At 37.9% G+C, this 115,343-nt stretch carries 93 protein-coding genes and 1 tRNA gene (2 of these 94 only partly in view); 75 read left to right on the forward strand and 19 right to left on the reverse strand.

The window, feature by feature from the left end; translation table 11 throughout:
• On the reverse strand, nucleotides 1-1,102 hold the 5' portion of the coding sequence (locus PKC55_RS01290) for an endonuclease MutS2 (RefSeq protein ID WP_291128306.1). It extends 1,361 nt beyond the left edge of the window; only the first 1,102 of its 2,463 coding nucleotides appear in the window; it begins with the start codon at nucleotides 1,100-1,102; its stop codon lies off the left edge, out of view.
• A 692-nt stretch (nucleotides 1,103-1,794) separates the two neighbouring features.
• On the opposite strand from PKC55_RS01290, the gene feoB reads away from it, so the two are divergent.
• From feoB to serB, 7 genes are all read left to right on the forward strand, one after another.
• Nucleotides 1,795-4,275 (forward strand): ferrous iron transport protein B, encoded by a 2,481-nt coding sequence (feoB, locus tag PKC55_RS01295; protein ID WP_291128308.1) that lies wholly within the window; start codon nucleotides 1,795-1,797, stop codon nucleotides 4,273-4,275.
• A 428-nt stretch (nucleotides 4,276-4,703) separates the two neighbouring features.
• Complete coding sequence (locus PKC55_RS01300) at nucleotides 4,704-7,820, forward strand: SusC/RagA family TonB-linked outer membrane protein (RefSeq protein WP_291128310.1); 3,117 nt, start codon at nucleotides 4,704-4,706, stop codon at nucleotides 7,818-7,820.
• 18 nt (nucleotides 7,821-7,838) lie between these two features.
• Complete coding sequence (locus tag PKC55_RS01305; RefSeq protein WP_283685965.1) at nucleotides 7,839-9,272, forward strand: RagB/SusD family nutrient uptake outer membrane protein; 1,434 nt, start codon at nucleotides 7,839-7,841, stop codon at nucleotides 9,270-9,272.
• Nucleotides 9,273-9,937: 665 nt separating this feature from the next.
• Nucleotides 9,938-10,567, forward strand: coding sequence for an orotate phosphoribosyltransferase (gene pyrE, locus PKC55_RS01310; RefSeq protein WP_006843174.1), 630 nt, complete (start codon nucleotides 9,938-9,940; stop codon nucleotides 10,565-10,567).
• Nucleotides 10,568-10,580: 13 nt separating this feature from the next.
• Complete coding sequence (locus PKC55_RS01315; RefSeq protein ID WP_291127857.1) at nucleotides 10,581-11,024, forward strand: SRPBCC family protein; 444 nt, start codon at nucleotides 10,581-10,583, stop codon at nucleotides 11,022-11,024.
• Between the two features lie 3 nt (nucleotides 11,025-11,027).
• Nucleotides 11,028-12,365, forward strand: coding sequence for an argininosuccinate lyase (argH, locus tag PKC55_RS01320; RefSeq protein WP_324371519.1), 1,338 nt, complete (start codon nucleotides 11,028-11,030; stop codon nucleotides 12,363-12,365).
• A 44-nt stretch (nucleotides 12,366-12,409) separates the two neighbouring features.
• Complete coding sequence (gene serB, locus PKC55_RS01325) at nucleotides 12,410-13,630, forward strand: phosphoserine phosphatase SerB (protein ID WP_135104923.1); 1,221 nt, start codon at nucleotides 12,410-12,412, stop codon at nucleotides 13,628-13,630.
• Nucleotides 13,631-14,288: 658 nt separating this feature from the next.
• On the opposite strand, the gene PKC55_RS01330 is transcribed toward serB, so the two are convergent.
• From PKC55_RS01330 to PKC55_RS01340, 3 genes are all read right to left on the reverse strand, one after another.
• A complete protein-coding gene (locus tag PKC55_RS01330) occupies nucleotides 14,289-15,902 on the reverse strand; it encodes an ABC-F family ATP-binding cassette domain-containing protein (protein ID WP_324371523.1) in 1,614 nt (537 codons plus the stop codon).
• A gap of 205 nt (nucleotides 15,903-16,107) precedes the next feature.
• Nucleotides 16,108-17,544 (reverse strand): PDZ domain-containing protein, encoded by a 1,437-nt coding sequence (locus PKC55_RS01335; RefSeq protein WP_324371525.1) that lies wholly within the window; start codon nucleotides 17,542-17,544, stop codon nucleotides 16,108-16,110.
• Nucleotides 17,545-17,666: 122 nt separating this feature from the next.
• Nucleotides 17,667-18,755 (reverse strand): phosphotransferase enzyme family protein, encoded by a 1,089-nt coding sequence (locus PKC55_RS01340; protein WP_291129343.1) that lies wholly within the window; start codon nucleotides 18,753-18,755, stop codon nucleotides 17,667-17,669.
• Nucleotides 18,756-18,952: 197 nt separating this feature from the next.
• On the opposite strand from PKC55_RS01340, the gene PKC55_RS01345 reads away from it, so the two are divergent.
• The 10 genes from PKC55_RS01345 to PKC55_RS01390 all read left to right on the forward strand — a co-directional run bounded on the left by PKC55_RS01345 (nucleotide 18,953) and on the right by PKC55_RS01390 (nucleotide 26,820).
• Nucleotides 18,953-19,552 (forward strand): riboflavin synthase, encoded by a 600-nt coding sequence (locus tag PKC55_RS01345; RefSeq protein ID WP_006843167.1) that lies wholly within the window; start codon nucleotides 18,953-18,955, stop codon nucleotides 19,550-19,552.
• Nucleotides 19,553-19,555: 3 nt separating this feature from the next.
• Nucleotides 19,556-20,110 carry a nitroreductase family protein gene (locus tag PKC55_RS01350; RefSeq protein ID WP_291129348.1) on the forward strand — a complete coding sequence of 185 codons (555 nt, stop codon included), beginning with the start codon at nucleotides 19,556-19,558 and terminating at the stop codon, nucleotides 20,108-20,110.
• Nucleotides 20,111-20,128: 18 nt separating this feature from the next.
• Nucleotides 20,129-20,758 (forward strand): DUF2238 domain-containing protein, encoded by a 630-nt coding sequence (locus tag PKC55_RS01355; protein ID WP_291129353.1) that lies wholly within the window; start codon nucleotides 20,129-20,131, stop codon nucleotides 20,756-20,758.
• A gap of 40 nt (nucleotides 20,759-20,798) precedes the next feature.
• Nucleotides 20,799-21,731, forward strand: a complete 933-nt coding sequence (locus PKC55_RS01360) for a DMT family transporter (protein ID WP_291129357.1) — start codon at nucleotides 20,799-20,801, stop codon at nucleotides 21,729-21,731.
• 11 nt (nucleotides 21,732-21,742) lie between these two features.
• Nucleotides 21,743-22,945 carry a putative hexosyltransferase gene (locus tag PKC55_RS01365; protein WP_291129360.1) on the forward strand — a complete coding sequence of 401 codons (1,203 nt, stop codon included), beginning with the start codon at nucleotides 21,743-21,745 and terminating at the stop codon, nucleotides 22,943-22,945.
• Nucleotides 22,946-22,990: 45 nt separating this feature from the next.
• Complete coding sequence (locus PKC55_RS01370; RefSeq protein WP_283685975.1) at nucleotides 22,991-23,500, forward strand: hypothetical protein; 510 nt, start codon at nucleotides 22,991-22,993, stop codon at nucleotides 23,498-23,500.
• A 45-nt stretch (nucleotides 23,501-23,545) separates the two neighbouring features.
• Nucleotides 23,546-24,028 carry a hypothetical protein gene (locus PKC55_RS01375; protein ID WP_291129365.1) on the forward strand — a complete coding sequence of 161 codons (483 nt, stop codon included), beginning with the start codon at nucleotides 23,546-23,548 and terminating at the stop codon, nucleotides 24,026-24,028.
• 110 nt (nucleotides 24,029-24,138) lie between these two features.
• The gene (gene mnmA, locus PKC55_RS01380; protein ID WP_291129368.1) at nucleotides 24,139-25,215 is read left to right on the forward strand and encodes a tRNA 2-thiouridine(34) synthase MnmA; all 1,077 of its coding nucleotides are present in this window, start codon (nucleotides 24,139-24,141) and stop codon (nucleotides 25,213-25,215) included.
• An 80-nt stretch (nucleotides 25,216-25,295) separates the two neighbouring features.
• Nucleotides 25,296-25,931: a trimeric intracellular cation channel family protein gene (locus PKC55_RS01385; RefSeq protein WP_135104934.1), complete on the forward strand. Its 636-nt coding sequence runs from the start codon at nucleotides 25,296-25,298 to the stop codon at nucleotides 25,929-25,931.
• A 163-nt stretch (nucleotides 25,932-26,094) separates the two neighbouring features.
• Nucleotides 26,095-26,820, forward strand: coding sequence for a YebC/PmpR family DNA-binding transcriptional regulator (locus PKC55_RS01390; RefSeq protein WP_135104935.1), 726 nt, complete (start codon nucleotides 26,095-26,097; stop codon nucleotides 26,818-26,820).
• 59 nt (nucleotides 26,821-26,879) lie between these two features.
• Here PKC55_RS01390 and PKC55_RS01395 read toward each other — a convergent pair whose 3' ends face one another.
• On the reverse strand, nucleotides 26,880-27,983 hold the full coding sequence (locus PKC55_RS01395; RefSeq protein WP_291129371.1) for a transglutaminase-like domain-containing protein: 1,104 nt from the start codon (nucleotides 27,981-27,983) through the stop codon (nucleotides 26,880-26,882).
• Nucleotides 27,984-28,294: 311 nt separating this feature from the next.
• On the opposite strand from PKC55_RS01395, the gene PKC55_RS01400 reads away from it, so the two are divergent.
• From PKC55_RS01400 to PKC55_RS01415, 4 genes are all read left to right on the forward strand, one after another.
• Complete coding sequence (locus tag PKC55_RS01400) at nucleotides 28,295-29,521, forward strand: M48 family metallopeptidase (protein WP_291129373.1); 1,227 nt, start codon at nucleotides 28,295-28,297, stop codon at nucleotides 29,519-29,521.
• 74 nt (nucleotides 29,522-29,595) lie between these two features.
• The gene (locus PKC55_RS01405) at nucleotides 29,596-30,390 is read left to right on the forward strand and encodes a hypothetical protein (RefSeq protein ID WP_291129376.1); all 795 of its coding nucleotides are present in this window, start codon (nucleotides 29,596-29,598) and stop codon (nucleotides 30,388-30,390) included.
• Nucleotides 30,391-30,459: 69 nt separating this feature from the next.
• Nucleotides 30,460-31,230 (forward strand): hypothetical protein, encoded by a 771-nt coding sequence (locus PKC55_RS01410; protein WP_291129378.1) that lies wholly within the window; start codon nucleotides 30,460-30,462, stop codon nucleotides 31,228-31,230.
• A 154-nt stretch (nucleotides 31,231-31,384) separates the two neighbouring features.
• A complete protein-coding gene (locus PKC55_RS01415) occupies nucleotides 31,385-32,620 on the forward strand; it encodes a CinA family nicotinamide mononucleotide deamidase-related protein (protein WP_291129382.1) in 1,236 nt (411 codons plus the stop codon).
• 129 nt (nucleotides 32,621-32,749) lie between these two features.
• On the opposite strand, the gene PKC55_RS01420 is transcribed toward PKC55_RS01415, so the two are convergent.
• Nucleotides 32,750-35,101 (reverse strand): carboxypeptidase-like regulatory domain-containing protein, encoded by a 2,352-nt coding sequence (locus PKC55_RS01420; RefSeq protein WP_291129386.1) that lies wholly within the window; start codon nucleotides 35,099-35,101, stop codon nucleotides 32,750-32,752.
• Nucleotides 35,102-35,362: 261 nt separating this feature from the next.
• On the opposite strand from PKC55_RS01420, the gene rnpA reads away from it, so the two are divergent.
• Nucleotides 35,363-35,791, forward strand: a complete 429-nt coding sequence (gene rnpA / locus PKC55_RS01425; protein ID WP_291129389.1) for a ribonuclease P protein component — start codon at nucleotides 35,363-35,365, stop codon at nucleotides 35,789-35,791.
• On the forward strand, nucleotides 35,788-36,009 hold the full coding sequence (gene yidD, locus PKC55_RS01430; RefSeq protein ID WP_006843153.1) for a membrane protein insertion efficiency factor YidD: 222 nt from the start codon (nucleotides 35,788-35,790) through the stop codon (nucleotides 36,007-36,009). The genes rnpA and yidD overlap by 4 nt, the downstream gene beginning before the upstream one ends.
• A 72-nt stretch (nucleotides 36,010-36,081) precedes the next feature.
• Here the strand turns inward: yidD and PKC55_RS01435 are convergent, their stop codons facing one another.
• The gene (locus PKC55_RS01435) at nucleotides 36,082-36,480 is read right to left on the reverse strand and encodes a hypothetical protein (protein ID WP_135104943.1); all 399 of its coding nucleotides are present in this window, start codon (nucleotides 36,478-36,480) and stop codon (nucleotides 36,082-36,084) included.
• Between the two features lie 239 nt (nucleotides 36,481-36,719).
• Between PKC55_RS01435 and PKC55_RS01440 the strand changes: the two genes are divergently transcribed.
• The 21 genes from PKC55_RS01440 (at nucleotide 36,720) to PKC55_RS01540 (ending at nucleotide 70,549) form a co-directional block, all read left to right on the forward strand.
• Nucleotides 36,720-37,598, forward strand: coding sequence for an AraC family transcriptional regulator (locus PKC55_RS01440; RefSeq protein ID WP_135104944.1), 879 nt, complete (start codon nucleotides 36,720-36,722; stop codon nucleotides 37,596-37,598).
• A gap of 331 nt (nucleotides 37,599-37,929) precedes the next feature.
• The gene (locus PKC55_RS01445) at nucleotides 37,930-41,109 is read left to right on the forward strand and encodes a SusC/RagA family TonB-linked outer membrane protein (protein ID WP_291129393.1); all 3,180 of its coding nucleotides are present in this window, start codon (nucleotides 37,930-37,932) and stop codon (nucleotides 41,107-41,109) included.
• Nucleotides 41,110-41,125: 16 nt separating this feature from the next.
• Entirely contained in the window at nucleotides 41,126-42,820 is a 1,695-nt protein-coding gene (locus tag PKC55_RS01450) for a RagB/SusD family nutrient uptake outer membrane protein (RefSeq protein ID WP_324371539.1), read from the forward strand.
• Between the two features lie 20 nt (nucleotides 42,821-42,840).
• On the forward strand, nucleotides 42,841-44,100 hold the full coding sequence (locus PKC55_RS01455) for a glycan-binding surface protein (protein ID WP_291129399.1): 1,260 nt from the start codon (nucleotides 42,841-42,843) through the stop codon (nucleotides 44,098-44,100).
• Between the two features lie 22 nt (nucleotides 44,101-44,122).
• Nucleotides 44,123-46,063: an IPT/TIG domain-containing protein gene (locus PKC55_RS01460; RefSeq protein WP_291129401.1), complete on the forward strand. Its 1,941-nt coding sequence runs from the start codon at nucleotides 44,123-44,125 to the stop codon at nucleotides 46,061-46,063.
• A 66-nt stretch (nucleotides 46,064-46,129) separates the two neighbouring features.
• Entirely contained in the window at nucleotides 46,130-47,788 is a 1,659-nt protein-coding gene (locus PKC55_RS01465) for a glycosyl hydrolase (protein ID WP_303892242.1), read from the forward strand.
• A gap of 71 nt (nucleotides 47,789-47,859) precedes the next feature.
• A complete protein-coding gene (locus PKC55_RS01470; RefSeq protein ID WP_291129409.1) occupies nucleotides 47,860-48,831 on the forward strand; it encodes a glycoside hydrolase family 5 protein in 972 nt (323 codons plus the stop codon).
• Between the two features lie 244 nt (nucleotides 48,832-49,075).
• A complete protein-coding gene (locus tag PKC55_RS01475; RefSeq protein ID WP_291129411.1) occupies nucleotides 49,076-50,845 on the forward strand; it encodes an acetylxylan esterase in 1,770 nt (589 codons plus the stop codon).
• Nucleotides 50,846-50,847: 2 nt separating this feature from the next.
• On the forward strand, nucleotides 50,848-52,143 hold the full coding sequence (locus tag PKC55_RS01480) for a glycoside hydrolase 5 family protein (RefSeq protein ID WP_291129412.1): 1,296 nt from the start codon (nucleotides 50,848-50,850) through the stop codon (nucleotides 52,141-52,143).
• 70 nt (nucleotides 52,144-52,213) lie between these two features.
• Nucleotides 52,214-53,386 carry a glycoside hydrolase family 130 protein gene (locus tag PKC55_RS01485; protein WP_324371546.1) on the forward strand — a complete coding sequence of 391 codons (1,173 nt, stop codon included), beginning with the start codon at nucleotides 52,214-52,216 and terminating at the stop codon, nucleotides 53,384-53,386.
• A 142-nt stretch (nucleotides 53,387-53,528) separates the two neighbouring features.
• Nucleotides 53,529-54,959 carry an MFS transporter gene (locus tag PKC55_RS01490; RefSeq protein ID WP_252636894.1) on the forward strand — a complete coding sequence of 477 codons (1,431 nt, stop codon included), beginning with the start codon at nucleotides 53,529-53,531 and terminating at the stop codon, nucleotides 54,957-54,959.
• 3 nt (nucleotides 54,960-54,962) lie between these two features.
• On the forward strand, nucleotides 54,963-56,129 hold the full coding sequence (locus PKC55_RS01495; protein ID WP_291126224.1) for an AGE family epimerase/isomerase: 1,167 nt from the start codon (nucleotides 54,963-54,965) through the stop codon (nucleotides 56,127-56,129).
• 16 nt (nucleotides 56,130-56,145) lie between these two features.
• Nucleotides 56,146-58,584, forward strand: a complete 2,439-nt coding sequence (locus tag PKC55_RS01500) for a glycoside hydrolase family 94 protein (RefSeq protein WP_291126223.1) — start codon at nucleotides 56,146-56,148, stop codon at nucleotides 58,582-58,584.
• A 178-nt stretch (nucleotides 58,585-58,762) separates the two neighbouring features.
• Complete coding sequence (locus PKC55_RS01505; protein ID WP_291126221.1) at nucleotides 58,763-61,075, forward strand: glycoside hydrolase family 3 N-terminal domain-containing protein; 2,313 nt, start codon at nucleotides 58,763-58,765, stop codon at nucleotides 61,073-61,075.
• Between the two features lie 143 nt (nucleotides 61,076-61,218).
• A complete protein-coding gene (locus PKC55_RS01510; RefSeq protein WP_291126219.1) occupies nucleotides 61,219-62,328 on the forward strand; it encodes a glycoside hydrolase family 26 protein in 1,110 nt (369 codons plus the stop codon).
• Between the two features lie 157 nt (nucleotides 62,329-62,485).
• On the forward strand, nucleotides 62,486-63,610 hold the full coding sequence (locus PKC55_RS01515) for a glycoside hydrolase family 26 protein (protein WP_291126217.1): 1,125 nt from the start codon (nucleotides 62,486-62,488) through the stop codon (nucleotides 63,608-63,610).
• A 423-nt stretch (nucleotides 63,611-64,033) separates the two neighbouring features.
• The gene (gene mutA, locus PKC55_RS01520) at nucleotides 64,034-65,920 is read left to right on the forward strand and encodes a methylmalonyl-CoA mutase small subunit (RefSeq protein WP_291126215.1); all 1,887 of its coding nucleotides are present in this window, start codon (nucleotides 64,034-64,036) and stop codon (nucleotides 65,918-65,920) included.
• A gap of 21 nt (nucleotides 65,921-65,941) precedes the next feature.
• Nucleotides 65,942-66,844 carry a prenyltransferase gene (locus PKC55_RS01525; protein ID WP_324371554.1) on the forward strand — a complete coding sequence of 301 codons (903 nt, stop codon included), beginning with the start codon at nucleotides 65,942-65,944 and terminating at the stop codon, nucleotides 66,842-66,844.
• The gene (locus PKC55_RS01530) at nucleotides 66,841-67,458 is read left to right on the forward strand and encodes a CPBP family intramembrane glutamic endopeptidase (protein ID WP_006843133.1); all 618 of its coding nucleotides are present in this window, start codon (nucleotides 66,841-66,843) and stop codon (nucleotides 67,456-67,458) included. The genes PKC55_RS01525 and PKC55_RS01530 overlap by 4 nt, the downstream gene beginning before the upstream one ends.
• A 21-nt stretch (nucleotides 67,459-67,479) precedes the next feature.
• Nucleotides 67,480-69,627, forward strand: a complete 2,148-nt coding sequence (scpA, locus tag PKC55_RS01535) for a methylmalonyl-CoA mutase (protein WP_291126209.1) — start codon at nucleotides 67,480-67,482, stop codon at nucleotides 69,625-69,627.
• Nucleotides 69,628-70,093: 466 nt separating this feature from the next.
• Nucleotides 70,094-70,549 carry a hypothetical protein gene (locus PKC55_RS01540; RefSeq protein WP_283685999.1) on the forward strand — a complete coding sequence of 152 codons (456 nt, stop codon included), beginning with the start codon at nucleotides 70,094-70,096 and terminating at the stop codon, nucleotides 70,547-70,549.
• 20 nt (nucleotides 70,550-70,569) lie between these two features.
• Here the strand turns inward: PKC55_RS01540 and PKC55_RS01545 are convergent, their stop codons facing one another.
• Nucleotides 70,570-71,400, reverse strand: a complete 831-nt coding sequence (locus tag PKC55_RS01545) for a glycosyltransferase family 2 protein (protein ID WP_283686000.1) — start codon at nucleotides 71,398-71,400, stop codon at nucleotides 70,570-70,572.
• A gap of 722 nt (nucleotides 71,401-72,122) precedes the next feature.
• Between PKC55_RS01545 and PKC55_RS01550 the strand changes: the two genes are divergently transcribed.
• From PKC55_RS01550 to PKC55_RS01570, 5 genes are all read left to right on the forward strand, one after another.
• A complete protein-coding gene (locus PKC55_RS01550; RefSeq protein ID WP_252636875.1) occupies nucleotides 72,123-72,356 on the forward strand; it encodes a hypothetical protein in 234 nt (77 codons plus the stop codon).
• 375 nt (nucleotides 72,357-72,731) lie between these two features.
• Entirely contained in the window at nucleotides 72,732-73,388 is a 657-nt protein-coding gene (locus PKC55_RS01555) for a hypothetical protein (RefSeq protein WP_283686001.1), read from the forward strand.
• A 392-nt stretch (nucleotides 73,389-73,780) separates the two neighbouring features.
• Nucleotides 73,781-74,563: a HipA family kinase gene (locus tag PKC55_RS01560; RefSeq protein ID WP_291126226.1), complete on the forward strand. Its 783-nt coding sequence runs from the start codon at nucleotides 73,781-73,783 to the stop codon at nucleotides 74,561-74,563.
• Nucleotides 74,541-74,924, forward strand: coding sequence for a DUF3037 domain-containing protein (locus PKC55_RS01565; protein ID WP_291126204.1), 384 nt, complete (start codon nucleotides 74,541-74,543; stop codon nucleotides 74,922-74,924). The genes PKC55_RS01560 and PKC55_RS01565 overlap by 23 nt, the downstream gene beginning before the upstream one ends.
• Before the next feature lie 309 nt (nucleotides 74,925-75,233).
• Complete coding sequence (locus tag PKC55_RS01570) at nucleotides 75,234-75,878, forward strand: hypothetical protein (RefSeq protein WP_135104968.1); 645 nt, start codon at nucleotides 75,234-75,236, stop codon at nucleotides 75,876-75,878.
• 14 nt (nucleotides 75,879-75,892) lie between these two features.
• Here PKC55_RS01570 and PKC55_RS01575 read toward each other — a convergent pair whose 3' ends face one another.
• Complete coding sequence (locus PKC55_RS01575) at nucleotides 75,893-76,555, reverse strand: DUF2461 domain-containing protein (protein WP_135104969.1); 663 nt, start codon at nucleotides 76,553-76,555, stop codon at nucleotides 75,893-75,895.
• Nucleotides 76,556-76,755: 200 nt separating this feature from the next.
• Here PKC55_RS01575 and PKC55_RS01580 point away from each other — a divergent pair, with 200 nt between their 5' ends.
• The gene (locus tag PKC55_RS01580) at nucleotides 76,756-77,436 is read left to right on the forward strand and encodes a hypothetical protein (protein ID WP_135104970.1); all 681 of its coding nucleotides are present in this window, start codon (nucleotides 76,756-76,758) and stop codon (nucleotides 77,434-77,436) included.
• 79 nt (nucleotides 77,437-77,515) lie between these two features.
• On the opposite strand, the gene PKC55_RS01585 is transcribed toward PKC55_RS01580, so the two are convergent.
• Nucleotides 77,516-77,983, reverse strand: a complete 468-nt coding sequence (locus PKC55_RS01585; protein WP_006843122.1) for a MaoC family dehydratase — start codon at nucleotides 77,981-77,983, stop codon at nucleotides 77,516-77,518.
• 275 nt (nucleotides 77,984-78,258) lie between these two features.
• On the opposite strand from PKC55_RS01585, the gene PKC55_RS01590 reads away from it, so the two are divergent.
• Both PKC55_RS01590 and PKC55_RS01595 read left to right on the forward strand, forming a co-directional pair.
• Nucleotides 78,259-79,164, forward strand: coding sequence for a TIGR01777 family oxidoreductase (locus PKC55_RS01590; RefSeq protein WP_291028853.1), 906 nt, complete (start codon nucleotides 78,259-78,261; stop codon nucleotides 79,162-79,164).
• 82 nt (nucleotides 79,165-79,246) lie between these two features.
• Nucleotides 79,247-80,341 carry a Gfo/Idh/MocA family protein gene (locus PKC55_RS01595; RefSeq protein ID WP_291028854.1) on the forward strand — a complete coding sequence of 365 codons (1,095 nt, stop codon included), beginning with the start codon at nucleotides 79,247-79,249 and terminating at the stop codon, nucleotides 80,339-80,341.
• Nucleotides 80,342-80,454: 113 nt separating this feature from the next.
• Here PKC55_RS01595 and PKC55_RS01600 read toward each other — a convergent pair whose 3' ends face one another.
• The gene (locus PKC55_RS01600) at nucleotides 80,455-81,591 is read right to left on the reverse strand and encodes an adenylyltransferase/cytidyltransferase family protein (RefSeq protein WP_324371565.1); all 1,137 of its coding nucleotides are present in this window, start codon (nucleotides 81,589-81,591) and stop codon (nucleotides 80,455-80,457) included.
• A gap of 569 nt (nucleotides 81,592-82,160) precedes the next feature.
• Here PKC55_RS01600 and PKC55_RS01605 point away from each other — a divergent pair.
• From PKC55_RS01605 to PKC55_RS01615, 3 genes are all read left to right on the forward strand, one after another.
• Nucleotides 82,161-82,634, forward strand: coding sequence for a hypothetical protein (locus PKC55_RS01605; RefSeq protein ID WP_291128044.1), 474 nt, complete (start codon nucleotides 82,161-82,163; stop codon nucleotides 82,632-82,634).
• A gap of 51 nt (nucleotides 82,635-82,685) precedes the next feature.
• A complete protein-coding gene (locus PKC55_RS01610) occupies nucleotides 82,686-83,096 on the forward strand; it encodes a hypothetical protein (protein WP_291128041.1) in 411 nt (136 codons plus the stop codon).
• 132 nt (nucleotides 83,097-83,228) lie between these two features.
• A complete protein-coding gene (locus PKC55_RS01615) occupies nucleotides 83,229-84,254 on the forward strand; it encodes a threonine aldolase family protein (protein WP_291128038.1) in 1,026 nt (341 codons plus the stop codon).
• A gap of 10 nt (nucleotides 84,255-84,264) precedes the next feature.
• Here the strand turns inward: PKC55_RS01615 and PKC55_RS01620 are convergent, their stop codons facing one another.
• Nucleotides 84,265-85,950 (reverse strand): M23 family metallopeptidase, encoded by a 1,686-nt coding sequence (locus PKC55_RS01620; RefSeq protein WP_291128035.1) that lies wholly within the window; start codon nucleotides 85,948-85,950, stop codon nucleotides 84,265-84,267.
• A gap of 247 nt (nucleotides 85,951-86,197) precedes the next feature.
• Here PKC55_RS01620 and PKC55_RS01625 point away from each other — a divergent pair.
• From PKC55_RS01625 to PKC55_RS01635, 3 genes are all read left to right on the forward strand, one after another.
• Nucleotides 86,198-86,269, forward strand: a tRNA-Glu gene (locus tag PKC55_RS01625).
• Nucleotides 86,270-86,309: 40 nt separating this feature from the next.
• The gene (gene rpsT / locus PKC55_RS01630; protein WP_006843113.1) at nucleotides 86,310-86,561 is read left to right on the forward strand and encodes a 30S ribosomal protein S20; all 252 of its coding nucleotides are present in this window, start codon (nucleotides 86,310-86,312) and stop codon (nucleotides 86,559-86,561) included.
• A gap of 310 nt (nucleotides 86,562-86,871) precedes the next feature.
• On the forward strand, nucleotides 86,872-87,309 hold the full coding sequence (locus tag PKC55_RS01635; RefSeq protein ID WP_291126596.1) for an Hsp20/alpha crystallin family protein: 438 nt from the start codon (nucleotides 86,872-86,874) through the stop codon (nucleotides 87,307-87,309).
• Nucleotides 87,310-87,386: 77 nt separating this feature from the next.
• On the opposite strand, the gene sucD is transcribed toward PKC55_RS01635, so the two are convergent.
• From sucD to PKC55_RS01660, 5 genes are all read right to left on the reverse strand, one after another.
• Nucleotides 87,387-88,259, reverse strand: a complete 873-nt coding sequence (sucD, locus tag PKC55_RS01640) for a succinate--CoA ligase subunit alpha (RefSeq protein ID WP_135104979.1) — start codon at nucleotides 88,257-88,259, stop codon at nucleotides 87,387-87,389.
• A gap of 46 nt (nucleotides 88,260-88,305) precedes the next feature.
• Nucleotides 88,306-89,442 (reverse strand): ADP-forming succinate--CoA ligase subunit beta, encoded by a 1,137-nt coding sequence (sucC, locus tag PKC55_RS01645; RefSeq protein ID WP_291126594.1) that lies wholly within the window; start codon nucleotides 89,440-89,442, stop codon nucleotides 88,306-88,308.
• Between the two features lie 266 nt (nucleotides 89,443-89,708).
• Nucleotides 89,709-90,215 carry an RNA polymerase sigma factor gene (locus PKC55_RS01650; RefSeq protein WP_135104981.1) on the reverse strand — a complete coding sequence of 169 codons (507 nt, stop codon included), beginning with the start codon at nucleotides 90,213-90,215 and terminating at the stop codon, nucleotides 89,709-89,711.
• Between the two features lie 426 nt (nucleotides 90,216-90,641).
• Nucleotides 90,642-92,102 carry an NAD(P)H-hydrate dehydratase gene (locus tag PKC55_RS01655; RefSeq protein ID WP_291126592.1) on the reverse strand — a complete coding sequence of 487 codons (1,461 nt, stop codon included), beginning with the start codon at nucleotides 92,100-92,102 and terminating at the stop codon, nucleotides 90,642-90,644.
• An 11-nt stretch (nucleotides 92,103-92,113) separates the two neighbouring features.
• Nucleotides 92,114-92,776 (reverse strand): B3/B4 domain-containing protein, encoded by a 663-nt coding sequence (locus PKC55_RS01660; RefSeq protein ID WP_283686017.1) that lies wholly within the window; start codon nucleotides 92,774-92,776, stop codon nucleotides 92,114-92,116.
• A 185-nt stretch (nucleotides 92,777-92,961) separates the two neighbouring features.
• Here PKC55_RS01660 and PKC55_RS01665 point away from each other — a divergent pair, with 185 nt between their 5' ends.
• The 6 genes from PKC55_RS01665 (at nucleotide 92,962) to uxuA (ending at nucleotide 99,672) form a co-directional block, all read left to right on the forward strand.
• Complete coding sequence (locus tag PKC55_RS01665; protein WP_283686018.1) at nucleotides 92,962-94,476, forward strand: cobyric acid synthase; 1,515 nt, start codon at nucleotides 92,962-92,964, stop codon at nucleotides 94,474-94,476.
• Nucleotides 94,473-95,477 carry a threonine-phosphate decarboxylase gene (locus PKC55_RS01670; protein WP_283686019.1) on the forward strand — a complete coding sequence of 335 codons (1,005 nt, stop codon included), beginning with the start codon at nucleotides 94,473-94,475 and terminating at the stop codon, nucleotides 95,475-95,477. Before PKC55_RS01665 ends, PKC55_RS01670 begins: the two co-directional genes overlap by 4 nt.
• On the forward strand, nucleotides 95,468-96,412 hold the full coding sequence (gene cbiB / locus PKC55_RS01675; RefSeq protein ID WP_324371579.1) for an adenosylcobinamide-phosphate synthase CbiB: 945 nt from the start codon (nucleotides 95,468-95,470) through the stop codon (nucleotides 96,410-96,412). Before PKC55_RS01670 ends, cbiB begins: the two co-directional genes overlap by 10 nt.
• Nucleotides 96,413-96,592: 180 nt before the next feature.
• On the forward strand, nucleotides 96,593-97,657 hold the full coding sequence (locus PKC55_RS01680; RefSeq protein ID WP_324371581.1) for a LacI family DNA-binding transcriptional regulator: 1,065 nt from the start codon (nucleotides 96,593-96,595) through the stop codon (nucleotides 97,655-97,657).
• A complete protein-coding gene (locus PKC55_RS01685) occupies nucleotides 97,654-98,469 on the forward strand; it encodes an SDR family oxidoreductase (RefSeq protein WP_291127422.1) in 816 nt (271 codons plus the stop codon). Before PKC55_RS01680 ends, PKC55_RS01685 begins: the two co-directional genes overlap by 4 nt.
• Before the next feature lie 30 nt (nucleotides 98,470-98,499).
• Nucleotides 98,500-99,672 carry a mannonate dehydratase gene (gene uxuA / locus PKC55_RS01690; RefSeq protein WP_291127424.1) on the forward strand — a complete coding sequence of 391 codons (1,173 nt, stop codon included), beginning with the start codon at nucleotides 98,500-98,502 and terminating at the stop codon, nucleotides 99,670-99,672.
• An 85-nt stretch (nucleotides 99,673-99,757) separates the two neighbouring features.
• Here uxuA and PKC55_RS01695 read toward each other — a convergent pair whose 3' ends face one another.
• The gene (locus tag PKC55_RS01695) at nucleotides 99,758-102,583 is read right to left on the reverse strand and encodes a DUF8487 domain-containing protein (RefSeq protein ID WP_324371585.1); all 2,826 of its coding nucleotides are present in this window, start codon (nucleotides 102,581-102,583) and stop codon (nucleotides 99,758-99,760) included.
• A 343-nt stretch (nucleotides 102,584-102,926) separates the two neighbouring features.
• Between PKC55_RS01695 and PKC55_RS01700 the strand changes: the two genes are divergently transcribed.
• From PKC55_RS01700 to PKC55_RS01740, 9 genes are all read left to right on the forward strand, one after another.
• Nucleotides 102,927-103,490 carry a cob(I)yrinic acid a,c-diamide adenosyltransferase gene (locus PKC55_RS01700; RefSeq protein ID WP_291127674.1) on the forward strand — a complete coding sequence of 188 codons (564 nt, stop codon included), beginning with the start codon at nucleotides 102,927-102,929 and terminating at the stop codon, nucleotides 103,488-103,490.
• Nucleotides 103,491-104,003: a bifunctional adenosylcobinamide kinase/adenosylcobinamide-phosphate guanylyltransferase gene (gene cobU, locus PKC55_RS01705; RefSeq protein WP_291127677.1), complete on the forward strand. Its 513-nt coding sequence runs from the start codon at nucleotides 103,491-103,493 to the stop codon at nucleotides 104,001-104,003.
• A gap of 142 nt (nucleotides 104,004-104,145) precedes the next feature.
• On the forward strand, nucleotides 104,146-105,183 hold the full coding sequence (gene cobT, locus PKC55_RS01710) for a nicotinate-nucleotide--dimethylbenzimidazole phosphoribosyltransferase (protein ID WP_006843097.1): 1,038 nt from the start codon (nucleotides 104,146-104,148) through the stop codon (nucleotides 105,181-105,183).
• A gap of 39 nt (nucleotides 105,184-105,222) precedes the next feature.
• Entirely contained in the window at nucleotides 105,223-105,978 is a 756-nt protein-coding gene (cobS, locus tag PKC55_RS01715; RefSeq protein WP_291127681.1) for an adenosylcobinamide-GDP ribazoletransferase, read from the forward strand.
• A gap of 31 nt (nucleotides 105,979-106,009) precedes the next feature.
• Nucleotides 106,010-106,528, forward strand: a complete 519-nt coding sequence (gene cobC, locus PKC55_RS01720) for an alpha-ribazole phosphatase (RefSeq protein WP_291127684.1) — start codon at nucleotides 106,010-106,012, stop codon at nucleotides 106,526-106,528.
• A 126-nt stretch (nucleotides 106,529-106,654) separates the two neighbouring features.
• On the forward strand, nucleotides 106,655-107,596 hold the full coding sequence (locus PKC55_RS01725; RefSeq protein WP_135104996.1) for an SPFH domain-containing protein: 942 nt from the start codon (nucleotides 106,655-106,657) through the stop codon (nucleotides 107,594-107,596).
• Nucleotides 107,574-107,810: a type II toxin-antitoxin system antitoxin gene (locus PKC55_RS01730; protein WP_291127686.1), complete on the forward strand. Its 237-nt coding sequence runs from the start codon at nucleotides 107,574-107,576 to the stop codon at nucleotides 107,808-107,810. Before PKC55_RS01725 ends, PKC55_RS01730 begins: the two co-directional genes overlap by 23 nt.
• 266 nt (nucleotides 107,811-108,076) lie before the next feature.
• The gene (locus PKC55_RS01735; RefSeq protein ID WP_291127688.1) at nucleotides 108,077-110,419 is read left to right on the forward strand and encodes a hypothetical protein; all 2,343 of its coding nucleotides are present in this window, start codon (nucleotides 108,077-108,079) and stop codon (nucleotides 110,417-110,419) included.
• Nucleotides 110,420-110,606: 187 nt separating this feature from the next.
• Nucleotides 110,607-112,595, forward strand: a complete 1,989-nt coding sequence (locus PKC55_RS01740) for a DUF4954 family protein (protein ID WP_291127690.1) — start codon at nucleotides 110,607-110,609, stop codon at nucleotides 112,593-112,595.
• A 78-nt stretch (nucleotides 112,596-112,673) separates the two neighbouring features.
• Here PKC55_RS01740 and PKC55_RS01745 read toward each other — a convergent pair whose 3' ends face one another.
• On the reverse strand, nucleotides 112,674-112,934 hold the full coding sequence (locus PKC55_RS01745) for a type B 50S ribosomal protein L31 (RefSeq protein WP_006843090.1): 261 nt from the start codon (nucleotides 112,932-112,934) through the stop codon (nucleotides 112,674-112,676).
• 180 nt (nucleotides 112,935-113,114) lie between these two features.
• On the opposite strand from PKC55_RS01745, the gene PKC55_RS01750 reads away from it, so the two are divergent.
• Both PKC55_RS01750 and PKC55_RS01755 read left to right on the forward strand, forming a co-directional pair.
• Nucleotides 113,115-114,308, forward strand: a complete 1,194-nt coding sequence (locus PKC55_RS01750; protein ID WP_291127693.1) for a lactonase family protein — start codon at nucleotides 113,115-113,117, stop codon at nucleotides 114,306-114,308.
• Between the two features lie 168 nt (nucleotides 114,309-114,476).
• A protein-coding gene (locus tag PKC55_RS01755; protein ID WP_291127696.1) for an ABC-F family ATP-binding cassette domain-containing protein crosses the window boundary here: on the forward strand, nucleotides 114,477-115,343 show its 5' portion. 750 nt of this gene lie beyond the right edge of the window; the window shows 867 of its 1,617 coding nt (coding positions 1-867); it begins with the start codon at nucleotides 114,477-114,479; the stop codon falls past the right edge of the window.

A 115,343-nucleotide genomic window follows, 5' to 3' on the forward strand; every position in this document is an offset into this window, starting at 1 on the left:
CGCATTGTAGCATATATTGAAGTAGTCCCACTGTCTTTAGGCAAACGGATTTACCTCCTGCATTTGGTCCTGAAATAATGAGAATGCGATTGTCTTCCTCTAGTTCTATATCGAGAGGTACAATTTGTTTATTCTGTTTTCTGTGAGAAATAAATAGCAGAGGGTGCTTCGCTCTATACCACCTTATAATCTGCTTGTCTTCTATGCTTGGTTTTATAGCGTCCAGATCGATGGCAAATGTAGCTTTAGATCTTATGAAATCGATTGTAGCGAGAAATTCGTACGACTGCAATATGTCTGCTGCCAGCGGGCGAAGTATATCGGTGAATGTTACCAGTATTTTTATTATCTCTCTGCGTTCTTCACTTTCCAGCTCTCTTATGCGGTTGTTGGCTTCTACTACTTCGGCAGGTTCTATAAATACAGTTTTGCCCGAAGCTGACTCATCATGTACAATCCCTTTTATCTTCCGCTTAAATGCCGGTGCTACGGGTATTACAAGACGTCCGTCACGCATGGTGGGAGTTACATCTTTTTCTACAAGCCCCTCGTTCTGAGCCGTGCGTAAGATCGCATTAAGGCTTCGAGATATCCCGCTCGAAACATGTGCTATATCTTTTCGTATGCGGCTTAGCTCAGCGGATGCATTATCCTTTATGCGCCCAAACTTATCTAGGATATTATCAATCTTACTTATTAGCTGGGGAAATATAGCAACTTCTCCGGCTAATGCATACAAGTATGGATAAGGGGTATTTTCTTCCTCTTCCTTTTTTAGGAAAAGAACAATGTCCCGTATTGTTTGTAACGATCTTCGTAAATCAAATAAGGCTGCTTCGTCTATCCATGTACCTTCTACCCGTATGTTGCGTAGAGCATGCCTCACGTCAAGAAAATAATTAGTAGGGAAGTTGTCTTCTTCGTTTATGATGCGCATAAATTCCTCGGTTTGAGACAACGATTCTGATATATGTATATAATCAGAAGAGAAGGCCAGATTGGTAACCTTTTCTTCCCCCAGTGGACTTAAGCATTTTGCTATGAGTAGTTGGCGGATTTTGTCAAATCCTATTTTATATTCAAAGTTTTCCGGATAAATCACAGCGCTATTATTAAAATAGAGTGCAAATATAGTGAAATAGATTAACTCATTCTGTATTCAAATTTTATAAAATGGGCTTATTCTTTTTGCAGAATATAAAAATTACTTTACTTTTGTGAAAATTAAAAGGGAGAGCTTTATTACAAACTCCTAGAAGGCTGTGGAATAGTACAAATGCCATCTATGTAAATAAAAAAGAGCTATACATAATTTACTGCTAAATATAAAAAGCCAGTTTTTTTAATAAATTTGTTATAGATTAGTAATAAATTATGCTAATAAGAGTTTCCTTTATATTCTGATCTTTAAAGTACTTTATACAATATATTCCAATGCAAGAGAGGAGTGACGAAGGATTTATTGGGCATTTATTATCCTGCAATGACTCTTATCTTTAAACTAACAAGTGTTTTTATCTCATTATCTGCTTGTGAAAGTAGGTTTGGGGTTTTGTCATTGATTACGCTCCTCTTGAGCATTGGATTATCTTTTTCCTTTTTTTTATTAATCAGATGATTTTCATTGCGATGTGGCTTGTGGTGAGTGGTGCTCTTGCTTGTGTTGGTGAGGCTTGTTTTCTTGTTAGGGAAAGGTTCTTTTTTATACTCATTCTAAATAAAGTCAGTTTTCCTTCTCTTTTTATATAAAAAATGCCCATCTTTGTGTCTCTAATTAAGTGAAAGATTTTTAGTATGCTTTTATCTGATTTGAACACGGGAGAGAAAGGTGTCATTGTACGCGTAAATGGAAGTGGTGCTTTTCGTAAACGTATTCTCGAAATGGGTTTTATAAAAGGAAAAACCATAAAGGTGATATTAAATGCTCCCCTCAAAGACCCTATTAAATATAAAATAATGGATTATGAGGTTTCGCTCCGAAGAAGCGAAGCTGCTCTAATCGAAGTTATATATCCTGATTCACATAAAGTAAGGGATGAGAATCTGTCGCACTCTGCGACGAACGAATCTTTAGGTTATTATTCCACCACGGAAGATGTGGTAACATCTTTGCGAAAACCGAATTCCGATTCGAAAAAAGTAATAAGGGTCGCATTGGTAGGTAATCCTAATGCCGGAAAAACTTCCCTCTTCAATATTGCTTCCGGAGCTCACGAACATGTAGGTAACTATGGTGGGGTAACCGTCGATTCGAAAGAAGGAAAGTTTAAGCATGGAGGCTATACTTTTAAAGTTGTAGACTTGCCCGGAACTTATTCGCTTTCGGCATATACTCCGGAGGAATTGTTTGTAAGACGACATATTGTAGAAGATAAACCCGATGTGGTTATTAATATTGTTGCTGCTTCCAATCTTGAGAGAAACCTGTATTTGACTACCGAGCTTATCGATATGGAGGTGTCTACGGTGATCGCTCTTAATATGTATGACGAACTATTAGAAACGGGTAGCGAATTTGATTATCAGAGCCTGTCTCAGATGATTGGTATTCCTATTGTTCCTACAGTTGCTAAAACGGGAGTAGGTATAGGTGATCTGTTCGATGCGGTGATACGTGTCTATGAAGAGAAAGAACCTATCGTTCGACGTGTACATATATATTATGGTAATGTTGTAGAAAATGCAATAAGCAAACTCAATATACTTCTTGAAAAGGAAAAAGAAACATCGTTGATTTTCCCTCGCCGTTATATTTCAACAAAATTGTTGGAAAAAGATAAAGATGTAGATGCCTATGTCGGTTCATTGTCAAATGCTGCGGATATCTATGCTCTGAGAGACAATGAGGTTAAATATATAGAAGATACACTAAAAGAAGATACCGAATCCGTGCTGACGAATGCCCGATATGGTTTTGTGGCAGGAGGGCTGAAACAGACACTCAAGGAAAAGCTTTTCGAGTCGGACGTAACCCGGATGATAGATGCAGTGGTTACCAATAAGTATATTGGATTCCCTGTGTTTTTCTTTTTTATGTGGGTGATGTTTGAATGTACATTCCGTTTGGGTGGATATCCTATGGAGTGGATTGAAAACGGGGTGGCAGTACTCGGTAATTTTATCCGAGGAAATATGGTTGACGGTATGCTTAAAGACTTAATTGTTGATGGTATTATCGGCGGTGTTGGCGGTGTTATCGTCTTTCTTCCCAATATATTGATCCTGTATGCTTTTATTTCCTTTATGGAAGACTCCGGCTATATGGCTCGGGCAGCTTTTATAATGGATAAGGTGATGCATAAAATGGGATTGCACGGAAAATCTTTTATTCCATTGGTTATGGGATTTGGTTGCAATGTGCCTGCGATACTTGCTACAAGAACTATCGAAAGCCGTAATAGTCGGATGATAACTATGTTGGTTAATCCGTTTATGTCTTGTAGTGCACGATTGCCTGTGTATTTGTTGTTTGTAGGAGTTTTCTTTAAGTCGTATGCAAGCTTTGCCTTGTTTGGTTTGTATTTTACCGGGATTCTATTGGCTGTGATTTCTGCCCGCTTATTTAAGCGTTTTCTTTTCCCGAAGGAAGATACACCATTTGTAATGGAATTACCTCCTTACCGTATGCCTACAATTAAGTCGGTGACTATACATATGTGGGATAAATCTCAGCAGTATTTGCGGAAAATGGGAGGTGTTATTTTGGTTGCATCTATTATCATCTGGTTCTTGGGTTATTTTCCACGAGACAAAGAACGGGAGTTGAAATATGATAATATGATAACTCAGGTTGAGCAGCAAGAAGGGCTGGGTGATGAAGAAAAGAGTGCTCAAATCGAAGAAATAGAAGAGGGTAGAAATACAGAACATCAAGAAGAGTCGTATATTGGTCGTGTAGGTAAAGCTATCGAGCCTGTGATGAGGCCTCTCGGTTTTGATTGGAAGATAAGTGTTAGTCTTCTTTCAGGTATGGCGGCCAAAGAGGTTGTGGTGAGTACCTTAGGTGTACTGTATACGGGTAGCTCTGAAGATCAGGAATCGCTGGAAGTTCGTCTTTTAGCAGATAAGCAAGCAGATGGAAGCACAACATTTACTCCATTGGTAGTTGTCAGTTTGCTGCTTTTTGTGCTGATTTACTTTCCATGTGTCGCAACTATTGCTGCTATAAAAGAAGAATCCGGCTCTTGGAAATGGGGTGTTTTTAGTATTGTTTACACAACTTTACTAGCCTGGCTTATTTCTTTTGTAGTGTATCAAGTTGGATGTTTGTTCTGATTTTCTGATGTTTTCTTTCTTTTTTATTCTATTGTTTCTTATTGTTGTAATTATAATATGTAAAGGGCGGCTTTTGTTGCTCTTTTCTTTTTTTTGAAAAAGTTGTGGTTAAATGTTAAAAATCTGCTTTTTCGAAAGAATAAAGCGCGTGTTTTTTTAGTGTTTTTTTGGTGTATAGCTTCTGGATGGTTTCAATATGTAATTTATTTAACATTTGTGCTACTTGTATATGTTTGTAAATCTGTGTTTAATTATGTTTGTTCTTTCAAAATGACAAAATTTGTATAATTTAATCTAAGATTTGTTTTTTCGTGAAAATTGCCTAATTTTGTATATCAAAAAACAAACTGATGCTAAAAAGTCTGATATTGCATCAAAGTGTTAGCATCGGGATGGGGTTTTAATTTAGAAATTAAAGTAGTGTTTGTATGATGAAAAGAGTGATGTTAATTCTATCCTGCTTATTTATAAGCATAGGATTTATTACAGCCCAAACAACTCGTGTTACCGGTATTGTCTTAGATGATATTGGTGAGCCTGTTGTTGGAGCTTCGGTTGTTGTAAAAGGAACAACTATTGGTACGATAACAGATGTTGATGGAGCTTTTTCTATTAATGTTCCTCAAGGAAGAAATACAATGGTATTTTCTTTAGTTGGTATGCAATCAGTTGAGACTAAAATTTCGCAAAATATGCGAATAACTTTACAGAGTAATGAGCAAGCTTTAGATGAGGTTGTAGTTACAGCTTTCGGTGGCGTTGTCAAAAAAAGTTCGATATCTGGTGCTCAAACATCTATCGGAGGAGATAAGATTGCTCAACTTCCAGTGCAAAGTTTTGACCAAGCGCTATCTGGTAAAATGGCAGGGGTTCAAATATCTATGGCTTCAGGTTTATTAGCCGAAGGTACTAGTATTCGCGTGCGTGGAACAAATTCAGTTTCATTATCATCTCAGCCATTAATAGTAATAGATGGGGTTCCTGTTACTGAAACTACTAACTTGAATGTGTTTAATAGTGGTAATGGTACTCGTTTCAATCCATTAGCTACAGTTAATCCGAATGATATTGAATCTATAGAGGTTTTGAAAGATGCTGCCGCTGCCGCTTTGTATGGGTCAAGAGCTGCTAATGGAGTTTTACTTATAACAACAAAGAAAGGGAAAATAGGGAAACCTCAAGTTGCATATGCTGGTTATGTAGGATGGGCTAAAGCCGCAAAAACACCAGATTTATTAAATGCAAACGATTTTATTACTATCCAAAATGAAAAATCTCAAAATCGTTTTGGACAAGGGGTATTATTCGCAAACAAATCTTACTTGAATGACCCTGATGATAAAAGAAAATATGATGAAACCAATTGGTTAGACGTTATTTTCCGTACCGCTTTTCAACAAAATCATCAATTATCAGTGTCGCATGCAACAGAGAAAACAAACTACTATGCTTCTGCTGACTATACATCGCAAGAGGGTATTGTAATTGGAAATAAGTTGGTTAGAGGAGGTGTTCGCGTTAATGCTGAAGCTCAGGCTACAAATTGGCTAAAGGTTGGTATTTCTACTGCTTATTCTAAAACGGCCAATGATGGAGTTTTGTCTGATGGATATTTAGCCGGTGTAACAATTTCAGGCTATAATGCGCCACCCAATGTGCCGGAGAGATTAAATGGAAATTATTATTTGGCAAGTGGGGCTTTAGGTGCTGGAAATAACTTGTATTCGTATAATGGGTCTAATACTTTTGGAAACAGATTTTATCACCCGTCGGCTACAGCAAGTCTAAATAGAAATAAAAATACATCCGAAAGAGTATTGGCTAATGCTTTTATTGAGATTACTCCAATAAAAGAATTGAAAATAACAAGTAAGATTGGTATTGACTATCTGAATAACTTTGAGGATCAATACAGTCACCCTGATTTGATTGGGCTTGGTTGGAAAGGATCTAATAACGGATTAGTTCAAGATAATATAGTTTGGATTACTCAATGGAATTGGCAAACTTATGCAAACTATAATAAAAAATTCGGGTTGCATTCCCTTGGTTTAACAGCTGGATTAGAATATCAAAAGAGAGCATATAAAGATGTGTATGCTGGTGCTGGTAATTTTGTGTTTAGTACATATAACGAAATTCTAGATGGTTTGTTTACTGATCAATATACGGGAGGAACAAAAAACTCTAGAGGTTTCTCTGGATATTTTGGTCGCACGTCGTACAACTACGATGAACGATATTATGTAGAGGGTTCGCTTCGTATGGATTATTATTCAGGTTTTGGGCTTAATAATAGGAAGGGTATATTTCCTGGAGTTTCTACCGCATGGAGATTATCTAAGGAAAGTTTTATGCAAAATTTGGAATCAAAAATATTTGATGACTTAAAACTGAGAGCTAGTTGGGGACTTGTTGGTAATAGTAATGTAGGACCTTATGCTAGCCGTACATTGTACGCTGGTGGTCAGTATGCCGACTTGAATGGAGTAAGTATGTCTCAAGTGGGTAACCGTGATTTGAAATGGGAAACAGTTAAAAAGTGGGATTTTGGTGTGGATGCATTACTCCTTAATCAACGATTAAATGTATCATTTGACTACTGGATTACAAATATCTCCGATATGTTACTTGATGCTCCTGTCCCTCTATATACAGGTATACCCAATGCGTATATTACAACAAATATTGGAGAAATGACCAATAAAGGTATTGAGTTGCAGATAAACACCACAAATATTCAAACTACTGATTTTCGTTGGACTACTGCGTTTAATTTGACTACAGTTAAGAATAATGTCAAAAAACTTACTTCTTCAGGTAATATTGAGGAGTTACCTTATGTCGTAGCTGAAAATTATCCACTAGGATCATATAAATTGTATAAATGGGCTGGTGTTAATCCTGATAATGGAGAGGCTGGATATTATGACAAAGATGGTAATATAAAATGGTATAATCCAGAGAAAAAAGTATGGACAAATACCGAAGGTGAGACTGTTGGTGCTTTAACCGCAGATGACTATTATCTGTCAGATAAAACGGGTTCTCCTACATGGTATGGTAATATTGATAACTCTTTATTTTATAAAGGTTTGGATGTTTCTTTTGGCTTGCAATTTGCTGGTGGAAATTATGTTTATAATGCAACCGCACAGGGTTTGATGACTAATAATCTTAATAATAATATATCAGAGATTCTAGATAGATGGACTACTCCAGGTCAAAAAACAAATGTGCCTAGATTATATCATGCAGATGCAATTTCAATGAGAATGTCAGATCGTTTCCTAGAAAAAGGTGATTTTTTAAGATTGCGAGATCTTACTTTAGGTTATACATTGCCTTCAGATGTTATCAAAAAGTTAGGCGTTACCTCTTTGAGAATTTATGCTAGAGCAACTAATCTTTTTGTTATTACAGATTATAGCGGATCAGATCCGGAGCTAAGTACTAATAGAAACAGTAACTACAGGGTTGGATACGATAATAGATCTGTACCTTATCCACGTACGTTTACATTAGGATTAAATTTGAACTTTTAATCTTTTAAAATTTTGATTATGAGAAATATATATAAAGCAATATCTGTGTTTATATGTGTAGTGGGGTTAAATTCTTGCCAATATGATGCAGTGAATGATAATCCATACTACATGGGTGAGACTCCCGAGCAAATAATGAGCTCTGCGGAGAAAATTGATGCAGCTGCGATTGGTATGTATGATGCGCTGCAGAATGCAGAATTTTTAGGTGGACGTGCTCAGATTTATGTAGATGTCCGTGGATTAGATGTAAATCCCGTATCATATTTTAATGCTCTGTCTACATACGTTATGACATCAACAGATGGATATGCGTCTGATAATTGGGAAGGGGGATATCGTACTATTTATGAAGCGAATGTATTTTTAGAAGGTATAGAGGCTAATAAAAACTTAGTAGATGAAAGTTTATATTTAAAATATACAGGTGAGGCTAGATTTATACGAGCTATATGTTATTTATACCTTCTTAACTTCTACGGGCAACAATATACTACAGCTGGAGACTTAGGTGTTCCATTGATCACTAAAGCATATGATGGAGGTACAGCTTTTACGGAAAGTCTTAATGTAACAAGATCTACTGTTGCAGATTGTTATAAGTTTATAGTTGATGATCTTAAATACGCTGAAACTAATCTCCCAGGTTCATACGATGATTCATATCAAAATGCTTTTAGGGCTACAAAAGCTGCTGCAAGAGCAATATTATCAAGAGCGTATCTTTATCAGAAAGATTGGGATAATGCAATAACTTATGCTAATAAAGTTATAAGTCCTAGTGATGGTGCTTTATCATACGAATTGGTTAAAGATCAAAAGGCTGATGTATTTACGGCTCTTATAACAGGAAGTAAGGAGATTGTCTTTTTTGTCGCTCATAATAAGGGGGATAACCCAAATACGAATAATTCTCTTGGTCAACATTATGGCCAGCTTGGACGTGCAGATATTCAGGTTAATCCTACGTTTGTGAGTTCTTTTGAAGATACGGATACAAGAAAGACTCAATTATTAGCTCTTGATAAAAATGGTGCATGGTGGAATGAAAAATATCGTGGTTTATCATATGATAATGCTCCAATAATACGATATGCGGAGGTGTTATTAAATAAAGCAGAAGCATTAGTTTATAAATCAAAAACAGTAAATGCTGATGCAATTTCTTTAATAAATGAAATAAGAACTCGTTCTAAAGCATCTGAGGTTAAATCTGCAGACTTTGCTTCATGGACTGAATTGAAGGATTTTATCTTAGCTGAGAGAAGAAGAGAGTTGTGCTTTGAAGGGCATGCAAGTTTTGATTTATTCCGTAGTGAAAAAGGAATCCCTGCAGGTCGAGGTTCGGTATCAACACCTGCGATGAGTTATCCGAATGACTTATTTACTTTACCTATTCCAAATTCAGATATTCAAAAGAATAAAAATTTGGTTCAAAATAAAGGGTATTAGGAATATATATTAGAAAACTCCAAGCTCTTGCTTGGAGTTTTTTTATGTCTTTTAACCTCTCTTTAACGTCAACTTTCTTTTATCTTATGTAACTTTGTTTTCAGAAACGGAGGATAAATATATGTTTCAAGAAATTATTGTTGGTATTATAGGCCTATCTGTTGCCTTGCTTGTATTGTTTAAAATTTACGGATTCTTTTTTTCTAAGAATGAGCAAAAAGGTAGCTGCGGATGTTCCGGATGTGGCTGTAGTACGAAGCAAAAACAAGTAAAATATTGAAGTTTTATTTGGAGTGAAGGATAAATATTCATATATTTGATATAAAGATTTAAGTCGTGTTGGTCGATTGGGAAGCTCATCAATTAAAAAATGACCGAGACAAGCTTTTGATTCTAATGGCGGGCCACACCTTCGGGTTGCTTAGCGCGGTGGATTACAAAGGAATCGAAGCACTCAAATCCTGTTTTACGGAGTTTCGGTATATCCACCAATACGACTTTCTATACAAAAGGAGTTACTTTCATTAGTAGCTCCTTTTTGCGTTATAAAACGTTCTTTATTTTTATTTCATATTTTCTTTATGGTATAATTTCTTTTGTTATTTCTATTAATTGTATATTTGTAACCGAATAATATTGATTGTTGTTATTTATATCAAACAAAAATGGACACTTTAGAGAAACTGACCGCTGAAAAATTACTTAGTATTAGGGCTATTAAACTGCAACCTTCAAACCCTTTTACATGGGCGTCAGGATGGAAATCACCTATTTATTGTGATAATCGTAAGTTGATATCGTATCCTCGCATACGTACTTTTATTAAAACCGAATTATCTCGTCTTATTCTCGAAAATTTTCAGGAGGCTGATGCTATAGCAGGAGTTGCTACAGGAGCTATCGCACCCGGAGTTTTAGTTGCTGATGCATTAGGTTTACCGTTTGTTTACATACGGGCTACACCTAAAGATCACGGATTGGAAAATCTTATAGAGGGTGAGTTGAAACCAGGGAGTAAGGTTGTGGTCGTAGAGGATCTTATATCTACAGGATCGAGTAGTCTTAAAGCAGTAGAGGCGATTCGTCGCGATAGCTCTGAGGTAATTGGAATGGTTGCTAATTTTACATATGGTTTTCCTGTTGCAACAGAAAATTTCAAAAAAGCTGATGTGAAGCTAATTACTCTTACCGATTACGATGCTGTCCTAAAAGAGGCTTTACGCATAGAATATATCGCCGAGTCTGATCTGGATACATTACAGGAATGGAGAAAGTCTCCAGCAGATTGGAAATAATCCATAATATATAATGGCTGAATTTGTAAGTGAAGTAAAAACTATTCCGCATTCTGATGCGGATATATATACAGTGCTTTCCGATTTGAACAATCTGGAACTGGCTAAAGATGAGATACCACAGAATATGGTCAAAGATTTGTCCTTTGATCAGGATTCGTGTACTGTTACTGTTGATCCGGTCGGAAAAATACGTTTTGTTGTGGTTGAACGTGACCCCAATAAAACAATAAAATTTCAGGCAGAGCAATTGCCTTTTGATGTCACAATGTGGATACAATTAAAATCCTCGGCTGATGACGAAACTAAGATGAAGCTCACGATTAAAGCTGATTTGAATCCTTTCTTGAAGCCGATGGTTTCTAAACCATTGCAGGCAGGATTAGATAAGGTAGCCGAAAGCCTTTCTGCTTTACCTTATGCTGATATTTTGAATAAAGGAAGAATAGAGGAATAGCCAATGAAACTTTGGGAAAAAAGCGTTCAAGTAAATAAAGATGTAGAGTCTTATACCGTTGGACGAGACAGGGAGTTGGATGTATATCTTGCTCCTTATGATGTTTTAGGCTCTATGGCTCACATCACCATGTTAGAGTCTGTTGGGTTGTTGACAAAAGAAGAACAGGCTGTTTTAATCAAAGAGCTGAAAGGAATATATAAACAGGCAGTTTCCGGCGAATTCGTAATAGAGGATGGCATCGAAGATGTGCATTCTCAGGTAGAACTTATGCTTACCCGTAAGCTGGGAGATATCGGTAAAAAGATCCATAGTGGTCGTTCCCGTAACGATCAGGTACTGATTGATCTGAAACTTTTTACCCGTGATCAGATTCATTCTCTCGTAAATTCGGTTACGAAACTGATCGATGTTCTTTTGCTGCAAAGTGAGAAATACAAAAACATCCTCATGCCCGGCTATACGCACTTGCAGATAGCTATGCCTTCATCTTTTGGACTATGGTTTGGTTCTTATGCTGAAAGTCTTGTAGATGACCTTCAGTTACTCTTGGCTGCATATCGAATATGCAATCGGAATCCACTCGGATCGGCGGCAGGATATGGATCTTCATTTCCCCTCAATCGTCAGATGACAACCGATTTGTTAGGTTTTGACTCCATGAATTATAACGTTGTTTATGCACAGATGGGACGTGGTAAGATGGAGCGTGTAGTTGCTTTTGCCATAGCTAATATTGCTGCAACATTATCTAAATTGTCGTATGATTCATGTTTATACAACAGTCAGAATTTTGGATTTATTAAATTGCCTGACGAGTATACTACAGGATCGAGCATAATGCCTCACAAGAAGAATCCTGATGTATTTGAACTTACACGGGCAAAATGTAATAAGTTGCAAGGCTTGCCAAACAATATAACGTTGATTACCAATAATCTTCCATCCGGATATTTCAGAGATTTGCAAATTATAAAAGAGTTGTTTATTCCTTCATTTGAGGAAATGAATGATTGTTTGCAGATGGTTGCGCGAATGATGGGTGAAGTGAAGATAAACGAACATATACTGGATGATCCTAAATATCTTTTGATATTCAGTGTCGAAGAAGTTAACAGACTGGTTCTGGAGGGTGTTCCTTTCCGTGATGCTTATAAGCAAGTTGGGCTGGAAATAGAAAAAGGGAATTTTAGTCACAATAAAGAAGTACATCATACGCATGAAGGTAGTATTGGTAACCTGTGCAATGATCGTATTGATATACTCAAGCAGCAGATTGTAGATCAATTCGAATTTGAGAAAGTGATATCTGCTGAGACAAAATTACTTGGAGAGAATTGAATTCTTTACCAAATAAGTTTTAATGCATAGCTTAATATTTATATATGAAAGAATCTGAAATAATCCTGGCGAGCTTGTCAGGAGAGGATAAGCCCGGGGTTACTGCAGCCTTAACTGCAGTTTTAGCAGATCACAATGCCAATATACTTGATATAGGGCAGGCTAATATACATCATTCTCTTTCTTTGGCAATTATGTTTGAAGCAACGAATGCCGGAGACGTTATAAAAGATTTGCTTTTTAAAGCTACAGAGTTGGGTGTTGTTATCCGATTCTCACCCATCAGTAAGGATAATTATACCCGCTGGGTGAATCTTCAGGGAACAAAGAATAGATATATAGTTACAGTTCTGGGACGTGTTTTAGACCCTTCTCATATTTCGGCTGTAGCACAGGTGAGTCAGAAACATAAATTAAATATCGAAAAGATAATACGTCTGACAGGCCGTGTTCCATTGGCTGCTTCGGAGCGTCCAAGCCGTTCATGTATTGAATTGTCAATCAGAGGAACTGTAGATGATGTAGATGCCCTGAAGCATGACTTTATGAAACTTGCGGATGATATGGGTATTGATATCGCTTTTCAGGTAGAAAATATGTATCGCCGTATGCGTCGTTTGGTTTGCTTTGATATGGACTCTACATTGATTCAGACCGAAGTTATAGATGAGCTTGCCGAGCGTGCAGGAGTGGGAGATGAAGTAAAAGCTATTACCGAAGCCGCTATGCGAGGAGAAATAGATTTTAGTGAAAGCTTTAAGAAACGTGTAAGCCTGTTGAAAGGTTTGGATGAGTCTGTTATGCAGGATATTGCAGAGAATTTGCCTGTAACAGAAGGAATGACACGCCTTATCCGCATATTGAAGAAGAGCGGATGTAAGCTCGCTATATTATCCGGTGGATTTACTTATTTTGGAAATTACCTGAAAGACAAGTATGGTTTCGACTATGTTTATGCAAATGAATTGGAGATTGAAAATGGTAAGTTGACTGGCAATTATGTAGGCGATATAGTGGATGGTAAACGTAAAGCCGAGTTGCTTCGCTTGTTAGCACAGGTAGAAAAGGTTGATATTCGTCAGACTGTAGCAGTAGGAGATGGAGCCAATGACCTTCCTATGCTGAATATTGCAGGACTAGGTATTGCTTTTCATGCTAAACCAAAAGTGAAAGCAAATGCGAAACAATCTTTATCCAATGTAGGTCTCGATGGTATCTTGTATTTCTTAGGTTATAGAGATTCTATGCTCGAAGGAGAGAAGTAAACAAATACAAAATATAAATTTTAATAGGCTGTCTTGTAAGGGATAGCCTATTTTTTTTAGTATTAACACGGATGTTAGTGATGTTTTGTCTTTATTTGATAAATATATAATATCCAATAAGTAGAAGTCTGAAAATATATGGAACGTGATTTTTTGCACAGAAAAGATATATAGGAACTTTTTTTCCGTATCAAGTATAACTTTTAGATATTTTGGGATTATAATAATATCTGAAAGGAGTTATACCCAATAACCGCGCTATCCAAAATCCACTTTCACAAGCGGAAATTTAAATCTGTAAGGTCGGTAATAAATAAGGAGACTTACTCGGATATTGGGGGTTACAAATGCCCAGAACACCCTAAATAACTCCTTCCTGATATTCTATCATTTTCCTATCTTTATAAACAGGAAAATATATATTTATGCCACATTATTGGCAAAATTTTACTATTGTGTGTTAGCTACACATCTGTAGCCAATACAAATATAGGCAAATATTTGATATTAACGATAGTAGTTATGTTAAAAATACACGAAGGTGTTAATGAAATGGAAAAATGATAAGTTTTTCGTGTTTATTGTCCTTTTTTAAGGTCGGTATTGATATAAAAAAGCGATAATCCATCTCGGATTATCGCTTTTAGTTATATGTTAATTATTTGTACATCTTGTTTCGTAATGATTTTATATCCTCCGAAGTGATATAATCATCATAATCCATGATCTTGTCGATAATTCCGTTCGGTGTCAATTCTATTACACGATTACAGACGGTTTGTATAAATTCGTGGTCGTGCGACGCCATCAATACATTCCCTTTAAACTGAATGAGTGTATTATTGAAAGCCTGTATCGATTCCAAATCTAAATGGTTCGTAGGTGAATCGAGAACAAGGCAGTTTGCGCTCTTTAGCATCATGCGTGCTATCATACAGCGCATTTTTTCGCCTCCTGAGAGTACTTTTGTGTTTTTTAGTACTTCTTCACCCGAAAACAGCATTCTGCCCAAAAATCCTTTTATATAGATCTCACTTGTATCATCAGAGAATTGTGATAGCCAGTCGATCAGATTCAGATCTTCTTTAAAATAATCACTGTTATCCAATGGTAGATAAGCATTGGTAATAGTTTGTCCCCAGCTGAATGTTCCAGCATCAGGCTTAGCATACTCATTTATTATCTCAAAGAATGCAGTCATTGCACGAGGATCTTTCGAAAGGAAGATAACCTTGTCGTCTTTTTCTATGTTGAAGCTGACATTGTTGAATAATACTTTCCCTTCTATCGATTTGCTCAGCCCGTTTACCTCCAATATCTTATTTCCGGGCTCACGATCAGGTGTGAAGATAATTCCCGGGTATTTGCGAGACGATGGCTTAATTTCTTCAATATTAAGCTTCTCGAGCATCTTCTTACGGCTGGTAGTTTGCTTCGACTTGGCTACATTGGCACTGAATCGACGAATAAATTCTTCCAGTTCTTTTTTCTTTTCTTCAGCTTTTTTATTCTGTTGTTGTTGCTGACGCAAAGCTAATTGGCTCGATTCGTACCAGAAGCTGTAGTTACCCGCAAACATAGTTACTTTACCAAAGTCTATATCTACAGTATGTGTACACACAGAGTCTAAGAAGTGACGGTCGTGCGACACAATCAATATTGTATTCTCTGCATTTGCTAGATAGTTTTCCAACCACATTACAGTTTCAATATCAAGGTCGTTGGTAGGCTCATCGAGAAGCAGGTTGTCAGGGTTGCCAAACAAGGCACGTGCTAACAAAATACGTACTTTTTGCTTACCGCTCATATCGCCCATCATCTGATAGTGCAAATCCTCGGTTACGCCAAGTCCGCTAAGTAGCATTGCTGCGTCATTCTCTGCATTCCATCCCTCAAGTTCGGCAAATCGTTCTTCAAGCTCCGATGCTCTGATACCATCTGCATCCGAAAAATCTTCTTTGGCATACAGAGTATTTTTTTCTTGCATAATATTCCATAGCGTACTGTGCCCTTGCAGAACCGTGTTCATTACCGTTTGATCATCAAACGCAAAGTGATCTTGAGACAATACAGAGAGACGCTCACCCGGTCCTAAAGAAAATGTTCCGGTTGTAGCATCTTTTTCGCCACTAAGTATTTTGAGAAGTGTAGATTTCCCTGCGCCATTAGCGCCGATTATACCATAGCAATTGCCACTTGTAAATTTAAGATTCACGTCTTGGAAAAGTACTCTTTTTCCAAACTGAATCCCTAGATTAGAAACTGTTATCATTATTATTATTCAATTACAGATTATATACGATACAGGATAATATCTCATTACCCAAATGCGGGCACAAAGGTACAAATTATTGGCTGATAATCAAAGCATACCAACCTTTAGCAATAAAATTATATTATAATTTAGACTAAAGACAGTCTCACTCTTCGTTTACAAAGAAATAGCTTTTACTGCTTGTTTCTTATTTATTATATTCTTACAAAGTTCTGATTGTTACAGAATGTCTTATTTCAGGAACGATTTGAAAAATACGTCTTTGTATTCCATCCCAAGCTTCGATTGTGATTTTATTATCCGATTTGTTATTGATATATTTTTCGAAGCCATACAGATAAGAAAATTGCGTAAAATAATCGGGTTTTGTAAATTCTTTCGCAATGTCATTATAGTATCCTGCGCTCCAGAACATACAGTCGGAAAAGCCTTCCGAGTTGGTAAAGCGAGTGGTTTGATCTCTGAATACCATTGTATCATCTATGAAATAACGATATCCGGCAGACAGGACATCTTTGTTGCGTTCAAACTTTCTGTTGTTTACCTTTTCTATAATGTAGCCCGGACGTATACCGGCAATATAAGCAGGGGAATTAAAATCTACATCTTTGATATGTCCCAGATCATCTGCATCATAATAAATCCCTGTATAATTATATTTGTTTGTTTCTACAATATAATTAGCTTCTCTTTTGTTTTGAGTATATGGAAACTGTTTGAGCATCAGTGGTGTATGGAGTTTCACGTAGTCTTCGAGTGAATACTGAGCAGAAAGATAATCTTTGATATTACAATCCCATATTTGAGTTAGCTTCGAATTATCTATGTATTTACGATCATAGAAGCTGAAGCCATACTCCACTACGTATTGAGCCGAAGAGCCTACTTTAGGATCATTGGAGTCAAATATAGGTAGAAGTACCAGTTGATTTTTGTCGCAGTCGTATCTCAACGACATGGGGTTATAATTCGGGTTGTTCAACCCGGTGTATCTGTTGTTGGGCGAGTAGCTGTAATATGCCTGTACTACTATATCCGGATCGGAAGTATCTCTAACCAGACCTTTCGACTGTAATTCTTTTTCTAATAAGGTTGTAATTTGCTTGTCTATAGCCGGCACATTCTTTCCCGCATCATAAAAGTCGTACGTGTGATAATCTGTGAAATCTACATCAGAGTTTGTCTGTACATGTAGCGGCAGCGTAAATATCTGATAATTGGTGTTTTCAAGGCTATAAAAAGAGTATACCTCAGACAACTGCTTTTCGCTTACCGAATTGGTCGCAATACATTTACGCATAAGCGGGTACTCCTTGAAGTAAGTATTCATATTGCGAATTGTAAATTTTACTTCGGGATCGTATTTGTTGTCAAACAGCCAGTTTGCGATGGTCTGATTGTCTCTCAGATATGTGGCCTGCCCATTGATCTCCATTATTATATCATCGATTTTTATTCCTGATTTTTCGGCAGGAGAGTTGGGCTCTACTCCCGTAATAACCAATTCTCCATAACCCCAGTTTTGGTTTCTGCTAACTTCGAATGTTATGCCGTAATAGCAGTTTTTTTCATAGTCTTGGGCTTTTGCGTAAAAGGGAGTTATTAATAAAAGAAGAATAATATAAAGTACTTTGTTCATTTTGGGACCAGATTGAAAAATTAGAGCACAAAGATAGAACTAATAGATTAAATGCATGTTATCTCTTACCGAAAAAAGATAATTCTAAAATTTTCTCTATGCGGGGTAAACTTGTTTTTTTGTTATTTTGCCAATTTATCTATAATTGCCAACATTTGATTGTAATTCTTGTCTATTGATTCTAATAATTTGTATTGTGCACGGGTACGTACTAAATTATGCGTGTCATATTTAACCTTATAATAATTGTCACCGTCTATGTAATCCATCAGGAAGCGAAGCACTTGTTCGAATGTGATATACTTTGCTGAAAATGCAAGGTTCTCTATTTCGGCTGGAGTAAGAAATACTTTTGTCTCGGAGAGGTAGCCTTTGGTGTAACCTTCAAAAATATCCATTTTGAGATACACATTGTCGAGATTTTCATCGTCTTCTTTACCTGCATTTGCATAAGAACGAATGGCGTCACCATAATCATTGAGGCAGATGCTGTTAAGCACCGTATCGAGATCGATTGCACAGAGTACATTTTCTTGTTTGTCGAACAAGATATTGCTTATTTTAGTGTCGTTGTGAGTCACACGCATCGGTAGTTCTCCTGTCTCTGCTTTTGTCCAGAAGTCCAACATCTCTTTTCTGCGGTTCTCTATCCAATCTATTTCCTGCTGTACCTGCGGTTTTCTGCCTACGGGATCTTTAGCCAACACATCATCCCATTGGCTGAAACGTATGCGCATATTATGAAATCCGGGTAGTATATCAGCCAGAGGTTCTTTCATATCAGCCAGCATAGCCTGAAATTTCCCGATACCTTTCCCTCCCTGTGCTGCCAGCTCGGGCGAATCGGCAAATTGATATGTTATCGTATCTTCTATAAATAAGCAAGCTGCCCAATATTCATTTTCTTCGTCTTTGTAATATAACTTTCCTTCGGTTGTGGGAGTAACGGTAAGTGCTTCACGAAGCTGATCTCCACCCTGTTCTTTTATCTTATGCTTTAGGTGTGTGGTTACCTTATGGATATTTTCCATCATGGATGGAATGTCTTTGAATATGTTTTTATTCTTGCGTTGAAGAATATAATTGGGGCTATCTCCTTCTGTTTCTACAAAGAAAGTATCGTTGATAAGTCCCTCTCCCATAGGGCGAATTTCTTTTACTGTTCCATCAAAAGCAAATTTGTAGCCTAAATTTATTAGTGTTTCTTTCATAATGGTAAATGATATAAATAAGGTTGCGCGATTTTTCTGTGATACAAAAATAACGAAATCTTCCTAATTCTAAGCTTGCATTGTTTAGAGAAGAATGTAGAAGGACTACAAAAAGTAAAAATCTATAAATAGACTCTAAATAAATACGTAACTTTATACCGCGAAAAAATTATATAATAAATTAAAGGAAATAAATCATGTTTTCAGGAATAGTAGAAGAAGCAGCAACAGTAGTATCGTTACGTAAAGAAGCCGAAAACCTGCACCTTACAATGAAATGTTCATTTACTCACGAATTGAAGATAGACCAGAGTGTGGCGCATAACGGTGTTTGCCTTACAGTGGTAAATCTGGAGGGAGATACATATACAGTGACAGCTATAAAGGAAACATTGGAGCGCTCAAATCTTGGCTTGCTGAAGGTAGGAGATAAAGTAAATCTGGAACGCAGTATGCTTATGAACGGACGTCTCGATGGCCATATTGTACAGGGACATGTAGACCAGACAGCAAAATGTGTTGAAATCCGTGAAGCAGACGGTAGCTGGTACTTTAAGTTCGAATATGAATTTGACCGGGAAATGGCAAAAAAAGGATATCTTACTGTTGATAAAGGTTCTGTTACTGTTAACGGTGTCAGTCTTACCGTGGTTGATCCTACAAATAATACATTTGAGGTTGCTATTATTCCATATACATATGAGCATACGAACTTCCACCAATTTAAAGTAGGTAGTGTGGTTAATCTCGAATTTGATATTATAGGTAAATATATCAGCCGCATCACTCAACTTTAATAAATGAACAAGGAGGATTTCTACGAACTGGTGAAGCATCGCCAAAGTACGCGAGCTTTTGATACTACACGTGCAGTAGATAGAGAAATTATAGCTCGCATACTTGATGCCGGACGTTTAGCTCCTTCGGCATGCAATGCGCAGCCGTGGCATTTTATTGTAGTCGACGAACCTGAATTGAAGAACAAGGTGGCCGATGCTGCTTCAGCTCGTCTGTTGGGGATGAATCATTTTACGAAGCAAGCTCCTGTTCATATCGTAGTAGTTGAAGAAAAAGTAAATTTGAGTTCGGGAATTGGTGGTATTGTAAAAGACAAGCATTTTGCATTTCTGGATATCGGTATAGCTACCGCACATATTTGCCTTGCAGCAGAAGCTGAAGGTTTAGGTAGCTGTATATTAGGTTGGTTTGCAGAGTCGAAAATGAAGAAATTACTCAATATTCCTGACAACAAGAGAGTGGTACTCGACATTATTATCGGATATCCGGCTCAACCTTTACGAGACAAAAAACGAAAGACTACCGAAGAGGTGACTTCATATAACACATACAAATAGAGTTATTTCACATTTCCTATGGAGAAGAAATATTGGTTTTTTCTTATCATCTTTACCCTGGTAGCAGTTTGGTCGGGGTATCAGCCCTATGAGGCCGGATTATGGTTTTTGGAAGCCGGGATATGCCTTGCGGCAGTCATTGTATTGATGACTACTTTCAAGCGATTTCGCTTTACGGATATGACCTATATTTTTATTCTCATCCATCTTATCATTTTGTTTGTGGGAGCTCATTATTCTTATGCCCGTGTACCGCTGTTCGATTGGGTAAAAGAGGTTTTTGATCAGGACAGGAACAATTATGATAAGGTCGGGCATTTTGCACAAGGCTTTATTCCTGCTATGGTTGCTCGTGAGCTGCTCATACGTTTGGATGTGGTTCGGAAGAAAGGCTGGATTCCATTCTTCGTTATTTGCATTTGTCTAGCAATTAGTGCCTTTTACGAACTGATAGAGTGGTGGACTGCGGTTTTGTCGGGAGACGGAGCAGAAGATTTTCTAGGTACACAAGGGTATGTATGGGATACCCAGTCGGATATGTTTTGTGCTATGATCGGGGCTATTTGTATGCTGATATTCTTTTCAGGATTACAGGATAGGCAAATAAATAAAATGGCTCATCCTGATTATTCAGAAAAAAATAATTAATCAATATTTTTTAGATATACATCTAACTTGTAATTAAATAATGAGATTGACACCAAAACAAGAGGGGAACATTATAATGTTCATTGTGATTTGCGTATTTGCAATCAATATCCCTGTCAACAAATATGTATATTCTCATGGATACCTATCTTCGTTTGGCATGACGCTTATGCGTATGTTATTTGGAGCACTTGCTTTTTGGTTTACTTCTTTATTTACTCCAAAAGAAAAGATAGAGAAAAAAGATATGCTGATTCTGTTTGTCGGCGGGCTTTTTGGTATGGTACTCAATCAGGGGCTTTTTGCTTATGGTCTCAGCCGTACGTCTACTATCGATGCTTCTATAATAACTACAGCAGGGCCCTTATTTGCTATGATTATAGCAGCCATTGTACTAAAAGAACCCGTAACGGCAAAGAAAGTAGGAGGTGTGGTTGTCGGTGCTGCCGGTGCTATATTTTTGGTATATACGAGCCATTTGGGGCATCCCGGGCAGGAAGCGGATATGATCGGAAATTTGTCGGTGGCGAGTGCTTCTTTTTCGTATGCTTTCTATCTGGTAATAACACGTCCGCTGTCAACAAAATATTCACCTATCACATTGATGAAGTGGATGTTCCTTTACTCAGCTATTGTTTTGTCTCCAATTTTTTATAAAGAAATAACAGAGGCTCCGTTATTTAGTCAAAAGGATATATTACCCTATCTGCTTGTCGGGTTTACACTCGTGGGTGCTACATTCTTTACTTATATGATGATTCCATTGGTTCAACGGCGAATAAGACCGACCACGATAGCGATGTATAATAATTTACAACCTCTCATCGCTTCTTTTATCGCAATATCGGTGGGAATGGATAAATTTACAATAGATAAACTGATTGCTGGTATCCTTATTTTTATGGGCGTGTATCTGGTAACAGCAAGTAAATCGAAAGCGGATATAGACAAAGCAACTCAAAATATTAATTAAAATATTAGTGTATGGATTTGGATATATTTAAGAAGACTGGTAAAGTAAAAATAACATGTTTATTGTTGATAGTATTAGGGGTAGTTGTGAGACTATTCTTTTTTGACTATATATACTGTGACTATAAATTCTTTTTGAATGAGTGGGTCGAATATATCAGGAATAATGGATATGCTTATTCATTAAAGGATTCTTTTTATAACTATACGCCGAGTTATATTTACATACTTATATTACTTGCTAAAATTGATGTTTACTCACTTTATAGTATAAAGGTAGTTTCATTACTATTCGATTTTTTAGCTGCTTATTTTATTTCAGCTTTGGTTTATCTTGTAAGTAAAAATAATACGGCCAGATGGATATCGTTTACCCTTGCTACTTTGTTGCCTACAGTTATACTAAATGGAGCACTTTGGTCTCAGTGCGACTCTATTTATTCTTCTTTTGCAATAGGAAGTGTATTCTTCCTGTTGAAACGAAAAAATATTATGTCAATGATATTTCTTGGGATAGCATTCGCCTTTAAGGCTCAGGCTAGTGTCCTTTTGCCATTTTTCTTTATCTATATGATAAGAGGTGGAATAAAATGGTATTACTTCTTTATTATTCCCACTGTGTATGTCTTTTCTTTATTGCCGGCATGGATTATGGGGCGTCCATTAGCGGATTTGATATTAGTATACCAGATGCAGTCTAATTTTGATAATGCATTAGTCTCATTTTTTCCGAATATTTATATGTGGATAGAGAACTTCATCCCAGCGGATAAGATATACGGCATGCTTTTTACTGCAATATTTGTTTTATCAATGAGTTTTATACTTATGCAAAAAAAATACATATTCACACTGGAATCATGGGTAAAGCTTATCTTCTTAAGTTGCATCATTTGCCCTTTTGTCCTACCTGGAATGCGTGAACGTTATATGTATCTCGGTGATTTAATAGCTGTTGCATATATATGTCTTTACCCTAGAAAAGCATACTTGGCTGTAGGGATACTTTTCGTTTCATTTTATTCTTATATAAGAACGCTTAGTTATTTTGGCGTATTTCTTGGAGATAATAATGTTAATCCTTTGAAGGTATTATCTTTTTTTAATCTTATTCCATGGAAAGCTGTATCTCTCTTATATTTAGGTATAATAATGCTGATTGTGACGGATTTTGTGAAATCGTTGAGAACCAATGTGGTCGAAAAAGAATTCTAGTTGAAAATAAAGAGTAAATTTGTAGATTAATATTATTTGAATGTGATGAAGAAAGTAAGAATCATATTGCTATTTATACTTTTGCCATTGGCCTGTTCTGCCCAATTTTTAGGAGTAGGTGTTCAGTATGCCGATGCTAAAGGAAAAGGGAATGACTTCCAGTTTGCAGCCAATGCCTCTTATCCGGTATGGCATAAAAAGAACCCTTTCAATTCTTTTATATCCAGTGGTATCGATTACACGGGAGGGAGCTCACCTGTTGCAGGACTAAACCTGAAACCTATACAGCTTACTAGTTTTATCAGCGAATCGTTATTCAATAAAAATAAGGTAACAGTTCTTGTGGGATGCGATGCAGGTTATTTGTTTAACTTCAGGCATGGTAAGGATGGAATTGTAATCACTCCGAATGTATATATAGATTATAAATTCTTTTTTGCAAAAGCCGGATATGACTTTAATGTGACAGGAAACGAACAGCAGTTCTTTGTCCGTGCCGGATTTTGTTTTGGTATGGGTTCTATCAAGTCCTTTGTGAAAACCGAAATATGGTAATATTCGGATAATAATCATATTTTTAGTATCTGTAAATATAGTATAATGAGGAAAATCTTTTTTGTCTTTTTTATGCTGATGCCTCTCATGGCGTTCGCTCAATATCTAGGTGTTGGCGCTCAGTTTGCACAAAAAGATAGATTGCAGCTTTCAGTAAATAGCTACATCCCTCAGTTTGTGTTGAATGATAAATCCGCACCCATCATATTCGGAATAGGCGGAGGTACAGATTATATTTCTCCTGCTTCGTCATCGGTTTCAGGCTTAAATATAAAGCCTGCTTCATTCTTTGTTATTACAAACAATTATTCTCCATTTACAGCCGCCGTTAAGTTTGATGCGGGTTATAATTTTGGCTTCGGACGTGGTAATGGTATCGTCTTATCGCCTAACCTGTATTTTGACGCTTACATGTGCTATGTTTCGGTAGGTTACGACTACAATACGTTTAATGGCAGAGGTCAATTCTATGTTCGCATTGGAGCCGGGCTGACCTTGGGGCTCTTGAAGTCTCTGGTTAATAGGTGATATATGAGAATCTCATCGCTTAATATCTTATAATAGATAACTCTAAACTTACAACTATTTTTACTAATTTTGCAGATTATTTTATCTCGCATTAATTATCCTTTCAAAGAATGAAAATTGCAGCGTTGGTATCGGGAGGCGTAGATAGCTCTGTGGTTGTACATCAACTTAAAGAACAAGGCTACGATCCTACGATATTTTATATACGAATAGGTATGGAGGACGAACAAGGTTATATTGATTGTCCTGCAGAAGAAGATATAGAAATTACAACATATATTGCTAAAAAATATGGTTGTAAAATGGAAGTGGTATCATTACATGAAGAGTATTGGGAGAATGTAGTGAGCTATACAATAGATGCGGTGAAGCGTGGTCTTACACCCAACCCCGACATGATGTGTAACAAGCTGATCAAATTTGGATGTTTCGAACAAAAATGGGGACACGAGTTTGACAAGATAGCGACAGGTCACTATGCTACAACTACAGAAATAAATAGCAAGACATGGCTGTCGACAGCTAAGGATCATGTTAAAGATCAGACCTATTTTCTTGGACAAATAGATTACCTACAGGTTTCTAAGCTCATGTTTCCGATAGGTAACTTGCTTAAAAGCGAAGTCAGGGCTATTGCTGCACAGGCAGGACTGCCATCGGCTCAACGTAAGGATAGCCAAGGTATTTGTTTTTTGGGTAAGATCAATTATAATGATTTTATTCGCCGATATCTGGGAGAGCGCAGAGGTAAGATTGTAGAGCTGGAAACAGGTAGAATACTGGGTAAGCATGATGGGTATTGGTATCATACCATAGGACAACGCAAAGGCTTAGGGCTGAGTGGCGGACCTTGGTTTGTAATAAAGAAAGATACCAAACGGAACATTGTGTATGTATCTAACGGATATGACCCGGAAACCCAATATGGGAAAGTGGTGAATCTGGCCGGATTTTCTTTTATCACCGAAGATATTTGGGGAGACTTTGAAGGCTCTAAAGATATAACATTCAAGATACGTCATACCCCTGAATTTACCAGAGGCAGAATTGAAAAAATAGGGGACTTATACCGTATATATTCTGATGATAAAGTGCAAGGTATTGCTTCCGGACAGTTTGGTGTGGTGTACGACAGCGACTCTAAACTGTGTATTGGTAGCGGTATGATTGCAAATGATGAAGATTAAATATTTTTTCATATAGTGGCAACGTAGTTTTTTTAGTAAAACTGCCACCTGACACAATTCACAACATAATTCTTTCTACCATGTTCTTTTTTGCTGATTTGACAAACATAGAGGTTGTCGATATAATTGAAGTATTGGGTACAATAGCATTTGCCATCAGTGGTATCCGTTTGGCTTCGGCGAAGCGTTTCGACTGGTTTGGCGCTATTGTCATTGGCTTTGTGACCGCTACCGGAGGAGGAACACTTCGTGATCTTCTTCTCGATGTTCCCGTATTTTGGATGCAGGCGAGCCGTTATATATGGTGTACGCTTTTTGCTTTTATCATAGTTCTTGGTTTTCGTAAATATCTGGTTCATCTTAATAATACGATATTTTGGTTCGACTGTATCGGTCTCGGGCTATTTGTTGTAGTAGGATACGAGAAGGCTTTGGCGCTCGGTTATCCGATATGGGTATGCGTATCTATGGCTACTATAACCGGTATAGTAGGGGGGATAATACGAGATATTCTTATCAATGAAGTCCCGATCGTATTTACTCAGGAGTTATATGCCGTCGCTTGTATTTTGGGTGGAATATTGTTTAGTGTTCTTTATTATTTCGATATCCAGCTGTTGGTGATAGAAGTTTCCACAGCCGTATTTGTAGTGGTGATTCGATTTTTTGCTACCAGATATCATATCAAATTACCGATACTAAAAGGAGAGGATTAGGTAGGGGTTAATTTTTTATACCACTGGTTATACACTTCAGAAATGATATCCATATAGTTTTGGGATGAATATTCTTCATTCAGTAAAATTTAGGAGGTTTGTTCGATAATTTTTATACTTTTGCATAGCAAAAAACAAGATAATAACGATTATATAAATATTTATGGGAAGAGCGTTTGAATACCGCAAAGCGACAAAGCTGAAACGCTGGGGGAATATGGCCCGCGTATTTACTAAGTTGGGGAGACAAATTACTATAGCTGTGAAAGAAGGCGGTCCCGAGCCGGATACCAATCCTCGTCTTCGTGTATTGGTACAGCAGGCAAAAAAAGAAAATATGCCTAAGGAGAACGTAGAACGTGCCATCAAAAAAGCTACATCGAAAGATGAGGCTGACTATAAAGAGGTGGTATATGAAGGATACGGACCTTTTGGTATTGCTATAGTAGTAGAAACTGCGACAGACAATCCTACCCGTACGGTGGCTAATGTGCGTAGCTACTTCAATAAGCATAACGGATCTCTTGGTACATCAGGTAGCCTTGAGTTTTTGTTCGACCATAAATGCGTATTTAAAATTGCACCCAAAGAAGGTGTTTCGTTAGAAGACCTAGAGCTCGAATTGATCGATTATGGTGTGGATGAATTAGAACACGATGAAGACGATATTATCCTTTATGGTGAATTCAAATCTTACTCCGAAATCCAAAAATATCTTGAAGAAAACGGCTATGAAATTCATAGCGCCGAATTTGAACGCATTCCGAACGATCTGAAAGAACTAACAAAAGAGCAGCAGGAGCAAATCCAGAAGTTGCTGGATAAGTTTGAGGACGATGATGATGTTCAGAATGTTTTCCACAATATGAAAGAAGACTTCGAAGAATAAGAAAAAATATATTAAAATAGAAAAAGCTGTAAAATTAAGATTTTACAGCTTTTTTTATTTTAGTAAGGCTTACTATAAAAGTCAAGCACCGAATGGCTATAAACACAATAGTCTATAGGGAACTTTCGTTGGAAAATAGTAGGATTTTTAGCTCCTATTGGTACAAGCATTATATCCGATTTGCCATTTATTTTGATTTTATCCTCTTTAGGTATATTTTCTCTATTATCAAACTTGTGCGAAAAGTAGTATAAATAGGGATATATCCATGCTATATATTGATCAGGATTGAGTTCTTTATCGTCAGATAGTATCTGTATATCTTTTTTTTCTGTTATAGCCTTTTGTAATTCTATGGCATTCAATGGTATCTCGTTTAAGCAGAAGATGGCGTCCCATTGAGGATCTACCATTACCCATTTGTCGAAGTCGTTCAAAAAAACTTCCATTACTACATGTCCTGCCCCGGATGGGGTTGTTTCCACGTCTTTTCTCTTTAGTGCTAATGTGCGGGATGGCAGCCCTATGGCGTTCAGACAAGCTGTTGTTACTATCCCGTATTCTACACAACGAAACTGTTGACCTTTCTTTACTTCTTCTAGAATATATAATGCGTCATTTTTTTCGGGAGTATTGTATCCATTGTGTTTCCAGAGCTTATGTACCCATGACGATATATTTCGCACTTTCTCCAAGTCTGTTTTACCTTTGGCTGCAATGCTATCTATTGGATACTCTTTTTTCAATCGTTCCAAATATGGGTTATTCATTTCACTTTCATAAATGAATTTGAGGTCACTATTTTGTTCTACTGTATCAAAAGTTATCTCATTTGTTTCGATACCGTTTTGAATAATGATAACCAAAGGCTTCATTCCGGCTTTTTCTATATTAAATGTGAACTTGCTATTTTCCGGAATGCGTGCTTTTACACTGTCAGTATCTGTATAAAGAGAAAAATCAAGAGGATTAATGTTGATCGGAACTTTGATAGTATCGCTTCTCTGATCCGAAAATGGCATTGATTCATTTGATATTGATCCATTTACAATGATCTTTACTGTTTCAGAATTAGCCTTTATGGTGGTACTACTGTTTGATTGGGCATATAAACAATATGATGCCATGATCATATAACAAATAAATAATGCAATTCTTTTCATAATTTTATTAATTGTGTTTCATATATGACGAAGATGGAATGTAAATAGTTACAAATTATATCAGATATTTTCGTTTAAATTGTTTTTTGCCGAGGGGAGGATATATATATATATATATATATATATTATAACTGTCGCTATCTGTTTCACTTCTCTTGCTCTCAATATATCCGTTTTTCATTTATTTGTTATGATAAATATATAGATTTGTTTGCAGTGGCAAATAGGTGCTCCAAATTTATTTTAATGAGGGAATTTAATTTTTACTTTTCTATCTTTGCATACTATCATTTTAAATTTAAAAATAAATTATGTCGTTATATTTGAGTATAATATTACTAATTGTAGTCCTCAATTTTGTATGGACACAATATCTTGCTTACCGTAACAGGAGGCGTATGAGTCCCGAAATTCCTTCTCAGTTGGAGGGGATTTATGATGATGAAGAATATGCAAAGCAACAGGCTTACCAAAAGGAAAATAGTCGTTTTGGGTTATATGGCAGTTTTTTTTCTTTTTCAGTACTTTTCTTAGTGTTGGTCTTCGGCCTTTTTGGCTGGTTGGATGAATTCCTAAGGCAATTTATTAGTAATAAAATATTATTGACACTTTCTTTCTTTGGAGTGATCTATCTGATCAATGAGATTTTGAGTCTCCCATTCGATTATTATAATACGTTTGTCATCGAAGAACGGTTTGGATTCAATAAGTCTACCAAAACTATTTTCTGGCTCGATCAACTAAAAGGACTTTTGTTAGCAGTTGTTTTGGGAGGAACTATTCTGGCTCTTATTACATGGCTGTATACTGCAATCGGCGAATTGGCGTGGCTCTATGCCTGGGGTGCTATTACTGTGGTCTCTTTGTTTATGACCTTATTTTATTCCAATATAATTGTGCCATTATTTAATAAGCAAACGCCTTTAGGGGAAGGTGAATTGCGTGATGCAATTGAGACTTTTGCTCAAAAAGCAGGATTTGCAATTAACAATATCTATGTAATGGATGCTTCTAAGCGTTCGACCAAGGCCAATGCTTACTTTACAGGATTTGGAGCAAAGAAACGTATTGTTTTGTTTGACACGTTAATAAATGATTTAGATAAAGACGAAATTGTAGCTGTACTAGCCCATGAGATAGGACATTACAAGAAGAAACATACACTGCAAGGTATGTTTATTTCTATTTGTTATACAGGAATCATGTTGTTTTTACTGTCATTGGTTCTCGATAATAAAGATATTGCAATAGCTTTGGGTGGCCAATCTGCATCGTTTCATCTAGGTCTTATAGCTTTTTCTATTTTCTTTACTCCCGTTTCTTTTGTTATTAATGTGCTTTCGAGTATTCATAGCCGTAAAAATGAGTATCAAGCAGATGGTTATGCAGCCGGATTTGGGTTGGCTGATTCACTTATTAGTGGGCTAAAGAAATTGTCGGTCAAATCATTAAGCAATCTGAATCCCGATTCATTATATGTGTTTTTTAATTATTCGCATCCTACATTATTGCAGCGTATAAAAGCAATGAAAAAATAAGAATCTCATTTAAACCTTTATTATCGGCTTAGATCTTATAATTATACACAATGTTGTACTTAATATAATACACTATGAAACGCATATATATAATTCTTGTTTCTGCTCTTATAAGTATGAGCCTTTATTCTCAACCGGGTAGAGATAGAGACGTAAGGAAAGATTACCCGATGGATCAATACCAAAGAAATATCAGCAGGGATATTTTTGGCTATTTACAATACGAAAATAGTAGGGGAGAAAGAGCTTCGCTAAAAAAGGACGTTTTCGACAACTGGATATATAGTGACAATAGAAATAACGAAGTAAAATACTCTAAAGAATATTGGAATTCTATACTTCAAGATTTTCATCAAAATGATAAAAGGATCTTTCTATGGTTGATAGAAATGTATGCTCATCAGTCAAATTATAAAGAAGAGTACAAAGTCGATATTTTTGGTTATCAGCAATACGAAAACAACAAAGGACAGAGAGCCTCTCTCAAAAAGGATATTTTTGACGCATGGGTATACAGCGATAGTAGGAATAATGAAATAAAATATTCGAAAGAATATCGCGAAGATATGCTTCGTTACTCTTATTACGATGATATGGACGCTTTTTTTCGGTTCAAAGATATGTGCGAAAACCTGTCAAATTACAAAGAAGAATACAAAATAGATATTTTCGGTTATCAGCAATATCAAAACAATCAGGGAGAAAAAGCATCATTGAAGAAAGATATTTTCGACAGAATGGTTTATGAAGATAATAAAGGAACGAAAATAGAACTTGATGAAAGAGACTGGTCTAGATTATTGAGAAAATATCATTCGGATAAAGAAGTGTTTATGATGTTTATCCAGCGTTATTTATTCGATAACTGATTTATGGAATTTCACTGTCTTTTTTCTCTATTAATATCGGAACGATATTAAAAACTTAATGATGATGCCATGAGAAAAAGAATATTTTTTCTAATCAGCTTCTTTCTGTTCACTTTTTTCTTGTTTGCTCAGGAAGTACAAACTATACATGTAATGGTTGCCCTCTGTGATAATAAATATCAGGGAATCGTAAAAGTACCGAAGCGAATAGGTAACGGACAAGATCCTGATAATAATTTATATTGGGGTTGCGGATATGGCGTTCGCACATACTTTAAGAAGAGCCCTGATTGGCAGGAAGTAAGACATTATAAAAGCGCAGATGATATCTGTCTGGAACGAATTGTTTTCAAGCATAAGACAAAAAACTACTATCTTGTTGCAGATGCTTATGACGGAAGATATATAAGTGATTGTACTATCGATTTTCTTAAGGCTTGTGCCGGTAGTAAGAAAAATACAATAAAGCTTGATGATAAGACAATATTGGGGTTGTATGGCGATGCTAAGCTGGTGGCGTACATCGGCCATAACGGATTAATGGATTTTTCGCTGGCTAATAGATATCAAAATACAGATGGGAAAAAGCGGGATGCAATTATTCTAGCCTGCTATAGTAAACGATATTTTTCACCTTACTTGCAATCAGCCAAAGCCGAACCTTTACTATGGTCAACTCACCTAATGAGCCCTGAAGCATATACGTTGCATGATGCTATAGCTGTATATATAAACGGAGGTACATCTGCATCTATCCGTGAGGCTGCAGCTATGGCCTACAATAAATATCAGAAGTGCGGGATGAAGGGTGCTCGAGGATTATTAGTTACAGGATTTTAGACATTTTTCTGATATATAGTTCATTTGTGAACATTCTGTAAATTATCTAATCTGTGGTATTTCATTTCTGAAGTATTTGTTGCCGAAATAAGCTTTTATAGTACATTTGCATCTGTCAAATTGAAAATAAAAGTTTGTAAAATTTCAGATAGAAATGAAAGCAGCAATAGTTACAATTGGTGATGAAATTCTGATAGGCCAGATTGTGGATACAAATTCTGCATGGATGGCTCAGAATCTTACACTAGCCGGATTTGAGGTAGAAGAGATGCAGTCGATAGGCGACGATGCTCAGCAAATAAAAGATACGATAAGCGATGTTTTTCAGCGTGTTGATGTCGTATTGATGACAGGAGGTCTTGGACCTACGAAAGATGATATAACGAAGAAAACCCTTTGCGAGTATTTTGATACCACATTAGTTTTTGACGATGCTGTACTGGATAATATAAAGAATGTAATATCTAATTTTACATCCCTAAACGAATTGACTCGCAATCAGGCTTATGTACCTAAAAATTGTACCGTGATACAAAACAGGGTAGGTACAGCTCCTATTACATGGTTCGACTATAAAGATAAAGTGCTCGTTTCTATGCCGGGTGTACCTCACGAAATGAGATATGTAATGGAAAACGAGATACTTCCCCGCCTAAAGAACAAGTACGATATCGAGGCATACATCAAAAGAGTGTTTATTGTAAAAGGCTATACTGAATCTGCTTTGGCAATGTACATTGCCGACTTCGAAGATAATCTGCCGCAAGGTTTTGGACTGGCATATCTTCCTTCTTTGGGACTGATGAAGCTTCGCTTGTTCGTCAGGGGAGAACATCGTTTGCGGGAGATGGAGGCAGAGGTTAAAAAACTACAAGCATTACTGGGCGATACTATTATAGCAGAAGAGGATATTACTCCCGAAAAAATACTCGGAGCAAGGCTTTTCGAAAAAGGGCTTACCTTAGGCACTGCTGAAAGTTGTACAGGTGGAAATATTGCACATATGATTACATCTGTTTCAGGTTCTTCCAATTATTTCAAAGGTTCAGTCGTTTCTTATGCAAATGAGGAAAAAGTAAATGTATTGCATGTTTCTCAAGAAAATATAGATAAATATACAGCTGTAAGTGAAATTGTAGCTACACAGATGGCAAAGGGTGCACAAAATCTCTTAAATGTAGATTGTGTAATAGCTACTACCGGAATAGCCGGGCCCGATGGCGGTACAGAAGAGAATCCTGTGGGTACGGTATGGGTATGTACTGTATACAAGAATAGAAGCATTACAAAAAGGTATCAGTTTGGGAAATATCGAGAATCCAATATTATACGAGCGTCCAATAATGGGATGTTGCAACTGCTCGAAATGATAGATAACGATACATATTAAATTGCACTTCTTTATATATAAATAAGGAAAGAGAAAAAATATTGCCTCTCCAAACATCACGTCTGTAGAGGCAATTTGTAAACACAATCAATATTAAGTTAATCTTAATATTATATTATTGTGGGGACCTTATTTTTTCGATCCCGACATGATACCTGCGTCCGTATCATCATTATTCAATCGTTTGTTACCTGCTTTGTACTGGCGTCCGAAGTTGAAGTTTATTGTAAAATTTATTACAAATATCTGTTTCAGATTATCAGTATACACCAACGATTTGTTTGGTGTCAGAGCCGAATAATTGCGGCTGCCTTGCGAATAACTTTTTGCAAATGGATTAAACATTCCTCCGGTAAGACTCCATTTTACTTTTTCCAGCCCTAATAGACGGCTTTCGTCTGAATATCCTACCGATACAATATGAAGGCGTTCTCCTCTTTCCATTGTTTCGCCCCAGAAGCTATTCCAGCGTGTATATACATCTCCTGATAAAGACCATTTTTTATAATTGAATGTAGCAGAACCTCGCACCTGCCACGAGCTATACGTATGAGTAAATTCTTCCCCATAGCTTATATATCGGTTGAATCCGGGTGTAACGGATAGTGTGAGATATTCGCCAAAGGGTTTTAATTTGAATGTTGCCTCGGTATTTAATCTATGGAATCCTTTCTGATTGATATTTGTACGAACGAATTTACCTTCTTCAAAAGTTACTTGTTCCATGATTGGCTTATGATCGTAACTATATCTCATAAAGAATTCTGCCCCGAATATTCCTTTGTTATATCCGCCCGTTAGTGTATGGGTATAATACCATACTGTCTGGAGGTTAGGATTACCCTTGCGTATCTGTAATGAGTCAATATCTTGTTCCACATTGTTCAAGTCCGACAATGAAGGAGAATATCCTGATATGTATCCATTGTATCTGATATATGCATTATCGTTAATATTATAAGATACACGAACATTTGGGCGGAAGATATATTTTTCGTTATGGTTTTCTCCTTGACTATTATAGTTACGCATTACGCCCAACCCTAACGAATAGTTAAACTTATTCTTTTTAAATTGGAACTCTGCATAGCCGTATGTTTCAGCAAAGTTGAGTCCTACATTGGCGGCAACATTTCCTTCGTAACTATTGTTCGTGTAACTTTGGGTATGTTTCAGTCCGGCTGATATCTTTCCTGCTTTCAGTGTTTTCTCATATATACCTTCCGCTATTAAGGAGTATTTATCTCCAAGTACTGATGAATATATATCTGTATTCAGTATACTGTTTCTACGTTCCTGATACGAACGTGTAGATTTAGAGTCGATATATGTGCCTACTAAATTGAATATCAAAAGCTGATCGTTCTTTAGGTTTCGTTGGTAATACAAGTCTAACGAAGGAGCATAACTTCTCCATGTCGAATGATCGGAGATTGACAGAGGGTTATTGTTATCCGAAGAGTAGATCATACTGTTTCTGTCTGAAAACTGATTCGGTGTTTTCTGATAATTATTTCTTAATGTTGCGTTAAACATGTATTTGTCCGCTTCATTCAAGCTATAATTCAGTGCAACGTTCAGCCTATCGTCTTTAAATGTTGTTGGTTGCCCTTCTTCTGTGCGAGTCAATGTTTTGTCGGGAAATACAAATGTCTCCTCATTTTCGCGTGTCCATTCTATATTTCTGCGCGACCAATATGCATTAACCCCAAACTCAGACTTCTTATGATTTACTTTCGCTGAAAGAAAATTCTCGCCCCAGCCCAATCCTCCAAATGGGACATTAGCCAGATTCGCCGATACATTTCCTCCCGAATCTCTGCGACGTGTGATATAATCGATAACAGCACCTACATTCCCGTAGCGCATTCCCGGATCGTCATGATATTCGATACGGATTATATCTTCGGGCTGAATAGCTGTAATCTCTGCGATAGTTACTTCTACTCCATTGATGCGAAGCTGTACGGCATCACCACCCGGCAAGGTAATTGTATTGTTCAAAGGGTTTACGATAATACGTGATAACTGAAGATTACGTAGTAGTGTAATACCGCTATTCGATGCTTTTATCTGTGCATCGGATGGGATAATTACTTTCCTGTCGGGTTTTTGTATAACTGCATTTGCTGTTACTGTTACATCTTTGAGTGCTATATCAGAGGATTTCAATGGTACATTTCCCAGATCTGTGTTTTCAATAGCATTCTTAACAGGAATATACCTTTTCCCATATCCTACAAATGTGGCTGATAATATATAGTCACCTGTGGGGATGTTATTAAACGCAAATAGACCTTTTGTATCTGATGATGCGCCTGCTACAAAACTTGAGTCTTGTTTCAGCAGTGCTATGTTTGCAAATTCTATAATGTCATGAGTATCTGTATCAACTACGGTTCCTGATATATTAATCTGACCTAACAGTGTTGATGAGACGATTATAAATAGTGCGGCTAGTATTATTAATCTTTGTTTCATATTCCTTATTCCTTACATATTGATTTGTTGTATCGAGCTCGTTACTTTTATGACGTAGTTGCCTCGAAAAAGGTTACATGTAAAAATGAATTTTTCTATATATTCTTATCTGAAGATTAAAAAATACGAATGGATTTGTGTTTTAATATTCTGTTTATATGTGTGTTGTGTTTTGTGTAAAAATATTTTCCTTTGATAGCTAAAGAGCAAGAATGTTTTTTGAAAATTATTTAATGTATCTTTGCTTCTTTAGAAAAAGTGATGACAGAAGCATATTCTACCGATTGTAAAAAGACATTTTCGAAACAAGAGAAGCTTTGTAGTACGAAGGCTATTGAGAACATTTTTGCAAATGGAGATTCTTTTGTGGCTTATCCTCTACGAGTTGTTTATTTATTGACTGATGAGGATAATAAGGAGAATCAGTATGCTTCGGTGATGATAAGTGTGGCTAAGAAAAAGTTTAAACGAGCGGTAAAGCGCAATAGGGTAAAACGCCTGATAAGGGAAGTTTACAGATTAAATAAATCATCATTGTCGGAACTGTTACAAACTCATAACAAGCGTTTGGATATTGCTTTCTTGTATTTAAAGACAGAATTACCTACGTATGCTGAGATAGAGAAGGCGATGCAAAAGGCTCAACTCTTATTATCCGATAAGATTAGGAAAATAGAACAAACCGAATGAAGAAGCTATTATCCTGGATATTGTTGTTGCCTGTATATTTCTACAAATACAGTATCTCGCCTATGCTACCCCCCTCGTGTCGTTATACACCTACATGTTCGGAATACGCAATTCAGGCAATAAAAAAATACGGACCATTCAAAGGTTTTTGGTTGGCGACAAAGCGTATTGCTCGCTGCAATCCTTGGGGTGGACATGGGTATGATCCAGTTCCTTAAAATAAAAAGAACCCCCTTCGATTTGTTGAGAGAGTTCTTCTTTTATTACTCAAGTGTTATTAAATGTCAAAATTAAATATTGATAGCTTTCTCAGTTTTTATTTTCTGTATTTCCTTTTCAGCTTTCATCTTAGCTTTTAGTTTAGTCTTTTCAGCTTTCTCCTTGGCTTTTGCTATAGCCTTATCTGCTTTTTTCTGAGCATCCTCAGCTCCTTTTTTCGAATCTTTTTCCATTCTTTTTTTAGCGTCGTCTGCGGCTTTTTTAGTATCAGAATCTATTTGCTTTTTTGCCTTTTCTATTTCCTGCTCCATTTTTTTATCTGCATCGGCAGCATCTTTTGCGGCTTTAGTTCTTATACTTTCTATTTTAGCTGCGGTTCTTTCGCTGATAACGATTTTTTCTTGAGCTTTGATCGTTGTGACGGTTGTCATTGCTGTTAATATAAACAGACTGACTATTAATTTTTTCATAATTGTAAGTAATTAAATGTAGTTTACGATTGGTTCAATTAATTAGTTTGTTTAAATGTTTTCAATATTGTGTAGGATAAATGTAATGAAAAAAATACAAATTGAAATTTTTTATGTTTTTATTTAATATTCTGTATGTTGCATTATGTTGTGTTATATTTTTTGCATAAATATATTTGTTTTTTCGGAAACAATGTTTTCTTTTGAGAAAAATATGAATATTATAACATTAAAATACAATGAAAGACTCAATATTGAGAGAGGTCACTCCTCTATCGCAAAGGGACTGTTTCATGATTTTTTCGCGTATAAAACAGCATTTTACATTTCCTATTCATGTCCATGCCGAGTTTGAGCTGAATTTTATAGAAAATGGAGCGGGAGCAAGACGGGTAGTCGGCGATAGTATAGAGGAGATTGACGATTTAGAACTAACCTTAATCACCGGGTCTAGCCTTGAACATGGTTGGCTCGATCATAAATGCCAGTCGAAAGAGATAAAGGAAATAACAATTCAGTTTCATGGTGACCTTCTGAATGAACAGCTTTTGCAGAAAAATCAATTCAGGTCGGTAAAAGAGATGTTTGAGAAAGCCATTTATGGGGTTACCTTTTCGAAGGAGACCATAAAGCAAATAAAAGACAGGCTATATTCTCTTGCTTCGGAACATGAGGGAGCTCATTCTGTTTTAAATCTGTTTGGTATCCTATCCGATTTGTCTTTATCGCCTATGCGCGAATTATCCAGCCGATCGTTTAATGAACATACGCAAAATTATGATAGCAGGCGGATAGAACGTGCTTACAATCATATGTTGGAAAATTATAGTAAAGAAGTCCGGCTTTCCGATGTCGCAAATTTGGTCGGGATGACCGAAGTTGCTTTCAGTCGTTTTATAAAACAGCGTACAGGGCGTAATTTTATAGACTCGTTGAATGATATACGCTTAGGGCATGCTACGCGTATGCTGGTTGATACTACCCATAGTGTTGCTGAGATTAGCATTGTGTGCGGGTTTAACAATCTGTCGAACTTTAATCGTATATTCAAAAAGAAAAAAGGATGTACTCCACGTGAATTTAGAGAAAATTATAAAGAGTCTAAGTTTTTTGTGTAATAATACTTTTTTGTCAATTTATGATATTTTTTTGATTTCGACCTAATGCTTTTTCTATATGTGTCAGCTGAAAAATATTATTATTATCCTTTGTGAATAATCCTTATTTATATAATATGTATCTTATAATTAGATGCTAAAGTAGATTCTGTGCTTGCTAGCGAAAGAGTCTACTTTTTGTTTTTGATAATAAAGTATTACTATGTGATAATATAGTATTTGTTATATTTTATTATCATAAATACATTTGTATTACGCTAAGAAGCAATATGAGAATAAAGCAAATCTAACCGTGTAAAAATATTACTAATCATTATCGAAGCCTTAAATTATGAGAAAAATCCTTTTTTTATTGCTCCTGATATGTATGGTTCCATGTGCTATGTATGCGCAGAGCTATCAAATATCAGGGAAGGTAACAGATGCTAAAGACGGCTCACCGATGCCGGGTGTGACAGTTCAAACACAGACCAAAGTCGGTGTGATGACTGACTTTGACGGAAATTATACTATAAAAGCGAATAAGGGCGATGTCCTTACATATTCTTTTATAGGTATGACGCCCCAATCAGTAAAAGTAGAATCAGATAAACCTATTAATGTTGCCCTTCAGGAAGACAATGTGGCTTTGGAAGAAGTAGTTGTTGTTGGGTATGGTACAATGAAGAAAAGTGACCTGACGGGTTCTGTTAGTAGCTTATCGGCAGACAGGCTTAAAGAGTCCGTTATCACAAACCTCGATCAGGCGCTCCAAGGACGTGTGGCCGGAGTACAGGTTGCTTCCAACTCGGGAGCACCGGGAGCAGCTACCTCGATACGTATTCGTGGTGCTTCTTCTATTAATTTGACAAATGAACCTCTGTATGTGATTGACGGAGTGCCAATGAGTGGTGCCGGTTCATCTACAGTCGGTTTTTCTTGGTCGGGAGGTTCTAACGGTCAAAACGTAGTAAACCCATTATCAGCTATTGCTCCAAGCGATATCCTATCTATAGATGTATTGAAGGATGCGTCCGCAGCCGCAATTTATGGTTCTGCCGGAGCTAACGGGGTTGTGATCGTTACAACTAAAAGAGGAAACAAAGGGCGTACAAATATTACGTACGATGGAAGTATTTCTCTTCAATCTCCTATCGATAAATTGGATATGATGAACCTACGCCAGTATGGAACTTACCAACAACAGCTTTACAATGAAGGTTTCTTGCCGAATGTTGATCAGGCTTACCTTGATCCTTCTTTGTTGGGCAAAGGTACAAACTGGCAAGATGCCGTAATGGATAATGCATGGATGCAAAACCATAGCCTTTCCCTAAATGGAGGAACAGATAAAACTCAATATCTGGCATCTATAAGTTATACAAATCAAAACGGTATATTACTAAATTCAGATTTTGAGCGATTTACCGGTAGGGTGAACGTTGATAATGAATTTAATAAATACATAAAGGTCGGAGCATCTCTTTCCTATTCACGGACAGATGAATCTATTATCAATAATGATGGTATCAATGGCGTGGTAATGCAAGCTGCATTAATGTCGCCGGCAGTTCCTGTTTATGACTTTGATGGAAATTATGCAGGACCTGAGACCGTAAATGGGTCTTCGATATATAACCCTGTGGCATTGACTAAAGATCAGATCAATACCTTGCGCCGCGAGAGGGTTATAGCTAATATCTATGGGCAGTTTACTCTCAATCAATATCTTAATTTTCGTTCAGAAGTGGGTATTGATGGCTCCAATAGTACAAATAAGGGATTCAAGCCAAGTTATGAATATGGCCAGTTGAAGAATACCAATGTAATGATTATGCAAAACGAAGCGCATAGCTTATATTGGAACTGGATGAACTATGCTACATACAATCAGACTTTTGATAAACACAGCATTAACTTAATGGCCGGAACAGAAGCTTCTAAATCATCATGGGAAAGCCTGCAATTACAAAAAGATCAATTGTCTTCAAATGATATTCATGTGATTGGTTCTGATGGTAAGTTTGTGGCAAGTAATGGTACAAAAGATTCTTCAGCAAAAGTTTCTGTTTTTGGACGTGCGAATTATAATTTTGACAATCGTTACTTATTAACCGCAACTTTAAGGGCGGATGGATCTTCTAGATTTGGCGTAAACCATCGTTGGGGATATTTTCCATCATTTGCTGCAGCATGGCGCATATCTAGTGAAAAATTTATGGAGGAAACACAAAACTGGTTGTCGAATCTGAAATTGAGGTTGGGTTATGGTATGAATGGGAATGATGGATTACCTACATATCGTTATGGATCTACTATGCAAGCTTTTCAAACCGTGTTTGGTACAGCTTATCGTATGTCAAATAATGCTAACCCTGATCTGAAATGGGAAGCTTCGGTACAATATAATGGAGGTATTGATTTGGGATTATTTAATAATCGAGTTAATCTTACTGTAGATACATATTATAAGACTACAAAAGATCTCTTACTTCAACCTTCCGTTTCGCCGGTTCTTGGAGGTTTAGGATGGACTGATATTCAGACTCCATGGATGAATATTGGAAAAGTGGAAAACCGAGGACTTGATATATCATTGAATACACATAATATAGCGGGTAAAGATTTTAATTGGACTTCAGCCTTATCATTCTCTTTAAACCGCAATAAAGTAAAAGAGCTGGATGACTTGGGTACCCCTTCTTATGGAAGATTAGATTGGTATGCTGCATTTCAAAGTGTATCGATGATTTCGGTAGGACAACCTATCGGTGTATTTTATGGATACAAAACCGACGGACTTTATAAAGATGCGGAAGATTTGAGAAATTCTGCGAAGCCCGAAGGTGTAGAGATTCATCGCACTACCGGAGCTTGGGTTGGTGATGTTAAGTTTAAAGATATCAGTGGACCGAATGGTGTTCCTGATGGCATCATTAACGAATATGACCAAACGGTTATTGGAGATCCTAATCCGGACTTTACTTTTGGTTTTTCTAATACGTTTAACTACAAAGATTGGGAACTAGGCATTGGCCTCACCGGATCGGTAGGAGCTGATATCTTGAACTATGTACGTGTAAAAACAGAAGGTGTGATGTCTCAGTGGGACAATCAGTCGACCACAGTACTCAATCGTGCACAATTGGGATACGTTAATGGAAATAAATATGATGTGGCAAATGTAGATAATAGCTATATAATCAATCCGAATGCAACATTACCTCGTTGGAGCGGCAATGATATCAATGGTAACAACCGTATGAGTGATCGTTGGATCGAAGATGGAAGCTATTTGCGCATTCAGAATATATCATTAGCATATAACCTGCCAAAGATTTGGTTGAAGAAGACAGGCATATCTAATTGTAAACTCTATTTCAACGTTCAGAATGTGTATACGTTTACAGGTTATTCAGGTTTAGATCCTGAAATTGGTTCTTACAACCAGCAGGCAGGTCTTTCTAACGTGGATATGGGACGTTATCCATCACCTCGTGTATTTACTTTAGGTGCAAATGTTACTTTCTAATTTTAAAGATAAAAACATGAAGAATATTAAAAATATAATCAAATCAATTTGTCTTTCATCCATTATCCTGGGTGCTACATCTTGTAATGATTTCTTGACTATAGTTCCTGAGTCAGAGCAGGTGCTGGAGACATATTACACATCAGAGTCTGCCGTTAATGCCAACTCTGCCTCTCTGTATGCTGCGTTTGTCTGGCAAGACTTTGGAATGAATTTTATGTGGATGGCAGGAGATGAGCTTGCCGGAGACCTTTATTACACTTACGATCAGGAAGGTCAATTCTATTATATGACTTTCCAGAATGGAAATTCCTTCCTTACTCAGGGCTGGAATGGACTTTACCGTGTAGTTTCGTATTGTAATAATATTATCAATGGGATGCCTGCCGCAGCAAGATCTAATGGAGTTTCAGAAACGGTAATAAATCGTGCTCTTGGCGAGGCTCGTTGTATTCGTGCTATTGCTTATTATTGGTTAACAGAGTACTGGCAAGATGTTCCGATTATAACAAATAATAATATCTCCGGAGGTCTGGTGATCCGCCATAAGCAAGCAAGTGTTTACGAATTTATCCGTCAGGATCTCGAATTCGCTAAAGACAATCTTCCTTCAACTCCATTTCAGACCGGTAGATGCTCAAAATATACAGCTATAGGTATGTTGGCAAAGCTTCATCTAACGATGGCTTCTCACCTTTCTGATGCATCATCATCCGATAATTTTGCCAAAGCTAAATCTTACGCAGCTGAGGTAATTAATGATAGTGGGCTGAAATTATATTCAGACCTTTCTACAATGTTTTATCCAAAAGGAAACAACTCTTCAGAGTCTTTGTTTGCTATACAATGTACAAACGATGGTTATGGATACGGTAACGGACGCAATGTCTCTTTGTCTCGTAATGCACTGATTACTTTAGGTTCATCTTGGGGAGCAGGTAAGGGACCGACTCTTAGTTTGCAAGAAGCTTTTGATTCGAATGATGCCCGCCGTTATTATACATACATGCGCAATGGTGATAGCTATCCAAATTTGGGTGGCGGTGGATATACTTATCATAATTTTTCGCAAGATGAGTCTACCGAAACATCAAATGGTATGTTGGCACATGTAAGGAAATACGTAATCGGAGCTAATTCCGATTGTGACGGAGTTGCGGGAACATCCAATCAGGATGCAGGTAATAATATTTATTTACTCCGTTTGGCAGATGTATATCTGTGTTATGTTGAGGCATGTATCGGCTCGGGTACATCTACTACCGACGCTTTGGCATTGACCGTATACGATAAGGTACGTGAACGTGCCGGATTTTCTACAAAAGCCACTTCTATTACTTACGATCAGTTGATCAAAGAACGTCGTGTCGAATTTGCTCTCGAAGGTGTCAACTTCCTTGACATTAAACGGATGAGCTATAGGGATATGAATAAGGCTCTTTCTTATTTGAATGGAATGAAGCGTGAGCGTCAATATATTTCTAATGGTAGTTATACATGGCAAGAACGTAATGCCAGCAATGCACATCACGGAGCGTTTACTCCTCTCGATCCGAGCGATGATTCTTCGGGTAAAGGTTCTATATTCTATCTTGATAAAAATGTAGGAACTATAACTATTACAGAAAAAAATCTTGTATTGCCTGTTCCTGCGGAAACAGTAACAAAGACACCAAGTATAACTCAGGAACCGGTTGATTATGCATTTTAACTTTTAAGTAAGACTAGATTATGAAAAAATATATTTTAAATATAGCTATTGTATTACTTGCTCTTGTCTCATTCAATTCGTGCTCGGATGATGACGATAAAGGCGGCTCGGGAGGAGGTACTCCGGTCGTTAGATACATACGCCCATGCGACGCAACTATTTCTGATTCTTTATTGACAAGCGGATATTTGGGTACTCAGATTGCCATTATTGGGGAAAACTTGTCGAAAGTTAATAAGGTTTATTTTAATGATCAGAAAGCCAAGTTAAACCCGAATTTTGTGACGGACAATACTATTATTGTTAATATACCTTCAGGTATTCCTGGAGAGAAGCAAGATTTGATTAAGTTATATACAAATAATGACTCTTGCTATTATACTTTCGAAACAAAAGTTCCTGCACCTGCACCTAAATCCATGACATGTGAATATGTTGATGATGGCAATGTTGCTTATATTCATGGTCTTTATTTTATTCATGAAGACGCCAACCCTTTGACTGTAACTTTTGAAGGAGGATTGCAAGGTGAAGTTGTGAGCCATGATTTAGATAATATAGCAGTAAAAGTTCCTGTAGGTGCTAAGCCCGGACCTGTAAAAGTTACATCTGTATATGGTACAACTGAAAGTCCATTCTATTTTAGAGATTATAGAAATATCATTCTAGATTTTGATACAAAGTTTGCTGATGGTGGATATCATCATGGATGGCATGCCGGATCAGGATATAGTACTGACGGTGGATTAACAGGTTGTGGACAGTATCTGATATTTACAGGAGAAATGGATGATGACAAATGGGATGATAGCAAATTTGGTTATGAACGCTGGACATATCGTACTACCGATCCTGATTTCTTTGATGCAGGTGCCCTTGATAAATATGTTTTAAAATTTGAGGTAAATATACCTGACGTATGGTCTGCTGCTGCTCTTCAAATTATTTTTACAGGAGCTTCAGATGTTTGGATGAATTGGCAGGAAGGTGGTTCTACCGGTGGTAACCCTAATAATGCTTATTTGTCAAATAGTAATTATCCTCGGGCATTGTGGATTCCATGGGCAGATACAGGCACTTATGTAAGTAATGGTTGGGTTACGGTAACCATACCAATGACAGATTTTAAATATAGCAAAGATGGTACTAACCTGAATAAGGTAAATGCTGCAGGACATTACTCCGGTATTACATTATTTGTTAATGGAGGAGGAGTAACGGGTACACCTTGTAACCCTACATTCCATATTGATAATGTACGTGTTGTTAAAGCTCAATGATAATTGCTAAAATTATAAGAATATGATATTGAATAATATATATGGAAAAGTCGTTTTAGTAGTGCTGGTAATTTTTGCAGTTACATTCTCGGCATGTTCTAACGATGATGACAATGGTTCGGGCGCTGTGGTTCTTGAAGCTTTTGGCCCAAGTCCGGCTCTACGTGGTAGCGAGCTTACCTTTATAGGGAAAAACCTTGATAAAGTAACAAGTGTAATTCTTCCCGAAGGTATTGAGGTTACTGATATAGAAGTGGTAAGTAAAGAAAAAATAAAGATTACCATTCCTCAGGATGCTAAAGAAGGCTATGTTAAACTTGTTGCTTCAGGTTTAGAAATAACTACGAAAACGTTGCTTAAATATACAGAGCCTATATCTATTACGAAGTTTGCACCATCTCCTGTCAAGGCAGGTCAGACTCTAACAATAGAAGGTGATTATCTGAATTTGATTCAGAAAGTAGTCTTTTCTGATAATGTGGAAGTATCTTATAAAGATTTTTTGACATGGGAGCGTAAAAAGATTGAAGTCGTTGTTCCTCGCGAAGCACAGACCGGTATTATTATTTTGGCTGACACAGCTGCTATTCCGGTAGAATTGAAATCAGAAACAGAGCTGCAAGTAGTTCTCCCTTCTGTAGAAAAGGTATTGGATCTTACAAATAAAAAACCCGGAGATGTAGTTTCTACAATAGGTCAGAATCTTGATCTGGTAGAGTCAGTACAGCTTCCTGATGGAGCGCCTGTGGCTCATGCAATAAAAGATGACGTATTGGCTTTTACTCTGCCTGAAGGTATCACCGATGGCGCTATTGTAATGGTTGCTTACTCGGGCGTGCATGTAGCTATAGCTAATATAGGTGTCGCTGTGCCAACGGATTTGGTGGCTACTCCTGCTACAGGCATAAAGGATGGTAGTGTCATTTCGATCAAAGGGGTTAATATGGATTTGGTTACTACAGCATTATTCCCAGGAGTATCAGAGGCTGTAACACCTACATCGAAGAGTGCAACGGAAATAAAAGTAACTACTCCAGCTAATGCCAAAACAGGAGATCTTATCCTAAATACCGCTAGTGGAAAAACTGTGTCAGTAAAAATTACTACGTTAAAACCTGAGATATTGTCATACAATCCATCTTCTGTCGCTGCTGGTAATGAATTTACAATAAAAGGTAAGAATCTAGATCTTGTTACATCTGTAACATTCGGAGGAAACAAAGTTGTTGAAGTTACTCCAACATCTTCTACTGACTTGGTGGTAAAAGCCCCGGTAGATGCAGAGACCGGAGAACTGACATTTACAATGAAAAATGGAGAGACTGTAAAGGGCTCCGTTTTGACAGTGACTAAACCAGACTTCTGTTATATACCTGTTCTTCCGGGTTCAGATGAGGAAATCAAGTCGGGTACTATTTTGAAAGTAGATGTTCAGAATGCTGATAAACTGACCAATGTGCAGGTAAACGGAAATAATACACAGTATATTTTGCAAGGTTCTACTCTTAGTATACTTGTTCCAAACAATGCGAATGGAAATACAGCTTTTAAGTTGATCTCATCTAACGGAGAAGTGACTTATACAATACGTATTATCTCTTCGGGGATAGTAGAAACTGTGATAATGAATGAAACACGCGACCTTGGATCTTGGGCGGGTGAAGGAGCTGGAGGTGCATTCCGTCTGTATAAGGAATCTTTTGATGGAATAAAAGCCGGAGCAATACTTAAATTCTATTTTACAGTTACCGGATATGGACAATTGCAGATTAATAATGCAAACTGGGCAACGTGGGATACACCTGTATTTACTGATACAAGTTTAACATATTATGAGATGGAATTAACTCAACCATTCCTTGACAATATATTAGGAGCTAACGATGGTTGGTCAACTACAGCAATTGTTATTCAAGGGGAGCATCTTGTTATCTCTAAGGTTTCTATTATAACTGGTCGGTAATATTATAAATAAAGGCTTGCCTAATCTGAATTTATATTAGGCAGGCTTTTTACAAAAATATGTATTATGAAAAAAATAGCACAAAATATTTTTTATATCTTACTGGGGGTTATCCTAATGACTGCCTGTACCGATGTTGATGATCCGGTTATCGGCGATCCGGGTGTTCCCCAATTAGCAAGCAGTACACCTGCTGATGGAACAACAGATTTGCCTGAAGGTGACATAACTATTGTTCTGAATTATGATCAGAATATATTCTGTCCCAAAGCCGGACAAGAAAAGATTACTTTAGAGGGAGCTACTATAACGGATGTTTCATTCAAGTTAAGTCAGATAACGATTAAAGCTACCGGATTGGAAAAAGGAAAGACTTACAAACTAGTTGTACCTGCAGGTGTTGTACTTGGGCCTACTTATACAGAAGCACCCGAAACAACTATCAGCTTTACAACGAAGGCCGATCCTGTTATAACAGCTACGCTTTGTAATCCGAATGCTACAGCTCAGGCAAAGAAGGTGTATCAGTTTTTGGTGGAAAGCTATAAACAAAAAGTTATCTCCGGTACGATGGCTAATGTAAATTGGAATGTAGAAGAAGCAGAAGCCGTTCATACACTTACCGGAAAATACCCGGCATTAAATACTTTCGATTATGTGCATCTGCCATATTCTCCTAGCAACTGGATTGACTATAGCGATATTTCGCCTGTAAAAAACTGGTGGGATGCAGGTGGATTGGTTTCTATTATGTGGCATTGGAATGTTCCCGTATCGGCTAGGTTATGGAATGGTAATGTAGCTATGCCTTCCGATTGGTCGGGCAATGTACAGCTTACTGATGCGTCAGCTCTTGAAGGGTTTGCATCAGCGAAGGTTAACGACATTATCCGTGTTGCAATCAAAGATGTGGCATCAGGGGCTCAAGGCTCACTAAAAGGTAGTGACTGGGGACAGATTGCCGAGGGTTACGAATATTTTTCTATCAGCGGTGATTATTATGAGATGAAAATAACAGATGGTATCCTAACTAAATTAAAGTCTTCGGGTCTTATCATAAGCGGACATGATTACACTGTAACAGCTGTTTATCTGATACCTGCCGATTCTAATGGAGATTATGCTTTTTACAAAGCTGATACATACTTCGATGCAGCCAAGGCTACAGTTGAAGGAACACGTGAAAATGAAGTCTTTAAGGCCGATCTTGCAAAGGTGGCTACTTCATTGAAACAATTACAATCGGAAGGAATTGCTGTTATCTGGCGTCCATTCCACGAAGCTGCCGGCGGTTGGTTCTGGTGGGGTAAAGATGCTGATTCTTGCAAAAAGCTCTGGATTGCTATGTTCGACTATTTCAAATCGCAGGGTGTAAACAACCTGATCTGGGTGTGGACAAGCGAGTCTGACGATAGTAGCTGGTATCCGGGCGATGAGTATGTAGATATCATTGGTCGTGATTTATATAGTAAGAATACAAGCGATTGTGTATCTATATACCAATCGGAGTTTGCTCGCTATGGACATAAAGTCATTGCCCTTTCCGAATGTGGAACAGTTGGTCTTCTATCCGAACAATGGAGTGCGGGTGCACGTTGGGCATGGTTTATGCCATGGTATGGAAAAGCTGATAGCGGTAGCAAACATGCTACAGACGAATGGTGGAAAGATGCAATGGGGCAAACTTATGTGATTACTCGTGACCAGGTTCCGAGCATGAAATAATATAAAGAATGAATATTAACTCTCTCCTTGTTTTAGGGCAAGGAGAGTTTTTTCACAAAATATAGAGAGTTATGATTAAGAATTTTTACAAGGCTTACATTCTACTGTTTTTCCTGTTTGTCGGATGTAGCGGAGACAATGCAGATCAAATAATTGCTCAGACTTTTGTAGAGCAGCATGGTCAACTTTCAGTAAAAGGTACTTCATTGGTAGATAAGGACGGCAAGACAATAGCTCTCAAGGGGGTAAGCTTTGGGTGGCATAATTGGTGGCCGCGCTTCTATAATGAGTCTACTGTAGCATGGCTCAAATCGGATTGGAATTGTAATCTGGTGCGTGCAGCCATCGGGGTTGAACCCGAAGGAGCATACATAACCAACCCTCAAAAAGCGAACGAATGCCTCGATAACGTTGTTGATGCGGCTATCGAAAATGGAATGTATGTTATTATAGACTGGCATAGTCATGGGATAAAGACACAGGAAGCCAAGGCGTTTTTTACAAGAGCTGCCAATAAATACAAAGGCTACCCGAATATAATATATGAGATATTCAATGAGCCGGTAGAAGATTCTTGGGAAACAGTAAAAGCATACTCGGAAGAAATAATTAAAACGATTCGAGCGATAGATACTAAGAACGTAATATTGGTAGGTACACCTCATTGGGATCAGGATATACATCTGGCTGCAGATAATCCGATCGAAGGATATGATAACATCATGTATACACTACACTTCTATGCTGCAACACATAAGCAATATTTACGTGATAGGGCTAATTATGCCATCGGAAAAGGACTTCCTATTTTTGTGTCGGAGTGTGCAGGGATGGAAGCATCGGGTGATGGTGCTATAAACAAAACAGAATGGAATAATTGGTTGAACTGGATGAAACAACATCAGATAAGTTGGGTCGCGTGGTCTATCGCAGATAAAAACGAAACTTGTTCGATGATTAAAGATTCTACATCTCCTGCTACTAGCTGGAAGGATACCGATTTGAAAGAATGGGGTAAAATAGTAAAGGCCGCACTACAGTAAAAAGAACAGTGAATTGTAATTAAAGATTAAAAAAGTATTATTCTTTGTATGGATGTCGGTATTCTCCATACTGTCTATTGAATATTCTTATTTATATGTCTAATAAGCCAATAGTGTTTAGTTTGTAGACGCTGTAAAATGCCAAAAAAAGTATTATAATTGATTAAAAAAGTATTTGTAATAAGATGCCGACAATTATAAATTTGTACTATCTATCATTAAATAGAATCATAGCTAAAAGACCATGAAAAAATATACGATATATCTCTTATCCGTAATCACTTTCTTTCTTATTTTATCCTGCAAACAAGCGGTAAAAGAAAATTTCGACCCGACCGTTTCCGAATCATTTTCTGCCGATTGGAAATTTCATGCCGGAGAAGGTGTCGATAGTCTTTGGATGAATGTAGACTACAATGATACTGCATGGCAAGAAGTGTTGTCGTCTAAATCCTTAAAAGATCAAAACATCAAATTGGATAATGGCTTTGGTTGGTATCGTAAAAGAATACAAATGTCGGATGTCTTAGTCAATGCCATAAAGAATAAAGGTGGAATTATGCTTCATCTCGGACGTTTGGCTGCTACCGATGAGGTTTACTTTAATGGTAAGCTTGTCGGTAAAACGGGTCAATTTCCGCAAGACTATAGAGGCTACTTTGACAATGAACGAAACTATTTTGTTCCCGAAGAAGATATTAATCTTACAGGAGAAAATCTGATTGCGATTAAGTTTCATGATGGTTGGAATGTCGGTGGCTTCCTCCAAGGGGCTGCTCTATCGATCTCTACCGCTGAAACAAAAGATAAATTAGCCTTAAATGTTCAGGTGGCGGACTCCGACTATATATTTATGGCTCCTAGTCCTGTTCAGATAAAAGTAAATATCGATAATAAGAACAAATGGGCAGTACAAGGACGATTGTTGGTAACGCTCACAACAGACGATTATCAACCGCTAAAGGCTGACTCTATGGATATAGAAATAGACGGAAAAGCTTCAATATCCCAATCCTTTAGCTTCGATAATCCAAATCCCGGGTTTTACAGATATACCGTTCAGTTCAGACGCAACGACACAATAGCCTGTGAGAAAAAGTTTAATGTCGGCTTCGAACCCGAAAAGATTAAATCGCCTCTCGATGCAAAAGATGATTTTAAAGCATTTTGGGATAACAACTTGAAAGAGCTTGCAAAAGTTGCGCCGGATTATAAATTGACACTTGTTCCCGAGTATTCGAAAATAGATTACGATGTCTATTTGGTTGAAATGCGTTCTTTTGGTAATGAGCTGATAAGAGGATATTATGCTAAGCCTAAAAGAGAAGGTAAGCATCCCGTGATTGTAGAATATATGGGGTATGGTTCACAACCTTATCCACCAAATCAGTGGTGGGATGGATTTGCATACTTTGTTTTATCGATCAGAGGGCAAGCATTGAATCAACCAACAAATCGTTTTGGAACATGGATTACATACGGGCTCGACAATAAAGATAATTATTATTATCGTGGGGCATTCTTGGATGTAGTCAGGGCTCTTGATTTTGTTTGCAGCAGACCAGAGATAGACTCCGAAAAGATTGCTGTAAGAGGTGGTAGCCAAGGTGGAGCACTTTCATTTGTGGCTGCGGCTCTCGACAAACGTGTAAAAGTAGCAGCACCCAGTATTCCTTTCTTATCCGATTATCCTGATTATTTCAAAATAGCCCCTTGGCCTAAAAGCGATTTTGATAATTATATGACAACACATCCCGAGGCTAAATGGGAAGACGTTTATTCACTTCTTACTTATTTTGATATCAAGAATCTGGCTCAGTGGATTGAATGTCCTCTTATTATGGGGATTGGAGTTCAGGATAATGTTTGTCCGCCTCATATAAATTTTGCGGCTTACAATCAAGTAAAATCCGAAAAACGCTGGATGGCATTCCCTGAGTTTGCCCACAGTGTTGGCAAAGAGTATAATGATGCTTCGAAAGCGTTTATCAAAGAAAAATTAAACATAAAATAATAATGAAGAAACTAATTCTTTTTACGATCACAGTTCTAAGTCTTTTTTCTTGTAACAGTAAGAAAAGTACAACCATGTCGGAATCTGCTTTTGTAAAACAAAAAGATGGTCACTTTGTAATAGGCGACAATCCGTATTATTTTATTGGTACAAACTACTGGTATGGCGCAATATTAGGCTCTACAGGAGAAGGAGGAAACCGTGAACGCTTGTTGAAAGAACTCGACTTCATGAAAGAAAATGGCATCAATAACCTGCGTGTACTGGTGGGTGCAGATGGTGTTGCCGGACAAGCAGTAAAGGTGAGACCAACGTTGCAAACAGCACCCGGTGTATACAACGATACTATTTTCGATGGACTAGACTTCTTCATGGCAGAGCTGGGCAAACGCAATATGCATGCTGTTCTCTATCTCAATAATAGCTGGGAATGGAGTGGCGGTTATGGTCAGTATCTCGAATGGTCAGGAAAAGGAAATGTTCCCGAAAAAGGAGTTTATGATTGGCCAGTATTTGTTAAGCATGTGGCACAATATGCCGATTGCGACAGTTGCCATACAATGTTTCTTAATCATGTAAAGCATGTCGTTTCTCGTACAAATAAATATACAGGAAAAAAATATACCGAAGATACAGCCCTTATGTCGTGGCAAGTGGGAAACGAGCCGCGTGTGTTTAGTGACGAAGGTAAACCTGCATTTAAGAAATGGCTCAAAGAAACAACAGCATTGATACGTTCCCTAGACTCTAATCATCTCATATCAATCGGAAACGAAGGACTTATGGGTTCGGAAGGAGATATGAATCTTTATGAAGAGATACATGCAGATCCGAATGTCGATTATCTGACAATACATATTTGGCCTAAAAACTGGAGTTGGATCGATATAACCAAGATTAAAGAATCGGTTGATACGGCAATTGTGAGAACAGATAAATATATCTCTGAACATCTGGCTGTGGCAAAAAAACTGGATAAACCGATTACAATCGAGGAGTTTGGCTTTCCTCGCGACAATCATAAATATACACTGGATGACCCTGTTACAGCCCGTGATAGATACTATGCCAATATCTTTGAACACATAGTAACAGCTTCTAAGGATAAAGGAAATATTGCAGGTTGTAATTTCTGGGCATGGGGTGGATTGGGACGTCCGGCTCATGAATTTTGGAAACCGTGGGACGACTATGTAGGAGATCCGGCGCAAGAAGAGCAAGGCTTGAACTCTGTGTTTGATACAGATTCAACAATCAAATTAATAAAAGAATATGCAGATAAGTTAAATACTAAATAGAAGCTAAAACACAAAGAGTAAAGTAATTCTAATAAAACTTAATCAGGTTGAACCCCTTAAAAATCAAGTGATGAGCAACATTTTCAATACACGTCTTAACGCTGTTACAGCAGAATATGAGAATTTAGTTACATTAAAAAATGAACCAATATTACCGGGAAATGGTATTTTCGAACGATATAAAAATCCTGTATTAACAGCCGGTCATGCTCCTGTCTTCTGGCGTTATGACCTCAATCCCCAGACCAACCCTTATTTTATGGAACGTTTTGGAATAAACGGAACATTCAATGCAGGAGCAATCAAGTGGAATGGGAAATATATAATGGCTGTACGTGTCGAAGGCAATGATCGTAAATCGTTCTTTGCAATAGCCGAAAGTCCAAATGGTATAGATAATTTCCGCTTTTGGGATTATCCTATTGCTATGCCTGAAACTGACAACCCTGATACAAATGTTTACGATATGCGCCTTACTGCTCACCAAGATGGATGGGTTTATGGTGTGTTCTGCTCCGAAAGGAAAGACCCGAAAGCGCCAGCCGGAGATTTGTCTTCAGCTGTAGCTGCAGCAGGTATTGCACGTACAAAAGATCTGATCAATTGGGAGCGTCTGCCTGATCTGAAAACAAAGAGTCAGCAACGGAATGTTGTTTTACATCCCGAATTTGTAAACGGAAAATATGCACTTTATACACGCCCTCAAGACGGATTTATCGATGCCGGTAGTGGTGGCGGAATCGGTTGGGCACTGATAGATGATATTACCAATGCAGAGGTGAAAGAAGAAAAGATAATCAATTTCCGTTATTATCATACTATCAAGGAATTGAAAAATGGAGAAGGTCCGCATCCTATAAAAACATCAAAAGGTTGGCTACACCTTGCACATGGAGTGCGTGCCTGTGCTGCGGGATTAAGATATGTATTGTATCTTTACATGACCGACTTGGAGCAGCCCGATAAGTTGATAGCAGAACCTGCCGGACACTTAATGGCTCCGATAGATGACGAAAGGGTAGGAGATGTGTCTAATGTATTATTTACGAATGGTTGGATAGCGGACGACGATGGTACGGTATATCTGTATTATGCTTCATGCGACACCCGTATGCATGTGGCAGTATCTTCTGTAGATCGCTTAGTTGATTACTGTTTCAATACAGCGTCTGACGGTTATCGTTCGGCTACATCGGTACAGACATTGTCGGCTTTGATTAAGAAAAATCTAGAATTAAAATAATAATACTAAATGTTTCGAGGGTATTTTTCACTATCTCTTTGTCATGCCGGATCTAATGGAGAACTTCCGGTTTGTTCGTCGTGACAAAGAGGATAACACTCTGATAGAGTGATCTTACTTTTGAAACAACCTATTATCCACCATGAAAACAACAACAGTTACTTTAAAAGAGAAAATCGGCTACGGATTTGGAGATATGGCCTCTTCCATGTTTTGGAAGATATTCGGCATGTACTCCTTGTTCTTTTACACAGATGTTTTTGGTATAACAGCAGCAGCGGCAGGAACTATGTTTCTGGTTGCCCGCCTGTGGGATTCGGTATTTGACTTATTCGTTGGTATAGCTGCCGACCGTACTAAGACCCGTTGGGGAAGATATCGCCCATATTTACTTTGGTTTGCTGTGCCATTCTCCGTAATGGGAGTTATAACATTCTTTGTTCCTGATTTCGGATCAACAGGGAAACTCGTTTATGCTTATATCACTTATTCCCTGATGATGATTGTATACTCGCTGATAAATGTGCCTTATGCTTCATTATTAGGGGTGATGTCATCCAATCCGCAAGAACGGAATATTCTTTCTTCGTACCGTATGTCGTTTGCTTTTATTGGTAGCTTTATAACCTTTATGTTGTTGCAGCCATTGGTTGATATGTTTGCTAGTCTCGAGGGCAAAGCGGCTGTAGATGTTACGAAAGCGGTAACCGAAACATCGGTAAGTACATCTCCTATTGGTTGGACGTTAGCCGTAGCTTCTATTGGGGTGTTATGTACTATTCTGTTCATTTTTTGTTTCAGATGGACACGCGAACGTGTAGAGCCTGTTAACGAAGATGAAAATACTTCTGTAAAGCAGGATTTGAAAAATCTGTTTCATAATGCACCTTGGTGGATATTGGTAGGCACAGGGCTTGCTGCTTTGTTGTTTAATGCTGTTCGCGATGGTGTAGCCATTTACTATTTTAGAGACTACGTACAGTTTGCATATAAAATGCCGGTTACAGGTTGGGATATGACTACTATTTACTTCCTTGTTGGTCAGGCTGCCAACCTTGTAGGCGTTATTCTAGCCCCTGTTTTATCATCCAAATACGGAAAGAAAAGAACATATATGTTGGCTATGGCGGGAGCCGCAGCGTTAAGTGTAGTCTTCTATTTTATACCTAATGAGTTAGGCTGGATATTATTGCTACAAACATTAATCTCTCTTTGTGCAGGTTATGTTCTACCTCTTCTTTGGAGTATGTTTGCCGATATTGTAGATTATCAGGAACTGAAAACGAACCGTCGTGCTTCGGGGCTTATTTTTTCATCGTCTTCCATGTCCCAAAAATTAGGATGGGCTTTAGGTGCAGCTCTTACCGGATGGATTTTATCCATATTCAAATATAATCCGCATATCGCTCAGCAAAGTATGGATACTATTTTTGGAGAGCGACTGATGATAAGTATCCTTCCTGCTATTTGTTGTATTATTGCTTTCCTTGGAATGATGGCTTATCCCCTTTCTGAAAAGAAAGTAAAAGAAATAACTGCCGAGCTGGATGCTAAACGTGCCCAAAAAGATTGATTTATGAACGGTTTCAAAAACGAACTGGAGAATAATATATTGGCTTTCTGGATCGATAAGATGCAGGATACAGAGCATGGAGGTTTCTACGGACAGATAGACGGTAATAACACATTGCACCCTGAAGCAAATAAGGGTGCTATACTAAATGCCCGTATCCTGTGGACTTTCTCTTCTGCATACCGCATATTGAAGAAGAAGGAATACCTCGATATGGCTCAACGGGCTTTCGATTATATTACTGCATATTTTCTTGATAGGGAATACGGCGGAGTATATTGGGAGCTCGATTATAAAGGAAATCCTGTAAGTACAAAAAAACAAACCTATGTGCAAGGGTTTATGCTATACGGTTTCTCGGAGTTTTATCGTGCAACAGGAAACAAGCAGGCTCTTGAATTGGCAAAAGAATTCTTCTATCTGATAGAGAAATGTCATGATGATAAATTGGGCGGCTATCTCGAAGCCTATACTCAGGATTGGAAGCCTATCGAAGATATGCGCCTGAGTGATAAGGATGCTAATGAAAAGAAAACAATGAATACACATTTGCACGTTTTGGAACCATATACCAATCTGTGCCGGGTGTGGGATAATGAGCAGCTTAAAGCAGCTCAGAAAAGATTGATTGATATTTTCACCGAGCGTATATTGGATAAGAAAACAAACCATCTGAATCTCTTTTTCGACGAAGAGTGGAATGTCAAGTCTACAGCTATATCCTACGGACACGATATCGAAGCCTCATGGTTGTTGTTCGAAGCAGCTGATATGTTGGGCGATAGAGACTTACTTGCCGAAATAAAAAATATATCATTGGATATAGCAGATGCTGCATCCGAAGGTTTGCAGGCAGAAGGCAGTATGATATACGAAAAGGATGGGAATCACATAGATGGCGACCGTCATTGGTGGGTACAGGCAGAATCTGTAGTAGGATATATGTATGCGTACAAAAACTCTAAAGACATAGCATATAAAGAGAAGGCTGCACGGATATGGAATTATATCCGCAATCAGATCGTCGACCAAGAGAATGGCGAATGGTATTGGAGCCGAAAAGAAGACGGAACAATCAATCAAAAAGATGATAAAGCCGGCTTCTGGAAATGCCCGTATCATAATGGGCGTATGTGTATGGAGATGATAGAACATTTCGATTTAAAATAATGCTTAAAATTAAAATATGAAGTTTGGATATTTTGACGATCAGCGTCGGGAATATGTAATTACAAATCCTCAGACGCCATGGCCATGGATCAACTATCTGGGTAATGAAGATTTCTTCTCTTTGATATCAAATACAGCCGGAGGTTACTCTTTTTATAAAGATGCTAAGTTTCGCCGTATTACTCGTTATCGCTACAATAATGTTCCTATGGATAATGGCGGACGCTATTTTTATATCAACGATGGAGGAACTGTTTGGTCGCCGGGGTGGAAGCCTTGCAAGACCCAACTCGATAGATATGAATGCCGCCACGGAATGAGTTATACGACCATTGCCGGGGAGAAAAACGGAATAGAAGCAGAAGTACTTTTCTTTGTGCCCCTCAAGACATGGGCGGAAGTTCAGAAGGTGAAGTTGACAAACAAGTCGACAGAAACCAAACGATTCAAACTGTTTTCCTTTGCCGAGTGGTGCTTATGGAATGCTGCTACCGACATGGAAAACTTTCAGCGTAATTTCTCTACAGGAGAAGTAGAAATAGAAGACTCTGTCATTTTTCATAAAACAGAATACAAAGAGCGTAGAAACCATTATGCTTACTATAGCGTAAATGCTCCGATACAAGGGTTTGATACCGACAGGGAATCATTTATAGGTTTGTATAATGAGTTTCGTGATCCGCAAGCGGTGATGGCGGGAAAGCCTGTCAATTCTGTGGCTCACGGTTGGTCGCCTATAGCGTCGCATTACCTTGAAATAGAATTAAAACCGGGCGAAACGAAAGAACTGATATTCGTATTGGGCTATGTAGAATACGAAAACCGCGAGGATAAATGGGAATCGAAAGGTGTTATCAATAAGAGCAAAGCAAAGGAGACTATTGCCAAGTTCGATACGGTTGCAAAAGTACAAGCTGCATTTGATGAATTAAAAGCCTATTGGGATAATTTGTTAAGCAGCTATGTGCTAAAGAGCAGTGAAGAAAAATTAGACCGCATGGTCAATATTTGGAACCAATATCAATGTATGGTTACGTTTAATTTTTCTCGCTCCGCATCTTTTTTCGAATCGGGAATCGGGCGAGGCATGGGGTTCCGCGACTCCAATCAGGACTTGGTTGGTTTCGTTCATCAAATTCCCGCACGTGCCCGTCAGCGTATCATCGATATTGCGTCTACACAGTTTAGTGATGGCGGTTGTTATCACCAGTATCAGCCGCTTACCAAGCGAGGGAACAATGATATCGGCGGTGGTTTTAACGACGATCCGATGTGGCTCATTTTCGGAACAGTCGCCTATCTGAAAGAGACGGGAGACTTCTCCATATTAGACGAGGCTGTTCCTTTCGACAATCAGGCGGGAACAGAGAAATCACTGTTTCACCACTTGACTGTTTCATTCAATCACGTGATCGAAAACTTGGGACCTCACTTACTTCCTCTTATCGGGCGTGCCGACTGGAACGATTGTTTGAATCTAAATTGTTTTTCCTGGGATCCGAATGAATCATTCCAGACGACTGAAAACAAAACGGAAGGATCGAAAGCCGAATCATTAATGATCGCCGGACTGTTTATTGTTTGTGGTCAGGACTATGTAACGCTTTGCCGCCAGATAGGAAATAATCAGGAAGCTGACCGTGCACAGGGTTATATCTACTCTATGATCGAAGCCGTTAAGAAACATGGATGGGATGGCGATTGGTATCTTCGTGCCTATGATTATTACGGAAAGAAAATCGGTAGTAATGAAAATAAGGAAGGAAAGATATTTATCGAGTCGCAAGGTTGGTGTGCGATGGCAAAAGTTGGACTGGAAGAAGGCATGGTAGAGAAATCGCTGGATTCTGTCAAAAAATATCTGGATACACCTAATGGTATTGTGTTGAATAATCCGGCGTTTACAGAATATGTAGTCGAATACGGAGAGATTTCGTCTTACCCTGCCGGCTATAAAGAAAATGCAGGTATTTTCTGCCATAATAATCCCTGGATCATGATTGCCGAAACCATCTTGGGACGAGGCGACTATGCATGGGAATATTATCGCAAGATATGCCCTTCTTATACCGAAGAAATATCAGAATTGCATAAAGTAGAGCCTTATGTATATTCTCAGATGATTGCCGGAAAAGATGCATTTAAGCCGGGTGAAGCTAAGAACTCTTGGTTAACCGGTACGGCAGCATGGAATTATTATGCGATCACGCAATTTATTCTGGGTATCAGGCCGGATTATAATGGATTGGAAATAAATCCTTGTATTCCTTCTGATTGGAAAGGCTTTGAGGTGACACGCAAATTCAGAGATGCAACTTATCTCATCAATATTAAAAATACAGGAGTGAATCGAGGAGTAAAAAGTATAATAGTTAACGGAAAGGCTTTGTCAGGAAACATTATTCCGCTACAGCCTGCCGGTTCGGTGAATAAAATAGAGGTAGTATTAGGTTAATTTTTAGTTTGAATTATAAACTCTTTGTTTCGGAGATCGTGTTTTTTGAGGTATATTTGACATATATTGTCTTATTGAGAACAGAAAATACCTTACCGCTAGAGTAGAAATTGTTTACTGTGAAGTTCAGGATGACAATGTATACGAATAGTTTATTTGTAGAACTTAAATATTTTATATGAGAAAATTAGCAGTATTAGTAGTTGTATTGGGTATCGCCTGCGGCATGTATGCGCAAAAGGGTGATGCAGAGAAAAGAGCAGCCGAGATGGTGTCGAAAATGACATTGGCTGAGAAAATAGGGCAGATGTCTCAGATAACAGTTGATCTGGTTTGTAAAGGTCAGGACACTCCTCCTACCAGCACATTGGAGATAGATGCAGACAAAGTGCGCGAAGCTGTTGTTAAATACCATGTAGGATCTATTCTTAACGCTCCCGGTACACGTGCGCGTACGCCTCAGTGGTGGACTAAAGCTGTAGAGCAGATTCAGGAAGTAGCAACGAAGGAAACCCGTATGAAAATTCCTGTTATATATGGTCTCGACCAGATACACGGAGCTACTTATACGGCAGGTTCTACCATGTTCCCTCAGGAAATAGGTATTGCCGCTACATGGAATCCGGCACATGCCCGTAAGATGGGTGAAATTACAGCTTACGAAACACGTGCCAGTAATGTGCCTTGGAACTTCTCGCCTGTACTGGATTTAGGACTCGATCCACGTTTCCCTCGCCAGTACGAAGGATTTGGAGAAGACCCTTATATCGGTTCGGTTTTCGGATACGAATTGGTGAAAGGATATGAAGGCGATGATAATAATATAGCAAACCCAACAAAGGTAGCTTCATGTATCAAGCACTTTATAGGCTATTCGGCTCCAATTAGTGGAAAAGACCGTACGCCGGCTTATATTCCCGAGAATGTATTACTCGAATATCATGTTCCTGCTTTTAAGGCGGCTATCGATGCCGGTGCACATACCATAATGATCAACTCGGGTATTATAAACAATGTACCTGTACATGCCAGCTATGAGCTGATGACTAAATTGCTGCGTCAGGATTTAGGCTTTCAGGGTATGATTGTTACAGACTGGGAGGATATAAACAAGTTGTATAACCGTGACAAAATGGTTCCTTCTATCAAAGAAGCAATCAAAGCAGGTATTAACGCAGGAATCGATATGTCGATGATTCCTTACAACTATAAAGAATTTTGCGATTTGTTGACAGAGCTTGTCAATGAAGGTCAAGTACCGATGTCACGCATCGATGACGCTGCAACAAGAGTATTGACTGTGAAAATAAAGCTTGGATTGTTCGAAACACCGAATACCTATGCGAAAGATTATCCGGAGTTTAACTCTAAGGCATTCCAACAAGCTTCTTACAATGCCGCAGCAGATGGTATCACGTTGCTGAAAAACAACAACAATGTATTGCCATTGAGTAAAGGAGCGAAGATTCTGGTGACAGGTCCTAATGCTGTTAGCAAACGTGCATTGAACGGAGGATGGACATTCTCTTGGCAAGGTGAAAAAATAGATGAGTTTGGAGACTTGTATCATAATATTCTTGATGCGGTAGAACAAAAGTTCGGTAAAGCAAATGTTTCTTATGTTCCGGGTGTGAGCTACACAAAAGAAACAAAATGGGATACAGAGCATAAAGACCGTTTCGATGAGGCTATTGCTGCCGCTAAGAATGTAGACTATATAATATTGTGTTTGGGTGAAAATTCATATTGCGAGAAACCGGGAGATTTGAACGATTTATACCTGAATGACTTGCAAACAGAGCTGGCTCAGGAAATGCTGAAACTTGGTAAGAAAGTGATCTTGGTATTGAGCGAAGGACGACCTCGTCTGATCTCTAAGTTCTCATCCAAAGTAGATGGTATAGTACAGACATATTTACCGGGAATTTACGGAGCCGATGCATTGGCCGATATTTTGGCGGGAGATGTAAACCCTTCAGGTAAATTGCCTTATACATATCCGGCATATCCGAATTCATTAGTGCCGTATTTCCATAAATATTCTGATGAGCAAGTAAATACCGATGCTGCATACAATTACGAAGGAGACTATAATTTCGAATATCCGTTCGGGTATGGCTTGAGTTACACAACTTTCGCATATTCAAATATAAAGTTAGATAAGTCTCAATTACCTCTTAATTCGAACGAAGAAGTAACTGTATCTGTAGATGTGAAAAATACAGGTAGCCGTGATGGTAAAGAGGTTGTACAACTTTATACAAGCGACTTGGTGGCATCACTGGTTCCGGATGTGAAAAGGTTGCGTCGTTTTGAGAAGGTCGCTTTAAAAGCAGGTGAAACAAAAACTGTAACATTTAAGTTGAAGCTAAACGATCTTTCTTTTATTAATCTCGAAAATAAACGAGTGGTAGAGCCGGGAGATTTTGAATTCCAAGTAGGTTCTTCCTCTAATGATGTAAAAGGCAAGGTGTTGTTTACGATAAAATGATTGTTTTTCAATATAGGTTGGTTTTTTTAGGTGAGAGATTCCATACTTACCCAGAGTATAGAGTGTGGAATTAAATTAAGTATTATTATTTCAACAGTTTTCCGGCTAGTCCGGGAGACTGTTGATTATTAACCTTTACCGTGATGATGAGGCATATCTTCTTTTTTCTATTCGTTTTTATTATTGTTCCTCTGAAAGCTTCGGATATATTGGTTGACAGGCAAGCTACAGAGCGAACAAAAAACTTATATCGGAATTTGAAAGATATACAGAAGAGCGGTAAGGTTCTTTTCGGGCATCAGGAAGCTACCAGCTATGGACGTACTTGGGTTGGAGATAAGAATAGGAGTGATGTTAAAGATGTTACCGGTAGTCATCCTGCCATTATAGGCCTCGATTTTGCCAATGTGACTACCTCCGATTCAGAGCGGTTTGAGAAGGCTAAACATGAGCTCATTACTTCCGTTGTTGATACTTACAACAGGGGAGGTGTTTCCACCTTTGCTTGGCATGCTAGTAATCCCGCTAACGATGGAAGTTTTTATTGGGAGAAAGATCCTATAAAAGTTGTTCCGGACATTCTTCCCGGAGGGAAATTACACGATAAATATAAAAAATACTTACAATCTATTGCTGATGTTGCTTCAGCCTTTAAAGATAAAGAGGGAGTGCTTATCCCTGTTATATTTCGTCCGTTTCATGAATATGATGGCAATTGGTTTTGGTGGGGAAAGGGACATTGTACCAAAGATGAATTTATTACTTTATGGCGGTTTACGATCGACTATTTGCGAAACGATTTAGGAGTGCATAACTTCATATATGCATTCTCGCCCGATTGCAAGTTTACAACACAAGAGCAATTCTTAGAATACTATCCGGGTGATGGATATGTGGATATGCTTGGTATGGACAACTATTGGGACTTTCGCCCTGATGGAGGAGACAACTCTCAGCTTGCTGCGAAGAAGCTTAAAATAGTGTCCGATATAGCCGAAAGCAAAGGTAAACTGGCCGCCTTCACCGAGACAGGATTGGAGGGGATACCCCAGTCGGATTGGTTTACGGCAACATTACTGCCTGTCTTGCAAAAGGTAAAGGTTTGCTATGTGCTTGTATGGCGCAATGCCAGTGATATGGAACATCATTATTATGCACCCACTGTGGGACATACTGCCGCTAACGATTTTAAGGTGTTTGTTCAGTCTGAAACCATATTGATGGAGAATGATGTGACTGATATATATAATTGAGACAGTTAATCATCTATTAATGATGAGAACCAGAAATGCTATATATCGGACAAAAAAGTGACACGAATAAAATAGCTTGAACCTGTTACTTTTACATAGACTTCGCTCCTGTGGCCGTTGGTTGTTACTTTTTAACAAACTGAAAAATGAATATATAATGAAGAAAACATTTGTATTACTAATGTCTGTAGCTATGGTACTCATATCATGTAAGCAAAAAGAAACGATAGCAGATATGAAATTGCCTATTGATAAAAATGCCACAAAAGAAACTGTGGAGCTGTACAACCGATTATTCAAATCATTAGATAAAGGTATAATGGTTGGTCATCAGGATGCTTTGGCGTATGGTCATGGCTGGTATAAAGAAGCCGGGCGGTCGGATGTGAAAGATGTGACTGGCGATTATCCTTCAGTGGTAGGGTGGGAGTTAGGACATATCGAAATCGGAGCTCAATTTAATCTCGATTCTGTCTACTTTTCGGATATGAAGCACTATATCAAAGAAACCTACGATAGAGGTGGCATAACAACAGCTAGTTGGCATGGAGACAATATAGTAACAGGAAATACCGCTTGGGACTGTGCGCAAGACTCGGTTGTAAGAACGATACTGCCTAATGGCTCTAATCATGCAAAGTACCTCACATGGCTGGATCGTGTTGCAGATTTCTTTCTCGACTTGAAGGATGATAAAGGTACCCTGATTCCCGTTGTGTTCCGTATGTATCATGAACATACAGGAGCATGGTTCTGGTGGGGTAGTAAACAGTGTACGCCCGAGGAGTATAAACAATTGTGGATTATGACCGTAGAGTATCTGCGTGATAAGAAAAACGTACACAATCTTCTTTATGCCTATTCTCCATCAGAAACAAAAAATGAAGCCGAGTATCTAGAGCGTTATCCCGGTGATGAATATGTTGATATAGTGGGTTATGACTGCTATGTGCCGGGTAAAGACAGTGAAGCTGTAGCAAAATACAAAGAAGCGATGGATCTCAATCTTAAGATTGTAACCGGCTATGCAGCTAAGTCTGGTAAAATACCTACTATCGGAGAAACGGGAATGGAATCTATACCGGATTCTATGTATTTTACACAAGCTGTATATCCTGTTATAAACCAATATAAAATAGCATGGGTATTATTCTGGCGCAATGCTTGGGAGAGCGATAAGCCTGAACATTTTTATGCACCATTCAAAGGACATTCGTCTGCAGATGATTTCAGAGAATTTGTAGCTAAACCCAATATTCTGATGAATGCAGATGTAAAATAAAGACTTTCTTATGTATTAATATACTGAAGGATAGAACTCGGGTTCTATCCTTCTTCTTTGTTATATCAAACTGTTTAGGGGTGATAGAGTAGCCAAATTTCTAATGCTTTTTAGAAGTCTTAAAATGTAGCTTTGGTATTTCAATTCTCCCTTAAACGAGCTACCGTATGATAGAACTGAATAGTATAAAAAGGCTAAAGTCCTTTTCATTATTAACATATAAACTGCCAATCCTAAGTTTTTTTAGGCTCGAAAACTTTACCAACCAAACAAAAAGGATTACTTTTGTGGTGCATTTTTAATAAGGATAACTGTTTGAATTTAAGCACCTATAAATAACATTTATGTAAATATAGATAGGCCATTTATAATCTTTTAAGAATCAATAAAATATAACCTATATATTAAACAATTTTATTAATCATGGCTAATCAGAAAGAAAAGCTTTTCTCAAATTTTCCGCCGATATCTACTGAAGAGTGGATGGCAAAAATCGTAGCAGACCTGAAAGGGGCTGATTTTGAGAAAAAACTTGTTTGGAAAACAAACGAAGGGTTCAATGTAAACCCTTTTTACAGAAGTGAGGACCTTGAAGGCCTTAATACGGCTGTATCACTTCCGGGTGAATTTCCTTACGTGCGTGGTACCAAGAAAGATAACGACTGGTATACTCGTCAGGATATTGACGTCCGCGATTTCAAGGCAGCAAACGCAAAAGCTCTTGACGTACTTTACAAAGGTATCACATCTCTAGGATTTCATATCGAAGGAGATGATGTAAACGCCGACAATATCAAGACATTGTTGAAAGACATTCACCCTGAAGCTGTAGAGCTTAACTTTAGTACATGTCATCGCAAATCTTTGGAATTAACTAAGATCTTAGTTGAATACATCAAAGAATCGGGTGCAGATGTGATGAAGTGCTTTGGTTCTGTAAACTACGACCCTTTCAAACCACTTTTGAAAAAGGGACGTAATGCAGACGGATGGGTAGAGAAAGCGGCAGAGATAGTTAAAGCTGCGGCTCCGCTACCTCGTTTCAGAGTGTTGGCTGTTAATGCCTATGCATTGAGTGACGGTGGTGCTTACATCTATCAGGAACTTGGATATGCATTGGCTAACGGTAATCAGTTGATGTCTGCCCTTGTTGAAGCAGGACTAGACCCTACATTGGTTGCTAAGAAGATCAAATTTAACTTTGGTATTGGCGGTAACTATTTTATGGAAATCGCTAAGTTCCGTGCAGCACGCTGGTTATGGGCAGAAATAGTAGAAGCTTACAAACCTATCTGTGCTAACGAATGTCCAAACAAATCTCCTGAAGGAATTTGTCATTGTGCTGCAAAAATATATGTTCATGCACAAACATCTACTTTCAACAAGACTGTTTACGATGCCCACGTGAACTTGCTTCGTACACAAACAGAATCAATGTCGGCTACTATTGCCGGAATTAATTCGTTGACAGTACGTCCTTTCGACGAAACATATAAAACTCCGGATGATTTCTCTGAACGTATTGCACGTAACCAACAACTATTGTTGAAAGAAGAATGTCATTTCGATAAGATAACTGACCCTTCAGCGGGTTCATATTATATCGAGAACCTTACTAAATCTATAGCTGAACAAGCTTGGAAATTGTTCCTCGAAGTAGACGAAAAAGGATTTTATGAAGCATTGAAAGCGGCAACAGTACAAACTGCCGTTAAGACTTCAACTGATACCCGTTTCAAAGCATTGGCTACTCGCCGTGAAGTATTATTGGGTACTAACCAATATCCTAACTTTACAGAGAAAGCTGAAAGCAAAATTGTAAAAGAAGGTTGTAATTGCGGATGTTCTTCCGAAAAAGGAGAATATATGCCGTTACCTACCAGCCGCTTAGGTACAGCATTCGAAACACTTCGTCTAGCTACAGAGAAACATGGTGCTCCTACAGTATTTATGCTAACAATTGGTAATCTTGGTATGCGTCTTGCACGTGCACAGTTCTCAAGTAACTTCTTTGCTTGTGCCGGATACAAGATTATCGACAATTTAGGTTTCGAAACAGTTGAAGCAGGAATCAAAGCTGCTCGTGAGAAAAAAGCAGATGTTATTGTACTTTGTTCTAGTGACGATGAGTACGCAACATACGCTCCTGAAGCTCATAAGTTGATCGAAGGCAAAGAACATTTTGTTGTTGCCGGAGCTCCTGCATGCATGGAAGATTTGAAAGCACAAGGTATAGAACACTTCATTAATGTGAAGAGCAATGTCCTTGAGACTCTAAAAATGTTCAATGCTAAACTGGGCATCGAATAATATTTTATAATTCGGATAAAAATGGAAACAAAAAAACCAACACTAAAAAACTGGGTGATTGCTACGCGACCATGGTCGTTTCCGGTATCATCTCTTCCTGCTCTTATTGCAATGATGTATACAATACACGTGTACCCCGAAAGCTCTGCTAACTGGATATTGGGTGTAATTGCAATCATTGGCGCAGTTGTTTTTCAGGCAGGTGGTAACCTGATCAGTGATTATTACGACTATAAATATGGTGTAGACAGAGAAGGCAAGGTAGGAACAGATATTCTTACCAGCAAACTGTTTACTCCTAAACAGGTGTTTATTTACGGATGGGCATTTATTGCTTTGGGGATAACACTTGGTTTATTTTTGGTTTCGCAAGCCGGTATAGACTTGGTGTGGATTGGTTTATTTGGTACTATAGGCGCTGTATTTTATTATCGTTTCAAGTTCAAAGCATTGGGAGACCTTCTTATCTTTCTGGTTTATGGACCCTCTATTATGCTGGGTACAGGATATGTAATGCTTGGGCACTTCGACTGGTTGTTGCTTTTTGTTTCTTTCCCTATGGCGTTTATTACTGTCAACGTGTTGCATGCAAATAATACACGAGACATCAGAAGCGACCGTTATGCGGAAATCAAAACATACGCAATGCTGATCGGGATGAAGGCTTCTGTAATACATTATTATCTGTTGACGATATTGGCTTATTTGTCTATTATCGTAATGGTGGTTCTTAATATTTTGCCGATAACGGCTTTTATCACTCTGATAACAGTACCGGTAGCATATAAGAACTGTAAAGCCATGTCGCAGATAACAGAAGAAGATGTTACTCCTATCAATGAATTGGACAAAGGAACTGCTCAACTACAATTGATGTTTAGTGCATCATTGTCGTTAGCCCTAATTTTAGCTATCCTGATATGAAAAAACTTGCAGGTGCAATCCTAGTAGCAATAGTCTTTTGGTTTGTAATGTTTTCGCAATGGACAAGCCCGCATATCAATTTCTGGTATGTTATGCTTGCCGCCGCAGGAACACTTACAGCTTTGAGCTTTCTGTTTAGAAAAGACTGGAAAGCCGAGTTCTCATTCAATATAAAAGATGTTGCTTTGGGTGTTGGCTCTGCAATCGTATTATGGGGCGTTTTCTATTTAGGTAATGCAATCTCCGGAATGCTATTCGATTTTGCTCATCCGCAAGTAAGCGATGTGTATGCCATGAAAGACGGGCAAAGCAAATTGTTTCTTGCATTGGCTCTATTGTTTTGGATAGGTCCTGCCGAAGAAATCTTTTGGCGTGGATATGTTCAACGTTCATTGAGCGAAAGCAAACTCGGAAGTATGAAAGCATATATTATAACAACACTTATCTATGCCTTTGTGCATATATGGGCGTTCAATTTTATGCTTTTTATGGCTGCCTTTATATGTGGGGCTTTTTGGGGATTCATATATATGAAAAACAGAAACTTGCTGACAGTGCTTATATCCCATGCTATTTGGGATGTGGCTGTTTTCATTTTATTTCCTATATCGTAAATAATCAAATAAAAAATAAATATGAAACCTAATTTCAAAAACATTGATATCAACAGTTCGGGTTTTGTTGCTACAGACGCTACAAAATGGGCTGCTGATAATGGTATAGAAGCTGACTGGATGACACCCGAACTCATTCCTGTTAAGTCTGTTTATACAAAAGAAGATTTGGAAGGGATGGAGCATCTTAGCTATGCTTCAGGTATTCCTCCATTCTTGCGTGGACCATACTCGGGTATGTACGCTATGCGTCCTTGGACAATCCGTCAGTACGCAGGGTTCTCTACTGCTGCTGAGTCGAATGCATTCTATCGCCGTAACTTGGCTTCGGGTCAAAAAGGCCTTTCTGTTGCGTTTGACCTTGCCACACACCGTGGATACGATGCCGACCATCCTCGTGTAGTGGGTGACGTTGGTAAAGCCGGGGTGTCTATTTGCTCGGTAGAAGATATGAAGGTTTTGTTTGAAGGTATTCCATTGAATCAGATGTCAGTATCTATGACAATGAATGGTGCGGTACTTCCTGTTCTTGCATTCTATATCAATGCAGGATTGGAGCAAGGTGCTAAGCTGGAAGAAATGGCGGGTACTATACAAAATGATATTCTTAAAGAATTTATGGTGCGTAATACATATATCTATCCACCGGAATTCTCAATGAAAATTATCGCTGACATCTTCGAATATACATCTCAGAAGATGCCTAAGTTCAACTCAATATCTATCTCGGGTTATCACATGCAGGAAGCGGGAGCTACTGCCGACATCGAGTTAGCATATACGCTTGCCGATGGTATGGAATACCTTAAAGCAGGTATCGATGCAGGTATCGACGTAGATGCGTTTGCTCCTCGTTTGTCATTCTTCTGGGCTATTGGTATGAACCACTTTATGGAGATTGCCAAAATGCGTGCTGGACGTCTTTTGTGGGCTAAGATTGTGAAGAGCTTTGGTGCTAAAAATCCGAAGTCTCTCGCATTGCGTACTCACTCTCAGACATCAGGATGGTCGTTGACAGAGCAAGACCCTTTCAACAACGTTGGACGTACTTGTATCGAAGCTATGGCTTCTGCTTTGGGACACACTCAGTCTTTGCACACAAATGCATTGGATGAGGCTATCGCATTGCCTACCGACTTCTCTGCTCGTATTGCACGTAATACTCAGATATACATTCAGGAAGAAACTCAGATATGTAAAGAGATCGACCCTTGGGCTGGTTCTTATTATGTGGAAACACTAACAAACGAACTTGTACATAAGGCTTGGGATTTGATCCAGGAAGTTCAAAAACTGGGTGGTATGGCTAAGGCAATCGAAACCGGTCTTCCTAAGATGCGTATCGAAGAAGCTGCTGCTCGTACTCAGGCTAGAATCGACTCAGGTCAACAAGCAATTATTGGTATCAACAAGTATCGTCTTGAAAAAGAAGATCCTATCGATATTCTTGATGTTGACAATACTGAGGTGCGTCGTCAACAGATCGAACGTTTGAACGACTTGAAGTCTAAACGTGACAACGAAGCTGTGAAGAAAGCATTAGCTGCTATCACAGAATGTGTGAAAACGAAGAAAGGTAACCTGTTGGAGCTTGCAGTTGAAGCTGCGCGCTTGCGTGCTACTTTAGGAGAAATCTCCGATGCTTGCGAAGAGATTGTTGGACGTTATAAAGCAGTAATCAGAACTATATCAGGCGTGTATTCATCAGAAAGTAAAAAAGACCCAACATTCCATGAGGCGAAGGCACTTGTGGAAGAGTTTGCAAAGAAAGAAGGTCGTCAACCACGTATCATGATTGCCAAGATGGGTCAGGATGGACACGACCGTGGTGCAAAAGTTGTAGCTACAGGTTATGCTGACTGCGGATTCGACGTAGATATGGGACCATTGTTCCAAACTCCGGAAGAAGCTGCCCGTCAGGCTGTAGAAAACGACGTAAATGTACTTGGTGTTTCGTCTCTTGCTGCCGGTCACAAAACTCTTGTGCCTCAGGTAATAGATGAGCTTAAGAAACTTGGTAGAGAAGATATCATCGTTATTGCAGGAGGTGTAATCCCTGCTCAAGACTATGATTTCTTGTATAAATCGGGTGTGGCTGCTATTTTTGGTCCTGGTACATCAGTAACCAAAGCGGCTGTACAGATTTTACATATTTTGCTAGCTGAGTAATTTGGTTTAAAATCAAACCATAATTATATGAAAGAGCTGCCCGAATAAGGCAGCTCTTTTTTTGTATCATATTTCATTCTATTTATCTCATAATAGAGAGTAACCTAAAAGTAACAAGAGTAAAATAGTGTAATAGTCGTCACTTTTTATTGTTTGGTTTTAGTTTCTATAGAAAATAGCGATCTTTTATAGAACTGATGTATAATCTACATTATAATGTGTTTTGCAGTATATTGATGGGGTGGATAGCTGGAGTGAGCATAAAGAAAATATGATTGTAGAATAGAAATGGCTAGGATTTATAAATAATTTTTATAAATTTGTCTTTCTGCTATGTGTTAATTTGATTCTTTTTATACTTATTTGGTATCTAAAGAATGGATTAATATGTTTTATTTGTGATTATTTTTGTTGAAAAATGAGATTTGCTATACTTTTATTTATATTTTGTTCGAGTGTAAATTTAATGGCTCAGAATGCTTTAGGTGATAATGGCGAAAGATATAAGATTGCTTATGATTATTTGCTATCAGACTCTAAGACTTCAGAGCGTAACTATATAGTTTCGGATACACTTATGTTTATGGAAAGAAGCCCTTTTTGGAAATATTTCCAGAAGAATGGTGAATCTTCGTTAGACTGCATAACTCGTATTGATAGCATTGATAATACAAATAGATTTACAAAAGAATACTCTTGCGAATTGGTTAAGCTCTTTGGTTCTGCTGAGGAAACACCAAACTTATACTTTTCTAAAATCTCCGACAATGTTTTGTTTGCCGAATATTTTTATCGCTTCGGATTGAATAAGGATTTGACTCAGGCTCCTCCTAAATACAATGGTAGCTATCGCTATCTCTTTATCTTTGGTTCAGATAATAGTATTGCCGATGTTCTAAAACAGGTGGTTGCCTATAAATAAGATATACTTTGCTTTAAGGATCAAAGCTTTTCTATTCCGTTCGGTGTTTTTATTATTTTGTTTGCCTTTACGTTACGGCGTATTTCTTTATTTCTCTCTATTAGTTCCTTATTTTTGTATGGGCGAGAATGATCCAGGTGTACGCAAATGGCTGAATATCTGATTTGTTTAGAACGTATTCCCATGTTAACCAGTCGTTCCCCAAACTCCCTGTCCAATCCACCATATTGCATAGACTCGTTAAAACCATTGATAGCCAGCATGTCTTCTTTCCATCCTGATGAGTTGCAGCCATTCCATGAGGCTTTTGCGGGTGTGATGAAATTCATAAATGAAGCAAAGGTTTTTGACTTTAAGAGTTTAGTATTCTTGAAAGAACTCTTCAAGCCGTGTTGTCTTAGCCATTTAATATCGAATGCGTTTTCGGAGATGATATCTTCATAAGTAATAGCTTTGCTGGTCTCCATCGGTAATTTAGGATATCCGCCTGATAAGAAATATCCTTTTTCGGCATATCTTAAATGAGTCTCAATAAAATCCTTTCGAGGGATACAGTCGTGGTCTGTAAATATAAGGTATTCTGATTCTGAAGCTACTATGGCATCGTTTAGTATTTTGCACTTTCTGAAACCTTCATCTGTGTGCCAGATGTGCTTTATGTTCGGGAAATATTTATTCCTGAATTTATCTATTAATTCTCTGGTGTCTTCACCCGAGCCATCATCTGCAAGGATTAATTCGAATGTATTGTGAGTCTGTAGAGTATATCCCCATAAGGTTTTTTCTAACCATTCGGGATTATTGTAAGTTGATATGACAATCCCTATACTTTGAGGTTTTATATTTCTCATCTTATAATATATAGCCTGTAGATTTTAGTATGACCTTTTTGTAAGACAAAATTACAGTAAAAAAGTATATATCAACTATGATGTAGTAACTAAATGAAATGAGCTTTAAATAAGCCTCCTTGAATACTCAAGGAGGCTGCGCCTGCAGTTTGCTAAATTGTCTGTGTTAATGTCAGGCGTCTGCATATACATAAATTACTTTCGTGTATATTCCTACTCCAAAAAACATTTAGCTTTTTGACTTATTCCAATTTTATCTATACTATAGACATAAAATTGCATATCTTTTTTAAGAGGGAATTATAGTTTTTCTTATTTACTGTGAATAACAAATCTTTTCTTGGTAGGAAAATAGAGAGTTATGCAGTTTTAATAAATTTATGTAAAAGTTTCCCTTATGTTTTAATCTTCAATACCTCGTGTAATTAATAACAAAAGTAACTTTTATTTTTATATTATCAAGTGATTTGATATAAAAAAGAGAAAAATTATACTTGTTTTTAATCATTCTATATTGTGCTATGATTGGTAGTTAGGTGTAGTCTGTGTGTAATTTATATAGGCTAATGTAATTTTTGATTGTAAAATAAAATAGTATGGGAAGGTATTCAATTTGGTTAAAAGCGTTATATTGTTAATAACTAATTAGTATCATGTTTTTTAGTTTTATTTAAAAAAATTATTTTTGCCATCGGAAGATTTTAAATAAAAAATAATAGACGATGACTAAAACACTTCTAATATTTAAAGAGGGAATAGCAAAATCGCAAAAAGTAAGAGAGAGACTTGTGAAAAATATTGATAGGCAAACTGATACAGAGATTACACTGAACTTATCGGATTTGGATTTTGATTTCAATAAAAAAGAGGTGAAAATTTCGCACTATATTAAAGATACAGAATATCCGGATGTCGTTCTTAAATTTAATGATTTTATATCATTAGTTCAGAGCTAATTGAATATCTCTAATATAAGAGGTTAAGATCTTTGGTGTAAAGAACACTTTTAAAAGACTTTCCTCCTTTCCTTTTTATATTATAAGAATTATGTTTAATCATATCAGATATGGTTAGGCATTTTTATTGTCGTTTTTGATTAATCCATTGAAGGTGATTATCGTTAAAAATGATACCCTTATATTCAGGATTCTCTCAAAAAGTTGTAAAAGGTGAAATGATCTCTTATATTTGTATTATAAGAAGTAAAATACTATAAAAAACTGTTATTTTTTTAGGTGATCAGATTTATTATAAATGGCTTATAATAAAGTCTAGTCGATTAAGATAAGAGCTTTTACATTTTCTAGGGATTTTAGATTATCTACTCTGAGATGATTCGTGAAGTAAAAATAGATTCATTTGATGATATCTGTTCATCATTTAGTATTTGGATTATCAAGTATTGTTCGCAGAATTATACTTTTCCATTGTATATGGTTTGGTATAGTGATACGGATGTAGAGGGGCGTCATGCCTTCATGCTTGATAAATCAGGATGTATTTTTGCTGTTACTGATTTAGTGAAGATAAAAGAGACACTACTGAAGAATATAGATAAAATTCAACAACCAAACAATTTGATGAATTGGTTAGCTTGCTTTGGAAATATCATACCCGAGTATGTCGAATCTTATAATGTAGGACAAATAGAAAATAATATACGGGGGAATGATTTCTACGATGAGTCAATAACCCAATTTATAGGCTTTATTAATTTATTTGGAGATTTTGTATACCAGTCGAAAGATAATCTTCTCTATGAAAGAGACTTGAATAATAAGTATATAAGTATGGTATACAAATACTACGATCAATATATTCAATCATCAAATTATATGATCAAAGATCAATATAATCAAAAGGATAAACCTCGATTGGAGATAAATCATCTGGAGTTACTGCATGCTTTTATCAAGATTAGGTATGTTATCGAAGAAAATATTTCAGTCGCCTATTTACAAAACACTGTTCAGCCCTATAATGTCTGATCGAAAGATGAACGACATCCTAAAATCCGCATAACTTTAAGTTGTAATATAAAAATAGATTATAAACTTCTGTTTTCTTTCTATTTAAGTGTTTGTTTGTTAAGGTGTTTTAAAATGTTTATATTCTGAAAATACACAAGGAAATATAGTTAATTAACAAAATAAATTGAACTTTATTCTACTACTTATGGTTATATAACATGTAGTTTTGTAAAGTTTGTGTTAAGGCATGAGAAAGTCCTACGACGTGATGTTGTGGGCTTTTTTTATTTGTACATGTGTGATCGACTCGTATTAATAATGTACAATAATAAGGGATAATCGCTGACTATTTTTTATCTTTATCAACACGAACTAATGTAAATAATAAAAAGGAAGGGTCGTTATTGAAAATGGAATTACGGACAGTAAATGTAACACGCTATATAACTCCTTTACGCGAAGGAGGTTCTTTGCCTGCACTGGCAGAAGGTGACGATGGATTCAAATATGTTGTCAAATTCAGAGGGGCCGGGCATGGTACAAAAATGCTAGTTAGTGAGTTGGTTGGTAGTCTTATTGCTCAAACACTGGGCTTTCGTGTTCCGGAAATAGTCTTTATTAATCTGGATGAGGCTTTTGGACGTACCGAGGGTGATGAAGAGATACAAGACCTCTTGCAGGCTAGTCGTGGTTTAAATATGGGACTGCATTTTTTGTCAGGAGCGTTAACTTTCGATCCCGTAGCTGTGCAGATTGATCGTAAAACAGCCTCTCAGATAGTATGGATCGATGCCCTGTTGACAAATGTAGACCGCACAACCAAAAATACGAATATGCTGATGTGGCACAAAGAACTATGGCTTATCGATCATGGAGCGTCGCTTTATTTTCACCACTCGTGGGTAAATTGGGAGAAGTATGCGCTAAGCCCTTTTACTCAGGTTAAAGATCATGTATTGCTGCCTTATGCTTCAGAATTGGAGGAGGTTGATAAGGCTTTTAGAGAGATTCTTGTACCGGAGAAAATAGAAGAAATTGTTGCTTTGCTGCCGGATGATTGGTTGCATTGGGGTGAGGAAGGTGAAACTCCCGCAGATATACGTCGGGTATATGTAAACTTCCTGAAGGAGAGATTGGCACATTCAGAAATATTTATAAAAGAAGCACAACATGCCAGGGAAACACTTCTATGAATATGCTGTTATTCGTGTTGTGCCAAGGGTCGAACGCGAAGAGTTTATCAATGTTGGGCTTATTATGTACTGCAAAAGGGCTAAATATATAAAGGCTCGTTATGTGTTAGATGAGCAGAAGTTACGTTTGTTTTCGTCTGAGTTAGATTTAGAATCATTATCTATCAATTTAGAAGTGTTTGATAAAATATGCTCCGGAACAAAAGCAGGAGGTAAAATTGCATCTTACGAAATATCGGATCGGTACCGTTGGCTTACAGCCGTTCGTAGCACTTCTATACAAACATCTACTTCTCGTTCGGGATTTTCAGACGATTTGGATGATACTTTCGAGAGGTTATATAACGAATTAGTTCTGTGATTGATAAAAGAGTAAGTCATTTTCTATTCGAATTTATAAAAAACTACATCACCTTTATAGCAATAGAGATGAGGCGATCTGAACAGATGCTATACTGTTGTGTTTAATAATATATATCCAGTCTGAAAAAAGGATAAGATTATATAAAAAGGTTTTGTTTGGTTATATTTGAGGATTGTATTATATTTATGATTAAGTAGTATACAATACTTGAAAATAAAGAAAAACCAATCCTTCTTGTTTACAAAAGAGTAATATATTTATTCTGTAATATACCATTGTAACCTAAAAATACGAGTTTATAATACGATGAAAATATCTACATTGGCTATACTTTCAATGTCTCTTTTAATATTCACTGCAATGTTGTTCGGCTGTAGAGGAGGGCAGGAAAACGAAAGAATACAGTTGTTTATTCAATCTGCGGATATCGGTGATTGTAAGCTCAAGGGTTCGATGTCTTATGATTCTTTGAAAGGTGTCTATACGTTAAAGGGAGCAGGAGCTAATATGTGGGGCGGACTGGATGCTTTTCATTTTGCATGGCTTGAGAAAGATGGAGACTTTGTTTTACGGGCAAATATTATGTTTGAAGGAGACGGAGTAAATACTCATCGCAAGATTGGTATACAAGTTCGAGAGACGTTAGATGCCGATTCTCGCTATGCTGATATTGCCGTTCATGGAGATGGGCTTACTTCCTTGCAATACAGGATGGTTAAAGGTGGCGTTACTGAAGAGCTTGTTTCAGCCAATAGAGCTCCTAGTCAAATAGAATTTGAGCGGAAAGGAAATCTTTTTAGGATGAAGACCGGAACAAGTTTAACTCCTCAAATAGCCGATAATGAGATAGAAATACAACTGCCTGCTAAATGTTACATCGGGATATTTATCTGTTCGCATGAAGAAAATATTTTAGAAACAGCATACTTCTCAAATGTTGTATTAGAATAATGCTTTTGCCTCGCTTATTCGTTTACAATATCGCTCAGAAATTCGCCTAACGGATGCATTATCTTATATATTTTAGCGGCGTATTCTGCAAAATCTTCACTCAATAATTGTTCTTTAGATATAGGTTTGCATACATAGAAGCGTTTGAGTTTTAGATATTCTGCTGCAGGATGGTTTTTGTCAAATCCATTTGGTACACGTTGAAGCGTATCCTCGTCACGATATAGATCTCCTATTTCTTGTTTAAAGTTTTTATCGTTCAATATATCACTGAATGTGTCAAAATCTTCATAGATACCACGTCTTATTTTCTTTAGTTGCGTACCATCAAGCATATAATATCCTAAAGAGAGGAATAGTTCGTCAGGATCGATATGCATATAATAGCCTGATGCCTGATCTGCTGTGCGAGCGCGAAAGATAGCACCAAAATGAGTTTTGTATGGTGATTTGTCTTGTGAGAAACGAACATCCCTATAGATACGGAAAAGACATTTCTTTGGATCGATATGTCCAATTTCAGGATCGAATGTTGCTATTTTTAATGCCGTTTCGCCTACCAATAATTCAACATCCTTGCGGGCACGTTCGTACCACGATTTATTTTCAGTAAACCATTCACGATTGTTATTCTTTTTTAATTCCAGAAGGAATTTTAGCGTATCTTCTTTTAGCATAATTTTATTCTTTTGAAGTATAGACTTGATGTTCTATTGAAAACGATATTCTAAGTAGTTTTATATCAGATATATCTTTAACTAGCTTTTTATCAGCATAAAGATATTCTAATTTTCAACAAGAGCTTCTCTTTTTAATTGTAAATTTTATATATTTGAAGAAATATACAACACAAGCTGAACCAAAACACATACTTAAAATGAAAAAAATAGGAATATCATTTTTTTTACTCACCTTGTTTTGTGCCCATAGCGCACTATATAGTCAAAATAGTTTACAAGTAGAGATATACCCTCGTCAGAAAGTGATTCTTAGTTACGAAAAATTCGATATGAATGCTTTTCGCAATCAGGTAGCGCAATCAGGTAGCCTTGATTATGTTTACACCGAGCCGGACGGTACGCAAAAACGTATATCGAACCTCCGTAAAGGGCTGCCTATAGAGGTGTATGAAGTGCCGCCCTTGCCTGCCGTATATCGTATATTCAAAGAGTTTTATCCCAATGGGAGTTTAAAACGAAAAGGAATATATTTGCCTCATCAGTTTCCTATCGGTAAATGGCTTGAATGTGATGAGCAGGGAAACTGTAGTGTCATCAATTATGATCTATACAGAGGAGCTTTTGGTTATAACAGTTTGCTTAAAGCCCTAGAAGATAAAGGCTACATAAATACTCTGGGTGGAGGTGATAACTGGTCTTTTATTGTGTGGTACAATGATAATTCGCATCAGTGGGGAGTTAAGCTGCAAAAAGGTTCTAAGTATAGAATGCTTCAGATTGATGCTAATTCCGGAGATATTCAGAGTGAGGCAGAGCATGAGGTGAAGCCGACCAACACATCAGTTTATGGTGATTACAATGCTTTTGGCGATTATTAATGTAAGGTTATAAAGAAATAAGGAAGGTATTTGAGATCTCAAATACCTTCCTTTATTTTATTTCAAATGGTGCTTGTTCTTAACTGTTGAAGTGATATAGGAATATAACAGTTTCTTCCAATGCACTTTTAGGAGAATCTTTTATCTCCAATACAACTTTTATCTCAGCTTTGGCAATACCCCTTAAGTTAACTAATGAGTCTAATTTTACTCTTAGGCGAACTTCGTTTCCTGCGACTACGGGTTGATTGAATTTTAGTTTTTCAATGCCATAGTTGATAAGCATTTTTATATTATTTACTTCTATGATCTGATCCCATAGATAAGGTAATATCGAAACCATCAGATAACCATGCGCGATAGTACTTTTAAAAGGGCTTTCTACTTTAGCTCTTTCTACATCTACGTGAATCCATTGGTAGTCTAGTGTAGCTTCTGCGAACAGGTTGATACGTTCTTGTGTAATTTTAAGGTAATCAGAAACACCAAGTTCTTTACCTACATATTGTTCAAAGTCTTGATACGAATTAATGATAACTTTACTCATAAGAATAGTTTATTAACAAACAGTCTATAAAATTATTGATATTAACCGAGATCACCAAATAAATATGGCTTTGGATTAAAAACATGATAATATTTTACTCATAATATTCCACCTAGTAAATAATTTCGTTTAGTTACAAAATTATTATTTTATAAAGAGTGATATTAAAAAATAATAAGAATAAATATGTAGATTTGCATAACTATACATTCTGTATAGTGTGTTGATCCAGGTAGTTTGTGTCCAATAAACATTCTAGTATTAAATAAATATATATGCGGGTTTTTATTACAGGAGGTACAGGGTTAATCGGTACGTTATTAGTCAAGGCCTTATTAGTGCAAAATCATAAGATCACGGTTTTGAGCAGAGATGTAGTCAAAGCAAAACAAAAGCTGGGATCAGATGTCGAATATTGTCAATCATTAGATGGACTAGATTCGTTAGATGGTTATGATGTGATTATAAACTTGGCGGGCGAATCTATTGCCGGTAAACGATGGACAGCAAAGCAAAAGGAGCGTATGTGTGATAGTCGCTGGGATACAACCCGTCGTTTAACAGAACTGATCAAATTGAGCAACACTCCTCCTTCTATATTTATTTCAGGATCTGCTGTTGGCTATTACGGACTTCAGGATGACGATGCAATAAATGAAAATTCGGAACCCGGAGAAGGGTTTACTCATTTACTATGCAAGAAATGGGAGGCTTTGGCAATGGCTGCAGACAACAGACATACGCGTGTATGTATCCTGCGAACAGGTATCGTTTTATCTAAAGACGGGGGAATGTTGCCCAAGCTAGTGCTTCCTTTTAAGTTGGGGCTTGGAGCTGTAATAGCATCCGGAAGCCAGTATATATCATGGATTCATATTCAGGATATGGTTAACGGTATATTGTTCTTGATAGACACTCCCGAAGCAAGAGGAGCTTTTAATTTTACTTCTCCTAATCCGATTACCAATAGGCGTTTTGCTAAAGTGTTGTCACGAACTTTATTTCGTCCATGTTTATTTAAAATACCATCATTTGTGATAAAAATGATGATGGGTGAAAGTGCAACATTGCTTATAGATGGGCAACGTGCTATTCCTCAACATTTATTGGATAAACATTACCGTTTTGCCTTCGAACATATTGATGAGGCTTTGGCTGATATATTAGTCAAGAAAATATAACTCGTCAATTGAAGGTAAAAGCAGAGTTGAGTACAATTGATCGATAGTTCTTTTTTATCTTTTATAATAATGCCCTTGAATAATGAAATTAACAAAGATTTTTCTGCTTACTATTCTCTTTTCTCTTGCTTTACCATTTTTTGCTCAAAAAGACAAGCCTTTGCGACTTGGAGTAGTGGGTCTGTCTCATGGACATCTATGGGAAGTGTTGTCACGTCTAGATAGAGGTGATTTTCAGGTTGTGGGAGTTGCCGAAAAAAATACGCAGCTATGGAATAATAAAATGTTACGTGCTAAAGTTGATGAAAAGCTTTTCTTTCAGAATTTGGACGAAATGCTTGACAAGACAAAACCGGAAGCCGTAATAGTCTATGAGCCTATATATGATCACCTTCGGGTGGTAGAAGCGTGTGCCCCTAGAGGTATCCATGTGATGGTAGAAAAGCCTCTAGCCACTACTGTACAGCAGGCTAAGCGAATGGCTGAACTAGCACAGAAATATCATATTATGGTTCTTACCAACTATGAAACTACATGGTATCCAGCCAATCATAAGGCATACGATATGATTCGTAAAGATGGAGCTGTAGGTAAGATGTCTCGAATAAATGTATATGATGGACATTCCGGGCCCGTAGAGATTGGGTGTGGCCCTGAGTTTTTGGAATGGTTGACTGATCCTGTGAAAAATGGGGGAGGAGCTGTTGTAGATTTTGGATGCTATGGCGCAAATCTGAGTACATGGCTTATGGGCGGGAAAAAGCCTGTGAGTGTGTCAGCCGTACTGCAACATCAGAAGCCCGATGTGTATCCAAAAGTGGACGATGATGCTACCATAGTTCTCGAATATCCGGGGGTAACTACTATTATTATGGCTTCGTGGAACTGGCCCTTTGGCCGAAAGGATATGCATATTTATGGAAATAAAGGAGCCCTATATCAGGATAATGCAAAGGATATGCGTTTCTTTTCAGGGAATAAAGAGGCTAAAATGGTTGCAGATGCTTTGCCCGAACCTTACAATGATTCTTTCTATTACCTAAAAGCTGCTGTAAGAGGAGATATAGAAGTAAAATCAACAGACTTGTCTTCTTTAGAAAATAACCTGATTGTTGTTGAAATATTAGAGGCAGCTATAAAGAGTAATGCTAGGGGTAAGGCCGTTAAGCTTCAGTAAATACGAATTAAATATCATCTGACCTGTTTGGGCTTGTGGCTTGATCGGTTTTGTTAAAATAGAAAGGGACAGATATCAATAAAGTATCTGTCCCTTTCATTAGTCTATATCTCTTATTCGGCTTTTCTTATTCTTATCTGAATTGCATTTTCTATAGGTGTTTCGCTTACGAAAATTAGATAACCACCGCCACCGGCTCCACTTAACTTCCAACCTAAAGCGGATGATTTATATTTGTTTAAAACTTCGAGAATATCGTCCGATACCATGTGCGGATACATTACGATTTGAGCTTCGAAGCTTTCTCTAATGGCTTCTCCTAGTTTTTTTATATCTTTTTCTTTTAGTGACTCCCATGCATTCTCAGCAGCATTGCTTAACCTTTTTGCATTCTCAAGTGTAATATTAGTGTTTGATAGGACATCATAATCGTGGTGACGTGGATATAATGGTACAAGCCACAAATGTTTTTCTAGCCACAACAATATCTCATCATCCAATACCTTCTCTATACGCGATGGCCAGAAATCTCCGTCATAATATAGCTTGTTTAGTCCGGGCAGAACGATTCCCAATGAATCCTGTGAGCCACTTACATATTTTGTTCCCGGAGGATTCTCGAAGCAGAACAAGGTTTTAGCAAGTTTTTCTTTATCTCCCGTTGGGATATCTACCTGCCAAAGTTCTATTGCTTTTTTGCGTGAGCTGGTTGACATACCACTCCTGTCGTTGAAGTCATAATCGGGCTCAATAGATATTGTAAGTACAGCTCCCGGATATAGACTGCTGACATTTGGCTGATCAAGCCAACCTCCCGCCAGATCTATCCGATAGGGAATTCTGCATTCTTCACGTAAAGCCGTTGTAGATCGAGTTGGTAATCCGGCGTGGGGGATTCTTTTGCTTACGATGTATTCTATATGAAGGTCTTTGCATAGCTGTTCTTTTAAGGCACTGTGTCCGTCACTGTTAACAAAGAAGATGTCGGGTTTCAGTTCTTTCAGATCTTCAATAAAGTCAAGTATGCCACTTCCTTTATTGATCCAGGCATCTTTTACAAACCGAAGGGACTTTATCATATATAGGCGTTCCTGCTCACTGTTTATGGTTTTTCGGGCTTTTAGTTCATTTATTGTTTTGTCAGAACCTATCCCCACATATAAATCTCCGTAACTGGCAGCTTCTTCAAAAAATGCAACATGGCCGCTATGGAGCATATCGTAGCACCCACTTACAAAAACCTTTTTCATATTTTATATTTTCATGTTCGAATTATAGTATGTAAATATATATCTTTTTCACTAATTATTGCTCCTTCTAGGATAGGTGACTATGTCTTTTTTTTAACAAATTTCCTCAATAAAGTTTGTTTCATTACTATAATACATTAAATTTGCAGAAGACAAACTGATATTAGCTATTAATGACCTTATATAGAACTTGAATTTCTCATATAAAAAACTAAGAATATGTTTTGTATTTTGTCTCTTATGCAATATTAGCTGCTTTATATAGGCTTTTTATATTCATTATATATTTGCAACATTATCTTTAATATAAATTTAACGTATAATGCCTGTTTTGAAAAAAAAGCCCAGAGATTGAAAAAAAGAGCTGTAAAGCTTTAATATATAATTATGTGTTGCCGGACGTTAGTGTAAGAATAAGAGAATATTTCTCTGTTTTTTACTAAACTGTTATTTTATAAAATATTTTTCAAAAGTTGTATCTTTTAAACATTATGACTTCTATAGTTGTTTTTAGGGTATGCGTTTGTTTATATTTTATTTTGTAGAGGTAGAACATAAACACCGAAGAAATGGGATTATTTGATTTTCTGCGAAAAAAGAAAAAAATAGCACAAATAACGGATAATGATCGACAGCAATTTACTGATGACATGTCTGCAAATGCAAACCTATTAGTCAAACAGTTTAAGGATGATGCTAAGCTTGATTTTACTATCGAAAGTTTGCGTGAAGTTGACCTTATAATAAAGGATAGCATTGTGTTTTATAAAAAGGCTGACTCAGAGACTAAAAGGAAGATGATAATAAAAATTGGAGCCTACGTATTTGAAGTCGCAAGAAAAAAATTTGGAGGACAATACTATTGGTATAATCGTTTAGATCAACCTATATTAGTTACAGGTCAACCCGAATTTGAAATGTCATTCTTAGCGTATGAGAAAGTCAGGGGGTGTTTCGAAAACGGAAAACAGAATGAAATTTCACCTGTTTTTGAAGATTATGCAGTAGGGATAGCAAATAAATCTACCCTGATGATTGTATAGAAAGTCCGATTCCTTAAAATTTAACTATTAACCCACATTTTATAATAACTCATGAAAAGATATTCACCATATATAAAAAAGTATATCAAGGAGATAACAGAAGCCGGATATACTGTCAACGATAGTGGGAGTCATATATCAAAATGCATTGGTTGCTACGAAATATTAATTACAGATCTCACTGTTAAAAGCTTATTTACAAAGATAAAAAAGGTTCTTGTTTGGATAAAGAACAAGGAAACAAGAGTCATAGAGATAGAGAAGCTATATAAGCATGAGCTTCTGCCACTTCCTTTCCATAAAATAGATAGTTTTGTTCAAAATGCGATCGCTGATCTTGGAGTAGAGGATACAAATGTTCGGGCGGTGAAAGAACAGAAGGTGGTTCGTGATTTGGATTTGAATATTCCTATTCCTAAGATTAATGTCAGGGAAGTTCCTGTTAGAGATATAAGAGTCTGAATATAATTTATAAAACATCCTAATTTAGGATGTTTTTTTATTTGTAAGGACTTTATATTTCCTTCTATATATTCTAATCAATATTCTCTCTTTATACTTAAATTTACACTCGAAAAATAATAAAGAAATAAAATGAAGTATAGTTTCGCGAATGATTACTCTGAAGGATGCCACCCTTCTGTGTTAAATGCTCTTGTAGAAAGCAATCTCGTGCAACAATCCGGGTATGGAGATGATGAATATACGCAGCGTGCAGCTAAGATGATTGCAGAATTAACACACAAACCGAATGTCGGAGTACATTTGATAGCTGGCGGAACTTTGGCAAATTTAGTCGTTTTATCTTCTATTCTGCGCCCTTTTGAGTCTGTTGTGGCTCCTACAACCGGGCATATTTATGTAAACGAAACTGGAGCAATAGAGGCAACCGGGCATAAAGTAGAAGCTGCACCAACTGTCGATGGAAAGTTACGTCCACAGGATATCAAACCGTTCTTGAATAAGCTTCGCGGACATCATGTTGTTCGTACAAGAGTTGTTTATATCTCTAATTCTACCGAATTGGGGACTATATATACAAAGCAAGAATTATCTGACCTTTATTCTTTCTGCAAAGAAAATGATTTGATTTTGTTTATGGACGGCGCTCGTTTGCCTATGGCTTTGACTGCTGAATCTAACGATATGACTTTAGCTGATATTGCAGCTTTCACTGATGTATTTTATATTGGTGGTACAAAGTGTGGAGCTTTGTTAGGAGAGGCGGTTGTTATAACAAACCCTGAGTTGGACAAAGATTTCAAATATCACCTTAAGCAGCGAGGTGCTCTTACTGCAAAGGGTAGGCTGATGGGAGTGCAATTTGATCAACTACTCCAAGGTAACCTGATCTTTGATTTAGCAGCCCACGCAAATAAGATGGCAGCGAAAATGGCAGCTGCATTCAAGGCTTTAGGTTATACTATGCTGATAGACTCTGATACCAATCAAATATTCCCAATATTAACGAATGAAGTGATAAGTCGTCTGCAAAAAGATTATTCCTTTCTTACATGGAGTGTTGTTGATGATAATCATTCTGCAATGAGATTTATTACTTCCTGGGCTACTCCTGAGTCTATTGTAGATGAGTTTATCGAAGATCTGAAGAAGTTATAAACAACAATTTCTAATACTTAAATTCATACCGGTACGTTGAAGTGTTTCCGCACTTATCCGTTGCTGTGAATACTAATTTTTGCATTTGTCCCTTTTTCAGTCGCGAAGAATCGAATTTATAAGAATAGATCGGAGATTTTACATCGTTTTCGAACAATACGAATACGCCGTTGATTGTGCCTTTGTATGAAGCTATACCGCTGAGATTGTCCGATAATTTGATTCTTATTGTAGCATGTCTTGCCCATCTTTCGGGTTGAATGGGTGTGATTGTCGGGGCTTTGGTGTCGGCGTTAATGGTGTATGTGTTTCCAAGTTCTCTTATTCGTCCAATGATTTTTCCTTCTTTATATGTTCCTCCTATCCAGACTTCATTATTCCCCTTGAGGCGTACAATGCCATATTGTGATTTATTGGATAAGGTGTCTTTCTTTAATTTTATTGTAATGTTGCAATAATCTTGCAAGGGAACATGTGTGTCATTTACTTTGTATAAGTCAGCAAGATGTTTCGCTGATGGAATTTTTTTTAGCATAAAACACAGGTCATCATAGAGGTATTCTTTAGGAATGGTGATGCTGAATGATTCTGTTGAATAGTTATTATCCTGGTTCCATACCATTCGTTGTGTGCAAGTTCTCTTCTGAGGGATCGTTTGCTCCCTCCCTTTTACGCTGAACGAATAGTTTGTTTGATTCCCATACATATCTTCAAGTTCGTAGCGAAGATTGTATACTCGCTCTTCTTTTATATCAATATGCCCATTATTTACCGATTTATAAAAAGGGAGTTTATTGCCCGGTTCAATGTAAGATTTTTGATAGAAAATTCTCCTTCGGCTCCAATAATCGAAGTCTGTCATACTATTAATCATCCGGGTTTGCTTAAAATCTACATGAGATAAATTAGAAGAAAATATTTCTTTGTCGTCACAAAATAGTCTGACTTTTTTTACGCCATATATATTTGAAGTACCATTCATTCTGTCATTCGCATAAACTCCAAATCCAATTTTCCCCCATACTTCTGCTGTGTCTTTTAATGTGGCGTAAGCTCCATTCTTTAGCATGGCAATATTTCTGTGGTAAGGATGACGGCTAAAATCTACTGCACCTTTTTCATTTATAGGATATATAGCTATTCCTTTTATTTGAGGCGCTTGTGTGTCTGTTATAGCATCTTTGTAATACTCCAAAGGGTCGATAGCTATTTGATTCGTAGTGTTTCTTATTTCAAAGTGTACGTGTGGTCCTCCTGACGATCCTGTATTTCCGCTATAGGCAACAAGCTCACCTTTTTTTACCGGTATCTCTTCTTTTCCTAATGTGATGTCTATATGGAAGCTTTCACGCTCATATTGTTTGTCTTTTATGTATTTTGATATTTTAGGTGCAAACTTATTGAGGTGTCCGTATACGCTTGTTTGTCCGGTGGAAGGATAGTCTATGTAGAGTGCAAGTCCATAGCCCGATGCCGAAATAGAAATACGGGATACATATCCGTCCTCCATAGCATAGACAGGTTTATTTACGACTCTTTCTGTTTTTAGATCAATACCGGAATGAAAATGGTTGGGTCTGAGTTCTCCGAAGTTAGCACTGAGGATTAGCGGTATATCAAGTGGAGACCTGTAGGTGTTTTGCGCTACAGAGCTAAATGCATATATAAGGGATAAAAATATTAAAATTTTCTTCATGTGTTTTGTATAAATTCATTACAAAAATAGGAGAATATAGAGACCTTCACAAGTTTTTGTTTGTTAATGGATATTCTTCACTATTTCTTGATCAAATAATGTTATTGACTATCAGGAGTCTATCGTTTTGTGTGAAATATTTTAGAAAAAAATAGCCGCAAATATTTGCACATAACCAAAAATGCCTTACCTTTGCATCCGCAATCAAGGGAGAATGATACTGCAAAACAGAGAAGCTCCACAGGATGGCCCATTCGTCTATCGGTTAGGACGCAAGATTTTCATTCTTGAAAGAGGGGTTCGACTCCCCTATGGGCTACTTAATAAGAAATAAAATAACAATATAAGGATTAGTCGATATGGCAAATCATAAATCAGCAGAAAAAAGAATCAGACAAGCAGAAACAAGACGCTTGAGAAACAGATATGTAGCTAGAACAACTCGTAATGCAGTTCGTAAATTTCGTTTACTGACTGATAAAGAAGAGGCTCAAAAGCAATATCCTTCAGTTTGCTCTATGCTTGACAGACTAGCTAAGAAAAATGTGATTCACAAGAATAAAGCAGGAAACTTGAAGTCAAAATTAGCTGCACACGTTCATTCTCTGTAAATAATACTAATATTCTATTATAGATAGAGGCTAGACTTTTGATAGGTTTAGCCTTTATTAATTTATAAAAACTTCTATATGTTGGATATAGAAGTTTTTCTTGTCTATGACATAATGTCTTGTTTGGTCCTTTTCTTTGTTTTGATACTATATTTTGATTATTAAATATTTACTTTGTTTTTGTTCGGTTTTTATATTTGTTTTTGTGACATAATTGCAGTATGGCCTACTTTTTGCATTTATATTTATAGATGAAATTTAGATTCTGTAATAACAGATAAAAATTAATTTAATAAAGGAGGATACAGCAATGAAAAATCAATTAATTAGAAAATTTGACAGAAGTGGTAGCTTTTTCCCTACATTCTTTAGCAATTATTTGAATGATGATTTGTTCAGCTTTGTTGAAGGAAATCTTCCGGCAACAAATATAACTGAAAACGACAAATCATTCAATATTGAATTGTCTATACCTGGATTTAAGAAAGAGGATGTAAGGATAGAGATAGAAAAGGGTGTTCTTAAAATTTCGGCGCAGAGTGAAACTCAGAGTGAAGAAAAGGATGAAAACGAGAAAGTTTTACGTCAAGAGTTCAGAGCCTCTTCATTCTCACGTAGTTTTGCAATACCTGAGAACGTTGATGCAGAAGGTATTGAAGCTTCACAAAAAGACGGAGTGTTGCAAATTACTTTACCGAAGTTGAATAAGGCACTAGAAGATAAGGTGAAAAAGATCGAAATTAGATAACTTCGTTTTATCGAAGGGTTTTAATGAAAGAGGTTGCCAAACTTGGCAACCTCTTTTTGTTTTATCTTCTTATTTCTTTACTTCTTCAACTTTTCTTTTAATATATTCGGTATTTCTGAAGGTTCTTTAGCGACTTGGACACCCGCAGCCTCTAATGCTGCAATTTTCTCGGCAGCAGTGCCCGATCCACTCGATATAATAGCTCCCGCATGTCCCATTTGTTTTCCCGGAGGAGCCGATTGCCCGGCAATAAAGCCAACTACGGGTTTTGTTACATGCTTCTTTATATACTCTGCGGCTTGTTCTTCTGCGTTCCCGCCAATCTCTCCAATCATAACAATGGCATCTGTGTCCGGATCGTTTTGGAGCATCTCCAGTAATTCCCGGAAGTATAATCCTACAACAGGGTCTCCTCCCATTCCTATTGCTGAAGATTGTCCCATACCATTTGCAGTTAAATGATATACAACTTCATAAGTTAGAGTTCCACTACGGCTGATAACTCCGATATTTCCTTTCTTAAATATCTGTCCGGGTAATATTCCCACCAAGCTTTTTTCAGGAGACATTAGTCCTGGGCAATTAGGGCCAATAAGCATAGCTCCTTTCATTTGTACAAAACGGTGTGCTTTGACTACATCTAATGTAGGGACACCTTCGGATATACAGATAATCAGTCCGATGCCTGCATCAGCCGCCTCCATAATAGCATCAGCGGCGAAGCGTGCCGGAACGAATATAATAGATGTATTTGCTTGTGTTGCTTTTACAGCATCGGCGACAGTATTGAATACAGGAACGCCAAGGATATCGGTTCCTCCTTTTCCCGGAGTAGTTCCGCCTACAACTTTAGTTCCGTATTCTAGCATCTTTTTTGTATGGAAACTACCGTCTCTACCGGTAATTCCTTGTACTATCAATCGTGTTGATTCATTTATAAGTATACTCATAGTTTTCTTTTTTAGCTTTGATCATTACTTAATATCAGCAATCAGCTTATTCTTTGGAGGCTGCCACTGCCATTCGGGTGGCTTCGCCCATTGTTTCTGCAACCTTAAATCGAGTTCCGATCAACATGTCTCTTCCCTCTTTTTCATTTGTGCCTGTAAGGCGTACAATCACAGGAATATCTGTTTTTAGTTGCTCAAAGGCAGAAAGTAAACCCGACGCAACATCATCACAGCGAGTTATACCACCAAATATATTAATCAACACAACTTTTACTTTCGGATCTTTCAATAACAGAGTCATAGCATCTATTACCTTGTTGGGGTTGGAGCTTCCCCCAATATCAAGAAAGTTTGCAGGTGCACCGCCATATAGTTTTATCATATCCATTGTAGCCATCGCCAGTCCGGCTCCGTTTACCATGCAACCGATCTCTCCATCGAGTCGTACAAAGCTGAATCCTTTCTCTTTGGCTGCAGTTTCTACTTTCTCGTCTTCCGTAGGTTCAAAAAGGCTTAATATTTCCGGCTGACGGTATAAGGCGTTATCGTCGAATGTCATTTTTGCATCCACAGCCAGTAGTTTTCCATCTTTGGTGGTAACCAACGGATTAATTTCAGCTAATGATGCATCTTTATCTATGAATAATTTATATAGCCTCTGTAATATAGAAGCCATTTGATTTACTTGATTTAGGTCTTGAAATAAGACAAAGGCAAATTTGCGGGCAAGATAGTCGGGCAGCCCAACCAACGGGTCTATCGCAAATTTATAAATTTTCTCAGGCGTCTTTTCTGCTACTTCTTCAATGTCTACTCCACCTTCGGCACACATCATTAGTATAACGGATTTTGTATTCCGGTCTATTATAAAACTCATATAATATTCCGACGCTATGTCTACTGCCTCAGTTACGATGACTTTTGTAACGGGATAACCTTTAATGGTTAGTCCAAGAATATTTTTTGCGTGATCTTTGGCTTCTTCTTTGCTTTTTGCGAGTTTTACTCCTCCGGCTTTGCCCCGACCTCCGGTTAATACTTGTGCTTTTATTACTACGCATTCCTTGTCCAACTCTTCATATGCAACTGCTGCCTCTCCAGGCTCATAGCATAGTATTTGTTCTTTAACAGGGATACCGTAGGATGAGAATAAATCTTTAGCTTGGTATTCGTGTATCTTCATTGGTATAATTTTTTAGTGTTCACTACTACAAACTACAAAATCTAAAATTAGCAGGAAGTTTTGATAAATGATATATGTTTTCTACTTTTTATAGGGGTATGAACTATAGAAAATATTTATAAGTGTTTGTTTTTCTAGCGATAAGAACCGAATATAGGCTTTTATTGAAGAACAATTGTTATAATAAGATAAGGACATATTCTGTCTTCCAAAATATGTCCTTATCTTATATTGATGCTGACTCAGGATGTGAACTGATAGTTTTATTAATAGTCTTTGAGTAACTCTTGCAGCCTTTTTCTGGCAAAAAAGATACGACTCTTTATTGTGCCTAATGGTAGATTCATCTTTTTAGCTATTTCTTCATATTTATAGCCCGATAGATGCATTGTAAAGGGAACCCGATGTTCTTCATTAAATGTATTCAATACCTTATATATTTCTATATATGAATAAGCATCTTCAGGAGAATCCGATGCTGAATTCTGAGCGAGATTTATCCAATATAAATTTTCAGTTTGATCAACGATAGTCTGGTTGCGAAGAGCTTGGCGATAATTGTTCACAAAGATGTTGTGCATAATCGTGAAGACCCATCCTTTAAAGTTGATATTATCGTAATATTTATCAAAGCTGCTCAATACTTTAAGGGTTGCTTCCTGAGTAAGGTCCTTTGCATCTTCTTTATCCGATGTTAATCTAAAAGCAAAGCTTAACATGTTGCTTTGTAGACTTATCAAACTCTTTTCCAATGCTTGTTTTTTAGCTTCCATAATTTTATTCTTTTAATTATGAGGAGCTATTATAGTGCGTAAGTAACAACTTTGTGGTTGGTATAACAAAGATATGAATATTATTGAAACAATTGCACTTGCAACTAATATTGTTCGGCTTATTTATTTTATATTATTTTAGGTCGTCTATATATCGTTGTTTTCGAGTTTGTTATTCGTTGCTAAGAGCTTATCTATTATCTATAGATTTATTCTATTTAGTTAGTGAAGATTTACTTGTGATAAGTGTATAATATTTCTTATATTTTTCAAGAATAATAGATAAATATATTGTTAATTAATTAGAAATCATGAACTTTTTCATTCTGCACGTCGTTATAAGAATGTGTAGTTTGTAAAGTTTGTGTTAAGGTACAGGAAGTCTGCGATGTGATTTTGCGGGCTTCTTTTTTTGCGTTTCCTTCGTTAAAGGAAGTCGATAATATCTTTGCTATTCATACTTTCGATACCCCATCTCGCAGCAGCTTTGTCTCCGGCAAGTCCATGTGTGTATACTCCTAGTATTGCAGCATGAGCACTACTATATCCCTTTGCTAATAATCCTGTAATATATCCTGTCAGCACGTCTCCACTACCTCCTTTGGCCATGCCGCTATTTCCTGTAGAATTAAAATAGCAGTTGCCATCGGGTAGGCATATCATCGTGTGTGCTCCTTTCACGATAATTATCGACTTTATGTTGGCTGCATAGCGTCTCACAAGGTTTATCTTTTCTTCCTCATCGTGCCATTCTCCAACCAAACGCTTGAGCTCTCCCGGGTGAGGCGTGAGAATACTGTTTTCGGGGATTCGCTGCTTTATATGGTAATTGTTTGCTAATATATTCAGTGCATCAGCATCTATGACAAAGGGTTGTTTGTATGAAGCGGCCAGTAGTTCTTTGAATGCCTCGCCTGTCTGGTGTTCCTGTCCAAGTCCGCAGCCGATGCCTATTGCCGAATATTTAGATAAATCTTTGGGTACAGAAGAGAAGTAATCTTCATCATCGAGGCTGAGCATTGCCGACGGATAGTTTGCCTGTATTGCAAAGCTCTCACTGTAAGGTATGTGAGTGGTAACTAATCCGCATCCCGAGCGTAGGGCTGCACCTGTCGCTAAGGTGGCTGCACCAGCCATTCCTTTCGATCCGCAAATAAGCAATGCGTGGCCATAAGTACCTTTGTGGCCGAATTTTCCTCGTTTGAGCCTTATGCCTTGTATATAGTCCTCTGTAATATAGTGGTATAGCGATGGGGTATGCTCAATATATTCTCTGCTAAGCTCAATTGGAAGGGTAATTATTTCTCCGCAATACTCTCCGGCTTCAGGCAAAAGCATAGCAAGTTTGGGAAACTCTAGGGTAAGGGTAATATCCGCTTTTATAACCGTCTGTTCCCTATTACCGAATTCGCTCATCATACCCGATGGAAGATCGATGGAAATAACCTGATTGGGTAATGAGTTAACTTTTCTGATAATAGACAATAAAGGCTCTTTCAAAGTTCCTTTTACGCCTGTTCCTAAAAGCGAATCTATAAGGATATGTTTATTGGAAATTCTATTTATATCTGTAACCCTTTCAATATAAGAAGGGAGCCGTTCTAAATTAATTCCGCATTCACTCGTCAGTTGCTCTTTTTCGAACGGAAGATATACCGAACAGTCATAACCTGCATGAAACAAAATGCGGGCAACAGCGAGTCCATCGCCACCGTTATTTCCTTTCCCTATGAGGAATAAGAGGGGGGAGGCTTTACTTATATTGTTGCATATCCATTCAGCAATAGCATTAGAGGCTCTTTCCATCAGGTCGATAGAACTTATCGGTTCATGTTCGATCGTATATCTATCCGTTTCTTTTATCTGAGTGCCTGTTAATATTTTCATGGTCGTTCTATTTAATAATAGACTATCTTATCTTCTGCCGAGTCTGTATATTTCTTCAATAAGGCCTGCATATATTCAGCAGCCTCTTTCAAACCATTTGTTCCGCTATATCCGTTTATCAAAGCCAAGAAATTAGTTGTTTCTACGCTTAGTTTTGTTCTTTCGTGGTCGCTTGTTGGTGTGCCTATGCCACCTAGGGAGTCACGATATACAGGTAACCCTTCTATATTTAATATCCCTTTTCCGATACCTTCGTAAGGTTCGTTTTCTTTGCCTATTCCCAATGTTAAGCTGTCTCCTTGTATTTTATCTGCATCGAATCCACCTATCGAGTAGCCGGTCTTTATCGAAACAAGGTTGATGAGGTCAACCAATGTATCTATCTGGTATAATGGTAAATCGCGCAATATACGACGGCATAAGGCTTCCGCAGACGGACGATAGCGATTGGGGTCTTTGCCGAACTTCTTATATGCCTCTCGGGTGGCTGCAATAGCCGGATTCTTTTTTATATCTTCTATCTCATGATTTGCCTTATATTCTTCCGATAATATGTTGATCTCATCCCACAACTCCTTATTGTATGGAGTGTTTTTTACCTTCGCAAAAATAGCAGCTCCGTGAAAGTCGGGCCAAAGGTTCTTGATCTCTTCCGATATGTTTATTCTTATCATGATACAAAGTTATTTTAGAGTAAAAGGTGACAAAAGTAACAAAAGTAACAGGTGTTTGTATGTTTCTGATCTGTCACCTTTTTCGTTCCACGTATATATAATAGATAAATTGATACACTCAAAGATACACTTTTTCACAGATAAAAGTTCTACCTTTACCACTCGTAAATTATAGTTCATTTTTCATGTCTCATTCTCAAAAAGCCTCAAAGCAGCTTCATCCTGTCATGTTTGCAGGGACGGGTAGCGATGTGGGTAAAAGTATAATCACTGCGGCGTTTTGCCGTATCTTTCTACAGGATGGTTATCGTCCTGCACCTTTCAAAGCGCAAAATATGGCGTTGAATTCCTATGCTACACCCGAAGGGCTGGAGATAGGGCGTGCACAAGCTGTACAGGCCGAAGCTGCCGGCGTACCTTGCCATACGGATATGAATCCTTTGCTGCTGAAGCCGACTACTGACAAGGTTTGTCAAGTTGTGCTTAATGGAAAGCCGGTAGGTAATCAACACGCTTATGAATACTTTAGAGTAGAAGGCAGAGAGCAACTCCGCAAAGAGGTAAATGATGCATTCGACCGTTTGGCACAGCGATACAATCCTGTGGTGATGGAAGGTGCAGGCAGTATTTCGGAGATAAATCTGCGAGCTGTCGATTTGGTAAATATGCCGATGGCTATACATGCCAAAGCCGATGTAATATTGGTGGCGGATATAGATAGGGGTGGTGTTTTCGCTTCTGTCTATGGTTCTATTATGTTGCTCACCGAAGAGGAAAGAAAGCATGTAAAAGGCATTCTTATCAATAAGTTTAGGGGAGATATCCGCTTGTTCGAATCGGGCGTTAAAATGATAGAAGACCTTTGCCAAATACCGGTAATCGGTGTAGTGCCATACTATAAGGATATTTATATAGAAGAGGAAGACTCTGTGATGCTGCAAACAAAGAATCTTCAGGCCACACATGGGAAGGTGAATGTTGCAGTCGTATTGTTAAGGCACTTATCTAATTTTACCGACTTTAATGTGTTGGAGCGTGACCCGCGTGTGCATCTTTATTATACCAATAATACAGATGAAATAGAAAAGGCAGACATCGTACTCATACCCGGCAGTAAGAGTACTCTTTCCGACTTATACGAGATCCGTCGCAACGGTGTAGCCCAAAGTATTGTAAAAGCCCATAAAAACGGAGCGACAGTAGTCGGTATCTGTGGCGGCTATCAGATAATGGGGCAGGAGGTTTGCGATCCCAATCACGTGGAAAGTAATATAGAACGCTTACCCGGACTAGGTCTACTGCCTATAACAACACAGATGGAAGGCGAAAAAGTAACCCGTCAGGTGAAGTTCTCTTTCTTGAATACCCAATCTGTATGTGAAGGTTACGAAATCCATATGGGAGCAACGACTCCGGTAGAGAATGCAAAAAAAGCTTCTTTAAATAAACTCGAAGATGGCAGAGAAGACGGATATTTTGTAAGTGAGAAATGTTTTGGCACATATATACATGGTATTTTGGACAATGGGGTAGTTATAGATTATCTTTTATCTCCTTATGCCGATAAATTATCCGATACGCCTTTCGATTTCAAGGCGTTTAAAGAAGAACAATACAATAAGTTGGCAGACCATGTTCGTAAGCATGTGGATATGGATTTGGTTTATAAAATAATGACAGATAACAACGGTTTATCATGATCAATGGGCACGGAGACGATATATATAACTACGGGAAGAAGATCGTAAGTAATTTCAGTTCTAATATATATACCCGGCAAGACTTGTCTGTATTGGATGACTATTTGTGTTCTTGTATAACGTCGATACACTCGTATCCCGAGCCGGATGCAATCTCTCTTTCAAGACTGATCGCAGATCAAAACCAAGTAGCTACAAATAATATCTGCATAACAAATGGTGCTACTGAAGCCATTTATATGATAGCTCAGGCTTTTAGAGGAAAACACTCTGCTGTTATTCACCCTACCTTTAGCGAATACGGAGACGCCTGTTTGGTAAATGACCATATTGTCAGTATGGTAAAATCTATAGATGATGTCCCGGAGCAATCAGATGTCGTTTGGCTTTGTAACCCTAACAATCCTACAGGAACGGTTACAGATAAAGAGACGTTGAAAGAATATATCATATCTCATCCTGAGAAATATATTGTTATAGATCAGTCTTATGAATATTTTACAACCAAATCGCTATTTTCTGTATCGGAAGCAATGCAATACAACAATGTGATATTATTACATTCTATGACAAAGCGTTATGCTATTCCCGGACTTCGGTTGGGATATATAACAGCCTGTTCAGAAACATTGGCATTGCTTTCTAAATATTGTATGCCTTGGTCTGTAAACGGATTGGCGATAGAGGCGGGTAAATTCCTATTGGAGAATGGTGCTGATATAATAAAGATTGAAGAATATATTGCAGAAGCAAAACGCTTCCATAAGGCATTATCACAGATAGAAACACTAGAGGTGTATGATACCGATACACATTTTTTCTTATGTCGATTGACTGATAGAAAAGCTTCGGAACTAAAAGAATATTTGATTCAAAAACATGGCATACTAATCCGTGATGCTTCTAATTTTTATGGCTTGGATGAACATTATTTCCGTGTTGCAACACAGTCGCCCGAAGAAAACAATGCGTTTGTAAAAGCGATCAAAGAATGGATATAAAACTCTTGTATACTCTTTTGCCTTTACTGATAGGGTGGACTGCCGACAAATTGTTTGGCGACCCCCGCTGGTTACCGCATCCAGTAGTGGCTATGGGTAAAATTATAGCATGGGGCGAAAAGCAACTCAACAAAGGAAATAGACGAATGATGAAAGGAGCTTTATTCTCTACTATTCTGATTTTATCGAGCTTCCTGATTGTTTTCTTTATTATTAAAGGATTGGATTACCTGAGTCCATATTTATCTATACTTTTTTCCTCTGTCGTGGTTTTCTTTTGCCTTGCAGGTAAGACTTTGATAGATGAAGTAAGAAATGTTTTTGTGGCTGTCGACTCTTCGGTAGAAGAAGGGCGAAAACAGGTTGCCCGTATCGTTGGACGTGATACTTCTGCTTTATCGCCACAGCAGATACGAACGGCTGCGTTAGAAACATTATCCGAAAATCTTAGTGACGGAGTTATCGCTCCATTATTCTGGTTTATACTTCTGGGTGTACCCGGGATGTTTGCCTATAAGATGGTCAATACGCTAGACTCTATGATTGGATATAAGAGCGATCGGTATAAGCAATTTGGATGTTGGGCTGCACGGATAGATGATGTTGCAAATTATATTCCTGCACGTTTGACATCTTTACTGATGATAGTCGTAAGTGGAAAAATATCATTATTATCGTTTGTCCGAAAATTTGGCTCTCAGCATGCAAGCCCCAACTCCGGCTATCCCGAGGCTGCTTTAGCCGGTATTCTTGATTGTCGCTTTGGTGGATCGAATGTTTATTTCGGACAACGGGTCGAAAAGCCTTATATCGGATATAATGAAAAAGAGCTGACTTACACAGACCTTAAAATTGCTGTTCGGGTCAATATCCGTACGGAGATATTAATGGTATTTGCGGTATGTGTCGATCTGTTTTTGCTGTCGTACTTTTAAATAATTGACCTTTCATCCAAAATATGTTATTCAGCATAACGATATTATTTATCCACTTGTAATCAGTTATTTATATTTTATTCTTTAAATATGTGTGCGCACACATGTTGTTTGCTAATCTTAAAAGATTAATTTTGCAATCAAGTAATATGTATACAGACATACAGTTTCTATCGAAATATGAATATACGAATTATAGATATAGCCCGCATGGCTGGTGTTTCCACCGGTACGGTCGACAGGGTACTGCACAATAGGGGAAGAGTATCAGAAGAGAAAAGAGCCAAAGTAGAAAAGGTTCTGAAAGAAATAAACTACGAGCCGAATATGGTCGCCCGCTTTCTGGCATCAAAGAAGAGTTACAAGTTTGCTATTCTTGCGCCCACTTATTCTTCCGGCGATTATTGGCAGCTGGTTTGTGAAGGTATTGATAAAGCTACAGATGAATTGAAGAAATTCAATATAAGCACAGAGTACTTTCTTTTCAATCAATATGATCGTTTTTCCTTTCTCAATGCAGTTAATTCATTTAAAGAGAAAGAGTTTGACGGCGTGCTAATTGCTACTCTGTTTGGTGATTATGTTATCAAGTTGTCAAAAGAACTGGACGCTAAAGGCATGCCATACATTTACATAGATTCGGGTATATCGGGGCAAAAAGACCTATCTTACTTTGGTGGTGACTCATTCGGTACAGGTGTTATTGCCGCTAAGCTTTTATTGAACGAGGTAGGAACGTCAGCTGATATTATAATAGCCCATATACGTTTCAGATATAAGGAGATATCTGTACAAATGAAAACCCGTGAAAACGGATTTATGGAATATCTTGAGAACAACAACTTTAGTGGGAATATCCATCATATTGAAATCAATCCCGATGATTATACTAAAACTCTTCTTGAGGTTAAAGATATTATCAATAATAGTCAGGGGTTGGTTGGAGGAATCGTTCTTAATTCACGAATATATGAACTGGTCACCCTCTTGGAAAAGCTTGATGCCAATCAGCAAAATAAGATTAGGTTAGTCGGACATGACGCCATAGAACGAAACATAAAAGGATTGAGAGATGGACGTATATCTTTCATCCTTTCGCAGCGTCCCGAGCTGCAAGGATATGATGCTCTGAAAGCAATGGGAAACTATTTCTTATTCAAGCAAGTTCCCGAAAAAGTAAACTATATGCCGATAGATATACTCATAAAAGAAAACGTTGACTATTACAGTAATTATAAGCTATGAAAAAAAACATATTCGATATTCAAGATAAAGTTGTAGCCATTACGGGAGGCTATGGTATATTAGGCGCACAGATGGCAGAATACTTAGCAGAGCAAGGTGCTAAAGTTGTTATTCTCGGGCGCTCTAAAGAAAAGGGTGAAGCCCTTGCTGAGAAAATAAGACTATCGGGCAATGAGGCGATCTTTTTCGTTTCGGATGTCCTGAACAAAGCCAACCTTGAAGAAAATAGAGAAGCGATAGTTCGCAAGTATGGCAAAATCGATGTGCTGATAAATGCAGCCGGAGGGAATATGCCTGGTGCTACTATTCCACCTGATAAAACAATCTTTGATATCGATGTTAGTGCATTTCGAGATGTAATAGATCTCAATCTCTTTGGTTCGGTATTACCTACTTTGGTTTTTGCAAAGGCGATGGTAGACAATGGCAAAGGGAATATAATCAATATTGCTTCCGAGTCTTCGTTTCGCCCGTTAACCCGTGTAATGGGCTATGGTGTGGCAAAAGCTGCTGTAGCCAACTTTACAAAGTATATGGCAGGAGAGCTGTCTCTCAAATTTGGGGATAATTTTCGGGTGAATGCCATTGCTCCGGGCTTCTTCATTACCGAGCAAAACCGTTCGCTGTTGCTTAATCCTGATGGTTCGTATACCGATCGAGCGAAATCAATTGTAGCACATACGCCATTTCGTCGATTTGGAGAATCGGATGAGCTGTTAGGCTCTATTCATTATTTGGTAAGCGATGCGTCGGGTTTTGTAAATGGTTCTATTCTTGTTGTAGACGGAGGGTTTGATTCATTTACTATTTGATACATCCTGAATATAAAAAAATAATAATATATGATACTTAGCGAACAAACATGGAGATGGTACGGACCAAATGACCCGGTATCATTGTCGGATATAAAGCAAGCAGGGGCAACAGGTATTGTGACTGCACTGCATCATATCAAGAATGGTGAAGTATGGACAGTGGAAGAAATACAAAAGCGCAAAGATATAATTGAAAGTATCGGCCTCAAGTGGTCTGTTGTGGAAAGCATCCCCGTGCATGAACATATAAAAACGCAGGAAGGAGACTACCTAAAGTACATTGATAACTATAAAGAAAGCATTCGTAACCTAGCTGAATGTGGCATAACGATTGTGACGTACAACTTTATGCCTGTATTGGATTGGACACGTACCGACTTGGCTTATACAATGCCTGATGGGTCGAAGGCGTTACGCTTCGAGCGTACTGCTTTTATGGCATTCGAGTTGTTCATACTCAAACGTCCCGGTGCAGAGCAAGAATATTCATCTGAAGATATTGCTAAAGCGAAGAAACGCTTCGAAGAAATGACGCAGAGGGATAAAGACCTATTAGTTCGTAATATGATTGCCGGACTACCGGGTGCAGAAGAAAGCTTTACCCTTGAAGAGTTTCAAGCACAGCTCGATCGCTATAAAGATATAGATGCAGAAACGCTAAGAAAAAACCTTATAGAGTTTGTAAAAGAGATTGCGCCCGTTGCCGATGAGGCAGGCGTGAAGCTGGCTATACATCCCGATGATCCGCCTTATCCAATTCTCGGATTGCCACGTATTCTGAGCACGGAATCAGACTTTAATAAATTGGTTGAAGCTGTGCCTAACAAGTCTAACGGATTATGCTTTTGCACGGGTTCATTCGGAGTACGAGCCGATAACGACTTGCCTAACATGATCAAACGACTCGGCGACAGAGTCAACTTCGTGCATTTGCGTTCTACTCAGCGTGATGCGGAGGGTAACTTTTATGAGGCAAATCATCTTGAAGGCGATGTGGACATGTATGGCGTGATGAAAGGACTCCTGGAAATACAGCAGCAACGTAATATATCTATTCCTTTTCGTCCCGATCACGGGCATCAGATGATTGACGATCTGAATAAGAAAACCAATCCGGGATATTCCTGCATTGGTCGCCTCAGAGGCTTGGCTGAGCTTCGGGGCTTGGAATTGGGAATAGCTAAGACGCTATATCAGTAATTATTATAGCTTGTCATTCTGAATGTAAAGAATGTTCTCTATTGGATATGAGATGCTTGACTTCATTCAGAATGACAAGTCCTATCTATTTATAGGTAGTAATATTCTTTACTCCTACAATCTTCTTCTCTTTTATAGAAGTGCTAAATAGGCTTTTTATATCTTCTGCTGTGTATTCATTTGTAGGAGCAAAGTCGGTAGAACTCATATAATCGATTATAGCCTGCCCAAACTGTTTTCCTTCGGGTTTGTCGCTAATAGCTTTCAGGTCGCACATACAAACAAGCAATTTTCCTTTACCAACCTGCATTTCGAATATCAATCCAAGTTTGTGGTTACGCTCGATATTGTCAATTACCTGTACCAACGGTTTGTAGTCCTTAGGGGTTCTGTCGAGAATAAAAGGTCTTGAGTTTTTTGATATAATCCACCATTGCCAGTTGCTATGTGTTTCGGTCGGAAATTCCTTGAATAGCGGATGGGAAGGGTCTGTCAATATAGAGAGTGTTCCCGGAGACACATCCCTTTTCAACCATTCCGAAATATTCTTGAACATGGCGTAATTCCAATAGTCGGGAGTAAATAATCCACCAACAGAAAGCTTTTCTACTTCTTTATGATCGGGGATATATAATACTTTATTTCCCTGTTGTAGCAAGTCTAGAGCTTGTTTCAGGCTCGAAGTTTCTTTTATATCCGATTTTACAGATACTTGCTTGTCTGGATATACCCATATATCGTATTTGTTTACATGAGGACCTGTTTGTAATGTCAATACGAGTTGAGTTGCCGTATTTATATCTTGAAGAGGTACTTTTATTTTTCCTACTTCGCCTAAATGACCTTGAGAAATATTGATAGGAAATTCTCCTCTGGCAACATTTACATTGCTATGTGCTTTGCTTAGTGTCCATGACAAATTCTTTTTCGAGAGAGCTTCCTTCGAATAGTTGCTTAGTTTTATCTCGGCTGTAAATATCTCGCTATTACTCCAGCAGTATTTAGGCATAATGGAAAGTGGAACTATTTCGTCACAAAAACCGTCGAATTCTTCTGCCGCCATTCCGCCCTTATTATCCATAAAAGCATCCAGTATACCTACATAGGCACTTCCTTGCCCCGGATAGTCCTGCAAGTCGAGCAGTTGGAAACCTCCAAACCCCGGTGTACGAAGGCACATTTCTATATCGGCTTTGTAGCAGAGGGCAGCAAAGCTTGCCGTAGCTTTATGGAAGGCATCAGCCTGATCTTGAAGCCCGTTTTCCTGAAGTCGTTTGCGGAATATTTCCATATTGTAAGGATACAGTACTCCGGTATATTTTTTTATCTCGTTATAATCCGGATATACTTGAAATTGACCGTTTTCGTGGCTTATAATCGGTGCAGTACAGTTTTCTACAGCTTTCGAAAAAGTGATGGCGGTAGAAGGGTACGTAGCGTTCATATACCCTCCGTCTTTGGCATCGGCGAAAGAGAAGGTCGCACGTGTATGAGTTGTGTAATCATCGGAACCTACCTGTCCGCCAACACGGCATGTGACAAAGAAATCTTCACCTTGTTGTTGTCCGGCAGTACCCAGCATATTATTTGCACCAAAAGCATAGAGATGACGTTGGTCGGAAGTGCGGAATTTCGTTACAATGCTACGCATAAGTTCTACATCGCCTCCAAGCTCATTGCCCAAAGCCATCATAACGAACGAAGGATTGTTTCCATAAGTGGCAAGGATATGCTCACCTTCGTTAATTAAGAATTTGTTGAGCTCGGTATTTGTCGTGTCCATTGTTCCCCAGTAAGGCAGTTCTGCCTGCATGTATATGCCTTCTTCGTTTGCCGCATCAAAAGCCGCTTGGGGAGGTGTCCACGAGTGAAATCTGTAATGGTTTATTCCATATTCTTTGGCGATGCGCATTTGTCTTTTCCATTCTTCTTTATTCATCGGCGGGTAGCCGGTGAGAGGAAATACGCAGGCATCGTGTTTGCCCCGTAGAAATGTTTTTAGAGAATTGATTTCAAACTGTGTTCCTTTTGCTGAAAAGTCTCTGATGCCAAAGTCTATAGTGTAACTGTCTTTTATATTCTGACTTTTTATTTCGAAATTAACCTTGTATAGGGCAGGATCAAACTCACTCCACAAAACGTGTTTGTTGCCGACGTTGATATCAAACTTATATGTTTCCAACCCCTCTTTTAGGTCTATGTTGATAACTTGCTCGGGTATAGCAATATTTTGTGCTGTATTCCATAGATATCCCTGAACCGATATTTCGGCTTTTCCACTTACTGACGATTTGATTTGTGCTACAACTGGTATCGTCTTAGAAGAAACATTTGGATAAACCTGAAGGTCGCTAATGAGAATGCCATCATTGGCTTCGAGTCCGAATTTTCCGATTATGCCATTCCAGTTTGTTTGTGTCGCATCGGTCCAAGCATGCGAGCCATGTATTCCTTGTGGTACAGAAGCAGGGCTGTTGTCTATTACGATAGTCACGGTGTGCTTTCCTGCGGCTAATTTTCCGAGATTGTATATCTGAGGTGATAATATCAGCGAGCTTGTTCCTATGCTGTCTTTGTCTATCCACACCGTAGAGGGTTTTGTTCGCTCCATGATCAGTCGCCATTCTTTCTGAGCTGAGCCTGCCGGTATTTCAATATCTTTGGTATATTTCATTTTTCCTACATAAGGATTCAACCGGGTAAGCTGCCCTGTACTCAGAGTGTCACTATTGCGGGGTGCGAGACGACTTTCATCTACACTTCCGGGCAGATTTATTTCGCCAAGGTCGCAGTGCCATTTTCCCGAAAGAGAGATAAATTCCCGTTGGTTGAATACTACCTTCTTTTCGGTACAAGAGGTTGCCAGTAAGAGACAGATAAAAATTGAAACGATGCAAATGTTTAATCGCATAAGGTTGACGTTAACGAATTAAATTACAGACAAAGATAAACTAAAAAGTGAGATAGAAAATGTATTATTAAACAGGAATTAATTGTTAAAAAGTAACAAAGGTAACAGCTCTTTTCCTATTTTATTGCTGTTACTTTTCTCCTCTCTTTCCATTCTTTTGTCTACTCATCCTATTAGATAAATTATATGAAAAAGCCTAAAAAATGGGATAGATTCATCTCTACTTGTTGTATCTTTGTTAGACTTTATATGGGAGTTAATCTTGTCGTGTTGACTTCTTTAATGTCTTTCAGAATGACAGAAGGAAATTCTTTAATATATAATATAATACATACCATAAAAAATGAAAATATATACCCGAGGAGGAGATAAAGGTAAAACCGGAATCTTTGGAGGAAAACGTGTGAGTAAAGATCATCCACGAATTGAAGCCAATGGTACAATCGATGAGCTGAACTCTGTAATAGGTGTTGTTCGGGCTCACTTATCTTCAGATCATGAGTGGCAGCCTATTCTGTTCAAGATACAAACAGAGATAATGGTTGTGATGTCTCAGGTGGCTACACCATCGGATATAAGAGCTACAAACCAAAATGTTCTGGATGAAAATCTGGATAAATTTTGCGAAGAATGCATGGATAAAATGACAGATGAAATGGGACCCAGCGAAACATTCGTTTTGCCCGGAGGGACAGTTGTTTCAGCAAACTTGCAGTTGGCTCGTGCTGTGGCTCGTCGTGCCGAACGTCGCTTGTGGACTCTAAACAAGCAGGATGAAGTTCCCACAGCTGTTATGCGATTTATTAATCGTTTGTCCGATTTGTTCTTCACAATGGCTCGTTACGAAATGTATAAAGCAGGTGATGTAGAAGAACGCTGGAAAGATTTTTTGTATAAGAGAAAATAAATGGCTAAGCAAATAACCCTTATAACAGGAGGGCAACGTTCAGGTAAAAGCAGCTATGCACAAAAGTTAGCATTGTCTTTGTCTCCCAATCCTGTATATCTGGCAACTTCGCGAATATGGGATGACGAACATCGCCAGCGGATAGAAAGACATAAAGCCGAGCGGGCAGATAATTGGATAAACGTAGAAGAAGAGAAATTCTTGAGTAAGCATTCCTTTGAGAATAAAGTAGTGCTTATAGACTGTGTTACGCTATGGGCTACGAATTTCTTCTTCGATCTGAATTCGGATGTTGAAGCTGCCCTTACCACTCTGAAATTTGAATTCAGAAAGCTTGTTGCTCAAGATGCCGTATTTATTTTTGTTACAAACGAAATAGGCATGGGCGAAATGTCTCAAAACGACTTGCAACGTAAATTTGCCGATTTGCAAGGCTGGCTCAATCAATATCTTGCCGAAAACGCTGATGAGGTTTATCTGATGGTTTCGGGTATTCCCCTGAAAGTGAAATGATCATAAATTTTGTCGTTTTTGTTTTTAATAACAAAATATTCTGTCGAATACGACGAATCTTTGAAAACAAGATGTTTTGAGCCAGCAGCATAGCAACGAAAAGCGACTGTAAAATTAAAATCTAAAAGAAACTAAATATACAATGCAACAATTTAACATCGAAAAACCGGAAGACGAAGTACGCTCTTACTTACAAGAAAAAATTGATAACCTCACAAAGCCTAAAGGTTCTTTGGGTAAACTCGAAGAGTTGGCTATGCAAATCGGTTGGATACAACAATCTTTGAATCCGAAGTTGACAAATCCTTGTCACATCGTATTTGCAGGAGATCACGGTATTGCGGCAGAAGGGGTGAGCCCATCGCCGCAAGAGGTAACCTATCAGATGATAGCAAATTTTTGGAATGGAGGAGCAGGAATCAACTTTTTGGCACGTCAGCACGGATTCAATCTAAAGGTTGTTGATGCTGGTGTTAATTTCGACTTTAAGCCCGAAGATCCGATTATCCACAAGAAAATCCGAAAAAGCACACGCAACTATCTGCATGAAGCCGCTATGACTAAAGAGGAAATGGAACAAGCCATACAATCGGGTGCTGAATGCGTGCAAGCTTGCTTTGATGAGGGATGTAACGTGATTAGCTTTGGCGAAATGGGGATTACAAATACCTCTTCGTCTTCGCTATGGATGACATACCTCACAGGTATCCCTTTGGATCAGTGTATTGGTGCAGGCTGTGATCATACAGGCAATATTATCAACCATAAGTATAAGGTGTTGAAGCAGTCGATGGATAATTACAAAGGCGATGCTTCTGTCGAAGATATTATGCGCTATTTCGGTGGTTATGAAATGGTGATGACTGTAGGTGCTATGCTCAAGGCTGCCGAACTGAAAATGATAATTCTTATCGATGGCTTTATTATGACAAACTGTATGTTGGTGGCATCAAAGTTGAATAAAAATGTTCTGCACTATGCTGTCTTTGGGCATCAAGGGGATGAAGCGGGCCATAAGCTTGTGTTGGAGTATCTGAATGCAAAACCTATTCTTAGTTTAGGACTTAGGCTGGGAGAGGGAACAGGTGCGATTTGCGCATATCCTATCGTCGATTCGGCCGTGCGTATGATAAATGAGATGAATTCATTTAAAGAAATCCAAGTAACGAAGTATTTTTAAAATAGCAACTTGCCTTTCCGAAGGCAACCTCTATAACTGATGAAACAAATAGCAGCAGCACTTGTCTTTTTTACACGCTTACCTTTTTGGCGTATAAAAGCATTTAATGTCCCTGCCGAATATTTTAAGCAGGTGATCAACTACTGGGCTGTCGTAGGCTGGCTTACTGCCGGCGTTATGGCGGGAGTGCTGTGGATTGCTGCTCAGATCTTACCTTATTCCATTGCCATAATTGTGGCTCTTCTTAGCCGCCTGCTTATTACAGGAGCATTACATGAAGACGGTTTTGCCGATTTCTTCGATGGCTTTGGAGGAGGTACTACCCGCGAACGCATATTGGAAATAATGAAAGATTCACATATCGGTACTTATGGAGTAATCAGCTTGATATTTTACTTCTTATTCTTTTATTTCCTTTTGGAGAATCTGGGCTTGCATTTGGCTTGTACTGTAATCTTGGTGGGCGATCCGTTATGCAAGCTTATCAGTTCCCAAATTACCTTATTCCTTCCTTATGCCCGAAATGCGGAAACTAGTAAATCGAAAACAGTATATAAGAAAATGTCTTTGCGCACCGCTCTTATTTCGGCTTTGTTTGGCTTGCTGCCTTTCGTATTATTATTAAATATTCACTTTTGGGCGGCTATAATATTTCCTATCTTTGTTTTCCTTGGATTGATTTTACTCATGAAAAGAAAGATACAAGGGTATACCGGAGATTGTTGCGGTGCAATGTTTCTATTATGTGAGTTGTCTTTCTTTCTCGGGATAAGTATTATCCTGAAATTATGCTAGGGAGAATTATTATCTATACGTAAGTTTAAATATGAAAATATATATAGTACGCCACACGGCCGTGGGAGTTAATGGAGTTTGTTACGGACAAACGGATGTACCGCTAAAAGAGACCTTTGAGAGCGAAGCTGAGGTGGTGAAGCAAAAATTGCAAGACTTGCAGTTTGATGCTGTTTTTTCAAGCCCACTAAGCAGAGCAAAGCGTCTTGCTGAATATTGTGGTTTTACCGATATTCAATTGTACGACCGCCTGAAAGAATTGCACTTTGGTGATTGGGAGATGAAAGAATGGGATCGCATTGATATGGAAGAATGGGACAAGGACTGGATAAGGACACCCACACCCAATGGAGAATCTTTCGATCAGATGTATGCACGCGTTGCATCCTTCATCGACGAACTGGTAAAGAAAGATTATTCTTCTGTTGTTGTTTTTGCTCATGGTGGAGTTATCAACTGTTTTAGAGTTTACTTTGGACAAACAGACTTGCAAGGAGCTTTCGATAAGTTGGCAGAATACGGTGAGGTGCTCGAATTTGAATCGAATTGATTAATATTTATCTATATATACGTTCAGAGTCTTGTTTAATGACAAGGCTCTTTTTTTTGCTAAATTGTTTTGTGTTATTCAAAATTATATCTATTTTTATGATATCATTTTAATATCATAATAAATATGGAAACACTCGAGAAAGATTTTAAAGGCACTAAGATTTCAGGCTTCCTAGCCTTATTTATCATTATTGTAGTATTGGCTGCCAGTATATGGTCTTTTAGCCTAGGCTATATTCCTTTAGTGTTTATAGCTGTATTTTTTATTTTCCTATCTTCCCTGGCCATTCTAGGATTTATGATTGTAGAGCCTAACGAAGCCAGAGTCATGGTTTTCTTTGGTAAATATAAAGGGACTATTACCGATAACGGTTTTCTTTGGGTAAATCCTTTTTATAATAAAAAGAAAGTGACACTCAGAGCACGTAATCTCGATGTGCCACCTATAAAGGTGAACGATAAAGTCGGTAATCCTATTATGATCGGCTCTGTGCTGGTTTGGAAAGTAAAAGATACGTATAAGGCGATGTTTGACATAGACACATCTTCTATTACGGGAATTACTGCCGGTTCGGTGAATAACTATATTCAATTTTCGAACAGAATGCAGGCTTACGAGAACTTTGTAAAAATACAAAGCGATGCAGCTTTGCGTCAGGTAGCCGGTATGTATGCATACGACAATAATGAAAGCAAAGACGGTGATGTAACATTGCGCTCTGACAATGGTGAAATTAGCGAGAAGCTCGAAGAGGAACTGAATAGCCGTTTGGCGATTGCGGGTATAGAAGTGATAGAAGCACGCATCAATTATCTGGCATATGCAGCCGAGATTGCAAGTGTAATGCTTCGTCGTCAGCAGGCTGATGCGATTATTGCTGCTCGCGAAAAGATAGTGGAAGGTGCCGTAAGTATGGTTCAATTGGCACTAGATAAACTATTGAAAGAAGGAATTGTAGAATTGGATGAAGAACGCAAGGCTGCAATGGTTAGCAATCTGCTTGTCGTGTTATGTGCCGACGAAGCAGCACAGCCGATTGTAAATGCGGGAACACTTCATCAATAAATATTTAATTGTGGCTAAGAAAGAAAAGGAATCAGCAGTTAAAAGTTTCGTCTTGCGAGTCGATCCCGAGATGATGGAAGCAATAGAAAAATGGGCTGCCGATGAGTTTCGTAGTACTAACGGACAAATTCAATATATACTTAATCAGGCACTGCGAAAGGCAGGACGAATAAAAAAGAAGAAAGAAACACGCATAGACAATAATCATGAATAAGAAAGAGAATGCCGGATATTTATTACCCGGCATTCTTTGTTTTTTTTAACATATTGAAGAAAGCCTTGTAAATACTTTGCTGGAGAGGTTTGTAGAGTTAAATGTCTCTTATTCTGATAGAAAAGATGACCTGCTTTCGTTTTATTCCGAAAAATTAGTTTTTATTTGTTTAGATATTGGTAGACATTGTCTATCTTTGCACTGTTTTTACAAAAACTATACAATATACAGATCATTATTATTTAATGATATACGAAAGCAAACTTATGAAAACAAACATTACTACACGTGTTGCTAAGACAGCATGTTTTTCTATTCCTTTTCTGATAATAATATCATTCATCATGTTCTCATGCAAATCATCCGAGTCGGTTCGTGATATAAGAGCTTCGCGGGGAGAGGATGTTGCAGGACGCGGTTTTTCTTACTCCAAAGATAAGCCCAAAGAAGCAATGGTGAAGCCATTATTTATGCAGCAATTGAGAAGAGCAACAATAGAACTTCCATTTCAGAAGGGGTTGGATGTAAGAGGCACAAGGACTGTTTCTGAAGAAGTAACATTTACCAATGCTGAAAATATAACAGAGTCTGTTGACCGAGAAGGTAAAAAAGTAACCAGCCTTAACGAGGTGCAACAACTATCAGAAGTTGTGGTTACGGCTAAGTCTCGCTTTACGCCTGAGCGCAATGGACGAGTAAAAGTAGATTTTTTAGTAAGAGTTCCTAAAGAACTTCTGTCTGAAAATTTCAGAATGACGTTGTCTCCTAAACTGTTCCACAACGACTCTATTATACCTCTCAAAGAGGTGGTGCTTAAAGGTGAAGCATTTCTCGCCAAGCAAAAGCAGGATTATGCCGAATATGATAACTATATGAAGTCTATTGTAGGAAATGATAAATATGACGACGTATTCTTCGATAGAGCCGGAACAGATAAAGATATCAGAAATCGCCAGAACTTGTATTATGAAGAATACTACCGGGAGTGGAGTAAGCAGATGGAATATGAGAAATGGAAGACAGAGAAAAGTAAATTTGACGCAGCCGAGCTAGCTAAGCTCAAAGGGTATCGTCAACGCTTTTATAATGAATATGTGCGTAAGGCACGTGAGCAGGTGATCCGCGATATGGCTAATGGTAAAGATACCGTGGGTTTGTTTGCTCAATACATGAAGAAGTTCAATAAGAATGCAAAAGCTCTTGTGTTGGATGATAAGAACTTTGAGGTAAGCTATATGAAGATGCCGGCAAAGTTTCGTGAAGCGTACGAAGAAGGGCGTTCGTTGGATGATATAATAAACAATGTACTCACCGAAAGTGACTCTATCGAAATAGCTCAAAACAGATATTTGTTTGAGGCTATTGCCGAAAATGAGATGAAGAAAGAGCGTAAAGGAGAGGTGGCAAAAGAAATGATACCATTTCCTTACGAAGAAGGTGTTCGTTTGGATACAATCATAGATACGGGTCGTGATTTTGTATATCTATATAAGCAAGATCATCCGGTAACAGTGGGTCTTAAAAAACTTAGCTTGACAATGAATGGGCGTGTAGATGCTGTGGATAGAAGCCGTTATATGATGGCACCCGGCGATACTATTTCGTATTTTATATCCTCATTGTCGCAGTTGGTAGATACATCACTGATCTATAAAAGAACAAAACTGTATAGGGATGCATACAATCGTTTGACTACGTATGTGAAGTTTCAGCCCGGGCAATCTGCGTTTGGTATCAATTATAAGGATAATAAAGCCCAAATTAATAATGTGTTAAATACATACCGTGCATTTACTGAAGATGGTAAGTTTGTTGTCGACAGTATTGTTCTTAGAGTAACTACAGCGCTGGATGGATCATACGACAAAAACTATAAATTAACCGAAAAACGAGCCGATGCTATAAAAGAATACTTTGTTAAGTCGCTTTCCGGCGAAGTGAATGATGCCAACAATGTTATTAAGGTCGAGTTTGGAGGAGAAGACTGGAATACATTGGCAAGCCAGATTCAGCAGCGAAATGATATAATGAATAAGACACAGATTCTTGCACTTCTCGAAGGGGCTATAGATCCTGATGATACAGAAGCCAAGATAAAGAAAGATTTTGCGGACGACTATAAGGTGATTCGAGATTCTATCTATCCGTTGCTAAATAAAGCTACTTTCGAGTTTAATATGCGTCGTCCGGGTATGACCGAAGAAACTGCGCTGGATGTTCAGGAAAGACCTAACTACGAAAAAGGATTGAAACTACTGCAAGACAGAGAGTATTGGAAGGCTTTGGAAATTTTGTCCGATTATCCCGATTACAATACGGCATTGTGCTTGATATGTATGGGGTATAATGCCAAAGCTAAAGAAGTATTAGATGGTTTGCCTGAAACAGGAAACACAGAATATTTGAGAGCCATACTGTCGATTCGTTCAAATAAGGATAATGAGGCAATCGATCACTTGATGCGTGCCTGCGAGTTAGACCCATCGAAGGTTTATCGTGCACCTCTCGACCCTGAAATTGCCGATCTGATAAGTAAGTATAGCTTACAGCGGCGGATAGAGGGCTTATCCACACCGATAGAGGATATTGAAGTAGCGGATGCGAATTAATATAAAGTAAGAAACCCCGATTATAAATTAAACTATAATCGGGGTTTCTTATTAAAAAGATAGAATTTCGATAGTACTGAAAGACATTATTATTAAATTTGTCTCAGTTGATAAAAATACGGTGTGTATTATTGTAAGATGTATACAAATCGTTTTTTTTATTCAACTTTTAATCTAAATATAATATATGGATTACAGAAATCTAACCCCGGAAGAAATAACAAGACTCGAGAGTCAGGGTTGCTTAGCCGATAACTGGAACAATATTTCGGTACATAAAAATTTCAAACCGGACTATGTTAAACATACCAATTTTTCGGGCAAAGTTAAGTTAGGTGTCTTTGAGGATGAATTCACATTGCCGGGAGGGCTGAAAAAGCATTCAGGTCTGAAGCATACTTGCCTCCATAATTGTGAATTGGGTGACAATGTGCTTATCGAAAATGTACAGAATTATATAGCTAACTATCGTATTGGCAGTAATGTGCGCATACAAAACATACATCATCTCTATGTAGAAGGACAATCATCGTTTGGAAATGGAATAGAGGTTTCGGTATTAAACGAAACGGGCGGGCGCGAGGTTATGATCTATGATAAACTGAGTGCTCATTTTGCCTATATTCTTTCTTTCTATCGTCATCGACCTGTATTGATAAAAAAACTTCAGGGTATGGTCGCTGATTATGCCAAAGAACGCACCTCTGATATTGGATACATAGGCGATAATGTGACGATAGTAAATGCAGGAGCAATAAAAAATGTACACATCGGAGACTATGCCACAATAGAAGGAGCACGACATCTTGAGAACGGAAGTATTAACAGTAATCAGTACGATCCTGTTCATATCGGGTATAGCGTAATGGCGAATGACTTTATTGTCTGTTCGGGTTCACGAGTTGAAGACGGGACGATGCTTACCCGCTGCTTTGTAGGGCAATCATGCCAATTGGGACATACCTATTCGGCGAGCGATTCATTATTCTTTAGTAATTGCCAGGGTGAGAATGGTGAAGCCTGTGCTTTATTTGCCGGGCCTTATACGGTGACTCATCACAAGTCTACGCTCTTGATTGCCGGAATGTTTTCTTTTATGAATGCAGGTTCTGGATCTAACCAGAGTAATCACATGTACAAGCTCGGGCCTATCCATCAGGGCATTGTAGAGCGTGGAGGAAAAACAACCAGTAATTCGTATATCCTATGGCCTTCACGCATCGGAGCTTTTTCTCTTATTATGGGACGCCACTATTATAATGCAGATACCTCCAATATGCCGTTCTCTTATCTGATAGAGGATAAAGATGAGTCGGTATTGGTTCCCGGTATTAACTTGCGAAGTGTAGGTACGATTCGTGATGCACAGAAATTTCCGAAAAGAGATAGACGAAAAGATCCTGAAAAACTAGATCAGATAAATTTCAACCTACTGAGTCCCTATACAATACAGAAAATGTTTAAGGCGGTCGAAATATTGGAAGGGCTGAAAGAGACCTGTGGCGAAACATCGGGATCGTACACATATCAGAGTTGCCGTATCAAAGGTACTTCTCTGAAGAGAGGATTGAAATTGTACAATATGGCTATTAATAAGTTTCTTGGGAACTCTATTATTTCACGCTTATCGAAGTGTTCATACACTAGCAATGAGGAAATCAGGGAATGTTTGAAACCTGACACCGAAGTGGGACTGAATGAATGGAGTGATGTGGGAGGTATGCTTGTTCCTCGTTCTGAGATAGATAAGCTTATAGACGATATAGAATCAGATAATATAAAACATGTGAGTGAGATGAATGCTATTTTTGAGCAACTGCATAAAAACTATTACTCACTGGAATGGACTTGGGCATGGGATAAGATACAGCAATATTATAACCTGTCGTTGGATACAGTTACCGCTCAGGATATTATTGATATTGTTAGTCAATGGAAAGAAGCTGTTGTAGAGCTGGATAGAATGATTTACGAGGATGCTAAGAAAGAATTTTCTTTATCTTCTCATACAGGTTTTGGTGTGGATGGAGATAAGCATCAGCAAAAAATAGACTTTGAACAAGTGCGTGGTATTTTTGAAGAAAATCCTTTTGTGGAGACCGTTTTGAAGCATATCGAATCGAAGACCAAATTAGGCAACGAGACTATAAGTAAATTGGAAAAGGTAGTTGGTTAAAATAATTGACATATACATACTAAAAAAGGCTATTCATTCGAATAGCCTTTTTTAGTTAAACTTGTAATTAAATTACAATTATTTCTTTGGTTGTGTACGCTTAGCGTAACGGTTCATAAACTTATCAACACGTCCTGCTGTATCTACAAGTTTTTGTTTTCCTGTATAGAACGGGTGAGAAGAACTTGTGATTTCAAGCTTCACCAATGGATAAGTAACACCATCTATGTCGATAGTTTCTTTAGCATTGATAGTTGAACGTGAAATAAATACCTCATCGTTTGACATATCCTTGAAAGCAACCGGACGATAGTTTGCTGGATGAATATCTTTCTTCATTTTATAGTAGTTTAAATTGTTTCTTCTTTTTCAGCCGACAAAGATAGCTTTTTAATCTTATTAAAGCAAAATATTTCTTTTGAATTTTGTATTGAAAAAATGCCGTAAACTAATAATTTTTGCCTTCTTTTGTTCTAGTAAACATTTTTCAGGTTCATCTTTTACATAAAATAGAGTATTATGCGTAAATATATTTTATTTTCAGCTTTCGCTGTTCTTTCCCTTATTTCTTGCAAACAAAAAACAAATGTGGATAATTCAAATATTGATCCGTCGGATACAACAAATATGAGTGCAGAAACTATCTCAGACGAAACAAGTTTGTACTTGCTGGTGGGTACATATACAACAGGAGAGAGCGAAGGTATTTATGTTTATCAATTTGATACCGTTTCAGGTTTTTCCAAATATAAAAGTGTGGTTAAGGTGACCAATCCATCATACCTTACTATCAATAAAGAAGGTACGCATGTTTATTCTGTTTCCGAAACGGGAGACGCAAAAGCTGCGGCCAATGCTTTTGTTTTCGATAAGAAAGATGGCACTCTAAAACTTCTAAATTCGCAATTGACAGGTGGAGCAGATCCTTGTTATATAGAGCTCGACAATACTGGCAAGCATGTTGTTACCGCTAATTATTCGGGTGGTAGTATTACAGCCTTTAATATTAATGGTGACGGAACACTGACTACTGCTGCTCAATTGATTCGGTTTACAGGAAAAGGGGCAGATGCAGAGCGTCAGAAAGCTCCTCACCTACACTGTGTACGCTATTCTCCTGATGGGAAATATTTGTTCGCCGATGATTTGGGAACAGATAAAATACATAAATTCGGGATAAATGAAAGTAATGAGGGGAACTATCTCAAAGTAGGAACACCTGCTGCTTTTGATGTAGCACCCGGATCGGGACCAAGACATCTTGATTTTCACCCGAATGGAAAGTATGCATACCTCATCAATGAACTTTCGGGTGCTGTTATCGCATTCAACTACGATGCTAACGCCGGTAATCTGACTCAGATTCAAACAATACAAGCTGATACACTTGGCGCAAAGGGTAGTGCTGATATTCATGTGTCGCCTGACGGCAAATTCCTTTATGCATCCAACCGTCTGAAAGGAGATGGTATCGCAATATTCTCTATAAATCAGGCAGATGGTAAGTTAACCAAAGTTGGCTATCAGGAAACAGGAGTGCATCCACGTAATTTTGTAATTACTCCGAATGGTAAATTCTTATTGGTGGCAAGTCGTGATAATGATGTCATCCAAATATTCCTTATAGACAGGGTTACAGGCTTATTAGAAAATACATATAAGGATATAGAACTGGATATGCCTGTTTGCTTGAAATTTACTTCTTTCAAGTAAGGTAAGGCTAAAAAAATATTACTTATCTTTTTATTATTCAGAAGAGAGGAGATGACCGTATCTTCTCTTTCCTATTTCCAACGATAACGATTAACAGTAATTCGTTTTGATATTTCGTGTCTTATTTTTCTCTACCTTTGCACCTTCAAAAAATAAAATAGAGATTCGATGTTAATTGTTGACAGCTTAAAAGTTGAGTTAGGGGATAGAGTATTGTTCGATAATATCAGCTATATCATTAATGATAAAGATAAAATTGCGCTTGTAGGTAAGAATGGAGCGGGAAAAAGTACTATGCTCAAAATTCTGGCAGGTGTCAATACGCACTTCAGAGGGACAATAACCGGGCCTGATGGTGTTACCGTTGGGTATCTTCCTCAGGTAATGAAAATTACCGATGAGCGTACAGTCCGTGAAGAAGCATCTTTAGCATTCTCTTATATCTTCGATCTGCAAGCAAAGATTGAGGATATGAATAAGCAGTTGGAAACACGTACGGACTACGAATCTGATGATTATTCCAAACTGATAGATGACTTTACTCATGCCCACGAACGCTTGGCGATGGTAGAAGATGTCAACTTTGAAGGTGAAGTAGAAAAAGCATTACTTGGTCTGGGTTTTAAGCGTGCCGATCTCGATCGTCCTACCAACGAATTTAGTGGAGGATGGCGTATGCGTATCGAACTTGCTAAACTCTTGTTGAGTAATCCCGATGTGATGTTGCTCGATGAGCCTACAAATCACCTTGATATAGAATCTATTGGTTGGCTCGAAGACTTTATAAATACTCAGGCAAAAGCTGTGGTTCTTATTTCCCACGACCGAGCTTTTATCGATGCGGTAACTACACGTACGATTGAGTTAACCATGGGGCGTATTTACGACTATAAGGTAAACTATTCTAAATATGTAGAGCTCAGACAGGAACGTCGCCAACAACAAATACATGCATGGGAGGCTCAACAAAAACAGATAGCCGAGATAGAAGAATTTATAGAACGCTTTAGAGCGCAAGCGGCTAAAGCGGTGCTT

Source organism: Dysgonomonas sp. (assembly GCF_035323175.1).
GTDB lineage: Bacteria > Bacteroidota > Bacteroidia > Bacteroidales > Dysgonomonadaceae > Dysgonomonas.

Bases quoted from the DNA above. Each gene is read 5' to 3' on its own strand.
- feoB (WP_291128308.1), top strand. From the start codon at position 1,795: ATGCTTTTATCTGATTTGAACACGGGAGAGAAAGGTGTCATTGTACGC.
- PKC55_RS01300 (WP_291128310.1), top strand. From the start codon at position 4,704: ATGATGAAAAGAGTGATGTTAATTCTATCCTGCTTATTTATAAGCATA.
- PKC55_RS01305 (WP_283685965.1), top strand. From the start codon at position 7,839: ATGAGAAATATATATAAAGCAATATCTGTGTTTATATGTGTAGTGGGG.
- pyrE (WP_006843174.1), top strand. From the start codon at position 9,938: ATGGACACTTTAGAGAAACTGACCGCTGAAAAATTACTTAGTATTAGG.
- PKC55_RS01315 (WP_291127857.1), top strand. From the start codon at position 10,581: ATGGCTGAATTTGTAAGTGAAGTAAAAACTATTCCGCATTCTGATGCG.
- argH (WP_324371519.1), top strand. From the start codon at position 11,028: ATGAAACTTTGGGAAAAAAGCGTTCAAGTAAATAAAGATGTAGAGTCT.
- serB (WP_135104923.1), top strand. From the start codon at position 12,410: ATGAAAGAATCTGAAATAATCCTGGCGAGCTTGTCAGGAGAGGATAAG.
- PKC55_RS01330 (WP_324371523.1), bottom strand. From the start codon at position 15,902: ATGATAACAGTTTCTAATCTAGGGATTCAGTTTGGAAAAAGAGTACTT.
- PKC55_RS01335 (WP_324371525.1), bottom strand. From the start codon at position 17,544: ATGAACAAAGTACTTTATATTATTCTTCTTTTATTAATAACTCCCTTT.
- PKC55_RS01340 (WP_291129343.1), bottom strand. From the start codon at position 18,755: ATGAAAGAAACACTAATAAATTTAGGCTACAAATTTGCTTTTGATGGA.
- PKC55_RS01345 (WP_006843167.1), top strand. From the start codon at position 18,953: ATGTTTTCAGGAATAGTAGAAGAAGCAGCAACAGTAGTATCGTTACGT.
- PKC55_RS01350 (WP_291129348.1), top strand. From the start codon at position 19,556: ATGAACAAGGAGGATTTCTACGAACTGGTGAAGCATCGCCAAAGTACG.
- PKC55_RS01355 (WP_291129353.1), top strand. From the start codon at position 20,129: ATGGAGAAGAAATATTGGTTTTTTCTTATCATCTTTACCCTGGTAGCA.
- PKC55_RS01360 (WP_291129357.1), top strand. From the start codon at position 20,799: ATGAGATTGACACCAAAACAAGAGGGGAACATTATAATGTTCATTGTG.
- PKC55_RS01365 (WP_291129360.1), top strand. From the start codon at position 21,743: ATGGATTTGGATATATTTAAGAAGACTGGTAAAGTAAAAATAACATGT.
- PKC55_RS01370 (WP_283685975.1), top strand. From the start codon at position 22,991: ATGAAGAAAGTAAGAATCATATTGCTATTTATACTTTTGCCATTGGCC.
- PKC55_RS01375 (WP_291129365.1), top strand. From the start codon at position 23,546: ATGAGGAAAATCTTTTTTGTCTTTTTTATGCTGATGCCTCTCATGGCG.
- mnmA (WP_291129368.1), top strand. From the start codon at position 24,139: ATGAAAATTGCAGCGTTGGTATCGGGAGGCGTAGATAGCTCTGTGGTT.
- PKC55_RS01385 (WP_135104934.1), top strand. From the start codon at position 25,296: ATGTTCTTTTTTGCTGATTTGACAAACATAGAGGTTGTCGATATAATT.
- PKC55_RS01390 (WP_135104935.1), top strand. From the start codon at position 26,095: ATGGGAAGAGCGTTTGAATACCGCAAAGCGACAAAGCTGAAACGCTGG.
- PKC55_RS01395 (WP_291129371.1), bottom strand. From the start codon at position 27,983: ATGAAAAGAATTGCATTATTTATTTGTTATATGATCATGGCATCATAT.
- PKC55_RS01400 (WP_291129373.1), top strand. From the start codon at position 28,295: ATGTCGTTATATTTGAGTATAATATTACTAATTGTAGTCCTCAATTTT.
- PKC55_RS01405 (WP_291129376.1), top strand. From the start codon at position 29,596: ATGAAACGCATATATATAATTCTTGTTTCTGCTCTTATAAGTATGAGC.
- PKC55_RS01410 (WP_291129378.1), top strand. From the start codon at position 30,460: ATGAGAAAAAGAATATTTTTTCTAATCAGCTTCTTTCTGTTCACTTTT.
- PKC55_RS01415 (WP_291129382.1), top strand. From the start codon at position 31,385: ATGAAAGCAGCAATAGTTACAATTGGTGATGAAATTCTGATAGGCCAG.
- PKC55_RS01420 (WP_291129386.1), bottom strand. From the start codon at position 35,101: ATGAAACAAAGATTAATAATACTAGCCGCACTATTTATAATCGTCTCA.
- rnpA (WP_291129389.1), top strand. From the start codon at position 35,363: ATGACAGAAGCATATTCTACCGATTGTAAAAAGACATTTTCGAAACAA.
- yidD (WP_006843153.1), top strand. From the start codon at position 35,788: ATGAAGAAGCTATTATCCTGGATATTGTTGTTGCCTGTATATTTCTAC.
- PKC55_RS01435 (WP_135104943.1), bottom strand. From the start codon at position 36,480: ATGAAAAAATTAATAGTCAGTCTGTTTATATTAACAGCAATGACAACC.
- PKC55_RS01440 (WP_135104944.1), top strand. From the start codon at position 36,720: ATGAAAGACTCAATATTGAGAGAGGTCACTCCTCTATCGCAAAGGGAC.
- PKC55_RS01445 (WP_291129393.1), top strand. From the start codon at position 37,930: ATGAGAAAAATCCTTTTTTTATTGCTCCTGATATGTATGGTTCCATGT.
- PKC55_RS01450 (WP_324371539.1), top strand. From the start codon at position 41,126: ATGAAGAATATTAAAAATATAATCAAATCAATTTGTCTTTCATCCATT.
- PKC55_RS01455 (WP_291129399.1), top strand. From the start codon at position 42,841: ATGAAAAAATATATTTTAAATATAGCTATTGTATTACTTGCTCTTGTC.
- PKC55_RS01460 (WP_291129401.1), top strand. From the start codon at position 44,123: ATGATATTGAATAATATATATGGAAAAGTCGTTTTAGTAGTGCTGGTA.
- PKC55_RS01465 (WP_303892242.1), top strand. From the start codon at position 46,130: ATGAAAAAAATAGCACAAAATATTTTTTATATCTTACTGGGGGTTATC.
- PKC55_RS01470 (WP_291129409.1), top strand. From the start codon at position 47,860: ATGATTAAGAATTTTTACAAGGCTTACATTCTACTGTTTTTCCTGTTT.
- PKC55_RS01475 (WP_291129411.1), top strand. From the start codon at position 49,076: ATGAAAAAATATACGATATATCTCTTATCCGTAATCACTTTCTTTCTT.
- PKC55_RS01480 (WP_291129412.1), top strand. From the start codon at position 50,848: ATGAAGAAACTAATTCTTTTTACGATCACAGTTCTAAGTCTTTTTTCT.
- PKC55_RS01485 (WP_324371546.1), top strand. From the start codon at position 52,214: ATGAGCAACATTTTCAATACACGTCTTAACGCTGTTACAGCAGAATAT.
- PKC55_RS01490 (WP_252636894.1), top strand. From the start codon at position 53,529: ATGAAAACAACAACAGTTACTTTAAAAGAGAAAATCGGCTACGGATTT.
- PKC55_RS01495 (WP_291126224.1), top strand. From the start codon at position 54,963: ATGAACGGTTTCAAAAACGAACTGGAGAATAATATATTGGCTTTCTGG.
- PKC55_RS01500 (WP_291126223.1), top strand. From the start codon at position 56,146: ATGAAGTTTGGATATTTTGACGATCAGCGTCGGGAATATGTAATTACA.
- PKC55_RS01505 (WP_291126221.1), top strand. From the start codon at position 58,763: ATGAGAAAATTAGCAGTATTAGTAGTTGTATTGGGTATCGCCTGCGGC.
- PKC55_RS01510 (WP_291126219.1), top strand. From the start codon at position 61,219: ATGATGAGGCATATCTTCTTTTTTCTATTCGTTTTTATTATTGTTCCT.
- PKC55_RS01515 (WP_291126217.1), top strand. From the start codon at position 62,486: ATGAAGAAAACATTTGTATTACTAATGTCTGTAGCTATGGTACTCATA.
- mutA (WP_291126215.1), top strand. From the start codon at position 64,034: ATGGCTAATCAGAAAGAAAAGCTTTTCTCAAATTTTCCGCCGATATCT.
- PKC55_RS01525 (WP_324371554.1), top strand. From the start codon at position 65,942: ATGGAAACAAAAAAACCAACACTAAAAAACTGGGTGATTGCTACGCGA.
- PKC55_RS01530 (WP_006843133.1), top strand. From the start codon at position 66,841: ATGAAAAAACTTGCAGGTGCAATCCTAGTAGCAATAGTCTTTTGGTTT.
- scpA (WP_291126209.1), top strand. From the start codon at position 67,480: ATGAAACCTAATTTCAAAAACATTGATATCAACAGTTCGGGTTTTGTT.
- PKC55_RS01540 (WP_283685999.1), top strand. From the start codon at position 70,094: ATGGCTCAGAATGCTTTAGGTGATAATGGCGAAAGATATAAGATTGCT.
- PKC55_RS01545 (WP_283686000.1), bottom strand. From the start codon at position 71,400: ATGAGAAATATAAAACCTCAAAGTATAGGGATTGTCATATCAACTTAC.
- PKC55_RS01550 (WP_252636875.1), top strand. From the start codon at position 72,123: ATGACTAAAACACTTCTAATATTTAAAGAGGGAATAGCAAAATCGCAA.
- PKC55_RS01555 (WP_283686001.1), top strand. From the start codon at position 72,732: ATGATTCGTGAAGTAAAAATAGATTCATTTGATGATATCTGTTCATCA.
- PKC55_RS01560 (WP_291126226.1), top strand. From the start codon at position 73,781: ATGGAATTACGGACAGTAAATGTAACACGCTATATAACTCCTTTACGC.
- PKC55_RS01565 (WP_291126204.1), top strand. From the start codon at position 74,541: ATGCCAGGGAAACACTTCTATGAATATGCTGTTATTCGTGTTGTGCCA.
- PKC55_RS01570 (WP_135104968.1), top strand. From the start codon at position 75,234: ATGAAAATATCTACATTGGCTATACTTTCAATGTCTCTTTTAATATTC.
- PKC55_RS01575 (WP_135104969.1), bottom strand. From the start codon at position 76,555: ATGCTAAAAGAAGATACGCTAAAATTCCTTCTGGAATTAAAAAAGAAT.
- PKC55_RS01580 (WP_135104970.1), top strand. From the start codon at position 76,756: ATGAAAAAAATAGGAATATCATTTTTTTTACTCACCTTGTTTTGTGCC.
- PKC55_RS01585 (WP_006843122.1), bottom strand. From the start codon at position 77,983: ATGAGTAAAGTTATCATTAATTCGTATCAAGACTTTGAACAATATGTA.
- PKC55_RS01590 (WP_291028853.1), top strand. From the start codon at position 78,259: ATGCGGGTTTTTATTACAGGAGGTACAGGGTTAATCGGTACGTTATTA.
- PKC55_RS01595 (WP_291028854.1), top strand. From the start codon at position 79,247: ATGAAATTAACAAAGATTTTTCTGCTTACTATTCTCTTTTCTCTTGCT.
- PKC55_RS01600 (WP_324371565.1), bottom strand. From the start codon at position 81,591: ATGAAAAAGGTTTTTGTAAGTGGGTGCTACGATATGCTCCATAGCGGC.
- PKC55_RS01605 (WP_291128044.1), top strand. From the start codon at position 82,161: ATGGGATTATTTGATTTTCTGCGAAAAAAGAAAAAAATAGCACAAATA.
- PKC55_RS01610 (WP_291128041.1), top strand. From the start codon at position 82,686: ATGAAAAGATATTCACCATATATAAAAAAGTATATCAAGGAGATAACA.
- PKC55_RS01615 (WP_291128038.1), top strand. From the start codon at position 83,229: ATGAAGTATAGTTTCGCGAATGATTACTCTGAAGGATGCCACCCTTCT.
- PKC55_RS01620 (WP_291128035.1), bottom strand. From the start codon at position 85,950: ATGAAGAAAATTTTAATATTTTTATCCCTTATATATGCATTTAGCTCT.
- rpsT (WP_006843113.1), top strand. From the start codon at position 86,310: ATGGCAAATCATAAATCAGCAGAAAAAAGAATCAGACAAGCAGAAACA.
- PKC55_RS01635 (WP_291126596.1), top strand. From the start codon at position 86,872: ATGAAAAATCAATTAATTAGAAAATTTGACAGAAGTGGTAGCTTTTTC.
- sucD (WP_135104979.1), bottom strand. From the start codon at position 88,259: ATGAGTATACTTATAAATGAATCAACACGATTGATAGTACAAGGAATT.
- sucC (WP_291126594.1), bottom strand. From the start codon at position 89,442: ATGAAGATACACGAATACCAAGCTAAAGATTTATTCTCATCCTACGGT.
- PKC55_RS01650 (WP_135104981.1), bottom strand. From the start codon at position 90,215: ATGGAAGCTAAAAAACAAGCATTGGAAAAGAGTTTGATAAGTCTACAA.
- PKC55_RS01655 (WP_291126592.1), bottom strand. From the start codon at position 92,102: ATGAAAATATTAACAGGCACTCAGATAAAAGAAACGGATAGATATACG.
- PKC55_RS01660 (WP_283686017.1), bottom strand. From the start codon at position 92,776: ATGATAAGAATAAACATATCGGAAGAGATCAAGAACCTTTGGCCCGAC.
- PKC55_RS01665 (WP_283686018.1), top strand. From the start codon at position 92,962: ATGTCTCATTCTCAAAAAGCCTCAAAGCAGCTTCATCCTGTCATGTTT.
- PKC55_RS01670 (WP_283686019.1), top strand. From the start codon at position 94,473: ATGATCAATGGGCACGGAGACGATATATATAACTACGGGAAGAAGATC.
- cbiB (WP_324371579.1), top strand. From the start codon at position 95,468: ATGGATATAAAACTCTTGTATACTCTTTTGCCTTTACTGATAGGGTGG.
- PKC55_RS01680 (WP_324371581.1), top strand. From the start codon at position 96,593: ATGAATATACGAATTATAGATATAGCCCGCATGGCTGGTGTTTCCACC.
- PKC55_RS01685 (WP_291127422.1), top strand. From the start codon at position 97,654: ATGAAAAAAAACATATTCGATATTCAAGATAAAGTTGTAGCCATTACG.
- uxuA (WP_291127424.1), top strand. From the start codon at position 98,500: ATGATACTTAGCGAACAAACATGGAGATGGTACGGACCAAATGACCCG.
- PKC55_RS01695 (WP_324371585.1), bottom strand. From the start codon at position 102,583: ATGCGATTAAACATTTGCATCGTTTCAATTTTTATCTGTCTCTTACTG.
- PKC55_RS01700 (WP_291127674.1), top strand. From the start codon at position 102,927: ATGAAAATATATACCCGAGGAGGAGATAAAGGTAAAACCGGAATCTTT.
- cobU (WP_291127677.1), top strand. From the start codon at position 103,491: ATGGCTAAGCAAATAACCCTTATAACAGGAGGGCAACGTTCAGGTAAA.
- cobT (WP_006843097.1), top strand. From the start codon at position 104,146: ATGCAACAATTTAACATCGAAAAACCGGAAGACGAAGTACGCTCTTAC.
- cobS (WP_291127681.1), top strand. From the start codon at position 105,223: ATGAAACAAATAGCAGCAGCACTTGTCTTTTTTACACGCTTACCTTTT.
- cobC (WP_291127684.1), top strand. From the start codon at position 106,010: ATGAAAATATATATAGTACGCCACACGGCCGTGGGAGTTAATGGAGTT.
- PKC55_RS01725 (WP_135104996.1), top strand. From the start codon at position 106,655: ATGGAAACACTCGAGAAAGATTTTAAAGGCACTAAGATTTCAGGCTTC.
- PKC55_RS01730 (WP_291127686.1), top strand. From the start codon at position 107,574: ATGCGGGAACACTTCATCAATAAATATTTAATTGTGGCTAAGAAAGAA.
- PKC55_RS01735 (WP_291127688.1), top strand. From the start codon at position 108,077: ATGAAAACAAACATTACTACACGTGTTGCTAAGACAGCATGTTTTTCT.
- PKC55_RS01740 (WP_291127690.1), top strand. From the start codon at position 110,607: ATGGATTACAGAAATCTAACCCCGGAAGAAATAACAAGACTCGAGAGT.
- PKC55_RS01745 (WP_006843090.1), bottom strand. From the start codon at position 112,934: ATGAAGAAAGATATTCATCCAGCAAACTATCGTCCGGTTGCTTTCAAG.
- PKC55_RS01750 (WP_291127693.1), top strand. From the start codon at position 113,115: ATGCGTAAATATATTTTATTTTCAGCTTTCGCTGTTCTTTCCCTTATT.